Origin of the sequence: Paenibacillus ehimensis NBRC 15659, from assembly GCF_004000785.1 — a bacterium.
Classification (GTDB): domain Bacteria; phylum Bacillota; class Bacilli; order Paenibacillales; family NBRC-103111; genus Paenibacillus_G; species Paenibacillus_G ehimensis.
The window spans coordinates 57,469-141,967 of record NZ_BILX01000009.1 but is presented as its reverse complement, the minus strand read 5'-3'; the positions used below and the strand labels follow the sequence as shown (position 1 = coordinate 141,967).

Sequence of the window (84,499 nt, the reverse complement as noted above, 5' to 3'; positions counted from 1 at the left end):
AAGCCGCTCATCCCGTTCAGGATGAGCGGCTTCCGTCGGGCGTCGCCCCGATCCCGCCTCGCTGATTTACCACGCCTCGCGAATCGCGGTCGTCGGCTGCCACGCTTTGCGCATGGAAGACGCCGTCTGCTGAAGATGCATAATCGCATTCCAAGCCTGCTCCGTCGGGTGCTGGCGGCGGAACTGCCGCGCCCTTCCCTTCATCGCCGCCAGCGCAAGCCGGTTGTCCGCAAGCTCGAGCAGTTGATCCTGCAGCGCCCGGGAGGCTGTCGCCCGGATGGCGACGCCGGCCTTCTCCAGCACCGCGGCGTTGTCTTCCTCCTGGCCGGGAATCGGCTTGTATAGGAGCATCGGCAAGCCCATAGCGACGGCCTCCGCCGTCGTCAGCCCGCCGGGCTTGGTTACCAGCAAATCGGCGACCGCCATCCATTCGTGAATTTCCTCGACGAAGCCTTTGACGATGACGCGGTTCGTCGGGTGCTCCCGCAGCTCCGCCTCCAGCTCTTCCCGCACGGCCGCGTTGCTTCCGCAGATGACGACCAGCTGCACCCGCTCCAACAGAGCCGTCGAGCGGATCAGCGAACGGACGCTTTCATCCAGCATACCGCTGCCGCCGCCCATCACAAGCACGACCGGGTGCTGCGGATCAAGGCCGAACGACTGGCAGAGCCGGACCCGGTCGAACGGTTCGGAGAAGCGGCGGCGCACCGGAATGCCGGTCACCCGCACGCGGGAAGGCGAGACGCCGTACAGACGCAGCGCGGCCGCTACCTGCTCGGACCCGACCAGGTACAAATCCGTATGCGGCTGCAGCCACAGACTGTGATCGGTATGGTCCGTAATGACCGTAACAAGCGGCGTGGAAACCGCGCCCTTTTCTTTCAGCAGCGAGACGGCCGCCGCAGCCAGCGGGAACGTGCAGACGATAATGTCCGGCCTTTTCTCCTCCAAGAGCGTCAGGAACCGGGACAGCCCCAAGCTCAAAAACGTTTTGAACGGAACCGGCATCGCCTCTTTCCGTCTCGTTTTGCGATATAAATAGCCGTAGACCGACGGCGCTTTCTCGACGCCCTTCATAAAGCAGTACTTCACCATCGGATGAAGATACGGATACACTTCCTGCATAAAATCGACCACCTCGGCCCGGACACGCTCCGCCAAGCCTTCACCGCATGTCTCCACCAGCGCCCGCGCCGCTTGCCGGTGACCGTCACCCAAGTCTCCGGAGAGCACCAAAACGCGCGCAGCCGCGGGGATCTCGCCGTTCGTCAACATAAGTAGCCCCCCGTTAACTGTTCTTTATTTACTCTTCTACTCTATATATTAAACGAAAAACCTGAAGAAATCCCATCCTCAGAGCTTAAAACTTTCTTAAGTATGCGAATGACCCGGACGCGACTCCGGGGCGGCACCCCTAGCGCCCAACGCGAATACACTATCGGCAAAAGCCCATGTTTACGGGTGATCGGAGGTTCCTTATGAAGCCTTACCCTGAATACCCCTACTATGCGATGGAAACGGAATGCCGCGAAAAGCCGATTGCATTCCCGCCCCAGCATCAAGAGCAGCAGCCCGGACTTGAATATTTGATGAACCCGCGGCCGATCTTCGACAACCCCGCCTATATCGGCAGCGGCAAGCTTCTCGGCAAAGTAGCCCTGATCACGGGCGGAGACAGCGGGATCGGACGCGCGACGGCCGTCGCCTTCGCCAAGGAAGGAGCCGACGTGGCCATCGCCTACTTATACGAGCATCCGGACGCGGCCGAAACGAAGCAGCATATCGAGCAGCTTGGCCGCCGCTGTCTGGCCATCCCGGCAGACTTGCGGGACAAAGCTTCTTGCACGGGCGTCGTCGCTCAAACGCTTAGCGCGTTCGGCAAGCTGGACGTTTTGGTCAACAATCTGGGCGTCCAGTATCCGCAGTGGAGCATCTTGGATATTACGGAGGAGCAGCTGATCGAGACGTTCCGGACGAACATATTCTCGTTCTTTTTCGTCACTCAGGCCGCTCTGCCCTATATGAAGGCGGGCGACTCCATCATCAATACGGCTTCGGTTACCGCCTACCGCGGCAACCGGCAATTGATCGACTATTCATCCACCAAAGGGGCGGTCGTCACCTTTACGCGGTCGCTGGCTCTCTCGCTGGTCGAGCAAGGCATCCGGGTGAACAGCGTATCCCCCGGTCCCGTCTGGACCCCGCTGACGGTCTCCAGCTTCCCCGCCGGGCAGGTGAAGACGTTCGGCACGGATACCCCGATGGGCCGGGCCGCTCAGCCGTTCGAGCTGGCGCCGGCCTACGTATACCTCGCAAGCGACGATTCGAGGTACGTCACCGGCGAGACGCTGCATGTGAACGGAGGCTCGTTCATCACCTCCTGATGCGGCAACGTCAAAAAGGGGCTGCAGAGATCATCTCCCGCAGTCCCTTTTTGGCGTTAGTCCGATACTTTCCGAACTGCTGCACAGCCGCAGATCACGGCTTGTCCGTCTCGGCGTAAAAGCCCTGCTCCGCCGCATAATTGCCCCAGTGCGGCCTGCTCCCGTCTTCGTCCGCAAAGCCGTATTCATCGGAGAGCCCCCAGCTTGTGAGCGCTTGACCGGATTTGTCCATGATGCGCGGGTCGGCGGCCAGAGCAGCAACCGCCCGGCCGACATAATGCGGTGTCTCCGACATCATAAAATGCGGGTCCTTCTCCGCCGCGTCCCGCCAATTGTCCTTCGTCACGCCGAAATGGTCGAGCATCGCTTCCGAACGAAGAAATCCCGGCGTGACCGCTACAGCCGCCACACGGTGCGGACGAAGCTCCTCGGCCATCGCCTTGGCCAGGTGAATAGCCGAAATTTTGGCTAGGCTGTAGTACAGGTTGCCGCGGTACCGGTAATCCCAGCCGTCCGTAATTTCCACGATGAGCCCCCGCCTGTTCGCCACAAGCAGAGGCGCGCCGTAATAGCTGGTGATCATGTGCGAATGCACCGCCCGCCGCTGCATCAGCAGCCCGTCGGCAAGCGGCCTCTCCCAGAACGTCTTGCCCCATTCCATCAGCGAGTCGCCGCCCCACACGTCGTTGACGAGCAGGTCAAGCCTGCCATCCTGCTCCCTTCGCACCTGCTCGAACAACGCCCGGACCTCTTCCTCCACCGTATGGTCCACGCGCACCGGAATGCCGCGTCCGCCCCGGGCCGTTACCAACTCCGCCGTCTCCTCGATCGTCTCCGTTCTGCCCATATCCGAGAGTTGCCCCCGCGAACTGCGGCCGGTAACATACACCGTCGCTCCCGCTTCCCCCAGCATTTCGGCGATGCCGCGGCCCGCTCCTCTTGTCGCTCCGGCGACGACCGCGATGTGTCCTTCCAATGGTTTCATCGTTCATTCCTCCGCTTCCTTAGCCGTCCGGCGGGCAGTCCCTGCCATTCCTGCGCCCGCCGGTACCCGAGTTTTTATCCATCTGCCGGATCTCTAATCGTGTCTCCGTCTTACACTTTCATCCTACCACCCCTAATATGTCAACCCTTGTCATATTGCTGTGATAAAATGAAACTATCTGTTGACGAAACGAAGCTTAATATTCCAGGTGAACAAGGAGCGAAGATCATGCGTGCGGACCGGCTGTTATCGATTTTATTGCTGCTTCAGAACCGCGGCCGAATGACCTCGCGAGAGCTGGCCGAGCAGCTTGAGGTATCGGAGCGGACCATCTTCCGCGACATGGAGGCGCTCAGCGCTTCCGGCATTCCGCTCTATGCTGAAAGGGGCTCGGGCGGCGGCTGGGTGCTGCCGGAAGGCTACCGCTCCCAGCTCACGGGGCTCAAAATCGACGAAATCCGCTCCCTCCTGCTCGCCCACGCTTCCGGCATGATGCGCGATTTGGGCTGGCGCGAGGCTTTTGAAGCGGCCTTATTGAAGCTGCTTGCCGCTCTGCCTCCCTCCCTGCGGCGGGATGCGGAAGCGGTCCGCCAACGCATCCACGTGGATGGAGCCGGGTGGTACGGACCCGCGGAGGAAGTGTCGTGCTTGCCCGTCGTGCAGGAGGCGGTGTGGGAGGAACGGCGGCTTGCCGTTCGCTACGGGCGGGGCGACGAGGTCGTCGAGCGCGAGGTCGGCCCGCTCGGGCTGGTCGTCAAAGGAAGCGCGTGGTACTTGATCGGGCTCGTCGACGGCCAGATGCGCACGTACCGGGTCTCCCGGATACGAAGCGCCGTTATACGGCCGGAGCGATTCGAGCGGCCGACAGACTTCGATCTGGCCCGCTACTGGGAGCAATCGACGGCCGACTTCAAGTCCCGGCTGCCCAGCTATCTCGTGACGCTGCAAGCGGATGCTTCCGCCCTGGCTCTCCTGCGGGAGGAGCACTTCGTCAAAATCCGCGAAGCCCGCCCGGCGGCCGGCGGCCTGACGGAGCTTACCGCCGATTTCCAAACGGCGGAGTACGCGCTTCGCCTCATTCCGGGTTACGGCGGCGGACTGCAGGTGCTGGAGCCGGAAGAGCTTCGCGCAGCCCTCCTCCGGCTGGCGGAGACGATCCGTCAAATGTACGGCCCTTGACGATACGGTCCGGTCTACGCTCATGAAGCCGCAACCGCAACATACGGCCCTCATCCGGCTCCGGCGCCAACCGCCGGAGTTATTTTGCGTGCGGCGGCGACATTTTTTTGAAGGAAAAACGAACGAATCCGGCGCTCAGGACCAATATAGAGTGAAAAAACAACGATAGGGGGACCGGCCGCCTATGACAGACTCCGAATGGCAGCATTGGATCAAGCAAGCGAACCACGGAGACGAAAAAGCGTTTCAAATGATTTACGAACAAAGTAAAGACCATGTGTACCGCACGGTCACGCTTCTCATCGGCAGCAAGCAGGACGTGTGCGACGTGGTCAGCGAGGTGTATGCCGAATTATTCAGGTCGCTGGCGAAATACGACGGGCGCAAGCCGTTCCGCTCCTGGCTTACCGGCCTCGTGATCCGCCAAACCCGCAACTGGAACCGAAGGCTGTGGCGGAAATTCAGGCTGCACGAGCGCAGCAGACTGCTGGAAACGGAAGATCGCACCCCGGACACGGAGGAGCTGTTCCTGAAGCATGAGCATCAGCACGAGCTGGTCGCTCTCGTCCATAAGCTCCCCTACAAGCTCCGGAGCGTCATCGTGCTGCGCTATTATCAGGAGCATACCTTTGACGAAATTGCAGATCTGCTGGGCATCCCGTCCGGTACGGTCAAATCCAGACATCATGCCGCACTTGCCAAGCTGCGCAAGCAAGCGGGCCATTTCATCGAAACGAACGAAGGAGGGCTTGCCCCATGTCCATCGAAAATCACTTAAAAACCGAGCTTCAGCACTTTGCCGGAACCCTTCACGCCCCTGCGCAGCTCGACGAGCGAATCGGAGCGTTCATTCGGAAGCATACCCGCACGTCGGCTCCGTCCTCCAGACCCGTCAAACGCCAATATGCAACCCGGGCGGCTCTCATCGCCGCTTGCATCTTTCTGTTTTCCGGCATCGCCTACGCTTCCAGCCTGCTCTATACGATGCAGACGGATAAGGTTCGCGTAGAGCTGACCCAGCAAGCCGCGGCCAGCCTGCCCGCAAGCCTGTCCGCCGAGCTGACGCAATCGGTACGCGACATCCGCAGCGAGCTTGCTTCGGGCGAGTCCGCTTACGTATACAGCGCGGAGCTTGAGAAGCGGAAGCTGCCGGCCCTGCTGAAAATTACCGCTCCCGCCGCCTATACGGACATCGAAGCCTGGAAAACGGAGACGAAGAGGCGCTTTGCCCCGTTCAAGGCGCCGACGGCGCTGCCGGCCGGATTTGCCTTCGTCCGGGGGGAGCTGGAGGCTCCTGTCGGCGGCATCGACGCTGCGGCCTACGAGCAGTATCACAGCTTGCTTCGGAAAAAAGCCTTGGCGGGAAACCGGACCATCGTCTGGCAAAAGGCGCCGGCGGCAAGTGCGGCGGTCTCTCCGATGGATATGCCCGGGCTGGTCTATGCTAACGGTGAAGGGGAGCAAATCGAGGTGCGTTACCAAGTGTTCCCCGGAGACGATGCGGTGACCGACATCCGCACCATTACCGGCGAATCGACAACCGCGGAGAAGGTTTCCGTTTCGGGCAAGGACGGCTACTATACGTTGAACCGCAACCATATCCTCAGCGAAACGGGCGCGATGCAAAGCCTGGTTTGGCTGGAAGCGCAGGACGGCAGCACGATCCTGTACCAAGTGACGACCCCTTCGCTGAACGTATCCCAAGACGATCTGCTTCGAATCGCAAACAGCTTGCAGTAACGTCTTACGCCCGGTCAGGGCTGTCTTGCGAGACAGCAAGGCCGGGCGCTGCCGCTAATCGTGTGCCGAAAAAAGGGATCTCTCGTGCGCGATTCCTCTTCTCCGTCTGGAGGGAGCGGTCTCGCGGATCGAAAGATCCCCTATCACGTGTCTCACGCGTAAATGTTGGTCCTTCCGCCGATTTTGACGACAATCCGGCCGAAGGCTTCCGGTGGCAGCCAAGCCAGCGCCGCCTGAGAAATCGGAAAGCGCGAAGAAGCCGCCTCGTACAAATAAACGAAATTCGGATACGTTACCTGATCCATTAAATAAGCGGACCTTGTGCTGCCGGGCTTGCGGTGCTTGTTGAGCTTGGCAATGATGCCCGCTGCATTCATGATGCCGATCCCATGGCCGAAATAGTTGTCGTGCCCGAGCTTCACCACGTTCTCCCCCTGCCACTCCATCCATTCCGGATCGACGTCGGGGTTTTTGAAATACAGGATGTCGCCCGAATACGTCGGCATTTTCTCGGCAATCGTAATCAGACGCAGGTCGCTGTCCACCTCCCACGAATACAAATACAGGTCGGTGAACAGCCGGTTGAACTTCTGATCTCCGATCGTCTCCAGCACCGCTTTGTACAGCACGATAATAATGGCGGTGGCGCATTCGAACGCATAGGCCCGGCCGTTCGAGAAAATATCGCGGATAGCGGCGGCGGGCAATACGTCCCGCCTCATCTTAAATCCGCCATCCGCCGTACGGGTCCAATAGGCTGCGTTGCAGCGCGATTTCTTGAAGGAAGCGAAAGACGCCGCGCTGTTCTGCATATCTCTGGCCGCTTGGACAATCGCCGTCCGCAGCCTGAGCTCGAAGCGCAGCGCTCCTTCTGAGTCATATTGATACGTCGTGGGGTTCCTGTGCTTTTCCTCGTAGATGTCCCTCTCGGGCGGTTCCCAGCCGGATATATCGACCGACGTTTGGCCGTCCGCAATAACGATCATGGGGACCGGTCACCTCCTCGTCAGAGATGCGATACTTACGCTCGCTCCCAGTATATGCCGGGGAGGGCAAGGATCAGACCCCAAAACCTTAATCCATCTCGTAGATCGAGCCGGATTTGCTTGCGAACAGCTCGGCGTACACCTTCTCCGCATAGGCGTCCGTCATGCCGGAGAGATAGTCGGCCACGAAACGCGGCCACGTCCAGCGGTTTTTATGCCGTTCGTAATTTTCGATCCAATCCGGCGGAATAATCAGACGTCCTTCCTCAGGCACCTTGAAGCTGTCCCATAACCGCCGGATCATAATTTCGCTGCGTTTTTGGAGCCGCTGCACCCGGAAGTCTTTGATCAGCGTCACCCAAGCCAGCTTCTTCAAAATCTCCATCGTCCGCAGCAGCTCCAAATCCTGCTGTCCGTCGCGAACGAACGTGACCCGCTTCCAGCCTTTCTTGGGGTCGTCGATAATGCCGACACGTCCGGCAAAAGCGCTCACCCAACGGGCTTTCATCTCCCTGCGGGTCCGCGAGGCCTCGTTATCGCACTCGGCGTAGATCTCTTCCCACTGCTCCAGATACGAAGCCAGCACGCGCTTGACCATCGCCTTGATATCGACCTGATCCCAGCCGACCTCCAGATTCCCCTGATCGCCCTCGATCTCTTCTACCAGATGCATCGCCAACCGGTCGTCTTCGAAAAATGTCCGGTTCATCTGGATTTTGCCGGCGCGGATGCCATCCTCGATATCGTGCGTCGAATAAGCGATGTCGTCGCTCAAATCCATCAGTTGGGCCTCCAGCGTCGAGCAGCCGGCCGGCATGTTCCATTTGTCGCGAAGGTAGCTGATGCCTTCCCATTCCATCGGATAGACACCTTTAATCCGTCCGGGCGTATCCAGATTATACGGGTACTTGTTTATCCCAAGCAGCACCGCCGCCGTCAAGTCCAAGCCGCTGCCGCTGCCGGCGCGCTTCTCCAGAAACATCAGCAGGCGGAAATTTTGCGCGTTGCCTTCGTAGGCCAAGCCGTGCTCTTCGGCCAGCAGCCGGTCCAGCACTTCTTCCCCTTTATGCCCGAACGGCGGGTGCCCGAGATCATGGGCGAGCGAGGCGCACTCCACAACCGCCGGGTCCATCATCAAGCCGGGGTGCTCCTTGCGCCGCAAAAACGCATAATGCTCGCCAAGCCGCCGCGCGGTCTCGCGGGCAATTTGCGACACCTCGATCGAATGCGTCAGTCTTGTCCGGTAGTAGTCGCCGGACCCGGCGCCGAATACCTGCGATTTGCCCTGCAGCCGCCGAAAAGCCGGGGATTGAATGAGCCGGGCATAATCCCGCTCGTATTCGTCCCGTTCTTCGCTGTACGTCCCGGCCACCGGTTCGTCCAAACGCAGTTTACGCAAATCCATAATGATCCCCCCGCTACTCTGCTCTCCTATGTCATAAAAAATAACATCATAGGTTGTTGAGCAAATTGTAGCACATTCCTTTTGCAAAGGAAAAGGGGCACCTCGCGGGCTTGTCCTACGTCCGGCTGCCGAAACGGATGCGGGGGCCGCCGTTCTGCGGAACGCTTCCCGGCGAAGCGGGAGCAGTCTTGCTCATCTTGTCCGGCTGGCCGTTTCCCCCGGGTTTATTATCCGCTGCAAATTTGCCATCAGCAGCGGGCCTGCCCCCCGTTGCGGGATTACCGCCTGCCTTAGGGTTATCCTCTGCCTTGGGCTTCCCCTCGGCCACGGGCTTGCCGGTTGCCGCGGGATTGCCCTCTGCCTTCGCTCTCCCGCCTGCGGCGGGCCGGGTTGCGCCGTTCCCGCTCCCGTCAGCTTCCTTGCCATACGTATACGCCGCTCCGATGTTCAGCTTGCCGCTCAGCTCCCGGATCCCGAGCTGTCCGAGGTTATTGTTCAGATCGACATGCTCGACAACCACCTTCTCGATGGATAACGATTGGATCACGATGGCGGGCTGAGTCTGCCGGTCCTCCAGTTTCTCCATCAGCCGGTTCAACCGTTCTTCCAGTTGACGGAGACGCTGCGCTTCTTCCTGGTTGCCGCCTTGCAGCGGGGGCGCGTTGGAATTGGACGTCGTCCCGAAAAACGTTTTCCTGTTCATCGTATCCCCACTTTTTTTCATAAAAATTATTCGATCTCGATCTGCTCGTCTTTACGCCGTATTCTTTCGTAGTTGAGAATCAGCAGCCCCCGTTCGAAGCGGGCATGGACCGGGGACTGCTCTCCCAGCTGCGGCAGCGGGATCGTACGCTCGAACGGGCCGTAAAAACGTTCCTTATGAAGCGGTGCGGCGTTGTCCAGCGGCGGCCTCGCAATCCCCCGCACCGTCAGTTCGTTGCCCGACAGCGTCAGCTCCACGTCCTCCTTGCGCAGCCCGGGGAGCTCCAGCACGACCCAGTTCTCTTCCTCCCGCTCATACAGATCGTACGCCGGGTAACGGCTTGGCTTACTGCCCTGCGCGGCTTCGGAAGCCGCTTCATCCTGGGTTTCGAATATGGACTTCCAAAAATCTCCTTTTTCAAGCTTCTCCGCCAGCTCCATCCACTGCTTCAGTTTATCCATGTCCATAACCCCGAAGCCCCCTAACAAGCGCTAACGCTCTGGTCCCCTCCGCCCCATACCGTTGGATGTCAGACGGTATGCGTCACCGGCGCGGTCGGGCTGCCGAACGCAGCCTGGGTTTGATCTGCAAGATCCGGATCCGCCGTGGCATTGATCATCAACGAGGAAGCGGGAGAAAGGTCACCGTTGGCAAAGTTGGCGCCGACGACTTTCAAGTTGACCGTGTGGCCGTTTTGCACCGTCGTGCCGAAATCGATGTTCGCGTTCTTGGACAATCCGTTCGTCTTAATGTTAAAGACATTAATAATGTTGGGCATCTTGGGCGCCTCCTTCTGCTTGCAAGCCCGCCGGTAAAGCGTGAAGCATACGCGTCATTTGGAAGAGAGCGTAAGCTCCCCCTGATCGTTCAGATCGGGATCGATATAAATATTGCGCATCTCCGCCCGGGGCGGGGCACCGTCTCCGAAGGACGCATTGGTCCCCTGCGTTTTAGAATGAACCGAATGGCCGTGGTGGAACGTATCCCCGATGCTGAAGGAGCCGTTATTCGAGATGCTGTTGATTTTGATATAAAAAATATTAATCGCCGGCGTCGCCACTAGAAACCACCCGCTTTCGGCATTGATTCCATATTGTATGCGTGGAAAGGCGGTCATTTGCCACCAAACCAAAAAAAGCGCAAAAAGACGGCTGGATCATCGTCCAACCGTCAGTATGTCGTTTCCGGAAATTTCCTGCTCCGTAGCTTGCGGCGTTAATGCCCTCCGGCGCCCGGCCCGGCTCCCCCGCCTTCCGGAGCTGCCGCGGCGGCCGAAGGGGCTCCCGTATATTTCGAGAGATACTGTTTCCCGAACATTTCATCATATTGAAGCTCGCGGTACTTCTCCACATCGGCAGCGGCCGAAGCCGGAACCGACGTAAACATCTGCCCGTCCGAGTCAATCACGAGATTGCGCAGCAAGCCCGGCGTCTTCTTGGACAGCTCGGCATTGTACGCCAACGCGGCCGGCTTCTCCATCTGCAGCCGGTCCAGCACGTAAGCGCTCAGGAAGGAGTTGCTGAGCACCGGCACCTGCTCCTTCGGCAGGTCGAAGTTGGACCACATGACAAATGGCACGCTGTGCATCCGTTTCAGCTCCTCCAGCGACCATTGATCCGATTTGGCCGTAGGAATGAACCCGGACTGCACATACACGTCGTAATCGTACCCGAGCATCGGCAGATGATCGCCGTAGAATACGATAACGGTCGGTTCGCCGGACTGTTCGAAATGATCGATCAACAGCTGCAGACTGCGGTCCGCATCGCGGGCGCCGTGCACGTACGTTTCCAGCGTATCGCGGGCCGTATCGTCAAGTGCGCCTTGAACTTTGATGGGGTTGTCGCTGCCGTAACGGTGGTCGTCGTAAGGGCCGTGATTTTGCATCGTAACCGCATAGATGAACGTCGGATTGTCGTTGGCCTCCACTTCCTTGATGATGCTCTTCGACACCTCGTCGTCCGCGATGAAATCGCCGCGGTACTCGGGATTCCGGAAGCCATCCTTGCTCAGGAAGCTGTCAAAGCCCATATGCTTGTAGACAGCCTCGCGGTTCCAGAACCAGCCTTCATATGAATGGATGGCTGCGCTCTTGTAGCCGAGGCCCTTGAAATAGCTGGCCATGCTCGGAATCGGCTTGCTGATGTACTGCTGATACGGCACCGACCCGGCCGGCAGAAAGCTCATGGACTGCCCGGTCAGCACCTCAAACTCCACATTGCTTGTGCCGCCGCCGAACTGCGGCGACAGCAGATAGCCTGACGTGCTCTCCTGCTGAAGCCGGTGTACCGTAGGCACCGGGTCTTCGCTGAAGGTGACGTTCGGCAGCAGGGTCGGGTCCCAGAACGCTTCGTTCATAATAAAAATAACGTTTGGCTTCACCCCGCTTGCGGCGTTCGCCGTCGACGTGCCGACCATTTCGTTGAGGCTTTCGGCCAGACTGGCCATCGTAGGCTCGCTGTAGCCGGGCGGCTTCGGTACGATCGTATTTTTTACGTTCATGGTGAACGCCAAGGACAGCCCGTTCGTTCCGTAGTTTTCCTGCTGGTTCCAGACGATCTCGTTCACTCCCGCCCGGTCCAGCAGCGTTCCGGTCCATGGCGCCCGCACACCGAAGCTGTACAAAGCAAAGACGCACAGCGCGCCGAGGACCACCCGGGTTGCAGGCCGCAGCGACAGCCGCGGCACCCATAAGCGGAACAGGAAGATTACGGCCACGACGGCGAAGACGAGCCCGATCCGCACAAGGGCGGTACGCGTTGTGACCAGCGGCAGAATGTTCATGCTCTCCTTGTTCAGGAAAATATCCCATGGAAAGAAGGGCTCGCCGATCAGCTTTACCTTGAAGTAACTGATCAGTGAGACAAGAGAAAGCAGCAGGGCGCTCATGCCGGCAGACAGCACCAGCGACCCGATCATACAATAAATCAGCGCAAACACCAGAAACACAATCAAAGCATTTAATCCGAACAGCTTCCAATTGGCAGTTAGCCATGTCCAGGTCTCATGTACGGTTCCCCGTCCTATCAGCTCCATGCCAAATACCAGAAGCAGGGGAATTCCAATCATTGCGGCAACGATTAAGCTGTTCCAACCCATGCGGGCAAGCTTTGACCGTGATGACTTTGGCTGTCCTTGGACGACCAAGGGACGCATCGCTTCTCACACTCCTATCAGCCCGCATATCGTTCTTATTGCGGAATCCATTTTTAACATATTGTAAAGGTTAAATATTAAAGAAAAATGAAATTAAGATGAAAGGGAGAAATTGGCCCTTACGGCTCAGGACTTTATCCCCGTTATCGGCAAAAAAGAGCAGGGCTCGCTCCGGAGAGGTTGCCTGCTCTTTCTTATTACCCAGATTTACAAAATGTTAACACTACGAGGCCGGGGGCTGCCATTTTTTTATTTGATACAGCTCGGCCCATTCGGTGCCCTTTTTCACTTGCCGGCGAGCACGGCTTCGATCCGCTCCAGCTCGTCGCTGCTGAATTCGAGCTTGCTTACCGCGCCTACGGCATCCTCGATCTGGCTTACCTTGCTCGCCCCGATGAGAGCGGAGGTCACCCGGCCGCCGCGGAGCACCCACGAAATTGCCATCTGCGACAGCTTCTGGCCGCGCTCCCGGGCGATGTCGTTCAGCTTGCGCACCTTGTCCATCACCTCGTCCGTCAGCTCCTCCGGCTTCAGGAAGACGCTCGCACCGGCTGCGCGGGAATCTGCCGGGATTCCGTTCAAGTACCGGTCCGTCAAGATGCCTTTGTAAAGCGGCGAGTAAGCGATGCTGCCAACGCCTTCCCGCTCCAGCAGATCCAGCAGGCCGTCTTCGACCCAGCGGTCCAGCATGGAGTAGCGCGGCTGATGAATGACGCAAGGCGTACCGAGCGACTTCAGAATGGCGATCGCCTGCTCCGCCCGGTCGGCGCGGTAATTCGAGATGCCGACATACAGCGCTTTCCCCTGGCGCACGAGGTGGTCGAGCGCGCCCATCGTTTCCTCCAGCGGGGTGTTCGGGTCCGGACGGTGATGGTAATAAATATCGACATAGTCCAGCTTCATCCGCTTAAGGCTTTGATCGAGGCTCGAGATCATATTTTTGCGGGAGCCCCATTCGCCATAAGGCCCCGGCCACATGTAAAAGCCCGCTTTCGTCGAAATGACCAGCTCGTCGCGGTAGTTTCGGAGATCGGAATGGAGTATTTTGCCGAACGTTTCCTCTGCCGATCCCGGAGGCGGTCCGTAGTTGTTGGCCAAATCGAAATGCGTGATGCCCAGATCAAAGGCGCGCCGGACCATAGCCCGGCCGTTCTCATAGATGTCGCCGCCGCCAAAATTGTGCCACAACCCCAAGGAGACGGCAGGCAGCTTCAGCCCGCTGGCTCCGAGCCGGTTATATTTCATCGTGTCATACCGGTCGCCGCTCGCTACATAGGACATAGTCGTACTCCTCCTAATCAAGATGGTTTAACCTGCATTACCTGTACCATTGTAGCGCGCCCCGTTCGAAAATCGTATGTCAGCATGTTGGATAAAATATAGTATAATGTCACTTGATCCCCTTCATGGCGAAGCGGACTTACGGAACGGAGGTGGCGATCGTGTGTGCTTTCAAGTACGTTCACAGGCCCGGACCGCACGAGGCGGGTATGGACCTGAAGCTGTATTACTGCGGGATGGAAGACTGCGCGCCCGGACATTCCTGGGGCCCCGGTCTGAAGGATCATTATAAAATTCATTACGTCCATCGCGGACGCGGCATCTACCGGACTCCCTGGCATACGTACGAGCTGTCGGCAGGATACGGCTTTCTCGTATCCCCGGACACGATATCGTCCTACCAGGCTGACCTTGATGAGCCTTGGACGTATTCTTGGGCGGCTTTTAACGGAGTGCAGGCGAAGCATTATTTGCAGCGGGCCCGCCTCACTCCGGAGCAGCCTGTTTTCGAGTGCCGCAGGCCGGAGGCTATCGAAGGCTGCCTTCAGCGCATGTTCGAAGCCGGCCGGAGGTCCCCGAGCCGGGATATGAAGCTGCTTGGCGCGCTGTATGACTTTTTGTCCGTGCTGACCGACGAAGCGAATGAGGAAGAGGATATGCCGCCGGAAGGTTTTGTTCCGATGCGGGACAGGTATGTAAAACAAGCGTTGGAATTTATCGAAACGAACTATTCGAGGAATTTTACGATCGAAGAGCTGGCCCAATCGATCGGTCTCGGCCGGAAATATTTGTCCCGGCTGTTCAAAGAAGCGCTTGGCGTATCGCCGCAGCACTTTCTCCTCCGGTATCGTATGGACAAGGCTTGCGAGCTGATGAACAACGGCGCGCTGTCGATCGGCCAGATAGCCTATTCGGTCGGCTACAACGATCAGCTGTTGTTTTCGCGCATGTTCAAGAAGATGAAGGGCGTGGCCCCCAGCCATTACAGGAACCGGTAGGCTCGGCGGCGCTGCCGGTTCCGCATAAGTATCCTTAGCTTAGGCGTACTGAAGGATGCCGCCATGGAATACCAGGCTGTACATTTCTTTCCCTTTGTACCGGATCGTCTCGCGGCCGGTAAATTGACGAACTTCTCCGCTCCACCGGCAATCGTACGCGAATTCACCCTGGAGGAACGTCTCCGGTCCCCGGTACGGCGCCTCGGCCGGCACGCGCTTCAAAGCTTCCAGCAGGAAGTGCGGAAAGCCTTCCACCGGGTCCGCCGTAAATCCGAAATAATTCATGCCCCATACCGCCTTCCCCTGATGCCACACGATCTCTTGCCCGGCGAAATGAACCTCCCCGAAGTAGCTGTCCAGGTAAGCGTACTCCCCGTCTTGATAAGACAGCTCCTTGACTCCGGGCCTTGACGGCAAGCTGCTGCTTCCGCTCCCGGAGGCATAGGTATTCTTCTTCGCTTCGAGCAAAAAGCGGACAAGCCCCTCATTTGGATAGGTCATTTTCGAATCGTCCCCTTTATCAAAATAGAACATATGTTCCGCATCGTATTTTACCATAAATGCTGACCAAGCAAAACAAGCATGAACCGCCCTCCTTGAAAGAAGTCCATGCTTGTCCTGCCTTCTATAATGAAACCAAACCGGGCTTCCCCGGCAGCGGGACCGCTTGCGCCCGCTTTTCGCACTGCCGCCTCAGCCGGTCTTGAAACCTCCCTGTCGTTTGCCCGTACTACCTATTACTCACGAAACGGGAGGGATTCGCGATGCTTAAACATTTGCTGAAAAAAATCGTTCACTCCGTCACGCACTCCAAGCAAGGACATTACCGGCGCGGAAGCAGCTCGCACCGGTTCGTTCAGCCCCGGCACTATTCGTCGTCAGACCACCGGCACCATTCCGGATACGGTCACGGCTATTATAAGAACAAATACCGGCGTTACTCCAGCTCCTGATTTGCGTCTGCCGCGCTTTGCAGCCGCCGCAGCGTGTTATCCAATTCCAATCGAAACGTTTCCGTATCCGCATAAGGCGGCTCCACTTGCAGGAGCCGCCTTATCATATGCTTGACGTCGCCCGCGACATCAAGCTCCTCCTGCCAGTCGGCCGGCGGCTGCCCGGGGCGCTCTTGATATGAAGAATACAACAGAAACAACAGCAGGTGCCCCACCGCGTACAGATCGCTCTGCACCACGGGCGTTCTCCGCTTTCTGAGCTCCTCGTCCGCATACGGCTCCTCTGCTTCTTCGCCGATCCGCTTGGCCAATCCAAAATCGATCAGGTAGAGGCGCTCCTCCCGGAGAAGCACGTTAGGAATACGGATATCGAGATGAACGATGCCCCGGGCGTGGATGAAGCTGACAATCCCCATCAGCTTGGCGATCCACCGCAGACTTTCGAGCTCCGAGAACGGCCGCTCCTGTTCAAACAGCAGATCCTCGATCGTATGCCCTTCGATCAGATCGATCGCGATGCACAGCCGGTTCTTATGCCGGAACGAGCCCCGGAAGCCGGGAATGCCCGGATGCTTCAGCCCGCTCAGCAGCTCCGTCTCCCGCTCCAGCAGCCGCTCGGCCAGCGGCCCCTTGCTCGGCTTGGACTGCTTGACCACCACGTGCTCGCCGGTACGGATATCGCGGCACCGGTAGGCAAGCCCGTAGCTGCCGCTGCCGAGCGAACGGACGATTTCGTAGGTTCCCGCGAGCAGCCGCCCATCCGGCTCGGGGTAATCGATCCAAGCTTGCCGGATTCCTTTAAGATAGTTTAACATCGATGCTCCTCCACCCCGTCCGTGTCTTTGCGCGCCTTCTTCCTACATACGAAACGTCGCCGGTTCCGGTTCCCGGAAAAACCGGGTAACCTTCCGCACAGAAGGAAAAAAGCGCCGACCCTGAACGGGTCCGCGCTAACCGCATATGACCATGTGCCGGGAAAAGGAGCCTTTGCGCACCACGCACCGGTCCAGAACGGCGAACCCGGCCTGCCCGGCGAGCGTCTCCACCGGTTCGGTGGACACGATAACGGCCCGCTCCGCCAGCCGACGGACGTTCCCGAGCAGGCGAAGCTGCTCCTCCGGCGAAATGACCGAGCACAGGTTGTACGGCAGATCGAGGACGGCGGCATCGTACCGCCCGCTCACGTCCCCGATATCCGCCACGCGGACGACGTCCGGCATCCCGAAATGGGCGAGATTCGCCCGGGCGCCGCGGACCGCAAGCGGATTGATGTCGGAGCCGACGATGTCGATCCCCATCGAGAGCGCCTCGATCAGCACCGTGCCGATGCCGCAGCACGGATCGACCGCCCGGATGCCCGCAGGGTGCGGCACGGCAAGGTTGGCTACCGCCCGCGCGACCCGCGTGCTGAGGGCGGTGGAATAAGGATGCGGCTTATGGCTGTGCTTCAGCCAGACCGCTTCGTTCTGCCGGCAGGGGCCGAGCACCCAGCGCCCTTCGCCGGTGCAGGCGAACCCCAGCAGCCATGCCGGCCGGCGCATGTCGGCCCGGCCGCGGATGCGCGCGCCGAGCTCCCGCTCCATGGCGCGCTGATCTTCGTACGCGGCATGAGAGCCAGCCTTGACGAAGACGACCTTGAACGAGCCGCCCTCCAGCTCCAGCGTTCCGGCCAGCTCTCCAAGCTCCGGCAGGCTGGCAGCCTCGCACAGCACATCGACGCGCTGCTTGACGAACGGGCTGCGGCTCGGATCAATTTCTGCCGAACTCTCCAGCCAGCCGTCCCGCGCTTCCGCGCCAAGCAGCGTGCGCAGCTCCAGCGCGCACAGCTCCGCTTCGTCCTCGTGACAGGCATAGGTATACAAGTATGACGCCGGTCGCACACCGGACAATTTCATTGGCTGGTCTCCCCTTATCTTTGCGCAAAACCTTCAAGCTTGGTTGTAATCTTATCAAAGGGAGGGTCCGTTTTCAAACAAAAAAGGCGCCGGTCTCTTCAGCCGATGCTTTCGAGACAGACGCCGCCCGCCGGCCAGCTTACCTTCTTTCGATGATCAGATACGGTTTATTCGCTCCTTGTCTGCTGCTGCCCTCGGTATATAATGATTTGGGATTGATGACCACGAAGCTCGCCGTCTTATCGCTGGCAAGCTGGGATAGAACGTAAGCGGTTACATCAATCTCTCTGTAAGCATTGACCGCGTTCAGATTCATTGACCCGAGCAGAGCGCCTGCCGGCGGTTTGTTATTGAAGTTAATCCCGTATTCGGTCCAAGCATCGTTGTCCACCGCGTATACGTTAGTGGTTACGGTCGATGCCGGAGCGCCCTCGATCACTCCCATATACAAGCCCAATTTGACCGAGTAGACGGCATCGGTGACGCTGTTCTGATAGACGCTGCCGGTCACGTTAGGCAAATATACGTTCCCGGTAACGCTCGGTTGATACACATCGCCCGTCACATGGGGTCGATACACTTGCCCCGTAACCGTAGGCGAATAGACGCTCCCGGTAACCCCGGCCGGAGTAGCCGGAAGTAAAAGAGAGCTTAAATCAAACTTCAAATACGATCGGCGGTCCCCGTCGCCGGTGGAGGTTTTGATCACCAGACGCGGGTCCCCGCCGAAGTTGGCGCCGGCATAGGCGCCGCTTCGGACATAAGCATCGGCGATCGGATACAGCTTCGAAGTGATATCAATGTCACTAACGAACAAGAATTCATACACATGAACGGATTCTCCGTTTAACTGATCGAAGATGGAATAGCTCCCGTTCGTCACTTCGATTTCGGTTGAGGAAGCGGCGACCCCGGTATCATCGGTATACTTGTTCAGGGTGTACTTTCCGTTCGGAAGCGTAACCGGCATATAGGTCGCTTGCGTGACGGCATCCTGATTGGATGCGACGAAATAGACATGCTTCGTTCCGTCGTCCGCGTCGATTTGAGCTGTGCAGACATTCCCGGATGCCGTACCGAAGCTGACGTTGTTGGATGCGGAATCGTGCCATGCCTTGCCCGACGTATGGTTCTCCAGCGGGAAGAAAACGGCGTTGTAGCTCATTCGTTTGTCCGGGTCCGTCGCATACGGTCCCCAGGCAACATTGCCTCCTGTGCCTTTTTTCTTCTGAATGGCAATCCCTTGACCGTGTCTGGCAAAGATCGTTCCCGGCTCGAAACTATGCTGGATATTCGTGTTGAACTCCCAGTTGGCCGAACCCCGCTTCTGAATCCAGAAGCCCATCTGGTTGAAGCTGCCGTATAGATCGTTCTGGTTGCTGTCCAGCATTGTGGATAACGTGCCGTTCATCGGTCCGAACATAAATCGGCTGCGGACAAAATGCGACCTGCCGCTGTTCACCGTCGTAGCCGTATCGCGCAGGTTCATGGAGTTCATGGCGATCAGCCGGTTTTTGAACGTAATCCATGTTTGCCGCGAGATCCAATCGTTCGCTGCCGTATTGTCCGACGTATACTTCCATGTGTAACCGCTTACCGGAATGAATTTCGTATATTGCACGCCTAACTTATCTCCAGCCAGCACCCGCTTGCCTACGGCGTCGCTTTGATAAGCCGGTCCGCGCGAATTTTCATCGAGCGGGGGCATAAAATAGTACCAAGTGAATTGTCGCGGATTACGTATTTCGCCTTCATTGGATTCCATATAGACGTTGGCTAAATAACTGTCGCGGACGAGGTATTTGTCGTCAAACTTGTTGAGAGAGGCGGTGGCTAGCGTAGGGGAGTTTTTGTTGTTGGAAAGAGCCGCGTCAAACGTACCCCACCGGGCGCGAATCCCCTTGATATCTTCATCCTTTACTACGTTGTAATCGGGGACCGTCACAGGCGCGATATGGTTGATATTGGCATCCCGGGTCTGTGCCGTAAAGGTGGTGACGGACAGGGAGGTGGCACCGTCCCAATACGGCCGGATATAAAACTCTTTAATGACGTTGCCGGACATTTTGTTGCGGCCATCGCCGGTAATGGCCGTGACCGCGTCCACGCCCGAGGGCAGCTCGCTTGTAAGCCACGCCTGCTTGAGCTCGCCGGATGTCGCATATTCGGATTGGCCGTTGCGGGAAAACGCAAGAGGGTAATATTCCTTCGTACTCGCGATTAAGTCCACGACATACTGCGGGTCCCGCGTGTATTTGTAGTACAAATACCATTCCGAGACGTGCTTTTGATAGAGCGGCACGGGGTTTCCGCCATAAATGTAAAGCGCTCCGCCGTTGACGCCGACGTCGTTAAACTGCTTCTGCAGGACGTTTTTGGCCTCGGCGATCATGGAAGGATTGCCAAGGAGGACGCCCGCCATACCGAGTACCGCTACGTAGTTCTGGTCCTGGTTCGGATAATCTCCGTAGGAAGCCGTAAGCGGATACGTGTTCATTTGATACTGCGCCGCCCGGGCAATGAGGTTTCTCCATGCGTCGCGCTTGGCTTGCGGGATGAGCGGCTCGTTCTTCAGCAGATCGTAAGCTTGGATCAGATCGACGGCGAGGAACCGGTCGATGTTCTCGTCCAAATCCCTTTCCTTCGTCCACGAGCCGGTAAAACTGACTTCCCTGCTCAGAACGAAATCCATCGCTTTGACTGCAAGCTCCAGTGCGGAGGCGCTTTGGTACAAACTGCTCCCCGGCTCGTAGTAAGCATGGGCCAGGAGGAACGCCGCAGAAGCCGAACTGTGGGTGCCGTCCGTATAATTGTCCGTGGGAATCGTGACGTCCCTGCCGGTCGCCGGATCGATCTGACCCATCGCATGAATGGCAGTGAGTTCCATCTGTTCCTTGTAGAAGTTCGACCAGTCTTTATTGTTCTCCAAGCCGATGTAGCCGGACAAATCGTTGTTGTTCACTTGGATCGGCGCCAGCGAGACGTAATTGGTTCCGTTTACGTTCAGCGTCAGTCTGGCGGTATAGGTTCCGTTCGCCACATAGCTGCCTCCGTCGTCCTTTCCGTCCCACTTCAGCGTCTTGCGGACATCGGCCGCCATCGATTCGCCGCTCGTCAGCGTACGGACGACCGTCTGGCCGGACAAAATGTCCACGGTGGCAACGCTTGCGGTATCAGGCGTGAAGGCCAGCAGGGAGTAATCGTTCGCCCCTGGCGTCACGTTTGGGGTTATGAGGTCAGGGTACGCTTCAAGCCGCTGCGTTTTGATTTTGAGCGGGGGACCGTAGCTTGTCGCCTGTCCCGAGGGGGGAATGGCCTTGATTCGAACGTAGGAGATGCCTTCGGGCAAGTCGACCGGAATCCGGTAAGTGATACCCAAAATCTCTTCAAAAGTCGTGACGCCGCTGGCGAAGGTCGGATCGGCGCTGACCTGCAAGCTGTACTTGGCTACGTTAGGCTGGTTCATCCAACTGATGACCGGCCTGCCGTTCCAGTTCGAGAATTTCGGCTTCATCACCGAATCCGGCTCCAGCCGTTCCGCCATCACTTGAGCCAAATCCCACCATACCGTCCCGGCGGCTCCTCTGATGATTAGTTCGATCTTCAGCTTCGCGGCGCCGGATGGCGGCTTAAACTTCAGATCGAGCCGCCCCCACATATTGGAGCCGTTGTTCCCTTTTACGTAAACGGGAAACCCGGTCTCCGTATCGGCGGCGTCGAGGAACGACACTTTCGCCAGTACACCGTCCGTATAGGCCGTTGTCGGCTCCACATTATCCGTCCGGTAATAGACCGAGAAACGGGCTCCGTCCGCATAAGCCGGATCGAGCGGAAAGCTCTGGCTGAGCACGGACTGGCTCTGAGAGCTGGCGTTCACCACTTTTAAGGAGCGGTTCCAGTTGTAGGTATGCACGGTTTCCGCACTTACGCTGCCGCCTCCGCTATAGCTCCACTGGTCCGGAACGCCATCCGCATTGGAGTCGTTCTCGAAATCGCCATTGCTCAGCTGCGCGACAGGCAGCAGCCGGACGTTATCCCACCAGACCGTGCCGCTCGCATTCGTGAGCGTCAAGCTGATATCTACCTTCGTTGCTCCCGTTGGGACAGTGACCATTCTTTCCAGCACCGTCCAGTCCGAGTCGTTTTTGTTCCCACGCACGATGGTGTCCGTCCCGCGGGTCTGGCCCGAGTTGTTGTAAAAATGAATTACGATCGCAGCTCCCTTATCGAGCGAGACGAGCCCGGCGGTTTTGTGAGCTGCGCTTACCTTGTAGCCCAAATTGCTCTGCCCCGGCAGCACGTACGTATACTTAATGCTCCCGGAATCGGAAGCTTGCGTCCCGGTCATTTTGACCGACTGCGCCCCGTCGCTGGCCGACGACGAGTCCAAACTGATGGACGGAGCGCCCGCCGTAACGACCTTGGACCATCCGTCCGGAATTCCGTCGTTATCACTGTCCGTTTCAAAACTGGGGTTAACGAGAAGATTATTTGCAAACGCTTTCTTTTCTGGGGCGGCAAAAAACAGCGCGATTACCATAGACAGAGCGACGATTACTGAAATTGGACCTTTGCGCATAGGTTGTTTTCACCTCACCTTGGTCGTGTCATACCAAAGAAGTTTACGAAGCGTATCGACCAACCAACCCATAAACCGACAAAAATCGACAAATTCAATCCATGCCCAACCCAATCGACGAACACCCCTCCTAAACGACCAACCGAGCAAACTTATCCGACGGGCGACTCAAGCTTCACCTCCCTTCTTCTCTTCTTGCATCCACTCCTGAAGCCGGATGACCTCTACCCCTGCGAGCAAAACAATTCCAATTCCATGCGTATCGTTAAGCAGCGGCAGAAGCTCGCGCTTGTAATAGTCGGGGTTAAACGAATACCAAGAGCCACGGCAAACGCCGTGAACATTGCCTTGCCTGTCGATCGCCAGGCGTTCCAGCCCCTCCCAAGCCCGGATGGCCGCTTCGACAGGAGCATCTTCAAAGTCCAGCCAGCCAAAACGAATCCCTCTGGACAGCGCATAGACGAACATCGCCGTGCAGGAGGTTTCCTCATATGATTCCGGGTCGGTCAGCACTTGATGCCACAGCCCTCTATTGCCTTGACACTGCAGGATTCCCTTGCAAAGCGTCTGGAAAAAACGGATTAACTCCGGACGGTCCGGATGCTCCGCCGGCAGGACGGCCAGCAGCTCGGATAACGAAAATAGCACCCAACCGTTGCCGCGGCCCCACGGAATGTTCGTCGCCGTCCCGTAGGAGAAGTCGTATACGTGGGACATCAGCTTCCATTCGGGCAGAAACAAATAACGTTTGAACCGCAAAAATTGCTTCGCGGCATCGTCCATATAGCTCATCTTCCCCGTAAGCAGAGCATACCGGCAGAGAAACGGAACGCTCATATACAAATCGTCCGCCCAAAGGTTCTCCGAATCCGAAAACACGCGGTACAACGTACCGTCCGGCAGACGGCTCTGTCCCTCGGCGATATAATCGGCAATCCGTTCCGCACACTCCGCGGCCCCTTGTAAAGCGCCTTCCTTACCGGCTTCCAGCAAGACAGAACCGAAGGACCCGCAATCGTCGAGCATATCGATTTTCGACAGCTGATGGTTGATGCCCGGCAGGCCGTACCGCTCCTTGTCCCACATCGTATAGACGGCCATGGACGAGCAAGCCTCGATATGACTTCTGGCGTAAGCGATCAAATCAACGCGCCCAAGCGTTCTTCCGGTTTGCAGCAGCCCGTACAACGTAACTCCGAGCGGGTAGTTCCATTTGGCAAACAAGGCGTTCTCCAGACTGGGCCGAACCCACGTTTCCGGCTGATCGACCCGCCAATACACCGGGCCGCCGGCAGATTCGAATAAGCCGTTCAGCGTCGGCTCCCGAAGCGCAGCCGGGGTCTCGGCCGAAGAGAACGGGCCAAGGAACATCCACGCGTCGGGCATCCCTTGCGCCGCCCCGCCCGGCAGCCAGTCCATCCGGTCCTCCCCGTGCCAAACTTCCGCACGGAAGCCCCAGTCCCGGGCTCCGCAGAAGCTTTGGACAACGACGCTGTGCACGCCGTATTTTTCTTGCAACGGGACCTTAAATACGCCGGCCGTGTCGGAAGCGTAAACCAGCTTGCCCCCAACCAGGACGCGGATTTTCCCCTCGCTGCTTCCCTTGAGCGTATAGTCGGCTACTCCCTTCTGCTTCAGCCGGACCTTCGCCCAGCCTATGGCGTAATGATCGGCTTGGAGGCCATACAACCGGTGCAGTTGTCCGACTGCCAGCTGTTCTTCGCTCCACCGGCGAACCGGCAGCCATTCGGCTCCGCTGCCAAGCTCGGACCAGCCCTCCTTAGGCAGCTCCGGCAGCGTTCCGCGAAGCGGCTTCGTATAGATCCAGCCCATCTGCCCGCTCCGCTCGATACCTGGCGCCAAAAAAGGCAAGTACTGCCACTTGGCCGATACCGTCCCGAACTCGCCGCCGAAGCCCGAAGCCCGCTTGGTGAATTGGACGGCAAAATGCGACCAGCCCCGCTTGAGACGCACCTCGAAATCGTCCGCCCGCTGCTTACGGATCTCCACCTCGCTCGTCGAACGGTATACCGGCTGCCCGTTGATGTAAACAACCGCCGGACAGCAGCAGTTCAGTCTCAGGCGAACGGTCGTCGAACGGTCCGACCAAACCTTGGCGCAAGCGTACACGCTCTCGCCGTCCTTCGCTTCGGGAAACCGTTCGGTAAAGTCAAAGTCGAAATAATAGCTGTCCGTCCCGCGGATGCCATCCCTTTGAAACGTGCGGAACACAAACGGATGCGGCGGATGTTCCCCGACGTAACGGTTCGCAATACGAAGCAGCGTGCTTTCCAGACTCGGACGGGACAAATCGGCCGCCCCGCCCTCCTTCTCTTGCATCGGTTCTTCCCTCACATGCAGCATCGGCTCTTTCATCGGAACAATCCCCCTTAGATTTTAATGGCGCCGGAGGTCAGGCCTTGAACAAACTGCTTCATGCCGAAGATGAACAGCAGCAGCAGAGGAATGCTCGCAATCGTATACCCGGCCATCAATTGCCCGTAATCCCCGGGATAGCTGGAGGTAAGGAACGCCAGCCCGACGGTCAAGGGCCGTTTGGCCGGGGTCGTCAACGTCACGAGCGGCCAGATGTAATTATTCCATTCGGCAATGAACACGTTGATCATGAGCAGAGCAATCATCGGCCTGAGCAAGGGGACGGCGATCAGCGCGAAGGTTTGCCCCTCGCCGGCTCCGTCGATTTTGGCGCAGTCGAATAATTCCTGCGGCTGCTGCTGGACGAAGGTGCGTACGACAAACACCCAGAACGGCAATGCGCCGGAGGCGCCGAACAGGATCACCGCCCAATACGTGTCCAGCAGCCCGAGCTTCCAAGCGAGCACGAAGGAAGGAACCAAATTCAGAACGCCCGGGAGGAACAGCTTGGCGAAGATAACCCAGAACATCGGCTCTTTCCCGGGAAACGTCAGCCTTCCGAATGCATACCCGGCCATGGCCGCCGTGACAACTGCCAGCAATGCCGTGCCCCCGGAGATGATCAGACTGTTCCAGACCATCGGGCTGACGCGCTTCCAAGCAACGGCGTAATTTTCAAAATGAAACGGCGGCTTGATCTCGAAAAAGCCGTAGATGATTTGCCCGACATCCTTGACCGACATTTGCAGCATGATAAAAAACGGATAGAAGACGAACAGACACGTGACAATCAGAAACAGATGCTTGCCGACTTCTGCAGCGCTGAATTTCGATTTGAATGTCATAGCGTGGCCTCACTCACTTTTAATGAACTTCATCGTCGCTATCGAAATGAGCAGCGCGATGATAAACAGCAGCAGCCCGACCGCCGACGCATAACCGAACTCCGTGTTGCCTCCGAACGCCCTTTGGTACATGTACAGTCCCGGAACGAGCGTAGAATAGCCTGGGCCTCCTCCGGTCATGATGAGCTGCGTGCCGTAGCCGGTGATTGTACCGGAAATAGCGCCAATCAGGTTCAATTTGAACTGGCCCTTGAGCAGCGGCAGCTCGATCTTCAGCGCTTGGGCGACAGGACCGACGCCATCCATCTTGGCCGCATCCCAGATCGAACCGTCCACGCTCTGCAGGCCTCCGAGATAGATGAGGGCGGCTATGGTGCCGATCCAAGGAAAGCCCATAAAGATTAAACACCATAACGCGAGGTTCGGGTCCCCGAGCCACAGCTGTTTATACTGGTCCAGTCCGAGAATGGCGAGCAATTGGTTGAAGAAGCCGAACTGCGGATTATACATAAACTGCCACAGCAGCAGCGTCACCAGCCCGGGGACGACCATCGGCAAGCAAAACAGAATCCGGTAGACGTATTGCGAAGCGACGCTGCGGAGGCGGAACAGCACGATGCAGGCCACCAGCGTCGGGATCATCAGCACGATATGGAACACTAACAGGATCGCCATATTGCGAACCGAAATCCAAAAGACGGAATCCTCGACGATTTCCACAAAGTTATCGAAGCCGACGAACTTCTCCAGCGTTGCCCCATCCCAGCGGTAGAACGCATGGTACATCCCGTCCAGGATCGGATAATAGTCGAACAACAGAGTCATGAGGAAAGCGGGCAGTACGAAGAGATACGCGATGCGCCGCGATTGGCCGAGAGCCGAGCTGCGCACTTTGCTCTGCCGAAGGCTAGCCCCGGTGACGCGAAAAGGATCGTTCATGTCTCTCCCTCATTTCCAAAGCCTTATTTTAGTGCCGGCTCCGCATACTTCTTATAGAGCTCCAGCTGAAGCTTCATCGTCTCCAACGATTTTTTCTTCGTATCGATCAAAATTTGCGCCGCCTTGGCCGCTTCCAGCTCGGCAATTTGCTTCTCGACGGCAGTCATCGCATTCGGCAATCCGATCTTTTCGTCCAATTGATCCTTCGCCTTTTTCGTCGTCGACTTCTTCGTACTTTCCTCCAGGAGTGTCAAGTACTGTTCCTTGTCGATCTTGCCGGTGTAGAATTGCTGCGAGGCCGCCACCCGGACCGTAGGCTCCGCTTCCAAGTAGAACGTATTGCCGTTCGGGTTTTTCAGCTTATTTCTTTCCGTCTCCATGAACGGCTTCATCACCTCGGGAACATGCACCCCGTCTACGGGCGAATTCGTAATTGCCGTATCGACGAATTTATTCTGCACTTCCTTACTTGTCGCAAAATGGAAGAAATCGATCACAACCTTCAGCTTGTCGGGATCTTTCTCCAAATCCTTGTTCAGACCCCAGCCGTAGGTAGCCAGCGTGCTGGCTCCTTTCGGGAACGCTTCTTCGGCAAGGGGGGACGTCTCCTTCGTAATGACCGGGAACGGCATCACATCCCAGGCAAAATCCTTGATGTTCTCCTTGTAATAGCCGTAGTTCCAGTTGCCGTCCAACAGGAAGGCCGCCTTCTGATACATGAACAGCTGCTGAGCCGCCTGCTCGCCCGTTCCCGCCCAGCCGTCCTGCCAGTACTGGGAAAATTCCTTCACGAGATCGATCTGGGCGTTCAAAATCGGATCTTTGCGGTCAATCTTGCCTGTGAGCGCCGCAATGGACCGTTTGGTCGCATACAGCTCCTTGATATTGTCATACTTGGGGTCGAAAAACTGGCTGGCATAATTTTCGCCGAACTGGTTGCCGGTCCACTGATTGATCCAGTTCACCCAGCGCTCCTTATCGGCGGCCACCGGTGTGATTCCCGCTTCCTTCAGCTTTTGGCATGCCTCGATAAACTGCTTCCACGTCTTCGGCACCTCGGCGACTCCGGCTTTTTTCAGCAGATCCTTATTGTAAAAAAACGGACGGTTGTCCGCGAGCCCCGGTCCGCCGTCCACCGGCACAAACGAAATAACGCCGAAGCGGTTGCTGATTTTCGCCTGCAGGAACGAGGCCTCGCCTCCGACGAACGTATCGATCCATTTTTTTCCCCCGGAATACGGGGTCGGCTGGTTCAAATACCCTTCCATGTTGATAATGTATCCTTGGTTCGTATACTTGTTAATCATATCGCCCGACAGCTGCATGGCGTCGGGGGCGTTATGGGATACGAACTGCGTATCGAGCAGCTTGTCGTACCCGTTATTGGCCAAAGGCTGGTAAATATGCTCGATCTTCACGTTCGGGTGAAGCTTCATGTACTCCTGAATCACATGATCGTAAGCGGCCTGATAAGGCGGATTTTGTCCCTGCCAATCCATCAGCTTGAGCTCGAACTTTTTGTTGCCCGGTACGGCGCCCATATCCCCCGCATTCGGCTTATCGCCCGAAGTCGGTCCGGGCTGCGCGTCGCTGCAGCCGGCCGCGGCAACCGCCAAAATCACGATAACCGCCGCTTGCCGCGAAAATTTTGCCTGATAACAATTTTTCATTTGGTTGCATCCCCCTAAAACATGCTGGCAAGAAAATGTAATCGCTTTCTTCGTCCAGAACAGTTTACTTTGCTTAGATTTAGCATAACTTAATACCATCCCCCTCCAAAAGAGGAAGATTATTCGGTTTAGTGGATAATACTACGATCGCGCGGGGAATATTTCTTCCTAAAATGGATAAATCTAAGATTTTTGGGTTTCGCCTCTTTCCACAAGAGGAATCAAATAGTATACTCTCCTTGGAAAAGGATCTTGTTTGACGGAGGTAATTGCCATGCTGAAAGTATTGATTGCGGACGATAAGCCTGTCGTATGCAGCGGCCTGAGACGAATGATTCCGTGGACACAGCTCGGCGCCGAGCTTATAGGGGAATGCGGCAACGGACAAGAAGCGCTCGAATTGGCTCTTGAGCATCGGCCCGGCCTGGTCATTACGGACATCCGTATGCCCGTAATGAACGGACTAGAACTTTGCAAGCGTTTACAAGAACAGCTGCCCGATACGGCCATCATGATTTTAAGCGCGTTTCACGACTTTTCTTATGCGCAGCAGGCCATCCGTTACGGGGTCACCGATTACGTGCTTAAGCCGATCGATAAGCCCAAAATCGAGCAGTTGATCCATAAAATCGCCCAAGTCGCGCAAAACCGCCAAATCCGCGAGCTTTATTACCGTCTGCTGTACGACGCAAATTTGAAGGAGCGGTGGGCCTCCGGCATCAAAAGCGGGGATATGTCCATGATCCAAGAGCAATTCGAGAGCATGTTTACCGAGTATCCGATGGTCGCTTACGACGTCATTAAGGATATTTGCTCGAAGCTGCTTGCCATCTGGCTGGAAGCCTCACGCGAAGCTGGGTTGCCTTGGGGGCATGCGGGCCTGTCGCAGGAGCAGGCATGGCAGCAGCTTGTCGCCGCCAAATCAAAGGAAGATATGCGCGAATGCGTAAGACAGTGGTTTCATGGAGTGACGGAGTGGGTGCACGAGCGCAAAAACAAGCGCAGCGAGGTCGTCGTCGAATGCCTCAAAAACATCATCCGGCAGAAATATCAGGACCCGGCCTTAACTATCTACTCCATTGCAAGCGAGCTGAATCTTTCTCCAAACTATATCAGCGTCGTCTTCCGGCAGTGGACGGGAGAAACGATCAGCACGTACCTGACCCGGCTGCGGATGGAGCGTTCACGCCATCTGCTTAAGGATCCTGCCGCTTCGATCCAAGAGGTGGCCAAACACGTCGGGTATGTGGACCCCCACTATTTCACCAAAGTATTCAAGAAAAACGAGGGGCTGACGCCGTCCCAGTACCGGAATCTCGCGCTTCATCCGGGAAGTGCTTCCGTATGATTGCCATTCGTCCCAGCTTCCATCGAAAGATGGCGCTTATTTTTCTCCTCTGCATCATGATGCTGATCGGGCTGTCGAGCACGATCACCTATTGGAAGTTTAACGAGATCATGCGGCGGCAGGTGCTCAGCGACTTGAACCAGATCATGGCGCAAAATAAAGTCAACCTCGACAACCTGATCAACGGGCTCGACAAAGCGACGCTGCTTCTCTATACCGACCATACAATCATGAATATTCTCAATAATCAGCCGGACGATTACATGCAAATTTACGACGATATCGGCCAGCTTAACAATGAGCTGAGCAAATATATGTTCATTCCGTTACACAGCTCGCTTAGCGCCTACACCATCACGTTTTTCGTTTCGCCGGATATGCCGTTTGCCAAGTCGCTGTATTCGGGGGAAGATTTTTTTTACGGCTTTTACAACGGCAATGACAAATTGCGGACGCCCTGGTACCGGCAAGCGGTCGAAGCCGACGGAAGGCTGATCTGGTTCACGGACCCGGCCAAGCCGGAACAAGTGTTCATCGCCCGGCTGATCAAGAATCCGGAGGCGCTGTCGCTCCGAAATATCCGAATGGGCAAGGAAGTGATCGAAAACGTAGGCGTCGTCGTCATCGGATTCCGAACGTCGGAGCTTGGCAAGCCGCTCGAAGCCTCCAAGCTGTCGCCTTCGACCGAGCTGATGATCGTCGATTCGCAAGGGACCCCGATTTATTCGCTGAATCCGCATCATCCGGCTTTCCCGGTTATCGCGGAGCAAACTCAACCCTCCGCCACGATCACCCACGAAGGTACCGATTACTTGATCAACCGCTCCCCGCTCGCCTTCGGCTGGCAGCTGCTTGCTTTCATTCCGCTCGACGACATTGCGGGCGGCTCCACGATCGTCCGCTATATCGTCGGGCTGTCCGCCCTTTCCGCACTCTGCGCCGGAATCTTCCTTTCCTACTTGATTTCCAGTCAAATTACGGCGCCGATCCGCAAGCTCGCCCGCACGATGAAGACGATTATGCTGACGGACCGGTTGAACGTTTATTTGGAACCGCCGAAAGGAAACGACGAAGTGGACATTCTTTATGAAAGCTTCAACAACATGATGACGCGAATCCGCCAATTGCTGGAGGATGTATACGAAAGCGGCGTCCGGCTTAAGGAAGCCGAGCTGCGCGCGCTGCAGGCGCAGATCAATCCGCATTTCCTGTACAATACGCTGGACTCGGTCAACTGGCTGGCTTTGGAGTCCGGAGTCGACGAGATTGCGGAGATTAACTCCTCGTTATCCAGCATGTACCGCTATATCATGAAAGATGCCAATGACATGGTGACGCTGGACGACGAATTGCAGCAGATTCGGCACTACGTGAATATCCAGTCGATTTGTTACCCGGACCGGTTCGAGATTCACTACGATCTTTCACCCGAACTGCTGAGCGCTATGTGTCCGAAGCTGATTTTCCAGCCGCTCATCGAAAATGCGATTGTTCACGGCATCGAGAAATCACCCGGCAAAGGCCGCATCGACATCCGCGGGTATATCGAAAATCAAACCGCGGTCCTGACGATTACCGATAACGGAGCAGGCTGCAGCATCGAGGACTTAAACGCTTTTCTGGAAGGAAAGCGCAACGCGCTGCAAGTATCCCAAGGCTACGGCATCCGGAACGTGAACCGGCGCATTCAGCTCAAATTCGGAGACGCCTACGGCCTGCACTACGAGGCCGGCGGGACTCGCGGCGTCACCGCGATCATCCGAATTCCGGCATGAACCGTCTCCCCCGGCAATGAGGTTATCCCGGTATCCAGAACGACGTCTGAGGCGTAACCGGCCGAGGCTCGCCCTCTACCTCCAGCACAACGGTCGCCGCGATCGAACCGACGGGCGGCAGGCGGTGCAGAAACAGACGCTCGCCCCGCCGCTCGTAGGGGACCGGCGTCTTCGTTTCCAAATGATACGCGGCTACCACCTTGTTCCCGATCTCGGCCAGACAGAACGGCTCCCCGGGGTTGTGGAACAAATGTACATACACCTTGTTCCCTTTAGTGGTCAGCCTGGCGGAATTGTTCCAGGAGAACGGAGAGCGCGACGAAGCGGATAGAAATTCGCCGTTCTTCTCCAGCCACTCCCCGGCCTCGGTCAAAATCCGAACGGCCGGCTCCGGGATCGTGCCATCTGCCCTCGGTCCGACGTTCAGCAGCAAATTCCCCGCCTTGGCCGCCGTTTCCGTCAGCATGGAGATAACCTCGGCTGCGGTTTTGTACCGCCGGTCGCCGGCGTGGTATCCCCAATTGTCGTTTAATGTCATGCAAGCTTCCCAAGCGCTCCCGGCCGGGGCAGGCTTAATCGCTTGTTCACTGCAGTGGAAGTCGCCTTGGCCGCCGTTCCGGTGGTTGATCAAAATGTGCGGCTGAAGCTGCTTCACCCGTTCGTTGACAGACACTCCCTCCAGCGGACCCGGCGTACAACCGTCATACCAGAGCAGGTCGATTTTGCCGTAGCCTGTCATCAGCTCTTCCAGCTGTGCCCGGTAAAACCGGACAAACCGCTGGCGGGCCTCTTCGTCCGCCCATTCGGACGGCCAGTCCCGGAAGTAGGCGCCCGGGTAATCGGGATGGCTCCAATCCGCGACGGAATAGTAGAATCCGACCTTTAGCCCTTCCTTGCGCGCCGCTTCGGCGAACGGCCGGACCAGGTCCCGCTTCGGCCCCATGGCCGCCGCGTTAAACCCGGTCGTCTGCGTATCCCAGAGCGCGAATCCGTCGTGATGGCGGGTCGTCAGGACCATATATTTCATTCCGGCCTTGCTCGCCAGCCTGGCCCATGCCTCAGGATCGTAGCGCTCCGCATGGAATTGCTCTACATAATCGCGAATGTATTCGTCGTACGGGATTCGCTCCCGGTTCAGCACCCATTCGCCGCGGGCCGCCACCGAATACGCTCCCCAATGGATGAACATCCCGTACCGCGCTTCGTTAAACCACCGCAGCCGTTCGCTCATGACGCTCCCCCTTAGGCTCTGATCTGTCCGTTGACAAGAAAATAAACGATATGAAGCGCCCGACCGATGCTGTCTTCATGCTTTCGGACGGACAGCTCCAGCTCCGCCACATGATCTCCGGGGTGCAGATCGTCCGCAAACAGGACCGTCTTGGGACGGTAAAATTTCGGACAGTGCACGTCGAACAGCGCCACGTGCTTTGACGTCTTGCCGTCAATCTTGACTTCGACCTCCCCGGTGTCCATTCCGGCAAGCAGCGCCATCCCGATAGCGGTACCAGTAAAGCGAATTCGGAGCACCGCTCCCGGCTCATTGGCCCACAAAATGTCGGCCGGCGGCTTCCAGTTGCACGTTCTGGCCGGAGACCAACGGGCGACATAATGGAAGCCTTTGACCTTCTCCGCCGCGAGCGGAGATACGAGACTGCCTTGATCGTAGCTGAAAGGGTCCATGCGGGCCGGAAGGATGACGGCGGCATTCTCCGAACGTGCATCGGTAGGCAGCGCCGTCTCCAGAAACGATTCGAGAAGCTCCGCATAGAGCGCGTGCCCGTAATCGTTAGGGTGGACGTCATCCCTGCTGAGCGTTGCCCAAGAAAGCGAGCCGGAGGCAATCCTGCGGTAAATCTCGCTTGCGATATCGACAGAAGGGAGCCGGTAATGCTCGGCCACTTCCTCATGGTTAGCTATGTTTATTTGCGGCTTGCCCGTTTTGGAGAAATGCTCGCAGCCGGACCGGTTTGCCGTATAAATAAAACAAATATCCATGTGCGGATTCAAGGTCCGGGCTTGCCGTACGATTCCTTCCATCGCCCGCAGCGAGGACTGCCGCCTTCCGCCGTCGTTCACCGCGAACTCGACAAACAAGAGATCCGGCGCGTAAATGCGGAATACGTGGTCCTGCAACCGAAAAGCGCCGTAGACCGAATCCGTTCCTCCGATCGCGGCATGAATAAAGCGAAAAGCCGCTTGTTTGTAAACATCCCTCAAGTATTGGCTGAGTCGCGCCCGGTAGCTCGTTTGTTCGGGATCGGACGCCCCGCTTCCCGCCGTCACCGATCCTCCCAGGAAAGCAACGGTTACGCTGCCGCCGCTTTTCAGCTTATGGGCCGTTTTCCCGATTCCATCGCGAAGCAAATAATGAATGTTTCGTTCCACGCTTGACGACAACCTAAGCCCCCCTACTGTTGTGTCATACTGTAATTGTATTGCTTATCAATTTTTACCTTGCCATTCCACTGTACCGAAAGGAGCGCCTCCGCAGCAAGGTAACAAAACTTCGATTTGGTGGAGGATTCTATGGTTACGGGATGAAGCCCAGTTCGCTATAACCAAATTTTCCATTCCTTGCCGCAACCGCTTCATTGCATAATAACTTGCGTAGACGATAGGTCAAACATAAAAAAGAGGTGACAGAATGTCCATTGAACTGCGACCCTTGCGGCTGCCGAATGATTACGAAGCGTTAGCGGCACTGTTGAATGCCTGCTGGTCGGAGCCTTGCACGGCCCAAAGGCTGGAGGAAGACGATGCCAAGCTGTATACGGTCGGCCATACGTATCTCGATGAGAATGGTCTGCTGGCCGGCTATGACCGTACCCGGCGCGTTGCCGTGACGGAGCAGGATGTCATTGTCGGATACGTCTGGTCTTGGCGGGCGCCATGGACGGAGCCGGGATATCTCAATAACACGCTTATTGTAGCCGGAGAATACCGCCGGCAAGGAGCCGGGCTGCTGCTGCTCGAACATGTCATCGATTGGGGAACCTCTTTAGGGGCGACTACCCTCGTCGCGGAGGTCTGGGACGATCACCCGGATGCGCTGCAGTTTGCCGAGCGCCGGGGGTTTGCGGTCGAACGGCACGCTTTTCAATCGGTGCTGAACCTGGATCGGGTTGAACCGGATCGCCTGCGTGAGGCCGAAACGCTCAAGCTGCTGGAGAGCGGAGGGCTGCGGTTCCTGACGCTGGCGGACGAGCCCGGCGAAGAGAGCGAGCGGAAGCTGTACGAGCTGTACAAGGAGACGCTGGTTGACATTCCGGGGCATATGGGAGAGGTGCCTGACATGCAGGAATGGCGGAAATGGTACCTTATGGCCGAAGGCTACGCGCCGGAGCAAGTGATCATTGCAGCGGACGGCGACAACTATGTCGGAGTAACGAATGTGCTTCACAATCGTCAGACCAACGGGATGTATCACGAGTATACGGGAGTGAAGCGGGCCTACCGCGGACGCAAAATTGCGCTGGGCTTGAAAATCAAAGCCATACTCTTAGCCAAGGAACGAAATGCCGCCTATATCCGCACGGACGCCCATTCTCCGGATCAATCGCAGCTTGGGCTATGAGCCGCTGCGGGGGACTTACCGGATAGCCGCCAAGCTGCAGGATGTAGCGCAGATCATGGCCCGGAATTAGCGCAATCGCTTGAGCTTCGATTGCAAACGGAGCGATAAACCGTTAAGCTAGTCGAAGTGCGCCACAGCAGTACAGCTGGCGACTGAGCGGGCTTGAGGCGCGCATACTTCCAGGGGCTAGCGAAGCCATGGCTTAAAGGAGGAGCTTGGTTGAAGAGAGTTAATGTTGCATCCGCCGTGATCACCGATGATGACGGGAATTTATTAATCGTGCACAATAAAAAAGGCGAATCCACGTATTGGAGCCTTCCTGGCGGCGCGGTAGAAGAAGGAGAAACGCTGGAGCAAGCCGTCCTGCGCGAGGTGAAGGAAGAAACCGGCTACGATGTCGCCGTTACCGGATTAAGCTCGCTGAGAGAAGTATTATTTACGGAGCGGGGACACCATGCCTTGGTCATTACCTTTTTTGCCAAGGTGATCGGCGGGGAGATGGGCATCCTCGATCCGGATCAAGATATTTTGGAGGTGCGATGGGCCGACCTTCAGACCGCGAGAGAGCTCATGCCCGCCTTAATGGAGCAATTAAAAATAACTTCCGCTGCCAGCCCATCCCCGGCGTTTTATGCTTTTGAAGGACAAGTTTGAGAACGATTGGACAAAAAATCGGCCCTGCCGCATCGCAAGGCCGATGTTCCACATCTAAACTTCGCAGCCGTCCCGGGAAGAAACTCCCCCTCCCCTGCTTACGGGAACTTCATAATCCCCATCACGTGATCGAGAGGAATATAGCCGAGGTTTCGACTGTCGCTGCTATGGTTCCGGTTATCTCCCATCACAAAAACGTGCTTCTCGGGAACCGTCCATGTCCGGTCCGAACTAAAAATCATGGCCTCCTTCATGTAAGGCTCCTGCAGCGCCTCTCCGTTCCGGTACACTTGATGATCCTTGAACTCCAGGACATCGCCCGGCTTGCCGATGACTCTTTTGACATAAAAAATAGGCTCGTCCGCGCCCCCTCTGGCGTATTGGACCAAAGGATGCTCCAGAATGCTGTCCGCCAACGTCCGTCCCCGCTTCACCCGACTGTCTATCACGACGATATCGCCATAATCCGGCAAATAGGAAAACGTATGGGATAATTTCGAAACGTAGATCCGCTGCTCGTTCTGCAAAGTAGGCTCCATGGACTGCCCTTCGACCTTGTAAGGCTGGAAAACAAAGATGCCGATCACCAAAGAGAGTACAAGAGCCATAGCGAGTGCGCCCATCCAGTTTCCTAGCTCTTTTACTACTTTCATCAGGCGGCCGCTACCTCCCTACATCTATTTTCTTCTGCCATTATGCTGGAAATGATTAGAAAGTGCAAGTTTTGACGCAGCGAATAAGCGCTTTCTCTTTGACGCGAAGAAAGACAAGACCGCCTGCGGTCCTGTCTTCTCCATCCATGCAGCCCCGGTTTGCGTGCCGAGTCACTGAATCCTCGCATACGGCGAATCCAGGTGCCCGATTTCGTCGCTGATCGCTTTCATTTTCGCATCCAGCTCGACCGTTAAGTGCGCGGCGGACAGCAGCTCCTGCTTTAAGCGGTCCGGAATGTCCTTGTTGTATTTGTAAAAAATTTTATGCTCCAAGCTTGCCCAAAAATCCATCCCCAGCGTGCGCAGCTGGATTTCGGCCTTGACCAGCTGCGTGCCCTTGGAGAGCAGCACCGGAACTTCGACAATCAGGTGCAGGCTCTGGTACCCGTTCGGCTTCGGATTCCGGATGTAGTCCTTGCATTCGATGATTTTCATATCGTGCCGGTTGTTCAGAATTTCGTACAAATCGTAAATGTCGCTCAGAAACGAGCAAATAATCCGTACGCCGATAATATCGTTCAAGTGGTCTCGCGCAGAGACCAGGCTGATCGGCAGCCCTTTGCGCTGCAGCTTGTTAATGATGCTCTCGGGCGATTTGATCCGGGTCTTGATATGCTCGATCGGGTTGTAGTTGTAGACGTGCATGGCCTCTTCGTTAATATGCCGGATAGTCGTGCTCAACTGCTCCATCGCAAATTTGTAAGGCAGGAACATCTCTTTCCATTCGCCGGCCGCTTTCATTTTATCGATCATAATCTGTCCCTCGTCAATTAAGTATTGGATTAGACCACCCAATGGAGTCCTCTTTTATCATAAAAAATTATGGCGCCCGAAGCAATTTTGTGAAAATAATGTGGACAAAAATTCCTCCGTCTTCGGTCTGTGGCGAAGCTCGAATAGTCCGCCCGTTCCGGCATACAGACTGGTCTCTGGAGCATGTATTCGACAATTGGTGGAAGGAGACGTATTCCGCGCCGCCGACGATCGCCATGGAGGTCGACCACATGGAAACGTGCAAGGAGATGGTATCCAGCGGATTCGGATATGCGATCATCCCGGATATCGTCTCAACGAAAGCGAAGATATACCGCCTTCAATTGCGGACGAAGCACGGAGAACCGATTTTGCGAAAATCGTGGATGATTTACCGGAAGGAGTCTTTGCATCTTTCGTTGATTAAAGCATTTGTCATTCGATAAAAAATGTTTATATCTTTTCATTTAAACCAAAAAAAACGGACCCGGACCAACCATGGTCCAAGCCCGTCTATGGTTTTACCCGTTCGCCGGCTGCTTTCCGCGAAGGCGGGGCGACGGTTCGTCGTCCGCTTCCACAGCTTCCTGCGGCTTCTGCCCCGGGCCGCGGCTTCCGGTACGCAGCGGAATCTCCTTCAAGAAGAATGTCAGCACAAGCGCGACCACAAGCAGCGCAGCCCCCGCCAAAAACACATTCGCCAGCGAGTAACTGAGCGCCTCGCGGAGCGAGTCGATCATCCGGCCGAACACCGTCTGCAGCTCCGGCGGCAGGGCTGCCTGAATCTGCGCCAGCTTCGGCTGATCGAGCAGCATTTGCGGATTGTGGAACGCGGCGAGCTTCTCGGCCACCTTCGGATCGAGCTTGCTCAAATCGACGCCTTGGCCGCTTGCCAGGAGCTCCTGCAGCTTGTTCGTCATGCCCGTCGACATGATCGTGCCCATCACGGCAATGCCGATCGTGCCGCCCAAGTTACGGAACAGCTGCGAGGAGGCCGTGGCGACGCCAAGATCCTTCGGCGATACGGCGTTCTGAACGGTTAAGGAGAAGACCGGCATCCCCAGCCCAAGTCCGAAGCCGAACACGATCATGCTGAGCACCGTCACCGAGATCGTATTCATGTAATGCATGATCATCATCCCGATGACCATAATGACAATCCCGATAATCGCGATCCGCTTGTATTTGCCCGTCTTCGTAATCAGCTGCCCGCTGATCGCGCTGGTTGCGACCATCCCGATGGACATCGGCATCGTCACATAACCGGAATAGGTCGGCGAGATTCCCATCACGCCCTGGACGAAGAACGGCGTATACATGAGCGCTCCCATCATCCCGGCGTTCATAATGAACCCGATAACGTTGGAGATCGTCACAATCCCGTTTTTGAACAACGAGAGCGGCAGCACCGGACTTTTCACCCGGCTCTCCACCCATAGGAAAATAGCCAGTGCCACCAATGTACAGGCGAATAAACCTAGAATTTGCGACGAGCCCCAAGCGTACTTCGTGCCGGCCCACGAGAACGCGAGCAGCATCGGCACGATCGTCAGCGTAAGGAACAGCGAGCCGAAATAATCGATCGATTCCGACGGCTTGCGCTCGACCTTCGGGAACATCGTCAGAATCATGACAAAAGCGACAATGCCAAGGGGAAGGAAAATCCAAAATACCCAATGCCACTCCAAATGGTCGACGATATAGCCCCCAAGCGCCGGACCGACGACGCTCGCGAATCCGAACACCGACATCATGATCCCGGACCATTTGCCGCGCTCTCGGGGAGCGAACAAGTCGCCGACAGCCGTAAAGGCCGTGGCCATGATGATCCCGGCGCCCACCCCCTGGATGCCCCGGTACGTAATCAGCTGAAAAATATCCGCAGACGTCCCCGCCATGAACGCGCCGATCATAAATAACACGATTCCCGTTAGAATAAACGGCTTCCGCCCATAAATGTCGGACAGCTTGCCGACCAGCACCGTCGCGATCGTCGAGGTAAGCAAATAAATCGTGATGACCCATGTATAGTAGTCCATCCCGCCGAGCTTGGCGATAATCCGCGGCAGGGCCGTTCCGACGATCGTCTGGTTAATGGCCGAAAAGAACATCGCCGCAATAATGGCGATCATAATCGTTAATTTGCGTTTATACGATAAATGTTCCACGTTCCAATCTTACTCCTCTCCCAATTGTTCCATATTGTTCAGCATCCGGTTAAAGAAGCGGAGATGCTGCCGGATCTCCTCCTCCGACAAACCGGCGAACAACGATTCGACCAGCTCCGTCTGCTGCTCTCCGAGCGCCTTCAGCTCGCTCAAGCCCCGTTCCGTCATTTCCAAATACACGACCCGCCGATCGTCTTCTCCCCGATACCGCTTAGCATACCCCTTCTCTACCAATTTATCGGCCTTGGCGGTAATGGCACCGGACGTCAGCTCGAGCGCCTCGGCCAAGTCGGATACCTTCTGCGGCCCTCCGCGCAGCTGCCGGAGCACCATAAACTGGGCCATCGAAAGCGATTTGTCGATATGCCGGCTCCACAGGGCCGACATCTCTTTGACGACCTTCCGGAACGTGCGGGCCAGCTCGTTCTTTAATTGATGGTCTTCCTTCATGACAACAGCCCCTTTCGTATCATGGCAGTTCCCCTCCAAGACAAGATCGTTTTTAAGGCAAAACCATTAAATCACGAAATAATTTAATAATAAACAATTAAAATATTTACTTATTATACACCAAAGATAATCGTTTGTGAAATTTTTTTGATCGGGAACGCCAAAAAGGCGAGCCGCCCGCGACGAAAATCATCGCGGCGAATCGCCTTTTGTTCGGAATCGGAGGCCGGATTAATAGCCGACCGTGAACCGTTTGCGGGAGAAGCGCGGACGCTCCGCCTCGTCCAGCATCGCAACGGCGTAGTCCTCGGCCGAGATGCGGCTGTTCCCTTCGGCATCCGTTACGAGCCGGTTTTCTTCCGTGCGGTATTGGCCGGTTTTCTCTCCCGGTTGGATCAACGCGGCTGGGCTCAGGTTCGTCCAATCGAGTCCGGAGCTGCGGTATACCTCGAGCGCATCCCGGTGCGCCAATGCGATTCCCTTCCATTCGGCCGGGAATTCCGGCGTATCGACCAGCTGCACACCTGGGGCTGCTTCCAGACTTCCTGCGCCGCCAACTGTCAGCAGACGGCTGACGCCGGACTTTTTCGCCGCTTCGACTAACGCTTGAGCGGCCTGAACCAGCTTCTCCTCTTGGCCGTGCGCCGGACCGTAGGCGCTGATCACGATGTCGTGACCGGCTGCCGCTGCGGCAAGGCTATCCACGTTCGTAACGTCTCCTGTGACAACCTTCAGGTTCGCGTTCTGTTTCGTCACCCGAGACGGATCGCGCACGATTGCCGTCACTTGATGTCCCCGGCTCAAGGCTTCCTCCAGTATCCGTTGTCCGATCGTTCCCGTTGCTCCAACCAATGCAATGTTCATCGTTAATCCATCCTTTCGTCTGATGAAATATTATGGTGATCAATAGTTATCGCGGTTAATCGCATTCCCCATCCACGGCGCAGGACAGCCCTTCGGCGGCTTTGCCGGCTTGACCGGCCAGCTCCTCGGCGATTGCCTGCTCCAACGTCTCCCGGTTCGCTACGCCTCTCAGCACCTTATTGCCGATAAAAAACGTAGGTACGGCCGTGATCCCGGCTTCTTGGTAAGCATGGTTCAGCGCTTGCTGATGAGCTTCCTTGTACTTCCGCGTTTCCAGCGCTTCTCGGTACTCGGCGGCATCCAGTCCGATTTCGCCGGCCAGCTTCGCTAGCACGTCCGGGTCCCCGATATTTTGCTCCTCCTGGAAGAAAGCCCGGAACAACCGGTGGTTGTACTCGTTTCCTTTGCCGTGCTCCTTGGCGTATTGGTACCCTTCGAACGCAAGATGCGTGTAAGGATGCGGAGAAACCCGCGGCAGCTTCATATCGATGCCCATGCGCTGCGCGTAAGGAGCGATGGATTGCTCCCACATCCTCAACTTCGGCGGGTCGTTCCATGGGTCCAGCGGTTCAGCCGGACTTGGGCGCAGCTCGAAGGGCATCCATTCCACCTCGACATCCTTGCCCTGCACGGCCTGCTCTAACGGTCCTTCCGCCAGAAAGCAGAACGGACATACGTAATCCGAATACACTTGAATTTTGACAGTCATCTTCAACTTCACCTCTCTAATAAAATCAACCGAGCCTCTTTCCCCCATTCACGTGTAACCAAAATAGTTACAGGTCAAGGCAAAAAAAAGGGTTACCGGTCACCCCGTACCAAATCGAATATAATCTGGTCCAGCGTAACTTTCGCCAACTCGTTCTCCATGGCCGATTCCGCCTGTTTGAAGACGGTCTCCAGCGTGCCTTGAATGTTTTGCCCGACCGGGCATTTGGGATTCGGGTTATCGTGCGCCGCGAACAATTCCCCCGGCGGGTCGTTCTGTACGGCGCGGTACACGTCCAAAAGATTAATCTCCCGGGGCGGACGGGCCAGCGATGCGCCGCCGACACCGGGACTCGTATGCACCAGCCCGGCCTTGCCCAGCAACCCGATCACACGGCGGATGACCACCGGGTTCGTGTTGACGCTGCCCGCAATAAATTCCGACGTATTGCGGCCTTCTTTATTAATATCAAGGAGAGCCAAGATGTGAATCGCTACGGCAAAACGACTGCTGATCGACAATTCATAGCCTCTCCTCTCCGTTAATTCCACCACCTGTAACCATTGTAGTTACAATAACTCGTTTTGTCAACCCGTAAAAGAAAATGGAACGCCGACCAACAATGATTTTACCAGTTCGACGGCGAGCGTCGTCGCCGCCCAATCGTCCACATCCGGCGTTACCGGAGGAACCCCTGTATATTCTTACCAGCTTGCGCCCGGACCATTCGTGCAAGATTTTACCGGCAGCATCGTCGTCCCTCCCGGGAGGTCGCTGTCGGCTAGGTCACGGCTTCCAGCTCCGTCGTGGGCCCTAGCCTTACGTCCGCGATCCATTTGTCCTGGTGGGAGGCTTGAGCGAAAACAAACAAAGCACCGACCGTTTGCCCGCGGTCCGTGCTTATTTTGTTAGGACCCGTCGTCCGCTTGCGGCTTCTTCCCGTCTTGTCCGATCCGGTATTCGTAATTGTCCTTGCACAACTGCAGCAGATCGTATTTCAAGCCGCGCTTGGGCATCGTAATCTTGACCGCTTTGCCTCCGGTTCTCCGCAAAACGGCACGCACCGAACGGGGATCGCTCACTTTGTTGACGATAAGCTCGTCGGGCCCCTCGGCTTCCCCATAGCGGCTGACCAGAAAACGGTCGCAAGCGACCTCGCCGTAAGCTCGCTCCAATTCATGCATCTGAAAATCCCGCAGCATCCCCTCCTGCACCTTGGCGATCAGCACCCGCTCCTCACCGAAATACAGCACATCCTGATGGGTCGAGCCTTCCCGGTCGACGATCTGCTTCTCCGGCATTTCCTCCAAAATACGCAGGTGGCGCAGCATGCTGCCCGCTTTCTCGAATTCCAGACGTTCGGCGTACTCGCTCATCTTGGCACGCATCGCGGCAATCAGGTTCTCCCCTTGGTTCAACAGCAGACCGGCCGCCTGCCGCGCCGTCTCCCGGTACGCCTCCTCCGTGATTTTCCCTTCGCATACGCCGCTGCACTTGCCGAGATGATACAGCAGACAGACGCGCTTCGGCATCTTGTCGCATGTTCTCAGCTTATAATGCTCCGTGACAAAATCGAGCACGGCATCGCGGAAACGGCCGCTCCGGTAAGGGCCGAAGCGCTGTTCCTTTCCTGAAGCGGCAGCTTGCACCGACCTTCCTCCGCCGCGCACGGTCCGGAGCCTGCGGTCCCGGTAATATTCGGTCAGCCGCGGAAACCGCTCGTCCGTCATCTGCAAATAAGCATAGCCGCTGTTATCCCGTTTGAGCGCCCGATTGTATGGAGGCTTGTGAATTTTGATCAGATTGTTCTCCAGCATCAGACTTTCCGACTCGTTGTTGACCAGTACCACTTCAATGGATGCGATGTCCTGCACCATTTGACGAATGCGCCTGCGCTGATCCCGGTTTTGGAAATACGAGCGCAGACGGCTGCGCAAATTTTTGGATTTGCCGACGTAAAGGATGCGTCCTTCGGCATTTTTCATGATGTAGCAGCCCGGGCGTTCCGGATAATCGCCCGCTTCGAACTGAAATGGCATCGCGAACCTCCCCTTTGTCGCGCGGTCCGCACACGGTTCCCCGTGCACGATCCCTTAGAGGCTTTTGTCCATTTTAACCTGCTCCGTAGCGACCGTAAACCCTCCTGCCGCCAAAACCTCCGCGCAGACAGACGTCCGCGGCAAGTTAAACGCCCGCTTCCGCAGCGCATCGGCTCCGGTGAATACCTCCGAGCACAAGAGCCGGACGATTCCGCCCGTATCCGGGGCGTCCGGGTTCGTGACGCATTGATACAAGATCGTCGAAGTATGCTCGCCCGACGCATCGTACACCCGCTTCGCGAGCGCATAACCGACAGGACGGCCCTGCGGGTCGGAAGCGATGACGGTATGTCCGTCCTTCAAGCTCTGCCATCCCGTCTGCCACGCCGAGTTTGCGTTGTAGAAAGGCAGCCGCGCCGCTTCATGCGGCCCGGACCAGCGGACCGTATAATCCCCGCGGGGAAGCTCTCCCGGCTGCCAAGCCTCAGACGATTCAAGCAGCACCAATTGATCGGTTACCTCGTAGCCCATTTGCCGGTATAAGGCAATGGCCTTTTCGTTCTGCTTGAACGCTTCGAGCGTCGCCCGCGACACGCCTTCCTCGCGGTACAGCTGAATGGACGCTTCCAGCAGCTGCTTGGCGACGCCAAGCCTGCGGTGCGACACAGCAACCGCCGTCCCTCCGTTCCAGGCCGTTTTCACGCCGCCAATCGTACGGATACCGTTCAGTATGATCCCCACCGGCTCGTCCCCGTCAAACGCGACGAAGGAATAGTCCGCCGACAAGCTTTCGGCTGCCATTCGCGCCAAGAACATATCGACCGTCATGACGATCTGGACATAGTAATCCTCAAACCCTTTGTTCCAAGCTTCGACCGCTTGATTCAACGTACATTCGGACAACCGCTTCACCGTAAGCTCCATTGCCGATTCCCCCATGACTATGACTTAGGCGGAACATGACGTTCCCCCTCTCTTCCCTAGATTCTCACACCGCTCCCTGAATTGCAAGATGCTGGAATTCTCTTTTCCCGCAAGGGAACAGCGGAGCGCTTTCCCGCGTCTATACCATGTGCGCACAACATATCAATGCATAGGAGACCACGCATGAAAAGATTTATCCTAAGTATCGCTATCCTTCTGGGTGTTGTTTTCTTTCTGCTCTTGCTGATCGTAATCAAGCTATCCGACATCACAGTGACCGGGCAGCCGGAAGCCAAAATCCATTATGAAAACAAAGTGATTGTCCTGCTTTACCATGACGTCCAAGAACCGGATGCGGCCGGCATGCCCCGCCTCTTGACGGTCACGCCAAACCAGTTCGACGCTCATCTCAAGGCCCTGAAAGATCACGGTTATCAAATCATCGGCATGGAAGACTACGTCCGCTTCGCCCGGCAAGAGAAACCGGTTCCCCCCAATGCCGTCGTCCTCACCTTCGATGACGGATACGAATCGTTCTATACCCGCGCGTACCCGATTCTGCAAAAGCACAGCGTCCCCGCATCCAATTTCGTGATCGGAGCGCCGTCGGATACGAACGGTCCCAAAAAGGGACAGTATTTGACGTGGAGCCAGATGCGCGAGCTGCTCCGGGCCGGGCATGGCATTTACAGCCACACCTACGATTTGCACCGCATGGTCGATACTGCGCCGAAAGGCCCGCAGCAGCCTGCCCTCACGCATCCCGTCTATCTGGCTCAAATGAAACGGGCAGAATCGGCCGAAGAATTCCGCAAGCGAATTCTCGGCGATTTGACCTTCATGAACGAACGGCTCCGCACCGAGCTTGGCGACCGTTCGAAGTTGCTCGCTTTTCCGTACGGGGCGTACAATGAAGAGACGCTGCAAGCGGCGGATGAAGCAGGCATCGAGCTGCTGTTTACCACCCGCGAAGGCATTAATACCGCCGCAGACCGGCTGGTGCACCGGATCGACGCAGGCGAGCCGTATATAAGCGCCGACGCCTTGATCGCGACGATAAGCAAGTACCACAAAATGAATGATAACAATCTTTAAAAATGGAGGATGTCCGGAAGCCGGCAGTAAAAAGTCTTAACCTTGCCGGCGGCTGGCACATTCGCTTTTATTGAAGCTTCCCCGTGTTTTGAACGGCGGTCATGACGGAATCGATAAGGTACTCTCAATCGATATCGGCATGACGCGTCCAGACACGGGAATTTTTCAGGAGAAGCTTTACGGCTACATAATAATAGCTCCCCATAAGTGTTGACCGCCATGACACGTTCCCCTCTCTGCCCCCCTTGATTCTCATTTGAATCATTTGAACCGCCCGCCGCTTTCGTTCGCCTATATCACGTGCGCACACCACATCAAGCTTAGGAGGCACGCATGAGAAGGCTTATCCCGGGCGTCGCCTTTCTGCTGCTCTTGCTGACCGGGGTCACGCTGACCGGACACACGCTGCAGTCGGAGGTCGAAGTCCATTATCAAAATAAAGTTATCGTTCTGCTGTACCATGACGTCCAGGAGCCGGAAGCCGCCGGCTTTCCGCAGCCGTCGACGGTTTCGAGCGTCCAATTGTACGATCATCTGAAGGCGCTGAAGGACCACGGCTACCAGATCATCGGCATGGAAGACTACGTCCGCTTCGCCCTGCAAGGAAAACTCATTCCCGCCAACGCCGTCGTCCTCACCTTTGATGACGGATACGAGTCGTTCTATACCCGCGCGTATCCGATTCTGCAAAAGCACGGCGTTCCCGCATCCAACTTTATGATCGGAGCGCTGTCGGATACGTATCATCCCGACGCGGAGCCGCATCTGACGTGGGACCAAATGCGGGAGTTGGTCCAGGCGGGATACGGCATTTACAGCCATACCTACGATTCGCACCGCATGCTCCATACCGCCCCCGGCGGACAGCCGCAGCCGGCCTTGACCCATCCCGCCTATCTGACCCAGCGGAAGCGGGCCGAGTCGGCCGAAGAGTACCGCAGGCGGATTCGCAGCGACTTGACGTTTATGAACGAGCGGCTCCGCGCCGAGCTTGGCAATCATTCGAAGTTGCTTGCTTTTCCGTACGGGGCGTACAATGAAGAGACGCTTCAAGCGGCGGAGGAAGCAGGCATCAGGCTGCTGTTTACGATTCGCGAAGGCATCAATACCGCCGCGGACCGGCTGGTATACCGGATCAATGCGGGCGAGCCGTACATGACGGCGGACGCCTTGATCGCGACGATACGCAAATATCATTAAAGAAAACTTAAATTTTTTGCGGAATCAATGAACCGAAGCCCCGTTTCGTTCGCCTATAAGGTAGAGGAAGTCAGGAAGGTGACGTAAATGGATCAGGAAAAGCTATATATGCAGCAGTGCAGGAACGGAGATAAAGAAGCTTTTTTCAAGCTGGTCGAGCCGTTGTTAAGCCGCGTCTACAGTACGTCGGCCGCGATACTGCGTTCCTCGCATCTGGCCGAGGATACGGTACAGAATGCGTTGCTCGAAGCGTATCAAGCCATTATGAACGGCAAGAATATCCGCAATTTCAAGAGCTGGTTCAACCATTTGACCGCCTGCCGCGCGCTCGATCTGGCCAGGCAGCGTTCGAAATTGGCCAGCCGGACCGGCGATCTGGAGGAGATTGAAGTCCCGGACGAGCAAGCCTCCCCGATCGACGCGCTCATCCGCAAGGAAGCGGGACACGAGCTGCTGGAATCGGTGATGTCGCTGGACATCAACCACCGGACGGTCGTCATTTTGTACTATTATCAGGAGCTGTCGCTCGACGAAATCGCCGATGTGCTCGGCGTGAAGAAGGGCACGATCAAATCGCGGCTGCACGCCGCCCGCTTGAAATTGAACGAAAAAATGATGCAACCAAATCCAAAGCAGGTGATGGAATGTTGAAATCGACGCGCGATAAACAAGTCAAAGAAGAGCTGGCCCAATCGCTTCAAGAGCTTCCTGTCCCGGCATCGCTGCTTCAATTCGCCAAGGACGTTCCGGACATGGCGGAATCGATGCCTGCTATCCCGGCCCGCAGGCCGATCCGGCAGCGCAGCAGGAAGGTGCGTTTCACCATTGCCGCGGCCTGTGCCCTGGCTGTAGTCGCTTCGGTCGGCGCCGCCCAGGTTTCCCCGACGTTCGCCGATATGGTGAAGGGCCTTCCCGGCTTCTCCGGCGTGTTAAGCTGGCTGGATGAGGTGCGGGGCTACGACGGCGTCCGCAATGCGCGCTCCTATGGCTATGAACCGACCGAAGCTGTCGTGAAGCAGTTCGGCGACGTGACCTTCGGCATCAGCGACGTTTATTTGACCGGCGATAAGCTTTCCTATAAAACATTTGTCAAGTCCGACGAGATCAAAAAAAATGCGTTCAAACGAGATAACGGCTATTGGGACGCAGACTGGAGAAAAACAACGGATTATTCTTTCCATAGCGTTGACTTTAAAGAAGCCAGAGGTGGAGGCAGCGGGGGCTTCATCATATCGGATGACGCAACCAAGGAGCCGATCCTTGTCCAAAATTCCTATGTAGACCTGACGCCGCAGCAGGTCCAAGATTTTATGAATAAAAACCCGAAGGAGCTGCGGTTCCACGTATCCAAGATTCAACCTGGACAACAAAACTCGGAGTTCTTGTTCGAGCTCAGTGTGCCGTTCAATAAGTCCCAATGGCGCGAAGACCTTATTGTTCCGCTTCATCAACAGGTTGAGGTGGCCGGAGACCCCGATCTTCCATCGTTTACCTTGGACCAGGTCAAGATCACGCCCACAAATACGCACCTGGATGTAAAAATCGAGCAGGGCGCAAGCCATTATTTGGACTTTAGACAGGTCGGTGATTATGAGGGAAGATTGGAACCTTATCTTACCGATGACAAGGGGAACAAATATCCGCTATTAGTAGATAGAGTGCAGAAAATGTATGATAGCGCCGCCAGCCCCCATGAGCAGGACGGCAACAAAATGGAGTTCATGTCTTCGCCCTATTTCGACCCGTCCGTGAAGCGGCTAACCTTGCATTTGAACGGCTTCCAGCTTACCGAAAAAAAACCGAGCGCCTCATTTACGCTCTCGCCCGGCGAAAAGCTGCCAAAAACGGTCCGGTTTAAGGATAAACAATTTACGATCGTCGAGACCTCTTATAAAAAGGGCTACCTGTGGCTCAAAATCAAGAAGGAGCATGCGGAAGACAGCCGCCTGGGCATCCAGTTCGGCATTCCAAGGGACCTCGCGATAGCTTATCGCGAGAAAATAGAGAAGACACCGGAACTGGAGGAGTTGTACCGTCCGCGTCCCGGCGTGGCGATAATCGACGGAGTGGCGCGGTCCGAACACCCGGAGAACGGTTATTTCGAAGCCGGCATCATGACGCCTGAGCAGGACTCTTACGAAATTACCATGATGCGCAACTCCAACCCAATCCCGCTGAAAAAAGAGATCACGTTTGAAATCAGAAAGTAGAAGTCTTCACCTTGCCGATACTCGGCACCATCGTCGCTTTGTTTGAAGCTCCCCGTGTTTTGACCGCGCTCATGACGGAATCACACCGGCATGATGCGATCAAGACACGGGTGTTTTTTTGGGGGAAATAACAACATTACGGTTCCATAATAATGGCTACCCATGGATGTTGCTCCAGTACCAGCTCTACCTTTTGAATAGGGTAAGAGATGCCTTTATACGATACGTTATTGATTTCATATACCATAAAGTTTCAGTCAAGTGTTTAAGGAGAATCTTATGCCTACCATTGCCGAACGACTAAAAGAACTACGCGAGCAAAATCAAGTCAAACGAGAGGAACTCGCCCAAGTCCTCGGAGTTTCCGTACGTTCAATCAGCCATTATGAGTCGGGCAACAGACGGCCGGATTATGAAGGTCTTCTTGCTCTTGCAGATTATTTCAACGTTAGTCTGGATTATCTCGTTGGCCGCTCCAATAATCCGGAAAGGCACTAACGGATGTGAAAAAACCTTGATTCGGGTACGACCAGCTGCGACCCAAACCAAGGTTTTATTTATTTTATCCCGTTATTTATTCGTAATAACAACCGTTTGGGACGAAGGCTCCCACTTCACTTCTGCCCCCAGCGCCTCGCCGATGAAACGGACCGGGACCATCGTATGGCCGTTCACGATCTGCGCCGGCACTTCCAGCGTTTTGGCCGAACCGCCGACCGTGGCATTTGTATCGCCGATTTTCAAATACACCGTCGTCGTTCCTTTCTTGGCGGTCACGGACTGTTCCTTTTCGTTCCAGTCGATCGTGGCGCCCAGCTTCTCAAAAATCGCCCTTAGCGGCACAAGCGTGCTTCCTTCGACGATAACCGGCGGCTGCTCGAAGCTTTGCGCGGCACCGTCAATGGTTACCTTAATGGCGGCGGTGCCGCCCGTGGACGCTTCGAAACGGAAGGTATCGCAACCGAATACCGGCGTGAAATCAACCGACGTTACGATACTCTCGCTGCTGCCGCCACGCGGATCGGTTGTGGTTTCTTTCAGCAATATGCCGGTTTCCTTGTCGAACCATTGCTCTCTGGCCGGGGCGATCCCCTTTTCCACTCTCTCGATCCCTTCGGCATCCGTGAATTTTCGATTCAATGGCTTGCTTGCCCCCGACAGGTGATAGGCGGTCCGGCCAAGGAGCGTTTCTTCTCCTTTAAAAACCGGAGCTTCGTTATATTCTAACAGCGCCTTCAGTTCTCGCTTGGACATCTTGGAGAAGCCGTCCCATTCCATCCCGTTCAGCTTTACTTTGCTTGTTTTCCCTTCCGTGATGAAAACTCCGTCGTCTCCGTTGATGATCGAAGTGCTCATCGTTTTGTCGCTTCCGTCATAGTTGACCTCCGATCGGTACCGGGCATTCGGCACATCCTCCCATTGCTTGTATGACACAACCTTGCTCGTTCCATTTTCGAACGTGGACGTCTCCTTCCATTCCAAGTAAAACGGGCTCGGCTTCTTCCCTTCGATTTCCTTGGCGACCTGCTCAAGGGTTAATGCGCCCGCTCCGGTTGCCGGAGCAGCGGATGCTCCATAAAGAGGCAGCGCCATGACAAGCAATGCGAGACCTAGTCCTGCGGACACCCATTTTCGATTGTTCAACATCATCCTATCCTCCATCTTTCCATATATGGGATTGCGGTGGTGCTGAGTTTTCGCCCCGAATCATCGCCGCTTGGGCCGGACGAAAACACCTCCTTATCTTAAGGCGAAGCAAAATCGAATTCGGTTCACCTATGAACCGAGTCGCCGTTTCGTTCGCCTACAAGCTGTACGACCAAAAAAGAGGAGGAGCAAACCACAATGAAAACAACAACCATTGCCGTATTAAGCGCAGCCGTATTATTAGTAGGGCTCGCACCGCTGGCCGTTCGGGCCGATGCAACCGCCGTTTCCGCAAACCAAACCGCCACAGTGCCGATTGCCACTCAAGATACAAAAACCTTCAATTTGAACCCGGCCATCCAAAAGCAGTACGGCGGGGCCACGTTCACGTTGAAGTCGCTGTCGGCCTCTCCGGAGACGACCGAATTTGTCTTGGCCCGCCACGTCCCGGACGGGATTGCAAAAGAAGTCGATGAACAGCTCATGAAAATGAGTTATTTGGTCGCGGACGACAACGGATGGATTTACGAATACCAAAAGGCTAAAGAGCAATTTCAAGAGCAGCCGGACGGCTCTTTCGTCCCCCACTATACCGAAAATGTGAAGCCTTTGCAGGGCAAGCCCAAGGAACTGACCATTAGGCCGTATGTAGGAGGCTGGTATGACGATACAAGCACGATGTTCTCGGATAAAGCAAATGTGACCGCGACATTGACCGGTCAGTATCCGCTGACGCTCGATCAAGACAAAATCGGCAGCATGTCGATAACCGGCGTGGACTTCGGCAAGGATAAAACCATTCTGAAACTGGCGATCGCCGGTGAAACGGCGTCCGTTCAGAAGACGGGCACTTGGCTGGTACAAAACGGGAAGCGGCTTGACTATACCCGCACCGAATTAGTTGGAGTAAAGGACGGCGTCTACCAGTACGTGCTGGAATTTCCGGCCGTGGACCCGGCAGCACAGCTTGAGGTGCTGACCAAGCGCATGACCCCTGTGACATTCCTGAAGGAACTGGAGATGAAGGTTCAGCTTCCGCAATAACGACAACAACCCACGAGGAGTTTCGCTCCACGTGGGTTGTTTTTATGCTACTTCGTGAAAATGTTGGCGAGACCCTAATGAAAGCCACATAACATTTACCTGATCGTCAACTATCCCTCATCGTCTCGACTGACGCCAAAGCAGATACAGAAAATAAGGGCCGCCGACGGCCGAAACGACCAGTCCGGCGGGAACTTCCACCGGCGGCACGAGTCCCCGGCCCAGCGCGTCCGCGACAAGAACGAGCAGCCCGCCAAGGAGCGCCGCCGTGGGGATCAAGATGCGATGACGCGCTCCGACAAGCTGTCTGGCGGCATGCGGCACGATCAGTCCAACGAACCCAATGGTGCCCACCACGGCTACGGCCGAACCGGTCAGCGCGACAGCCATCGCCAGCAGAGACGCCCGCAAAAGCTCGACTTTGACGCCGAGTCCGAGGGCTACCGGGTCTCCGAGACGGATCACGTCCAAATGAACAGCCAGCAGCCAGGCGAGCGGAAGGAGGAGCAGCATCCAGGGCAGCACTTGCAGCACTTGATCCCATGACCTGCCCCACAAGCTTCCGCTGAGCCAAATAAGCGCCGTGTTCACGTTGGGCGTAGCCCGCGACACCAGCAGGTGAATGCCCGAGGAGCAAAACGCGCTGACGGCCACCCCCACCAGCGCCAGCCGGACGGGAGCGATGCCTCTGCGATAAGCGAGCAAATACACGGCAGATGCGGCAGCGATACCGCCGCCGAATGCCGCTGCCATGAGCGCAAAGGGCGCCGACAGCGGAAACAGCAGCGTCACGACGACCGCAGCCAGCCCCGCGCCGCCCGTAATGCCGAGCGTATCGGGAGCGGCGAGCGGATTGCGCATAACGCCCTGGGCGATGACGCCCGCGACGGCCAGACCGGCACCGGCCAGCAGCGCCAGCGCAATGCGGGGCAGCCGGTAGTCGAAAATAATCGAGGCCGTATTCGGGTCGCCTTGGCCGACGAGCGACGCCAAGATCGGCCCTATCCCGAGCTTCGCATCCCCGATGCCGATATTGGCTATCGCGCAGAGCAGAGTCGCGAATGAGAGCAGGCCAAGGACGCCGGCGTTTCGCCATCTGCCTGCCGCAACCGGAACATGCTGTCGGTTCATTCGGCGTTCCCCTCCTTGCGCCTGCGGCGGGCCAAATAAATAAAGTACGGCGTGCCGATCAGCGCCGTAACGACGCCCACCGGCGTCTCATACGGAAACAGCACGAAGCGGGAGGCGAGGTCCGCGAGCAGCAGCAGCACCGCCCCAAGCAGGGCGGATAGCGGGATCACCGCCCGATAGTCCGCGCCGGTCAAATAACGCACGATATGCGGCACCATCAGCCCGACAAAGCCGATCGGACCGGCGACGGCTACGGACACCCCCGCCAGCAGGATCACAACGAGCGAGATCAGGCCCCGGGTCTTCCCTACGCGTTGCCCCAGCCCGCGGGCCATGTCTTCGCCTAAGCTGAGGATGGAGGCCGAGCGCCCGAGCGCGCAGGCGGCGGCAAGCGCAGGAACACCCCACCAGAGGAGCGTTTGGACATGCTCCCATTTTCTCCCCGAAACCGATCCTGCGAGCCAGAACAGTACGCTATCGGTTTTAGTTTCATTGAAAATAAGCAGCGCCTGCGTCGCCGCCGACAGGATCGCTTGGATAGCCACTCCCGTCAGAGCCAAGTTGACCTCCATCTGGGCTCCTTTAAAGGCGGCCGCCATCGCGAAGACGATGATCGCCGCTGCGGCTCCCCCTGCGAAAGCGGCGGCCACCGTGTAGCCGCCCGTCACAAACGGGTACGCGACGGCCAGAAAGACGACCGCCACCGATGCCCCGGCGTTGATCCCGAAGACGCCCGGAGAAGCAAGCGGATTGCGCGTCACCGCTTGCATCAATGCGCCTGCGACGGCCAGATTGGCCCCGACGAGCGCCGTGACGACCGTACGCGGAATCCGGATGTTCCGGATAATGCTGTGCGTCCGCGACCCGTCATCGTGAAGCAGCGAGGCGAGAACGGACGACAAAGGCATCGACGTCGAGCCGACGCAGACGGACAGCAAGAGCGCCGCCGTCAGCAGCGCGAAACCGGTCGTCGCCACCAGAGCGATCCGGGCCGCCCGCCTGCGGACCGCTCTTGTTTCCGTGAGCGGCTGTACGGAATAATCCACTAGTACCCGACCCCTTCGCTATCGAATCTGCCGAACTCGTGCCACAGAGTACCGGACCGGGGTCATTTGGCTGCGAATAGCAGGTTCTCCGCCTGTTCGATCATCACATTAGCCCCCTGCACACTGCGGCGGAGCGACCAGGCATACCGGTCCACCTCATATACCTGCTTGTTTTTCACTGCTTTGAGGTCCTTCCACAGCGGGTCTTTCTGGACGGGCCGGCTGCCCTCCTTGTCCCGCTTGTCGCTGTCGGCGGACATCAGCACGATCGTGTCGGGATCGATTTCGAGGAGCTGCTCCAACGTCAGATTGGCGTTCGTCGAGGTAGCCGCGTATTTCGAAGCATCCTTCAAAGCATACGTATATCCGAACTGCATCAACAGCTGCGAGGTGAAGAATTCCGGACTACGCACGGCGATTTCGCTGTCCGTATTGCCGATGAGCAGCACGCTCGGCTTCCCTTGCGGCGCTTTGGCCTGCAGCGCCTTGAGCTTGGTCTTGTGGGCTTCGATCACCTTCTCCATCTCGCTGCGTTTCCCGACAGCCTCGGCGACCGTAAGCGCCGCCTTCAGCGTATCCTCGTAATTGGCGTTCAAGTTTTTCAAGGCGATCGTCGGCGCGATTTTGGACAATTCCGCATACGCATTTTTATGCCGGTCCGTATCCGCGATAATCAGATCGGGCTGCAGCATCTTGATCTTCTCCAAGCTGGGCTGCGCGCGGGTGCCCACCGGGGTGTAGCCCTCGATTTTTTTCAGCACCTCGGCAGCGATCAGATTCGGTTTATTGTCGTCGGCGACGCCGGTCGGCTTCACGCCGACATCCAGCAGCGCGTCGATGAAGCCCAGCTCCAGCACGACAATCTTCTGCGGGGAGCTGGGAACCGGCGTTTCGCCTAGGTCATGCTTGATGGTTAGAGCGGCAGCGGAGCCTGCGTTTTTCGTCTCACCCGATGCGGATTTCGTCTCGGTCGAAGCCGGTTTGGCTTCGGCCGACTTGTCCGGTGTGCCTTCTTTAGAGCAGCCGAACAGCAAGGCGCTGATCAAGACGATAACAGCCAGCGGGAAAAGAGGCTTAAGAAGTTTCACGTTATGTATCCCCTTTGCATAGGTATGATCTTCCGGTCGGCACTCATTATAGCAAATCAACTTCTTGGTGACAATGATTATCATTATCACAATTTCCCGCTATTGTTGCTCCTTACCCTTCTCGCCGCCACAGTCTGGAAATTTTTTCGAAAAAGGGTTTCCCGCGCAAACGCCGAATAGTTAAAAAGAGGAAGTCCGCACCCCTAAAAATCATTTAGCAAGGAGGAATTTCCGTTGAATTCAACCGCCCGCCCGGGCAAATCTCTGATGCTCTTATCCTTGGCGCTGATGCTCTGGTGTATCGGTCTGACACTTCCCGTCCCCCAAGCCCAAGCGTCCTCCTATTCTTACGAGGCGGCTCCCAAAGGAACCGTCGGCGTCACCAAGCCGAATCTTACGTTTTATTTCGATACCGATTTGGCTTTTGCGCCCTCGTCTTACACCATGACGCTGAACGGGCAGAGCGTGCCTGCCAGTTACGACCATAGCAAAGGGACGTTCACGTATACGCCCGATAAAGATCTCGCGCCCGGAAATTATACCGTGCAAATGTCGATCACCTATCCCGGCTATAAGCCTATCGAGCAATCGTGGTCGTTTACCGTAGCGAAAGACGCGGTCAGCCGCTTCGAGGCTCCTACCCCGGAGGAACTCGCCGGGCTCGCGGCTATTAACGACTACCGGGTGCTGTACGGACTGCCCAAGCTTCAAATGAACGAGCGGCTGCTCGCCATGGCGAAGGCGCATGCGAAATATTTGGATGCGAACAAAATCGCGCAAAGCGACAAAAGCCAAGAGAGCCTGCACGACCAGAACCCGAACAAGACCGGATTTTTCGGCCAGTCGCCGCTGGAGCGCGCCGCGTACTACGGGTATTCGGCCAAGCTCGGGGAAGACGCTGCATATCACGTAGGATCGATCAGCGAGACGGTCGACGTGCTGTTCGACGCGCCATACCACCGTTCTCCCTTCTTGAACCCGGATGCCAAAGAAGTCGGGATTGCCAAAGTAGGCGATTATACGATCATCGAATTCGGCTTCGGATCAAGCGAGTCCTCGCCGATCGTCGTCTCGCCGGCGGACGGGGACCGATATGTGCCTACGTCCTTTGACGGGAATGAAGCCCCCGACCCGCTGCGTATGCATACCAGCGGCAATTACCCTGTCGGCTATCCGATCATGGCCCAATATTTCGGCGAGAACGTGGACAAAATCAAGCTGGTGAGCGCCGAGCTGACCGACAATGCGAAGCAGAAGGTCGACTTGTTCGTGAATTCGCCCGACAACGACGACAAATTGACCAATGCCGTCATTTTGCTGCCGCGCAAGCCGCTGCAAGCCGATCAGACTTACCTTGTCAAGCTGAGCCTGCAAGTGGCCAAAAAAGACGGCACCACAACCACCGAAACGAAAGAATGGAATTTCACGACGGAACCGCAGCCGCAGCTCGGCAAAACGAAGCTTCACCGGAATGCCTCCGATTACATTAAGCAGGCGGTCACCGTGCTGCCGATTCAGCGCAAAGCCAGCTTCGGGCTGGATGACAGCAGCTATTCGGTCGACGGCGTCTCCTTCCCGATGCAGAGAACGCCGGTCATCGTCGACGGCTCCTCGTACTTGTATATCCGCGATCTGGCCGCAGCGCTCGGAGCGAACGTGGAATGGGACGAGCAGCAGCGCGCGGCCGTGTATACGAAAGGAACGCTTAAGGTCACACTGCACACGACGAAAAACGCCTACGAAGTGAACGGCGACCTGCGTCAAACCGATACGCCCGCCCGGCTGGTCGGCGACAACACGATGGTCCCGGTCCGCCTGCTGGCTGAAGTGCTGGGGGCCAAAGTGGAGTATGCCGAGGCTACGCGGACGGTCATGATTACCTACTGATGGTGGACAGCCCTGTGTGGAACCGTATCAAATGTAAAAGGCACCGCATCCTGCAAAACAGGAGCGATGCCTTTTTTCATGCGCCGTCTATTCGTCTTCGTCTCCGCTATCCCCTCCGCCGTCATCGTCATCGGATGTGCGGGAAGTGCGGGAGGAACCGGAAGAACCGAAGAAGCCCGAGCTTGAAGCGCTTGCTCTGCGCGCCGCCGCCGCTCTTCTTTCTTCCTCGATTTCCCTATGATACAGCCGCTTCATCTCGCCTACGATTTTATCGATATCATGGCATTCGTTGACAGCTTCGATATAATGCCCTCTGGCAATGAGACCTTCGACGCGCTGAATAACGGAAGCATAAGGACCTTCGAACCTTCGAATCTCGATCCTGGATCTTACCTTGGCGCGTGCGGAGCGGTAGCTCGATTGCGCTTGACCGAGCGCTCTCTCCGCCTGCCGCTTCTGATCCAGTCTTTGTTTGACGGTTGCGGCAAATTCATTGACAAGATCCGTTAATCGGCCAACATGCTGTTCAATCACTGCGAGACGATAAGGCGGCACAAACAACCGCTGATTCAGCTCGTTATGTAACGAGTCCGCTCTTGCGAGCACCATGTCGACCTGATCCGCCACGGGGAAGCGCAGACTGTTTTGCTTCACCAGCCTCACGGCCTCCTCAAGGGCCGACCACGCCTGCTCCTGTCTGCTTTTCAAGCTGCCGTAGACCCGGTCCAACTGCTCGATGACGCCGCGGCATTGCCGCTGTACCTCCTCGGCCTCGCCCAGCCGTGCAAGCATGTCGTCCAAAGTGCGTCTGGCGGTATCGTAATCCTGATGCTCGTCGTCGGACTGCCGTTTCACCTCGGGCAGCCGCTGTTCCGTCTGCTGCACGTGCCGCTCCGCGGCCCGGTATCGGGCCCACATATCCTCCCAATGCTCTTGAGCATAGTATTGACGCGTTCCCGCAAACGCCGGCGCGAGCGCCGCGTCCGTTGTCCGGTATTCCCCCAGCTTTTTTTGCACATGCTGAATGTCCTTCGGGTTCTGCCGCCGGAACGCCGCATGGCGCTGCGTCATCTCAACCGCATCCTTTAGGAGGCCGTTGACCTGCGCGGCGGTGGCTCTGACCTGCTCAAGGCCGCCGACCTTGAGCTCTTCCAGCAGGTCTTCCGACAACCGCCGGGCCTCGGCAAGGCTCCCGTAAGGATCGATATGAAGCAGAATCAAACGATGCTGTTCCACAAGCTTCGTCACTTTGGCCTCAGATTCGTCCAGCCGGCCCGGGAAAGCCCGGTATTCGTTCAGATAGACGCCAATATCCTTCACGTCCCGGCTGATGCTTTGGAGCCGTGCTTCGGCCTGCGACGCGATCCGCTGCGCTCCGACCGGGTCGAGCCGCGCCGTATCGGACGCTTGCCCAAGCTCCTGCCGGAGCCGCTCCAGCTCTTCGTACGTTTGGGTCAGCGGAAACGCAAGCTCCGCCGTCCGGCTCTTCGCCTCGGCTTCTGCGGCGGCGCGCTGACCGGCAAGCCGCTGAAGCCGAGGCGTCAGAGCTTGGGCGGCTTCCAGAACACGGCGGACCTCGGCATGAACCTCCTTAAAGGATGCCCTCAAGCGCTTGAGTTCGCCCTTGGAATCGCGAATAAACCGCGAGAGCTTGATGAAGCGGAGAAAAAAAATTTTCGTCTCCGTTAACACAGTCAACCGCCTGCTGACAGCCACCGTCAGATTCGCCAGCTGCTCGTCCGCCTGCTTCACGATCGATTGGGTGCTTCCCTCTGCGTTCCCGACATAAGGTCTTAATTCCTCGGACATGCTCATCACGTTCACCAACAGCCGCCGAGCCTTGCGGCGAAGCCATCCGACCCTCAGCTTGCAGACAAGTCCGCAGCCGAGCACGACAAACAAAACCGGCACTATACCCAGCACCAGGAAAAACGTGCCGGCGGAGATGGTAATCTCCCCCGACTGCGCGGCATCCGCCGGAGCAGGAACCGCAGACGGCGGCTCCTGCGGCTTCTCTGCGGGCGGCTGCACCGCCTGAGCAGGCTCGGCCGGAGGTTTCTCCGACAGCACGCCGCTTGCAGGAGCCGGGTCGGCCAGCGCGTTCTGGTGGATCAGCAAACCTAGCGCCAGCATGACGCCGAGCAGTAATTTTTTCATTGTTCCACCTCATCCGCATCATGCTTTTAGGAAGATTATACTAGAAACGAAGGCCGGCCAACATCCTTTTTTGTCGAATTATGGTACGGGGTTCGCTTGAGTTCAACAAAAAAAGGCACCCGAAGGCGCCCTGTCTTAAGTTCTGCTATGGCTCTTAGGCAATCAGCTTGCCGCTCCCCCCTTGCCGGAGCGTTCGTCCACGTTCACGTCGAGAATGTCCAGCAGGAAGACGAAGACCGGAATCCCGATAATGAGCCCCCATACCCCGAAATAGTGCTCGGAGAAGATGAGAATGATAAACGTATAGAACATCGGCAGGTTCGTTTTGGACGACATCAGCTTCGGGTTCAGGAAATACCCTTCCAGGAAGTGCAGGATGGTAATCATCACGATGACATAGACAACCATCAGCAAGCCGCCCAGCGTGTAACCGATAATGCAAAGCGGAATAAGCGAAATAATAACGCCCGCCACCGGAATCAAGCTGAGCAGGAACACCATAATCGACAGCGCGAACAAATACGGATAGCCCAGTATCCATAACCCGATCATCGTAAAAATCGTATTGAATACGGCGATCAGCAGCTGCGCTTCAATCACCTTCCCGAAGGAAAGCACGAACTTCCGGCCGAAATACTCCAGCTCGTTATAGAGCCAAGCGATTTTGCTGGTTTGAAACTTAGAGGTAAACCGGACGATCCGGTTCTTTTCCAGGATGAAAAAGAGGCTGAGCAGCAGCGCGAAAATAAACGTCGTTCCCCAGTTGCTGATCTTGAGCACATATTCGAAGCCTTGCTTCACATACGATTGCAGATTCAATTCCTTCAAGATGCCCGCGATCCATCTGGACAGCTCATCATCCGGATGGGGGGAGTTCATCAAGGTAAACACGACATCGTACAGCTGCTTGATCTGAACGATAACCTTGGGCAGATTGTACGCAATGGCCCAGCCCAACAGGCCGCAAATCATCAAATACAGCAGGATCACGACCGTCTTGCTGTTGATCCGGATAAAGCGGTTCAACTGTGCCGTGACATACCCTTGCAGACGGTACATGATGAAGGTGAACAGGAAGGTCAGCAGCACCAAATTCAGCATATCCCGAATCTGGAACAGCAGAAAGCAAACTATGAGCAATATGGCGAATCGTCTTACCGTCAGATTGGAAAACATCGTTTTGAGCCATTCCATACATCTAATCTCCTGTCGCCGCCGGAATAAGGAATAAAACTTCCCATGCAGTATACGAAGCAAAGGGAACGAAAGTTTCAGGAAAATGTGCCCGATTCGACACAAATTTCAGACCGTCACTTACTTTTTCAAAGGTTCCATTAGCATTTATCGTCCTATTTACGGTTTTTATTCAGCTTTATCGTCGCTTCTGCCGCCCGTCTGCTGCTTCATTGCATGGAATGCGGCATCTATCCGGCCACGAAGCCCGCTCCAAAACTCGCCGATATTCCGCTTCGGCTCGCCGATAATGCTCTCCCCTTTTTTGCCGGGATGGTAGATGACGTCCTTGTTCCTGTTAATCTCCTCCAAGTAATCCTGCACAATATGCGCCGTCTTCGTATCCGGATGCCGCCTCACTAACTGCTCGTAGCTCTGCTTGACCTCCGGGAGCAGCTTCATCGTGCTTTCATCGATGGCATCGTACCGGTACCCGTGAATGTACTGCTCCATATAATCGACATACAGCGCTTTGATTTCGCTCCTTCGATGGCCGGAGGGATAGCGGGTCAAGTAGTTCTCCGCCTGCAAGATGCGATCCGCAAGCTCGCCGCGTCCGATCAGCAGACGCCCGTCATCGAAAAACGTCTTGTTCGACTCCGCCGCCCGGATGGCAAGGTACGCCTTCAGATCGTCAGATGCGAAAGAAGCGTACGCTTTCTTCACAGCCTCATAATCGATTTTCCAATAGAAATCGCCATCGCTCATGTCCAGCGCAAGCTTTCCTTCGGATTGCCGCAGGAGCCATTGCTTCAGCGTATCGTCGTTCTGAATTTTGTGAAAATCGAGGGGGAACCCGAGCTCGCGCAGCTGCTCGGCCGTTCCCGGCTGCTCCAGCATGCGCTTGAAATTGGCATTCACCCCGGGCAGCAGCTGATCGTAATACTGCTCAAGCCGGAGCAGCATTTTGTCCGCCGTCTTCACGTCGGCATGCTTCAAGTTGGCGTCCAGAAACGCCGTAATTTCCCGGGCTTCCTTCGCTCTCGAAGCGGTCCTGTCCAGCTGCTTCAGCAAGTCCTTGCCGCGGACCGGCTCCGAACCCGGCGTCCCCGGCTGGGGAGAAGCCGCCTGCCCCCGCGGCTCCTTCCCGGTCAACGGCTCGTCGCCGATTCCGCACCCCGGCATGACCGTCGCAACAAGCAGCGCCAGAACAGCCATCCTTCCAGCACGTTTCATCATCCGCACTCCATCCCGTGTTGTTTTCTCTCCAATTTCAAATCATACCTCGTGGTAGGCGTCTTCGCCGGACTTTCCGGCCTTAGGCACAGCGGCTCCTCCCCAGGTCCGGTTCTACAAAAAAGAGAAGCCCGAAACGCAACAATCGGGCTCCTCTTCCATAGTGATGATGGTACTTAAATGATAGCATTCCGGACTTCGACTTTCAACTTGTTTCGGGGCAACCCGGCATAGCGCGCCAGCCGGTCAAATATGCTTTCCGTGCTTGCGCAAATACCGCTCGATATCGTTGTACATCCCGCCCTGATTGGCGTACTTGACGTAGTTTTTGGCCGTCCGCAGCCAATCCAGCGTCGAGGGCTGCACCTCCACCAGCGCTTCCTCCATATCCCGCATCCGGACCGGACGCTCGACCCCGGTTTCGAGAATTTCCACCAGCACCCGCTCCACTGCCCGCTCGCACACGTTCGCGATGTCCGCGCCGGAGAAAAACTCCGTCGCTTTCGCCAGCTTGGCCGTGTCCAGCTTCTCCGCATACCGATCCTGCATCTGCAGCGCGAAAATGTGCTGCCTCGCCTCCACATCGGGAGGCTCGACGAAGACCAGACGGTCGAACCGGCCGGGACGCTTCAGCGCGTTGTCGACGTCCCACGGCATATTGGTCGCACCGATGATGAGCAGGTGGTCCGTGTCGCTGTCGATGCCGTCCATCTCGTGCAGAAACGTATCGACCAAGCCTCTCGTGAGCGAGGACGATTTGGAGCGGTTGAAGCCGATGGCGTCGATTTCGTCGAAAAACATGACGCTAGGCCGCTGCGCCCTTGCTTTATCGAACATTTCCTTCAGATTGCGTTCGCTTATCCCGATGTACGGGTCCAAAATATCCGTAATGTGCACCGTAATAAACTTCGCCCGGCATTCTCCCGCGGTCGCCCGGGCCATATACGTCTTCCCGCAGCCGGGCGGTCCGTACAGCAGCACGCCGCCGCCCGTCTTCTTCCGAAACTTGGCGAACAAGCCCTGGTTGAAAAACGGACTGATGATCTTCATCTGGATCGTCTTCTTCAAGTCCTTGAGGCCCGCCACGTGCTCGAACGTAATGACCGGAACGTTGGATCTCCGCTCGGGAGCCGGTTCTTTGCCGCCTGCCACCACCTGCAGCCCCGGGTGTACCTTCGGACGGAACGCCGTCGTCTGCCTGCCCGGAACGCCGCGGAAATCCGCCTCGTCTTCGTCCGGCCCGTCTTCCTCCGGCTTCGGCTCCCCGAACAGCTCGTCATGCCACTCCGCACGCTTCTCGGACCGGTCCTCTCGCTCCGGCGCAGAGCTTTCCGCTTCCGGCCCCCGGTCGGGAAAGAGCTGCGTCGGGGTGCCGCCGGATGTGTCCGGCCGGTCTTCGGACCGCGACTCCCCATCACCGGCCATCGACGGTGACGGAGCGCTTGCCGCCGCGCCCTGCTGCTGCAACCGCGCCGTCACCTGGGACAACGCGGCGACGATTTCGCTGCGCAGAGCGTCGTCCCGGGCTTGTGTCAAGCCCTTGGAGAACGCCTGAATCGCATCAAGCCAGCGTTCCGCGGCTTCGTATTCCTTGCCGAGCCAGAACCAGGTCTGCGCATCCTCCGGCTGCTTCTGTGTCATTTGCTCCAGCCAATTCATCTTATCCATACGCTACCCTCGAATTCTCGTTAATAGTTTCGCCAGCGGCTTGGCCGTCCACGAATAGATCAAATAGGTAAAATACAGAATGAGCAGCGCGATCGTCGCCTGTTCCCACCCGAGCGCCCGGGTCCCCAGCATCGCGCCGAGGCCGACCACGTAAACGACCATGGGACCGCCGATTTTGTCGACCAGCCGCAGCGGGACGAGCACCGGATGCCGCCCCCAATCCAGTTCCTCCAGCAGCTCCGCGAGCTCCTTATTCGTCGGGTCGAGCAGGAACGCTTGACGGAAATGGTCGCGGGCGTCGGTCAGGCGGTCGCGGTACAAGGCATCCAGCCCGAGATGCACCTCGATGGCGATCTGATCGCCCGACACCTGCATCAACCGCTCAAGCGATTGGATTTGCTGCAAACGGCTGTCCTTCGTCAGCGCGAACATGTAGTGGGAACGCACCACATAATCGTCCTCCGGGTCGAGCTCGAGCGCCTTCCGCATCAATTGGTCGGCCTTGTCGTTATGCCCCGTCTCCCTCATCAGCATCGCATAAGACGCATGAACCCGAGCGCTCTCGGGGTTATCGCTGAGCGCATCCAGATACGCCCGTTCCGCCTCCACCCAGCGCTTCGTCTTGGTGTATACGTCCCCGAGCCATTCAAAGACCGCTTCCTTATCATAACCGAGCACCAAAGCTTCCTGCAGATTCTCCTCCGCTTCGCGATAGCGCTCCAGGGAGTAGAAACAGACGCCGAGATAAAAATAATACTTCGGCTCGCCGGGATTATCGGCCAACCCTTCCTTCACCAGCTCGATGACTTTGGCGTAACGGCGCATGCCCAAATAATGATCGATTCTCGAATCCAACGCCTTGCTTGCTCTCTCATCCACGAACCGCTGCCCCCCAGCCTTAAAGTGCGATCAACAGCACGATCGACACGAGTTCGATCCCGGCGGAAATCAGGCACCATACGATCCCGCTTTTTCGGAGCGGCTCGCTCTCTCCGACGGTCAGCATATGCTGCCGGTACGGCTGGCGAAGCGCCAGATAGTACCCGCCGAACAGCAGCAGTTCCGCGGCCCGGGCGATATATTTTACATAAACGCGCTCCAGCTCGATCATGTGATGAAAATAAGCGTAGTAGAACCCCATCTTGCCAAGATACAGCAGGGCTGCCACCAGAATGAAGCCCCTTAAGACGTTCGGATTCACATGCAGCCAGCGGCCGGTCCGGTTCGCCAGCACGGTAAGCGCAATGACGCCTCCGAAAAACGCGACATAAAACAAATTGCCGATATCGTACGATTTGGTGCGGCGTATCGTTTCCTGCGACAAACTGGCTTCGTACAAACTCACTTCTTATGCCCCCATCGTTTGTTCTTGTTTACCTTGTGTTTCTCTTACCAATATCGGCTGGCGGCTTACAAAAATTTACCGGAATTTTGCAGGGGCCCGCCGCCTGCGCTTACTCCGCCAATGCCCGATCGGCCAACCGCTGCAGCGCGGCATCGTCCATCGGCGGATTGTGCAGACCGGCGCGGACGTCGCGGTACATCCGCTCCAGCGGCAGCTTGCGGGACAAGCTCGCGCCGCCTACGATGCGCATCGCGATGTCGACGATCCGGATCGCGTGGTTCGTCGCGACATACTTGACCAGCCCGAGCTCCGGCTTCAGCGCAGGCCGTCCGGCCTCATACCGGTCCCACCGGTCCGCCATCGCATACAAGAGCGTGCGGGCCGTGATCAGGTCCGCCTCCATCTGGCCGATTTGCTGGCGGATGTAGGGGAGCTCCGCAATCGGTCCGGGCAAGCTGTTCGGCCGGTAATCCCGGGCGAAGCCGACGGCAAAGTCCCTTGCCGCATGAGCGATGCCGATGTAGCAGGCGGGAATGTGGAGCAGCCAACCGTCGCCGTCGTCGGTACGCGGCCTGCCCGAGTCCGAGCGGTCGAGCAGTTCGTCCTCCGGCACGAAAGCATTCTCCAGCACGAGGTCGTGGCTGCCCGTCGCCCGCATGCCAATCGTATCCCACGTCTCTTCCACCCGGATACCCGGCCCCCGCCGGACGAAAATACGCCGGTCGCGTCCTCCCCTTCGATTGCGGCCGACACCGTAAAATGGTTCAACACCGGGCTCAAGGTGCTGTAGGTTTTGCATCCGCTCAGCAGCCAGCCGCCTTCGGTCCGGACCGCCGTCGTCTGCGGCTTGCCGCCCCGGCTCGGACTGCCCGTCGCCGGTTCCGTCCCGAAGTGGTTGATCATCGCCCCCTCGCGCACCACCTCGCCGCAAAAACGGGCGAACAAGGCTTCCGGCCATGGCCGGGTGCAGCGGAAATGAAGCATCTGCCCGACATGCCAGCCGACAGCCAGCGCCGTCGAGCCGTCTCCACGGGCCAAACGTTCTTGGGCCAGCACGAGCTCGTAGAGCGAAATCCCGTCGCCCCCGTACTCCTGCGGCACGGGTAGCCGAAGGTAGCCGCTTTGCCGAAGATCCGCGAAATTGTCAAACGGGAAGCTCCCTTCCCGGTCATGCTCCGGCGCCCGCTGCGCGAACCGTACCGCCAATCGGTCCGCCAGTGCGGCGAGTTCAGCCTCCCGCTCGCTGCGGATGAACATATCGGAAGGTTGATTTGGGATCACCTGACGCCCCCCCTTTTACTATTAATCACATGAGAATAATATGCTTTCGAACCGGGTAAGCTTACGTATTGTCTGCACCATTGCGTCCCGGCTCTATTCCCAATTATATATGGATTTATTTGGATGGCATAGCCGCACGTTAAGTTCCTCCTTCCGGTTCACGCGCGGATACTATACCATGCCTGCCCGCTGCAGCCCGCCCGGCGAACTTTCCCATTTTCGTCCGGGAACAGCCAAAAGGCCGTCCCCATGGCAAGATCCACTTGCCGGGACAGCCCCTCTTTTAGCCCCCGTTTATTTCTCTGACAAAGGTAATGAAGTCCACATTCACAGGCTCCGCACCACCCGCTCTGAGCAAGGCATTGATTTGTCCGCGGTGGTATTGTCCGTGAAGAGCCACGTGGGTTAGAATATCCCGGACCGAATTGTCGAACACTTGACCGGACTGATTGGCGTAACGGAGAACGCGGTCCCCCTCGCCATCGGCCAGACTGCCCAAATATGCGGTGTAATCTTCATGATTCTGCTTAGTCATACGGCCGCAGAAGTCCAGACCGGCTTCGGGCCAGACCGGCAGCGCCGAGCTGTCCTGCCCCTGCAGCCGGGTCAGCCAAACCCGCTCTGCCTGCAAAATGTGGGCAAAAAGCCCAATCGCCTTCGCATGGCTGCCGGCATCCCCGCTTCTTAATCGTTCCAAGATCCGAAGATTGGCCCAGTTCAAATGCTCGAACAGCTTTGACATGTCTTGCACGAGTTCCACCCCTTATACAAAATGGAGTCCGCTCTACAATCCTCGTCCAGTCCCCCTGCTTGCCCGGAACGCCCGCCCGCTGCGCCGCTCAATGCGCGGTAACCGGCTGCGGCGCTTCCTTGCGCGCCGGGTACGGATAAGGCTGCGGCGGCTTGCCGTAGACGGTTTGCGAAGGGAATTTGTCCAGCGTCACCACATACGGATGATTATAGACGATCCGCAAGTGATGCTCGGCGTTGACCTTCCCGTCCATCAGAAATTTGCCGTTCCATGTGTTGAAATACATCCAGCCAACCTTATTTTTTTTGAGCTGCCGGGGGTCCGGAATCGGGCCGTTCTCCAGGTAGGCGACCAGCTTTTTCCCGCCCGTCATGTTCACGAGCGTATCGTACACGCTGAGCAGCGGGCTGTAATCGCCGTCCTTGATATACCGGTCCACCCCGATAATATCGACCTTGTCGTCGCCGGGGTACCAATCCTTCGAATGAATCGTGTCCGACGTCGTCCATACCCAAATCAGGTTATCCAGCCCGTGATCGCCGGTAAACCGGTCGAACATCAGATTGTACAGTCGCTTCGCGGTTTCCGGCCCCTTGGCCCCCCACCAGAACCAGCCTCCTTCCGCTTCGTGCAGCGGACGCCAGACGACCGGGATGCCCGCCTCCTTGAAGCGGAGAAGCTTCTCCGCCATCTCGTCGAGATCCCGAAGCAGCAATCGGTGCTCTTCCGTGCCGGGCGTCACGGCTCTCGCTGCGTCGAAGGTCGTCTTGGAAGCAAAAAACTCACGTCCCCCCATCGGCGCCGGCCAATGCCATTCCACGGAGACGATTCCGCCGTACTTCGCCCACTTCAGCGCATTGTCGCCAAAATCGGTCGCGCTGAACCCGGCCATGACCGGCAGCTTCCCCGTCACGCGGTAAATATAGTCCAGCTCTTCGGAGGAGGTGCGCTGCTGGCCGGACAATATGTTTTTCCCGTAGCGGGCTGTCATGTAATTCATCAAAGCCTGCGCTTCGCGCGAAGGCTTCGGCGTGGCGAGCGTAGGCGCAACCTCCGCGATAGCGGGCCGCGGCTGCATGTCCCCGAGCCGGATGTAATCGACATCGAAGTAGCCCCAGTAGGTGGAAATGCGGATCTCGTTCTCGCCTTCCTCAAGCTGCACCTGGCCAAAATCGGTTTCGGCAAACGCTTCCGTCTGCGGAAACAGCTTCTCGCCCGCCGTGCTGCCGTTCACTTCCACATAGTTCGTTTTATCGCCAAACGGCGAAGCATAGCCGATTGTGAGCGGGTAGAACCCCTCCGCCTCTACGTTCACCGTAAACCGCACGGCCTCCCCCGCTCGCTCGAAGCCCGTGACATAGCCCGCCCCCGAGAACCCCGGCCGTACGGCCGCAATGGCCGTCCCCTCCGTCCGGGCGTCTTCCGCCTCATATCGCGATTCGGGGGGCGCCGCGGCCTGTGCCCCGCTTTCTTTGCCGGCTGCGCCATGCCACAAGCTTAGCGCCAGCGCGGCGGCGACACCGATTTTGCCCGCACACGGAATTGCCGTCAATCGCATCTGGGACCCCTCCTGAACGTTCCATATCCATACTATGAGCTTAGCTTGCAAAAAGCCGGAGCGCAACGAAAAAGTTAAGCGTTGCCAATTCTAAAATTTGATTAATAATTTACTTTCGCACACAAAGGCTATCATTTTGTTTCCTTGCAGCACCGATATTATATCCATATTCTTCGGCCGCTGCCGCAAGACGAAATCAAGTAGACTCAAACTTACAACCGGGAGGAACTTGCATGTTAAAAAAGTGGGTCAATGCTTCAATTCGCATCAAACTAACCGTACTATTACTGATGCTTTCTTTATTCCCCTTGCTGTGCAGCACCATCTTTCTGGCCAATTATTTGACGGCGGAAATCCGTGAGGAAACGCATGACAAACAGAAGAGCTTGGCCGCGTCCAATGTCGGATACATGGATTATTGGGTGCGCAAGCGTATTGAACTCGTACAAGGTATCATTGAGAAAAACCCGCTGCTGAAGACAGGCAAACTCGATGCGATCAAACCGCTGCTGCGGTCGTTCGGCGAAATCGACAGCGAGGTCGAATATTATTCCTACGTGGACGCCAACGGCTTCAGCTACAGCCCGGACGGCGGTGTCAGTCAAATCACCGACCGCGATTACTTCAAGCAGGCTCGTGAAACCAAGAAGCCTGCGATCAGCGACATGATCGTGAGCCGCAAATCCGGGAAAAACGTTATCATTTTGAACGTGCCCATATTGAACGATAAGGGCGAATTTATCGGGGCGATTTCCGCCGTGCTCAATTCCGAGATTTTGTCCGGGCTGACGTCGAACATCAAATTCGGGGAAACCGGCTTCGGCTTCCTGGTGACCTCCCACGGCACTGTCGTTACATTCCCCGATGCGGCATCCATCGGCAAAAAAGTCGAAGAGGCGTTCACCGCAGAACAGGCGGCGGCGTTCCGGTCGGACATTCTGGTCAACGAGAACGGCATACTGACCGTTGCGGCCTCGGGCGGCGAAAATATCGCCGCGTACGATACCGTGCCTTCTACGGGATGGAAAGTCGTTACAAGCGCTCCGACAGCCGAAGTATATGAAGGAATTACCAATTCAAGACTGATTTCCTGGATTTTAATTGTCGTATTCGTGGTTATCAACACGCTCTTGGCGCTGTTCATCTCCAGAGCCAATACCAAGCCGATCGTGCTTCTGTCCCAGCTCCTTGAGCGGATTGGAACGGGCGATTTGACGACGAGACTGCCGGTCAAGTCCAAGGACGAAATCGGACAGCTGTCTCACAACATGAATACGATGCTGACTTCGATCGGAGGCATGATCCAGCAAGCCCATGCGACTGCTGAGCACGTCGCGGCTTCCTCCGAGGAGCTGAACGCGATTGCGGATCAATCGGTCGAAACCTCGAATCACGTCGCCGGGGCGATCCAGCAGGTCGTCAACGGCTCGGAGGCGCAGGCGACCGCTGCGGAACAGACGTCCAAGGCGATGGAGGAAATGGCCGTCGGCGTGCAAAGAATCGCCGAATCCTCCTCCAACGTCTCGGAGCTTTCCTTCGCCTCGGCGCAGGAAGCGCGGGAAGGAAACCAGCTTGTCACTTCGGCGATTCGCCAAATGAAGTCGATTCAGGATTCGGTCGGGCAGACGGCATCCGATTTGGCGGCGCTCAACGAACTGTCCCAAAAAATCGGCAACATCGTCGAAGTCATCGCCGATATCTCGAATCAAACGCAGCTCTTGTCGCTCAACGCCTCCATCGAGGCGGCGCGTGCCGGGGAACACGGCCGGGGCTTCGCCGTCGTCGCCAATGAAGTCAAGAAGCTGGCGGAGCAGGCGAAGCAATCCGCCGACGATATTGCCAGCCTGGTGAAAGAAGTGCAGGGCTCGACCCGTGCGGCCGTAACCTCGATGAATCAAGGGGTAGCCGACGTGGGACAAGGCTCCAAGCTGATCACCGAAGCCGGTGCGCTGTTCCAAAACATTTACGCGTCCGTGCGGAGCATTTCGGAGCAAATTCAGGAAATCTCCGCCGCTTCCGAGCAAATGTCGGCCGGAACGGAGGAGGTCAGCGCTTCGATGACCGAGCTGGTCACCATCTCGCAAGCTTCCCTGCAGAACGCGCAGGAAATTTTGGCTGCTTCGCAGCAGCAGCTTGCTTCGATGGAGGAAATCTCGTCTTCCTCCAAATCGCTGAGCTCGATGTCGCAAGAGCTCAACGAAGAGCTGCTGAAGTTCAAGGTATAACGGCAAAATCGGCAGATCCAAGGGTCATCCTGGATCTGCCGATTTTTTATTTTAGATTCGATGTTTCGGTTTCTTCCCAAGCTGCAGTTGCTCGCCCCGGTCGCCCCCGTTCCGTCACGTCAATGCTACTTATTTCATGTCGTAAACATTTCTTTTAGTACGCGATAGGCCCGTTTTTGATCGACTTCTTGCTGCTCCTGCAACAGTAACACGGTGCGCCATATCCATTCTTGATTTTTCAGGTGATCGAACTGATCATGGTTAAAAAGGGCGAATACGCTAATATGTAAGGCTTCCGCGATTTTTTCAAGTGTTGCGAGCTGTACGTTTTGCTCCCCGCGTTCCAGACGACCGATATAAGTTCCGTGGGAGTCCAGCGCTTCTGCCAGTTGTTCTTGAGTTAATCCTTTAAGATTACGGAAATGCCGAATTTGTTCTCCTATCATTTTAGCAAGGTTCATGTCCAGTTTCGTCACCTCTCTTTACATAGAAGTGTAGACCAATGTATCTGCATGATTGGAGGCAATTTAAAATTCAGTATTTATATATTAAATTGAACTTTAAAATTCTATTCGGTATATTTTTCTATATCCCCTATAGTTCTGACCACATAATTGACTCTGCCTAGAATCCACATTAAGCAGGAAGAGAAGTTATGCTTTGACGTTTTGTGCAATTCAAGTTGAAGGGGGGATATTGGGGCAGCTCCTCGGTAAAATGTGTCTTAGGCCTACTTGCTTAGAATGAAAACTGAGACTGGATGCTCTTTGCTCCGCATAGAAATTTATTACTTATTTTTTTAAAAAATTGCTTTATAATTATTTGTTGGTACATTATGGAAGTTGGGAAAATCCTTATTTTAGATAAATAGTATTATATAGGTTTAGAGGGGTGGGATATGAATAGAAGACTAAGGCGGAAAATTAAAAGGTTACGGCAGCAGCCGATACGATTGGTTGAACAAAAAGATTCATTTACAGACGAGGAGGTGGTAAAGCTTAGTCAATGTTTGGATCAGTACATTCTTGTTGCTCAAAAGTTTCTTCTAAGCTAAAGGTGTGCGGCTAATGCATCATGATTATTTACTAGCCGGGGAAAGTGAAGAACGGATTCGCTACCTTGCCAAGATCGGTGCGATCTTTGAGCGATTATACGGCATCAAAGATTTACACGATGCTGAATTCAGAGCGACCACGAATGCCGGTGGCACGGCCAAAATGTTATCTGAGCTTGGTTACAATAATGAACGGATCGAATATCTTTTTGTGCGAGCGCCCATTGGTTGCCTGGCCCTTATTATGAGATTACAAAAAATAGCTAGCTTGCTTTAAAAACTAGAAGTGGGGAGGAGGCACATCATGCCAATTACAACAAATCAAGCCCTTATTCTAGTCTTATCCCTCATAGGGTTTTATGTACTATTGGCTTGGGGAATATTGTATATTATCTCTAAACGGTCAAAGCGGCCCAACAAAAGAAGAGCACAGTTTCTTTTTGCTCTCACAGTGGTTCTTTTGATTATTACTTATTTTAACGGATCGCTTGGACTTTGGTCTGCAGCAATTGCAATACCTATGTTTGCATTCTGTGCTAGGTATATGAAAAAACAGGGTTAGCTGGAGCGCCCTGTTGCAAAAAATCCGGATTTTCAGCCTTGCGCGGCCATTTTGATTTCGTGAAACAATGAAAAAATGAACTGTGACCCGAATTATGAAGAGTTTGAAAAAGGGGCCCGCATATTAAGCTGCTATGAGATGATTTCTGAATTCATCAGGAGTCATCTTTTTTTATGTCCATTGACACCGTTCGGAGTTGTAAAACGATATGTAATTATTAATTCGCTCGTTCAATTCCCGTAGTGTCTCGCAGTCTTCATATTCCAATTCGTCTTTCGTATGACCAAAGAACGTTTCCATGGAGGCATTATCCAACGGTTTCCCTTCCGTGACATTGACTGACGAAACAATAGCCGCTCTAAAAAGGAGGGTCGTTTAATGAAACTGATGGTGAAGATTTTGTTGATAGCGCTTTTTGTTCTTATTGTGGTGGGGTTAGTTCATTTCTTTTGGTCCCCGAGCCTGGAGCTGAAGGCTTAGCCGAAGCCGTCACCGCCAAAATGCCGACAGAGCTTGGCTACAGCTACGAGCAAATCGAACAACTCTTGGGCAAACGGTTGTTTACTACGGCTTCGCAACAAGGCCGGCTGATCCCTAAAAAAACTGCCCAAGATTATGACTCTTGAGCAGTTTTTTGCAAGTGCGACAGCCAAGGGCGGCGCTTATTGGTTAATGTACTTCTCGAACACGAAGCCGAAGTCTTTCACTTTATACTGCTTGCGGGCATAGGTCAGCCAATCGAATGCCGCTTGGTTGATTTCCTTGAACTGCCCGGCCGTATCGATGTCGTGCTTGACCACGCGGTTCAAGGTAGACGAAGCCAATTCGAGACTTTCCTTCGCGTAGGCCATGGCCACTTCGTTCTCATGCGTGATCTCGGAAATCTTGATCAGCGCTTTGTACAAGTCTTTGATCTCGGCAATATGCTTCTTATGCACATCGATGGAGAACGCCGCAGATCCGGAGCCCATCGTAAATTTGATTTCGACGTCCAAATCCACGGTTCCGGCCGTTTCCAGCAGGACGTCCGAGATGCTGTAGGCGCTGTAGCTGTAGCGGTGCAGCGTACGCTTCTTGCTGATGGCGCTCGTGCCGTCCAGATGGATCAGCGCCAGGTTGGTGAAGCAGTATTCGTCCGTCTTGGATTTGATAAGGAAGTAAATTTTCTCGTTGTCTTCGTGCATCACATAATCGTCGGAGTCGACCTTGTCGTAATCCTGCGGTTTAATGACCGACCCGATGTCGCTGATTCCCAAAATGTCGGCGGCTACTTTCCCAAACATGTCATCATCCCTCTCCCTGATCTGCTGGCTATGATCAATCCAACTCAATTATATCATTTCATCATGAGCTTCGGCATCTCGTCGAGCAGCCAATCTAAGGTGACCGGATCGTAAAACGACCATTTATTGCCGACCACGTAAGCTTTCCCGTTTTTCACCGCGGGGAGGTTGCGCCATACGAGGCTATTCATGAGCTCCTCTGCCCCTTTTTTGGCGTTCTCGTTATTATCCAGCACAACTAAAAAAATCCGGTCCCCGGCATAGTCGGGCAGCGCTTCATTCGAGATTGACTGCCACAGAAGGGTCGGCTTATCTTTAAAAAGAGCCGCCACTTTCTCCGGACGCGAAAAGCCGAGCGCATCATAGAGGGTCGAGCTAAGCCGCTGATTCCCGTACACATAGAGCAGCTTATCCTGGAAAAAGACGAAGGCCGAAGCCGTTTCGCCCTCCTTGATGTAAGGCTTGAGCTGCTCCCGCTTCTGCTGCGCTTTTGCTTTGTACCGGGTTATCCAGGCTTCCGCCTCCTTGCTTTTTCCCAGCACGTCGCCCATCGTCTTCATTCGCGTAAAAATATCGTCCGTGTAGCTCACCGCTACGGTAGGAGCTACCTTGGATAAGGCATCCAGACTGGTCTGCTCCAGAAAATCAGGGACGATAATAAGATCCGGGCTGAGCGAAAGGACTTTCTCCACATTGGGATTCACTCCCTCCCCTCCGATATCTTCGATTCCCTGCAGCTGATCCTTGGAAAGAATCAGACTGGCATTGATCCAATTCGTGGCGACCGGCTTTACGCCCAAAGAGATCGCCTCGGCGGCATAATAATGGACGACGGCCCTTTGAGGGGCGGCCGGAATGGTAACCTCGCGTCCTTTGGCATCTTTAAACAATCGGGTTGCCGCTTCCTTGTTCCCTTGACCCGCTTCTTTATTGGCAGATTCTTGGCCCTGCCCGGCGGCGTTCGGAGTGCCCGTAGTACTGGCACAAGCCAGCAGTAGAGAGGCCATTAGCATCAAGGAGCCGATTAGGCAAATCACTTTTTTGACAGGCAGCATGGTTCCCTCCTAGTTGAGATTGATAATCGTTATCACATCCATCATCTTACATTAACTCGCATCGGCCCGGCAACGAATATTTTTAACGATCGGACATTTGCAATTTTCCATCTTTTCGGTAAAATAAACATATCAGTTAGTCATTCAACTAACTAAGAAAAGAGGGATTCATTTGGCCAAGCCTAACGGCATTAGCAAGCAAGAGCTGATCGAGTCTGCGAAACGGTGCATCCGGGACAAGGGCATCGATAAATTGACGCTCAAGGCGGTGGCTGAAGGGGCCGGGGTTACGCAGGGAACCGTCTACTATCATTTCAAGACGAAGGAGCAGCTGCTGTTCGATATCGTTCAATCGCTCTGCGATGCCTCGTGGAAGGTCGCACAGCCTGCCAAGGCTGCCGGCGAAGATCTGCAAGCTTCTATTGCTCAAGCGCTGGCCGGGGCCCGCGAGCGCGCCGCTTATCAATCGTTCTATCATACGCTGTTCTTCTCGCTCGTCTTACACAGTCTCCAGAACGACGAGATGCTGAAGCAGCTGAGCCGTCTGCTGGAGAAGGAAAATGCGCAGGCCGCCGAATTGCTGGCCGGGTGGCTGCCCGCCTCCGCCCGCTCCGTCATGTCCTTGGAAAGCTGGGGGATTCTTGTCAACGCGCTGATCGACGGTCTCGCCTTGCAGGCCTTAATCAATCCGGACTTCGAGTCGGAGAAAATTTATGCGGAGCTGTCGGCGCTCATTGCCCGAATCACAGCCGAATGAGCACCTCTACATTCCATTTGATTAAGGAGGAATCTTCCGTGCCTTTGTTTGCCGTTATCGGTTTTGTCGTGTGGCTGGCGGCGACCGTCGTTTTCCGCTTATGGGGAGCCGAACTGCTGGTGCCCCATACGCCGCTGCTGTGGGTCACGTTTATCGGGGTCGTCCCTGTCGTCGCATTTTTGCTGAAACTGGCATTCGCATGGGGCAAAGCCGCCCCGGCGGATCGCCCCTTGGCTGCATTGCTCATGGCTCTTCCTGGGATGCTGCTGGATATCGTAAGCACAAGCTTCCACAGGCTGGTATTTCCCGCCATCCCCGCATCCGGGCTCTATTTGTTCTCCGCCTGGCTGCTGTGGGCTTATTCCTTAATTCTGCTCGGGGGAATCCTTCCGGCTATCCGGGCGAAATATCGAGTATCGTCTAAACAAAACGCGGGGTAATGCCGACAATTAGGAATGGAGCCTTGGACGCACGGCCAATTATTCATCTGAGAAAAGGAACGAATACTGCATGAACCCCATGAATCCGCGGTTAATTCACAGCAAAGAAACGTCGTACTTCATTATTAGCCTGCTCTTTAGCATCATGGTCTATTTCGGCCTGATCGTTTCGCTGATCGGCATCTTTTATTTGCTAATCGGGCTTGGCGTCACCTTTTTCCTTCACGGCATTATGATCGGCTATATCAAAAGCAACGGGGTCAAGCTGACGGAGCGTCAGTTCCCCGCCGTGCACCGGAAGGTGCATGAACTGTGCGCGCGAATGGATATCCGGCAGGTTCCCGATGTGTTCGTTCTTCAATCGGACGGAATGCTGAATGCCTTCGCCTCGCGTTTTTTCGGCCGAAATTTCGTCGTGCTGTACTCCAATTTGTTCGAAATGGCGGACACCGAGCAAGACGAGCTGACTTACGTCATCGCACACGAATTGGCGCATATCAAACGGAATCACATGACCAAAAGCCTGCTGCTGCTGCCTGCCCAATGGATGCCTTTCCTCGGCAAAGCTTATTCGAGAGCCTGCGAGTACACCTGCGACCGGATCGCGGCGGCCTACACGGGGAACGCCCCGGCGGCGATCTCCGCCCTGACCATTCTGGCCATCGGCCGAACGATGTACGCCAAGGTGGACGTGACCGAATACGTCGCCGAGAGCCGCAAGGAAACGGGCTTCTTCGTCTGGCTCAGCTATGCCCTGTCGACCCATCCGCCGCTGCCCAAGCGCATCGAGCAGATGGAGCTGATGCAGGCGCAGCCGCAGCTGTTCGGCTATGCCTCGCCCGCCTTCGAGCGGGACTCCTTCGCCTCCTGACGGAACCGGCGGGCAGTGTATGTCCCGCACCAAGCCCGAGAAGCCTGCCATTTTACGATGGCGGGCTTTTTATTTGCAACATTTTCCTGGGAGCCCCGTATTAACGGATAAGATATGACAAATTTCCTAAATATCTTCTTTTTTTCTCGATTATATAAGTCGAATTTCCTATAATTTTGTCGACATTTCGGGAAATAACTCTTATACTATCTGTAATATTTTGTTAGCCATTATCAACCAAAGGAGCAACTTGCTATGAAAATGAAATTTCGGCTGTCCCAAACCGTTCCAGCCGTGCTGGCTTCCGCCATGCTCGCTACGGCTGTCCCCGCTTTTGCCGCAGAAAGCGCCAAACCTGGCGTCAATATGGATATCGGCATTCAAGTCGACGGAAGAGTGCTTGTCCCGCTGCGCGATATCTCCGACGAATTAGGAGCCAAGCTGAACTGGGACGAAAGCACGAAATCGATCACCCTGACGAAAGACGGTACCACCGTTCAATTAAAAATCGGCGACCCGACCGTCGAGATCAACGGAAAGTCTCAGACGCTCGATGTCCCGCCGCAGATTAAGGATGATCAAACGTTCGTTCCCGTCCGTTTCGTGGCGGAAGCCTTCGGCGCCAAGGTGGAATGGGACTCCGAGGCCCAATCGACGCATATCGACACCAAGGAGAAAGATCTGTATATTAGCGCCCGGCCGTATTTCGAGCTGGACGGCGTGCCGCTCGTGTACGATGGCGAGATGAAGAACGGGCTGCCCGACGGGCAAGGCTTTGCCGCCAAAGGAACCTCCATCTACGGCGAAAAATGGTACGAGGGTCAATGGAAGGACGGAAAACCGGTACGGGAAGAAGCGCCCCCGGGGACCGAGGGCTATAAAATCTACATTAACGGCAGCTACTTGAAGTCGGATTATGCTCCGATCGTTCGCAATAACGCCGTCTATGTGCCTCTATGGGCCGTACTTGGCAAGGTGAACGCGTCGGCCCAAGCCGTAGACGGGGTCATCCGGATAAATCATCCGAGCCGCATTTTGCTGCTGAGCGCCAATAGCAACCTGCTGACGTATTACGGAGGCAAGATGGATTCGCACACGGTACGCATGGACTTTCCGCCGATCTCGGAGAACGATGTCATTTATGTGCCGCTTGTCTTTTTGACGGATTATATGGACATGAAAATCGTGTGGGGAGAACAGCAGCGGGTGGATCTCACCGTCGGGGACTTGTCGAAAAACAATACTTGGGGCAACCAAAATATCATCTCCGATGGAATCAAAAAGCTGAGACTCGATTCGGACGCCGAAGCGATATGGAAAAATCATCCTAACCTCTGGGTAGATTCCCTGCCCCGCAGCAGCGACGGCGCCAAGCACGGCGGATTCGAAAGATTCGAGCAGCTGGCCGTCATCAGCTACAGCGGTCCGACCGTCGTCTTGAGCAACGGAAGCAAGAACGTCCAGTTTAATTTCGATTCGATCGAAGCCATTCACAGATCGTTCTTCACCGCCGATCCGCTTGCCCAATTCGACTGGCCGGAAAGCGTGAAGTCGCTTATTCGTCAAGAAAAGGTCAGGGTCGGTATGACTCAAGAACAAGTCCTGATGTCTTGGGGCAAGCCTGACGATATCAATAAAACGACCGGCAGCTTCGGCACGTTCGAGCAATGGGTATACCGCGGTTCCAGCATTGGCAGCGGCAATTATTTGTACTTCACCGACGGCGTGCTCAGCTCGAGTCAAACTATAAACTAAGGCTAACCCAAGAGGCCGTCTCTGTCAGGAGGCCCTGCCCGCATCGCCTGATCATGGCTCTATCCGGCTCCCAAAAACGGATAGAGCCTTTTTGCGTCTAACGATAGCTCGTCTGAAGCCGCTCGCTCAGGAACTTGTTCATCAACAAAGGCAAAGAAATGAGGATCGGCGGATCGTCCAGCCGGGGAACATGGAGCATCACTTGCTGATAAGGAACGGAGGAATAAGGCTGAACGACGATCGGCTCCCTCGAACGGGTGCGCAAGGTGTTATGCGGAAGCAAAAAGTCCACCGCCTGCATCCCCCAGGAGACCGATGTAGCCATAAGATAATAGGTGCCCGGCTTCACGCCCGTAAAGCAAAATTCCCCCAGCGACGAAAGCAGCGTGCCGTGCAGAGGAAGTCCTTCGGGAATCGGCTTCGGAAATAAGCCGATCAGAATCACGCCTTCGAAAGGGATCTCCGCTTGTACGGTCCCCTCGATTCTGGCATATGAATTGGAAAGCGGATGCCCCGACGTCCAATCGCTGAGCCTCTGCAAAGTCCGGAAATGGCTGTCGGCTTGAGACGTCGAGTTGCGAAAGTCGGACGGCGTCACGCCGACCCGTTCGGTAAACCTCGTCGTGAAGGTTCCCAGACTCTGCTGCCCGATCTCCAGTCCGATATCGCGAATGCTCAGATTCGTGCGCAGCAGCAAGTCTTTTGCCTTTTGCAGACGGAGGGAAGAAACATAATATAACGGCGGGAGGCCGATCCTTTCCTTAAAAATGCGCGTGAAATGAAACGGACTGTAGCCTGCATAAGCAGCCAAGCGGGCAAGCGGCAGCGGATCATAAATATTCCGATGAATATAGGCGATCACCGCGTCGATCTCCGGATACTTGTCGGTCGCCATTCCTTCACTTCCTTCCAATCACGTTCATCAAGTCAAACACTTCCATATAACGGAACAAACGTTCGCTTCCATATTATCATAATTTTTATAGGCAGGGAACAGAAAAATCTTAATTTTCTTCCTCTTTTATGCGTCGAAACGTCACACAATATGTCAGATTTCGAGAGCGGATTGCCCGCATAAAAAGCAATCCGTAAGAAACCGGAAGTCCAGAGGAATGCTATACTTAAGAGGAAAATCGACCAAAACCAACGATGAAAGGATGTTATGGAATGGCGAAGCTTACCCCCTATCTGGTCTCGGAGGATGCAAGAGCTCAAGCGGATTTCTACATCAACGCGCTCGGCGGGGAGATCGTGTCCATTATGACGCACGGCCAGCTGCCGGATGCAAGCGAAGCGGTGAAAGACAAAGTGCTGCACATGTGTTTGGTGGCCGGCGGAATTCATTTTTTTATGAGCGATTCCGTCTATGCGCCGCTTAACCGGGGGAACGGCATTCAACTGAGTCTGGAGTTCCCGACGGAAGCCGAAGCCCGCGACGCATTCGCCAAGCTTGGGGAGGGCGGCACCGTAAGACACCCGCTGGAGCCGGCGTTCTGGGGCGCCCTGTTCGGCCAGATTGAAGATAAGTACGGCGTGATCTGGATGATCACCACCGAAGCTCAAGCGTGCCAAGCCTGATCCTCTTTAGTTCCTGTTTGAATATGTCCCATATAACGATTGATTGTATAGACCGCAGGCACAGCCATGCGGTCTTTTTGCGCATTAATAGATAACAAACAGCGTTATATATACCTCCCATTGATAGAACATGCCATCGATAAAAATCAATAATAAGCGAAACAAAAAAAGGGGGGTGACAAAAAAAGGGAGTGTATGTAAAATGTGTAGTAATGTCATTGCTTTTAATTGTCGCAATTTTTCGCCAACGGTTTAATACATACCTGCGACGACTTCCACGGCATACACCATCGGATTTGGTGACCTCACGAATCTCATACCTACCACGATCGTCCATACAACGCCATGATCCAGGGACGATCCCCTTTCCAGTATTCAAAACGCCTGAGTCTAGTACATAAGCATTCGATCGGTCTAAAAAAAATTCAATCAAGCAGCCGCAATATTGGAAGCGTTTTCCAATGATTGCAATCGGCAAACTTCTCGAGGTGATCCTATGAACCATCCGTCGAGCGCCTTGCTTGACATCCGTCATTTGAGTGCAGGTTTTTCCATCGAAGGGAATTATTATCGCGCGGTCGACGATGTATCTCTCCGCTTGCTGCCGGGGCAGGTGCTCGGCATCGTCGGGGAATCCGGCTGCGGCAAATCCGTCATGTCCTTATCCATCATGAAATTGCTCCCCAAAAAAGTAAGCCGGATAGATAGCGGAGAAATATGGTTTGACGGCACCAACCTGATGAATTTATCCGAGAATGAGCTGCTCAAGCTGCGGGGCAGCGATATCGGAATGGTGTTTCAAGAGCCGATGACCGCGCTTAATCCGGTATTTACCATCGGGTATCAAATCGAGGAGGTCCTGGGGAATCATCTTGTCATGAGCAAGAAAGAAAAACGCAGACGCAGCATTGAATTGCTCCAATCCGTCGGCATCCCTCATGCCGAGCGCATTGTCGGCGATTATCCGCATCAGCTATCGGGCGGCATGCGTCAGCGCGTCATGATTGCGATGGCGATCGCCTGCAACCCGAAGCTGCTGATCGCCGACGAGCCGACGACCGCTCTTGACGTCACGATTCAAGCGCAAATTATCGAACTGCTTAAAGATATTCAGCAGCAGCGAGGCATGTCCATGATTTTGATCACGCACGACCTTGGTGTTGTGGCCGAGATGGCCGATACCGTAGCCGTCATGTATGCCGGCCAAATCGTGGAACAAGGGCACGTCACTCAAATTTTCTACAAGCCCAAGCATCCGTATTTGCAGCTGCTGCTGCAGTCGCTCCCCCGTCTTGACGAGGAGCAGGAACGATTAAAATCGATCAGCGGCATCGTCCCGTCGCTTGTGCATATGCCCCGAACCGGCTGCCGGTTCGCCGGACGCTGTCCGAGCGCGAGCGACGATTGCCGGCGGCTGACGCCGCAGCTCGCCGAGATAGGCGGCGGCCATTACGTTCGCTGTCTGAACTTTGCAGCGTGTCTGCCCGCAGCGCAGGAGGAGGAACCCGCATGAATGACTTGACCGCTCATGACCGCCCATTGCTGCAAGTTCTCAATCTTAAGAAACATTATCCGATTCACGGCGGGCTCTTTCGGAGGCAAGTCGGCTCCATTCAAGCGGTGAACGACTTCTCGCTGACGATGCGGCGGGGCGAAACCGTCGGGCTTGTCGGGGAATCCGGCTGCGGCAAATCGACGACCGGACGCGCCATCATGCGTCTCATCGAGCCGACGGCGGGCACGATCTTGTTTGAAGGCCGGGACATTACCCGGGTCAAGGGCGAAGGGCTGCGGCAAATCCGCAAGCATATGCAGATGGTGTTCCAAGACCCGTTCAGCTCGCTGAATCCGAAAATGATGGTCGGCCATCTCGTCTCCGAGCCGATTCGCAACTTTGAATCGCATCCCGGAAAAGAGCTGGAGGAGCGCGTCGCCGAATTGCTCGTGAAGGTCGGGCTTTCCGAGGACTCTTATTACAAATATCCGCATGAGTTTTCCGGCGGGCAGCGGCAGCGCATCAGCATCGCAAGAACGCTGGCGTTAAAGCCTAAGCTCGTCGTGGCCGACGAACCCGTGTCTGCGCTGGATGTATCGATTCAATCGCAAGTGCTGAACCTGCTGCAGGACATTCAAGCCGATTTCGGGCTGTCCTATCTGTTCATCGCCCACGATTTGAGCGTCGTGAAGCATATCAGCGACCGGATCGGCGTCATGTACTTGGGGCGGCTCGTCGAGATTACGGATAAGAAGAGCTTGTATAAACGTCCGCTCCATCCTTACACCCAAGCTTTATTGTCCGCCGTGCCGATCCCCGATCCGAACGCCAAGCGGGAGCGAATCGTGCTGCAAGGCGATGTGCCGAGTCCGGCCAATCCGCCGGCCGGCTGCGCCTTTCATCCGCGCTGCCGCCATGCGGTTACCGCTTGCCGGGAAGAGCAGCCCACGTTGAAACAGGTGGCGCCTCAACACGAGGTCGCCTGTCATTTGTATTGAATAATCTCACAAAAGGAGGATTCGTTCCATGGAAAAAAAAGCTTCAATGATTTTATCCGCCTTGCTGTTTCTTGCTGTATCCCTTACCGGTTGTACGGATAAAGCTCCGGGGGCAACGGAAGCGCCGAAAAAGACGGAAGAGAATCAAGCGGCTCCAAGCGAGCCGAAACCGGGGGGCATTGTAAAATACGGCTATACGCAGCCGTTCAAGGGCGTGCTCGACCGTGCTTTTTACGGCGGGGAAGACGACGATTTAATTTTGCGGTTCATTACGGACAGTCTGCTCAAAACCGGCGACGATCTCAAAACATACCCCCATATTGCCGAATGGACGGAATCGGACGATCATAAGACGTTTACGTTCAAGCTCAAGAAGGGCATCAAATGGCATAATGGCGATGAACTGACGATGGAAGACTGGAAGTTCGCGCTGGAGACGATTGCCCATAAAGACTATACGGCGGCCGGAGGCAGCCGCTACAACAACGTGGAGATGATTGTCGGCGTCGAGGATTACCGCGAAGGCAAAGCCAAGGACATTGCCGGCATTAAGCTGATCGATAACTACACGATGTCGATTACCGTCAAAGCTGCGGCGCCGAATACGATCTCGAAGCTGTGGTCGTACCCGATGCCGAAAAAGTATTTCGCCGGCGTGGCCGTCAAAGATATGCTCAGCTCCGATCAAGTCCGCAAAAAGCCGATCGGCATCGGCCCGTTCAAAGTAAAAAAGATTCAGCCGGGCGAGTATGTCGAAATGGAGCGCTTCGACGACTATTGGGAAGGCAAGCCCCTGCTCGACGGCGTGATTTATAAGATTGTAGCCGGCAATATGGCGACCAGCCTGCTGGAAAACGGCGAAATCGACATCATGGAAGCGCCAAACAGCCAATTTAAGGACGTTGAAAAGCTGACAAACGTCAATATTATTAAACAAGATGCGCTTTCCTACGCCTATATCGGCTTCAAGCTGGGGACGTGGGATAAAAAATCCGAGAAAATTATCGTGGATCCGAAATCGAAGTTCGCCGACAAGCGCCTGCGGCAGGCGATGTATTACGCGCTGGACCGGCAAGCGCTGATCGATGCGTTCTCCAACGGTCTGGGCAAGACGATATCGGCCCCCATGCCGGGGGTCAGCTGGGCGAAAATTCCGGATGATCAACTGAATTCCTACGAATACAATCCCGATAAGGCGAAGAAATTGCTCGACGAAGCGGGTTATAAAGATACGAACGGCGACGGATTACGCGAAGACCCGCAAGGGAAAAAGCTCACGTTTAATTTCGATGCCATGTCCGGCACGGAGATTGCCGCGCCGCGCGCCCAAACGATCATGCAGATGTGGAAAGAAGTCGGGCTTGACGTAAAGCTAAACGGCGGCGCATTGAAAGAGTTCAACGCCTTCTACGATGTGGTCGAGAATGACGATCCGTCTGTCGAGCTGTTCTCCGGCGCATGGTCGCTTGCCAGCGATCCCGATCCATCCGCATTATGGAAAAGCAACGTGCTCTGGAACTTCCCGCGCTGGTACACGGCCGAATCGGACCGTTTGATCGACGAGGGGATCAGCGAGAAAGCCTTCGATCTGAACTACCGCAAGGACGTGTATTATAAGTGGCAGAAGCTCGTGAATGAAGAAGTGCCGATGCTGTTCCTGTATTCGCCGGTCGATGTGACGGTGAGCAACAAACGTCTGCAGAACGTCAAGGCGAACTCGTTCACGAATCAAATCGACGTTCATAAGTGGTGGGTCACGCAATGACCTTCGGGAGGCAGGCCTTATGCTGACTTATGCGTTGCGCAGACTACTGGGTATGGTTCCGCTGCTCCTGCTCATCTCCGTTGTGGTGTTCACCCTGGCAAAATTAATGCCGGGGGACGCCCTGACGGGGATGATCGATCCGGCCAACGTCAAGCCGGAATATATTGCCGAAATGCGCCAGCAGCTCGGTTATAACGACCCGATTCCGCAGCAGTTCATCCGTTGGTTCGGCAACATGCTGCGGGGCGATTTCGGTCAATCCTTCATTCATAAGATGCCCGTGAGCGAGCTCTTTTTCCAGCGGCTTCAGAATACGGCCATCCTGGCCACTATGGCCATCTGCATTACCTATGCGATTGCTTTTCTGACCGGGATGATCGCGGGCAGACGTCCGAATACGCCGATCGATTATTCGATCCAGACGGTCAGCTACATTGTCTATGCCCTTCCCAGCTTTATTATCGGCATCATCTGCATCTACATCTTCGCGATCAAGCTCGGCTGGGTGCCTGCCAGCGGATCACGCAGCGTTGGAGTTGCCGACGGCACGCTTACGTATTACTTGAACGTATTGAAAAATTCGCTGCTGCCCGCGTTCGTACTCGGCTCTTTGGGCACAGCCGCTTATACGCAATTTCTGCGCAATGACATTATCGAGAGCAGCCGCAAGGATTACGTCAGAACCGCACGGGCGAAAGGGACAAGCGAGCGGCATATTTACAACCGGCACATCCTGCGCAATTCGCTGATCCCCATGGTGACGTTTCTCGGCATCGATATCGGGGGATTGTTCGGCGGAGCGGTCATTATCGAAACGCTATTCGTTTACCCGGGAATGGGCGAGCTGTTCGTCTCATCGATCAACAGCCGCGACTATTCCGTCGTGATGACGATCACGATGTTCGCGTCCGTCATGACGCTGATCGGCAACCTAATTTCCGATTTGCTGTACGGCTACGTCGATCCGCGTATCCGGCTTCGCTAGCATGAGAGGAGGATGGCCATGAATACAGCGCCGAAGCCGATAAATCAAACGATGCCCATTACTAAAAAACGCAGCGCCTCTCCATGGGTGACAGGCTGGAACCGATTTTTT

Annotated in this window: 77 protein-coding genes and 1 pseudogene (1 of these 78 cut by a window edge); 31 read left to right on the top strand and 47 right to left on the bottom strand. The window is 55.9% G+C overall.

Going from position 1 to position 84,499, the window contains the following annotated elements; genetic code table 11:
- Positions 1–66: 66 nt before the first annotated feature.
- Positions 67–1,275 carry an MGDG synthase family glycosyltransferase gene (locus PEH01S_RS08090; RefSeq protein ID WP_127484765.1) on the bottom strand — a complete coding sequence of 403 codons (1,209 nt, stop codon included), beginning with the start codon at positions 1,273–1,275 and terminating at the stop codon, positions 67–69.
- Between the two features lie 203 nt (positions 1,276–1,478).
- Between PEH01S_RS08090 and PEH01S_RS08085 the strand changes: the two genes are divergently transcribed.
- On the top strand, positions 1,479–2,384 hold the full coding sequence (locus tag PEH01S_RS08085) for an SDR family oxidoreductase (RefSeq protein ID WP_127484763.1): 906 nt from the start codon (positions 1,479–1,481) through the stop codon (positions 2,382–2,384).
- A 94-nt stretch (positions 2,385–2,478) separates the two neighbouring features.
- On the opposite strand, the gene PEH01S_RS08080 is transcribed toward PEH01S_RS08085, so the two are convergent.
- Entirely contained in the window at positions 2,479–3,369 is an 891-nt protein-coding gene (locus PEH01S_RS08080) for an SDR family oxidoreductase (protein WP_127484761.1), read from the bottom strand.
- Positions 3,370–3,597: 228 nt separating this feature from the next.
- Here PEH01S_RS08080 and PEH01S_RS08075 point away from each other — a divergent pair, with 228 nt between their 5' ends.
- The 3 genes from PEH01S_RS08075 (at position 3,598) to PEH01S_RS08065 (ending at position 6,288) form a co-directional block, all read left to right on the top strand.
- Positions 3,598–4,548 (top strand): helix-turn-helix transcriptional regulator, encoded by a 951-nt coding sequence (locus PEH01S_RS08075; protein WP_127484759.1) that lies wholly within the window; start codon positions 3,598–3,600, stop codon positions 4,546–4,548.
- A gap of 184 nt (positions 4,549–4,732) precedes the next feature.
- The gene (locus PEH01S_RS08070) at positions 4,733–5,326 is read left to right on the top strand and encodes a sigma-70 family RNA polymerase sigma factor (RefSeq protein WP_127484757.1); all 594 of its coding nucleotides are present in this window, start codon (positions 4,733–4,735) and stop codon (positions 5,324–5,326) included.
- Entirely contained in the window at positions 5,305–6,288 is a 984-nt protein-coding gene (locus tag PEH01S_RS08065) for a DUF4367 domain-containing protein (RefSeq protein ID WP_127484755.1), read from the top strand. Before PEH01S_RS08070 ends, PEH01S_RS08065 begins: the two co-directional genes overlap by 22 nt.
- Before the next feature lie 152 nt (positions 6,289–6,440).
- Here the strand turns inward: PEH01S_RS08065 and PEH01S_RS08060 are convergent, their stop codons facing one another.
- The 8 genes from PEH01S_RS08060 to PEH01S_RS08025 form a co-directional block, all read right to left on the bottom strand.
- On the bottom strand, positions 6,441–7,274 hold the full coding sequence (locus PEH01S_RS08060) for a protein-glutamine gamma-glutamyltransferase (RefSeq protein ID WP_025844934.1): 834 nt from the start codon (positions 7,272–7,274) through the stop codon (positions 6,441–6,443).
- Between the two features lie 88 nt (positions 7,275–7,362).
- On the bottom strand, positions 7,363–8,679 hold the full coding sequence (locus tag PEH01S_RS08055) for a deoxyguanosinetriphosphate triphosphohydrolase family protein (protein WP_025844936.1): 1,317 nt from the start codon (positions 8,677–8,679) through the stop codon (positions 7,363–7,365).
- Positions 8,680–8,794: 115 nt separating this feature from the next.
- The gene (locus tag PEH01S_RS08050; protein ID WP_127484753.1) at positions 8,795–9,382 is read right to left on the bottom strand and encodes a hypothetical protein; all 588 of its coding nucleotides are present in this window, start codon (positions 9,380–9,382) and stop codon (positions 8,795–8,797) included.
- A 26-nt stretch (positions 9,383–9,408) separates the two neighbouring features.
- A complete protein-coding gene (locus PEH01S_RS08045; RefSeq protein ID WP_025844939.1) occupies positions 9,409–9,849 on the bottom strand; it encodes an Hsp20/alpha crystallin family protein in 441 nt (146 codons plus the stop codon).
- A 62-nt stretch (positions 9,850–9,911) separates the two neighbouring features.
- Positions 9,912–10,160, bottom strand: a complete 249-nt coding sequence (locus tag PEH01S_RS08040) for a spore germination protein (RefSeq protein WP_127484750.1) — start codon at positions 10,158–10,160, stop codon at positions 9,912–9,914.
- Between the two features lie 54 nt (positions 10,161–10,214).
- On the bottom strand, positions 10,215–10,442 hold the full coding sequence (locus PEH01S_RS08035; RefSeq protein ID WP_025844942.1) for a spore germination protein: 228 nt from the start codon (positions 10,440–10,442) through the stop codon (positions 10,215–10,217).
- Between the two features lie 155 nt (positions 10,443–10,597).
- The gene (locus PEH01S_RS08030; RefSeq protein WP_025844944.1) at positions 10,598–12,538 is read right to left on the bottom strand and encodes an LTA synthase family protein; all 1,941 of its coding nucleotides are present in this window, start codon (positions 12,536–12,538) and stop codon (positions 10,598–10,600) included.
- A 285-nt stretch (positions 12,539–12,823) separates the two neighbouring features.
- Positions 12,824–13,819 carry an aldo/keto reductase gene (locus PEH01S_RS08025; RefSeq protein WP_127484748.1) on the bottom strand — a complete coding sequence of 332 codons (996 nt, stop codon included), beginning with the start codon at positions 13,817–13,819 and terminating at the stop codon, positions 12,824–12,826.
- A gap of 161 nt (positions 13,820–13,980) precedes the next feature.
- Between PEH01S_RS08025 and PEH01S_RS08020 the strand changes: the two genes are divergently transcribed.
- Entirely contained in the window at positions 13,981–14,817 is an 837-nt protein-coding gene (locus PEH01S_RS08020; protein ID WP_246062839.1) for an AraC family transcriptional regulator, read from the top strand.
- A gap of 39 nt (positions 14,818–14,856) precedes the next feature.
- On the opposite strand, the gene PEH01S_RS08015 is transcribed toward PEH01S_RS08020, so the two are convergent.
- Positions 14,857–15,318, bottom strand: coding sequence for a DUF5680 domain-containing protein (locus PEH01S_RS08015; protein ID WP_127484746.1), 462 nt, complete (start codon positions 15,316–15,318; stop codon positions 14,857–14,859).
- Positions 15,319–15,581: 263 nt separating this feature from the next.
- On the opposite strand from PEH01S_RS08015, the gene PEH01S_RS08010 reads away from it, so the two are divergent.
- Positions 15,582–15,770, top strand: a complete 189-nt coding sequence (locus PEH01S_RS08010) for a hypothetical protein (RefSeq protein WP_127484744.1) — start codon at positions 15,582–15,584, stop codon at positions 15,768–15,770.
- On the opposite strand, the gene PEH01S_RS08005 is transcribed toward PEH01S_RS08010, so the two are convergent.
- The 7 genes from PEH01S_RS08005 to PEH01S_RS07975 all read right to left on the bottom strand — a co-directional run bounded on the left by PEH01S_RS08005 (position 15,755) and on the right by PEH01S_RS07975 (position 28,074).
- Positions 15,755–16,585, bottom strand: a complete 831-nt coding sequence (locus PEH01S_RS08005; RefSeq protein WP_127484742.1) for a serine/threonine protein kinase — start codon at positions 16,583–16,585, stop codon at positions 15,755–15,757. The two genes, PEH01S_RS08010 and PEH01S_RS08005, sit on opposite strands and share 16 nt — an antisense overlap.
- Positions 16,586–16,720: 135 nt before the next feature.
- Positions 16,721–17,665 carry a TRM11 family SAM-dependent methyltransferase gene (locus tag PEH01S_RS08000; RefSeq protein WP_127484740.1) on the bottom strand — a complete coding sequence of 315 codons (945 nt, stop codon included), beginning with the start codon at positions 17,663–17,665 and terminating at the stop codon, positions 16,721–16,723.
- 139 nt (positions 17,666–17,804) lie between these two features.
- Positions 17,805–22,244, bottom strand: a complete 4,440-nt coding sequence (locus PEH01S_RS07995; protein ID WP_127484738.1) for a CBM96 family carbohydrate-binding protein — start codon at positions 22,242–22,244, stop codon at positions 17,805–17,807.
- Positions 22,245–22,412: 168 nt separating this feature from the next.
- Entirely contained in the window at positions 22,413–24,620 is a 2,208-nt protein-coding gene (locus PEH01S_RS07990; protein WP_127484736.1) for a glycoside hydrolase family 88/105 protein, read from the bottom strand.
- Between the two features lie 14 nt (positions 24,621–24,634).
- Positions 24,635–25,465, bottom strand: coding sequence for a carbohydrate ABC transporter permease (locus PEH01S_RS07985; protein WP_025844957.1), 831 nt, complete (start codon positions 25,463–25,465; stop codon positions 24,635–24,637).
- Positions 25,466–25,474: 9 nt separating this feature from the next.
- Positions 25,475–26,404, bottom strand: coding sequence for a carbohydrate ABC transporter permease (locus PEH01S_RS07980; protein WP_127484734.1), 930 nt, complete (start codon positions 26,402–26,404; stop codon positions 25,475–25,477).
- Positions 26,405–26,427: 23 nt separating this feature from the next.
- Positions 26,428–28,074 carry an ABC transporter substrate-binding protein gene (locus PEH01S_RS07975; protein WP_164827730.1) on the bottom strand — a complete coding sequence of 549 codons (1,647 nt, stop codon included), beginning with the start codon at positions 28,072–28,074 and terminating at the stop codon, positions 26,428–26,430.
- Between the two features lie 274 nt (positions 28,075–28,348).
- On the opposite strand from PEH01S_RS07975, the gene PEH01S_RS07970 reads away from it, so the two are divergent.
- Positions 28,349–29,422 carry a response regulator transcription factor gene (locus PEH01S_RS07970; RefSeq protein WP_127484730.1) on the top strand — a complete coding sequence of 358 codons (1,074 nt, stop codon included), beginning with the start codon at positions 28,349–28,351 and terminating at the stop codon, positions 29,420–29,422.
- The gene (locus tag PEH01S_RS07965; RefSeq protein WP_025844962.1) at positions 29,419–31,197 is read left to right on the top strand and encodes a cache domain-containing sensor histidine kinase; all 1,779 of its coding nucleotides are present in this window, start codon (positions 29,419–29,421) and stop codon (positions 31,195–31,197) included. The genes PEH01S_RS07970 and PEH01S_RS07965 overlap by 4 nt, the downstream gene beginning before the upstream one ends.
- A 22-nt stretch (positions 31,198–31,219) precedes the next feature.
- On the opposite strand, the gene PEH01S_RS07960 is transcribed toward PEH01S_RS07965, so the two are convergent.
- Together PEH01S_RS07960 and PEH01S_RS07955 are read right to left on the bottom strand one after the other, a co-directional pair.
- Complete coding sequence (locus PEH01S_RS07960; RefSeq protein ID WP_025844964.1) at positions 31,220–32,428, bottom strand: alpha-L-fucosidase; 1,209 nt, start codon at positions 32,426–32,428, stop codon at positions 31,220–31,222.
- An 11-nt stretch (positions 32,429–32,439) separates the two neighbouring features.
- Positions 32,440–33,597 (bottom strand): SGNH/GDSL hydrolase family protein, encoded by a 1,158-nt coding sequence (locus PEH01S_RS07955; RefSeq protein ID WP_025844966.1) that lies wholly within the window; start codon positions 33,595–33,597, stop codon positions 32,440–32,442.
- 247 nt (positions 33,598–33,844) lie between these two features.
- On the opposite strand from PEH01S_RS07955, the gene PEH01S_RS07950 reads away from it, so the two are divergent.
- Positions 33,845–34,774, top strand: a complete 930-nt coding sequence (locus PEH01S_RS07950; RefSeq protein ID WP_127484728.1) for a GNAT family N-acetyltransferase — start codon at positions 33,845–33,847, stop codon at positions 34,772–34,774.
- 219 nt (positions 34,775–34,993) lie between these two features.
- Positions 34,994–35,428: an NUDIX hydrolase gene (locus tag PEH01S_RS07945; RefSeq protein WP_025844969.1), complete on the top strand. Its 435-nt coding sequence runs from the start codon at positions 34,994–34,996 to the stop codon at positions 35,426–35,428.
- A 98-nt stretch (positions 35,429–35,526) separates the two neighbouring features.
- Here the strand turns inward: PEH01S_RS07945 and lepB are convergent, their stop codons facing one another.
- Complete coding sequence (lepB, locus tag PEH01S_RS07940; protein WP_025844970.1) at positions 35,527–36,081, bottom strand: signal peptidase I; 555 nt, start codon at positions 36,079–36,081, stop codon at positions 35,527–35,529.
- A gap of 171 nt (positions 36,082–36,252) precedes the next feature.
- Positions 36,253–36,894 (bottom strand): GTP pyrophosphokinase, encoded by a 642-nt coding sequence (locus tag PEH01S_RS07935; protein WP_025844972.1) that lies wholly within the window; start codon positions 36,892–36,894, stop codon positions 36,253–36,255.
- Positions 36,895–36,935: 41 nt separating this feature from the next.
- Between PEH01S_RS07935 and PEH01S_RS07930 the strand changes: the two genes are divergently transcribed.
- Entirely contained in the window at positions 36,936–37,340 is a 405-nt protein-coding gene (locus PEH01S_RS07930) for a LysR substrate-binding domain-containing protein (RefSeq protein WP_307720079.1), read from the top strand.
- 75 nt (positions 37,341–37,415) lie between these two features.
- On the opposite strand, the gene PEH01S_RS07925 is transcribed toward PEH01S_RS07930, so the two are convergent.
- From PEH01S_RS07925 to PEH01S_RS07895, 7 genes are all read right to left on the bottom strand, one after another.
- A complete protein-coding gene (locus PEH01S_RS07925; protein ID WP_127484726.1) occupies positions 37,416–39,062 on the bottom strand; it encodes an MDR family MFS transporter in 1,647 nt (548 codons plus the stop codon).
- 9 nt (positions 39,063–39,071) lie between these two features.
- Entirely contained in the window at positions 39,072–39,512 is a 441-nt protein-coding gene (locus PEH01S_RS07920; protein ID WP_127484723.1) for a MarR family winged helix-turn-helix transcriptional regulator, read from the bottom strand.
- A gap of 231 nt (positions 39,513–39,743) precedes the next feature.
- Positions 39,744–40,376 (bottom strand): NAD(P)-dependent oxidoreductase, encoded by a 633-nt coding sequence (locus PEH01S_RS07915; protein ID WP_025844979.1) that lies wholly within the window; start codon positions 40,374–40,376, stop codon positions 39,744–39,746.
- Positions 40,377–40,431: 55 nt separating this feature from the next.
- A complete protein-coding gene (locus tag PEH01S_RS07910; RefSeq protein WP_127484721.1) occupies positions 40,432–41,085 on the bottom strand; it encodes a DsbA family oxidoreductase in 654 nt (217 codons plus the stop codon).
- A 92-nt stretch (positions 41,086–41,177) separates the two neighbouring features.
- Positions 41,178–41,606, bottom strand: a complete 429-nt coding sequence (locus PEH01S_RS07905) for an Rrf2 family transcriptional regulator (protein WP_127484719.1) — start codon at positions 41,604–41,606, stop codon at positions 41,178–41,180.
- A 387-nt stretch (positions 41,607–41,993) separates the two neighbouring features.
- Positions 41,994–43,124, bottom strand: a complete 1,131-nt coding sequence (locus PEH01S_RS07900; protein WP_127484717.1) for a GIY-YIG nuclease family protein — start codon at positions 43,122–43,124, stop codon at positions 41,994–41,996.
- A 54-nt stretch (positions 43,125–43,178) separates the two neighbouring features.
- The gene (locus tag PEH01S_RS07895; RefSeq protein WP_164827728.1) at positions 43,179–44,048 is read right to left on the bottom strand and encodes a GNAT family N-acetyltransferase; all 870 of its coding nucleotides are present in this window, start codon (positions 44,046–44,048) and stop codon (positions 43,179–43,181) included.
- Between the two features lie 183 nt (positions 44,049–44,231).
- Here PEH01S_RS07895 and PEH01S_RS07890 point away from each other — a divergent pair, with 183 nt between their 5' ends.
- From PEH01S_RS07890 to PEH01S_RS07870, 5 genes are all read left to right on the top strand, one after another.
- The gene (locus tag PEH01S_RS07890; RefSeq protein WP_164827726.1) at positions 44,232–45,143 is read left to right on the top strand and encodes a polysaccharide deacetylase family protein; all 912 of its coding nucleotides are present in this window, start codon (positions 44,232–44,234) and stop codon (positions 45,141–45,143) included.
- A gap of 333 nt (positions 45,144–45,476) precedes the next feature.
- On the top strand, positions 45,477–46,343 hold the full coding sequence (locus PEH01S_RS07885; protein ID WP_127484710.1) for a polysaccharide deacetylase family protein: 867 nt from the start codon (positions 45,477–45,479) through the stop codon (positions 46,341–46,343).
- A gap of 87 nt (positions 46,344–46,430) precedes the next feature.
- On the top strand, positions 46,431–46,994 hold the full coding sequence (locus PEH01S_RS07880; RefSeq protein WP_127484707.1) for an RNA polymerase sigma factor: 564 nt from the start codon (positions 46,431–46,433) through the stop codon (positions 46,992–46,994).
- On the top strand, positions 46,988–48,553 hold the full coding sequence (locus tag PEH01S_RS07875) for a hypothetical protein (RefSeq protein ID WP_127484705.1): 1,566 nt from the start codon (positions 46,988–46,990) through the stop codon (positions 48,551–48,553). The genes PEH01S_RS07880 and PEH01S_RS07875 overlap by 7 nt, the downstream gene beginning before the upstream one ends.
- Before the next feature lie 279 nt (positions 48,554–48,832).
- Entirely contained in the window at positions 48,833–49,051 is a 219-nt protein-coding gene (locus PEH01S_RS07870) for a helix-turn-helix domain-containing protein (RefSeq protein ID WP_127484703.1), read from the top strand.
- Positions 49,052–49,123: 72 nt separating this feature from the next.
- Here the strand turns inward: PEH01S_RS07870 and PEH01S_RS07865 are convergent, their stop codons facing one another.
- Positions 49,124–50,200 carry a copper amine oxidase N-terminal domain-containing protein gene (locus PEH01S_RS07865; RefSeq protein ID WP_127484701.1) on the bottom strand — a complete coding sequence of 359 codons (1,077 nt, stop codon included), beginning with the start codon at positions 50,198–50,200 and terminating at the stop codon, positions 49,124–49,126.
- Positions 50,201–50,398: 198 nt separating this feature from the next.
- Between PEH01S_RS07865 and PEH01S_RS07860 the strand changes: the two genes are divergently transcribed.
- Complete coding sequence (locus PEH01S_RS07860) at positions 50,399–51,244, top strand: DUF5643 domain-containing protein (protein ID WP_127484699.1); 846 nt, start codon at positions 50,399–50,401, stop codon at positions 51,242–51,244.
- 117 nt (positions 51,245–51,361) lie between these two features.
- Here PEH01S_RS07860 and PEH01S_RS07855 read toward each other — a convergent pair whose 3' ends face one another.
- The 3 genes from PEH01S_RS07855 to PEH01S_RS07845 all read right to left on the bottom strand — a co-directional run bounded on the left by PEH01S_RS07855 (position 51,362) and on the right by PEH01S_RS07845 (position 54,509).
- A complete protein-coding gene (locus PEH01S_RS07855) occupies positions 51,362–52,375 on the bottom strand; it encodes a FecCD family ABC transporter permease (protein ID WP_127484697.1) in 1,014 nt (337 codons plus the stop codon).
- Positions 52,372–53,421 (bottom strand): FecCD family ABC transporter permease, encoded by a 1,050-nt coding sequence (locus tag PEH01S_RS07850; RefSeq protein WP_025845001.1) that lies wholly within the window; start codon positions 53,419–53,421, stop codon positions 52,372–52,374. Before PEH01S_RS07850 ends, PEH01S_RS07855 begins: the two co-directional genes overlap by 4 nt.
- A gap of 62 nt (positions 53,422–53,483) precedes the next feature.
- Complete coding sequence (locus PEH01S_RS07845) at positions 53,484–54,509, bottom strand: ABC transporter substrate-binding protein (RefSeq protein ID WP_127484694.1); 1,026 nt, start codon at positions 54,507–54,509, stop codon at positions 53,484–53,486.
- Positions 54,510–54,743: 234 nt separating this feature from the next.
- Between PEH01S_RS07845 and PEH01S_RS07840 the strand changes: the two genes are divergently transcribed.
- Positions 54,744–56,396 carry a stalk domain-containing protein gene (locus PEH01S_RS07840; protein ID WP_246062837.1) on the top strand — a complete coding sequence of 551 codons (1,653 nt, stop codon included), beginning with the start codon at positions 54,744–54,746 and terminating at the stop codon, positions 56,394–56,396.
- Between the two features lie 87 nt (positions 56,397–56,483).
- Here the strand turns inward: PEH01S_RS07840 and PEH01S_RS07835 are convergent, their stop codons facing one another.
- From PEH01S_RS07835 to PEH01S_RS07795, 9 genes and pseudogenes are all read right to left on the bottom strand, one after another.
- Positions 56,484–58,553 carry a septation ring formation regulator EzrA gene (locus PEH01S_RS07835; protein ID WP_127484692.1) on the bottom strand — a complete coding sequence of 690 codons (2,070 nt, stop codon included), beginning with the start codon at positions 58,551–58,553 and terminating at the stop codon, positions 56,484–56,486.
- Positions 58,554–58,715: 162 nt separating this feature from the next.
- Entirely contained in the window at positions 58,716–59,747 is a 1,032-nt protein-coding gene (locus PEH01S_RS07830; protein ID WP_025845007.1) for an AI-2E family transporter, read from the bottom strand.
- 168 nt (positions 59,748–59,915) lie between these two features.
- On the bottom strand, positions 59,916–60,965 hold the full coding sequence (locus PEH01S_RS07825) for a hypothetical protein (protein WP_127484690.1): 1,050 nt from the start codon (positions 60,963–60,965) through the stop codon (positions 59,916–59,918).
- Positions 60,966–61,208: 243 nt separating this feature from the next.
- The gene (locus tag PEH01S_RS07820; RefSeq protein WP_127484688.1) at positions 61,209–62,630 is read right to left on the bottom strand and encodes an ATP-binding protein; all 1,422 of its coding nucleotides are present in this window, start codon (positions 62,628–62,630) and stop codon (positions 61,209–61,211) included.
- A 3-nt stretch (positions 62,631–62,633) separates the two neighbouring features.
- Positions 62,634–63,509, bottom strand: coding sequence for a tetratricopeptide repeat protein (locus tag PEH01S_RS07815; protein WP_127484685.1), 876 nt, complete (start codon positions 63,507–63,509; stop codon positions 62,634–62,636).
- A gap of 19 nt (positions 63,510–63,528) precedes the next feature.
- Positions 63,529–63,975 (bottom strand): hypothetical protein, encoded by a 447-nt coding sequence (locus tag PEH01S_RS07810; protein ID WP_025845016.1) that lies wholly within the window; start codon positions 63,973–63,975, stop codon positions 63,529–63,531.
- A gap of 109 nt (positions 63,976–64,084) precedes the next feature.
- Positions 64,085–65,232 (bottom strand): annotated as a pseudogene (locus PEH01S_RS07805) (acyl-CoA dehydrogenase family protein).
- Between the two features lie 307 nt (positions 65,233–65,539).
- Complete coding sequence (locus PEH01S_RS07800; protein WP_307720082.1) at positions 65,540–65,998, bottom strand: DinB family protein; 459 nt, start codon at positions 65,996–65,998, stop codon at positions 65,540–65,542.
- A 97-nt stretch (positions 65,999–66,095) separates the two neighbouring features.
- Complete coding sequence (locus PEH01S_RS07795) at positions 66,096–67,565, bottom strand: glycosyl hydrolase (protein ID WP_127484683.1); 1,470 nt, start codon at positions 67,563–67,565, stop codon at positions 66,096–66,098.
- A gap of 233 nt (positions 67,566–67,798) precedes the next feature.
- On the opposite strand from PEH01S_RS07795, the gene PEH01S_RS07790 reads away from it, so the two are divergent.
- Positions 67,799–69,790: a methyl-accepting chemotaxis protein gene (locus PEH01S_RS07790; protein WP_127484681.1), complete on the top strand. Its 1,992-nt coding sequence runs from the start codon at positions 67,799–67,801 to the stop codon at positions 69,788–69,790.
- Positions 69,791–69,924: 134 nt separating this feature from the next.
- On the opposite strand, the gene PEH01S_RS07785 is transcribed toward PEH01S_RS07790, so the two are convergent.
- Complete coding sequence (locus PEH01S_RS07785) at positions 69,925–70,251, bottom strand: helix-turn-helix domain-containing protein (RefSeq protein WP_025845022.1); 327 nt, start codon at positions 70,249–70,251, stop codon at positions 69,925–69,927.
- Positions 70,252–70,688: 437 nt separating this feature from the next.
- Between PEH01S_RS07785 and PEH01S_RS36130 the strand changes: the two genes are divergently transcribed.
- Together PEH01S_RS36130 and PEH01S_RS07775 are read left to right on the top strand one after the other, a co-directional pair.
- Complete coding sequence (locus PEH01S_RS36130; RefSeq protein ID WP_127484679.1) at positions 70,689–70,844, top strand: aspartyl-phosphate phosphatase Spo0E family protein; 156 nt, start codon at positions 70,689–70,691, stop codon at positions 70,842–70,844.
- 13 nt (positions 70,845–70,857) lie between these two features.
- Positions 70,858–71,121 carry a hypothetical protein gene (locus tag PEH01S_RS07775; protein WP_246062835.1) on the top strand — a complete coding sequence of 88 codons (264 nt, stop codon included), beginning with the start codon at positions 70,858–70,860 and terminating at the stop codon, positions 71,119–71,121.
- 456 nt (positions 71,122–71,577) lie between these two features.
- Here PEH01S_RS07775 and PEH01S_RS07770 read toward each other — a convergent pair whose 3' ends face one another.
- From PEH01S_RS07770 to PEH01S_RS07760, 3 genes are all read right to left on the bottom strand, one after another.
- Positions 71,578–71,706, bottom strand: coding sequence for an IS3 family transposase (locus tag PEH01S_RS07770; RefSeq protein WP_246062834.1), 129 nt, complete (start codon positions 71,704–71,706; stop codon positions 71,578–71,580).
- 362 nt (positions 71,707–72,068) lie between these two features.
- Positions 72,069–72,689, bottom strand: coding sequence for a PH domain-containing protein (locus PEH01S_RS07765; RefSeq protein ID WP_127484677.1), 621 nt, complete (start codon positions 72,687–72,689; stop codon positions 72,069–72,071).
- Between the two features lie 53 nt (positions 72,690–72,742).
- Positions 72,743–73,744 (bottom strand): ABC transporter substrate-binding protein, encoded by a 1,002-nt coding sequence (locus tag PEH01S_RS07760; protein WP_127484675.1) that lies wholly within the window; start codon positions 73,742–73,744, stop codon positions 72,743–72,745.
- Positions 73,745–73,916: 172 nt separating this feature from the next.
- Between PEH01S_RS07760 and PEH01S_RS07755 the strand changes: the two genes are divergently transcribed.
- The 4 genes from PEH01S_RS07755 to PEH01S_RS07740 all read left to right on the top strand — a co-directional run bounded on the left by PEH01S_RS07755 (position 73,917) and on the right by PEH01S_RS07740 (position 77,567).
- The gene (locus PEH01S_RS07755) at positions 73,917–74,501 is read left to right on the top strand and encodes a TetR/AcrR family transcriptional regulator (protein ID WP_127484673.1); all 585 of its coding nucleotides are present in this window, start codon (positions 73,917–73,919) and stop codon (positions 74,499–74,501) included.
- Between the two features lie 38 nt (positions 74,502–74,539).
- Positions 74,540–74,941, top strand: a complete 402-nt coding sequence (locus tag PEH01S_RS07750; RefSeq protein ID WP_025845036.1) for a DUF5367 family protein — start codon at positions 74,540–74,542, stop codon at positions 74,939–74,941.
- Positions 74,942–75,011: 70 nt separating this feature from the next.
- Positions 75,012–75,812, top strand: a complete 801-nt coding sequence (locus PEH01S_RS07745) for a M48 family metallopeptidase (protein ID WP_246062833.1) — start codon at positions 75,012–75,014, stop codon at positions 75,810–75,812.
- Between the two features lie 255 nt (positions 75,813–76,067).
- Positions 76,068–77,567 carry a stalk domain-containing protein gene (locus PEH01S_RS07740; RefSeq protein ID WP_025845039.1) on the top strand — a complete coding sequence of 500 codons (1,500 nt, stop codon included), beginning with the start codon at positions 76,068–76,070 and terminating at the stop codon, positions 77,565–77,567.
- 97 nt (positions 77,568–77,664) lie between these two features.
- On the opposite strand, the gene PEH01S_RS07735 is transcribed toward PEH01S_RS07740, so the two are convergent.
- A complete protein-coding gene (locus PEH01S_RS07735; RefSeq protein ID WP_025845040.1) occupies positions 77,665–78,462 on the bottom strand; it encodes a helix-turn-helix domain-containing protein in 798 nt (265 codons plus the stop codon).
- Between the two features lie 272 nt (positions 78,463–78,734).
- On the opposite strand from PEH01S_RS07735, the gene PEH01S_RS07730 reads away from it, so the two are divergent.
- From PEH01S_RS07730 to opp4C, 6 genes are all read left to right on the top strand, one after another.
- Positions 78,735–79,145, top strand: coding sequence for a VOC family protein (locus PEH01S_RS07730; protein WP_127484671.1), 411 nt, complete (start codon positions 78,735–78,737; stop codon positions 79,143–79,145).
- A 496-nt stretch (positions 79,146–79,641) separates the two neighbouring features.
- A complete protein-coding gene (locus tag PEH01S_RS07725; protein WP_127484669.1) occupies positions 79,642–80,658 on the top strand; it encodes an ABC transporter ATP-binding protein in 1,017 nt (338 codons plus the stop codon).
- Positions 80,655–81,638: an ABC transporter ATP-binding protein gene (locus tag PEH01S_RS07720; protein WP_127484666.1), complete on the top strand. Its 984-nt coding sequence runs from the start codon at positions 80,655–80,657 to the stop codon at positions 81,636–81,638. Before PEH01S_RS07725 ends, PEH01S_RS07720 begins: the two co-directional genes overlap by 4 nt.
- 28 nt (positions 81,639–81,666) lie before the next feature.
- Positions 81,667–83,403, top strand: coding sequence for an oligopeptide ABC transporter substrate-binding protein (gene opp4A, locus PEH01S_RS07715; protein WP_025845045.1), 1,737 nt, complete (start codon positions 81,667–81,669; stop codon positions 83,401–83,403).
- 19 nt (positions 83,404–83,422) lie between these two features.
- Positions 83,423–84,388, top strand: coding sequence for an oligopeptide ABC transporter permease (opp4B, locus tag PEH01S_RS07710; protein WP_025845046.1), 966 nt, complete (start codon positions 83,423–83,425; stop codon positions 84,386–84,388).
- 18 nt (positions 84,389–84,406) lie between these two features.
- Positions 84,407–84,499: the start of an oligopeptide ABC transporter permease gene (gene opp4C, locus PEH01S_RS07705; RefSeq protein WP_127484664.1), read on the top strand. 807 nt of this gene lie beyond the right edge of the window; the window shows 93 of its 900 coding nt (coding positions 1–93); it begins with the start codon at positions 84,407–84,409; its stop codon lies off the right edge, out of view.

Excerpts from the sequence above, each read along its gene's own strand:
- PEH01S_RS07985 (WP_025844957.1), bottom strand. The coding sequence starts at position 25,465 with ATGACATTCAAATCGAAATTCAGCGCTGCAGAAGTCGGCAAGCATCTG.
- PEH01S_RS08030 (WP_025844944.1), bottom strand. The coding sequence starts at position 12,538 with ATGCGTCCCTTGGTCGTCCAAGGACAGCCAAAGTCATCACGGTCAAAG.
- PEH01S_RS07775 (WP_246062835.1), top strand. The coding sequence starts at position 70,858 with ATGCATCATGATTATTTACTAGCCGGGGAAAGTGAAGAACGGATTCGC.
- PEH01S_RS07960 (WP_025844964.1), bottom strand. The coding sequence starts at position 32,428 with ATGAGCGAACGGCTGCGGTGGTTTAACGAAGCGCGGTACGGGATGTTC.
- PEH01S_RS07875 (WP_127484705.1), top strand. The coding sequence starts at position 46,988 with ATGTTGAAATCGACGCGCGATAAACAAGTCAAAGAAGAGCTGGCCCAA.
- PEH01S_RS07995 (WP_127484738.1), bottom strand. The coding sequence starts at position 22,244 with ATGCGCAAAGGTCCAATTTCAGTAATCGTCGCTCTGTCTATGGTAATC.
- PEH01S_RS07900 (WP_127484717.1), bottom strand. The coding sequence starts at position 43,124 with ATGCCATTTCAGTTCGAAGCGGGCGATTATCCGGAACGCCCGGGCTGC.
- PEH01S_RS36130 (WP_127484679.1), top strand. The coding sequence starts at position 70,689 with ATGAATAGAAGACTAAGGCGGAAAATTAAAAGGTTACGGCAGCAGCCG.
- PEH01S_RS08080 (WP_127484761.1), bottom strand. The coding sequence starts at position 3,369 with ATGAAACCATTGGAAGGACACATCGCGGTCGTCGCCGGAGCGACAAGA.
- PEH01S_RS07760 (WP_127484675.1), bottom strand. The coding sequence starts at position 73,744 with ATGCTGCCTGTCAAAAAAGTGATTTGCCTAATCGGCTCCTTGATGCTA.
- PEH01S_RS07920 (WP_127484723.1), bottom strand. The coding sequence starts at position 39,512 with ATGAAGGAAGACCATCAATTAAAGAACGAGCTGGCCCGCACGTTCCGG.
- PEH01S_RS07855 (WP_127484697.1), bottom strand. The coding sequence starts at position 52,375 with ATGAACCGACAGCATGTTCCGGTTGCGGCAGGCAGATGGCGAAACGCC.
- PEH01S_RS07835 (WP_127484692.1), bottom strand. The coding sequence starts at position 58,553 with ATGAAAAAATTACTGCTCGGCGTCATGCTGGCGCTAGGTTTGCTGATC.
- PEH01S_RS07980 (WP_127484734.1), bottom strand. The coding sequence starts at position 26,404 with ATGAACGATCCTTTTCGCGTCACCGGGGCTAGCCTTCGGCAGAGCAAA.
- PEH01S_RS08005 (WP_127484742.1), bottom strand. The coding sequence starts at position 16,585 with ATGTTAAACTATCTTAAAGGAATCCGGCAAGCTTGGATCGATTACCCC.
- PEH01S_RS07785 (WP_025845022.1), bottom strand. The coding sequence starts at position 70,251 with ATGAACCTTGCTAAAATGATAGGAGAACAAATTCGGCATTTCCGTAAT.
- PEH01S_RS07735 (WP_025845040.1), bottom strand. The coding sequence starts at position 78,462 with ATGGCGACCGACAAGTATCCGGAGATCGACGCGGTGATCGCCTATATT.
- PEH01S_RS08015 (WP_127484746.1), bottom strand. The coding sequence starts at position 15,318 with ATGACCTATCCAAATGAGGGGCTTGTCCGCTTTTTGCTCGAAGCGAAG.
- PEH01S_RS07820 (WP_127484688.1), bottom strand. The coding sequence starts at position 62,630 with ATGGATAAGATGAATTGGCTGGAGCAAATGACACAGAAGCAGCCGGAG.
- PEH01S_RS08050 (WP_127484753.1), bottom strand. The coding sequence starts at position 9,382 with ATGAACAGGAAAACGTTTTTCGGGACGACGTCCAATTCCAACGCGCCC.
- PEH01S_RS07745 (WP_246062833.1), top strand. The coding sequence starts at position 75,012 with ATGAACCCCATGAATCCGCGGTTAATTCACAGCAAAGAAACGTCGTAC.
- PEH01S_RS07740 (WP_025845039.1), top strand. The coding sequence starts at position 76,068 with ATGAAAATGAAATTTCGGCTGTCCCAAACCGTTCCAGCCGTGCTGGCT.
- PEH01S_RS08010 (WP_127484744.1), top strand. The coding sequence starts at position 15,582 with ATGCTTAAACATTTGCTGAAAAAAATCGTTCACTCCGTCACGCACTCC.
- PEH01S_RS08025 (WP_127484748.1), bottom strand. The coding sequence starts at position 13,819 with ATGTCCTATGTAGCGAGCGGCGACCGGTATGACACGATGAAATATAAC.
- opp4B (WP_025845046.1), top strand. The coding sequence starts at position 83,423 with ATGCTGACTTATGCGTTGCGCAGACTACTGGGTATGGTTCCGCTGCTC.
- PEH01S_RS07930 (WP_307720079.1), top strand. The coding sequence starts at position 36,936 with ATGGAGTCCTCTTTTATCATAAAAAATTATGGCGCCCGAAGCAATTTT.
- PEH01S_RS07915 (WP_025844979.1), bottom strand. The coding sequence starts at position 40,376 with ATGAACATTGCATTGGTTGGAGCAACGGGAACGATCGGACAACGGATA.
- PEH01S_RS07720 (WP_127484666.1), top strand. The coding sequence starts at position 80,655 with ATGAATGACTTGACCGCTCATGACCGCCCATTGCTGCAAGTTCTCAAT.
- PEH01S_RS08040 (WP_127484750.1), bottom strand. The coding sequence starts at position 10,160 with ATGCCCAACATTATTAATGTCTTTAACATTAAGACGAACGGATTGTCC.
- PEH01S_RS08090 (WP_127484765.1), bottom strand. The coding sequence starts at position 1,275 with ATGTTGACGAACGGCGAGATCCCCGCGGCTGCGCGCGTTTTGGTGCTC.
- opp4A (WP_025845045.1), top strand. The coding sequence starts at position 81,667 with ATGGAAAAAAAAGCTTCAATGATTTTATCCGCCTTGCTGTTTCTTGCT.
- PEH01S_RS07830 (WP_025845007.1), bottom strand. The coding sequence starts at position 59,747 with ATGGAATGGCTCAAAACGATGTTTTCCAATCTGACGGTAAGACGATTC.
- PEH01S_RS07725 (WP_127484669.1), top strand. The coding sequence starts at position 79,642 with ATGAACCATCCGTCGAGCGCCTTGCTTGACATCCGTCATTTGAGTGCA.
- PEH01S_RS07765 (WP_127484677.1), bottom strand. The coding sequence starts at position 72,689 with ATGTTTGGGAAAGTAGCCGCCGACATTTTGGGAATCAGCGACATCGGG.
- PEH01S_RS07990 (WP_127484736.1), bottom strand. The coding sequence starts at position 24,620 with ATGAAAGAGCCGATGCTGCATGTGAGGGAAGAACCGATGCAAGAGAAG.
- PEH01S_RS07860 (WP_127484699.1), top strand. The coding sequence starts at position 50,399 with ATGAAAACAACAACCATTGCCGTATTAAGCGCAGCCGTATTATTAGTA.
- PEH01S_RS08060 (WP_025844934.1), bottom strand. The coding sequence starts at position 7,274 with ATGATCGTTATTGCGGACGGCCAAACGTCGGTCGATATATCCGGCTGG.
- PEH01S_RS08065 (WP_127484755.1), top strand. The coding sequence starts at position 5,305 with ATGTCCATCGAAAATCACTTAAAAACCGAGCTTCAGCACTTTGCCGGA.
- PEH01S_RS07965 (WP_025844962.1), top strand. The coding sequence starts at position 29,419 with ATGATTGCCATTCGTCCCAGCTTCCATCGAAAGATGGCGCTTATTTTT.
- PEH01S_RS07825 (WP_127484690.1), bottom strand. The coding sequence starts at position 60,965 with ATGATGAAACGTGCTGGAAGGATGGCTGTTCTGGCGCTGCTTGTTGCG.
- lepB (WP_025844970.1), bottom strand. The coding sequence starts at position 36,081 with ATGAAAGTAGTAAAAGAGCTAGGAAACTGGATGGGCGCACTCGCTATG.
- PEH01S_RS07890 (WP_164827726.1), top strand. The coding sequence starts at position 44,232 with ATGAAAAGATTTATCCTAAGTATCGCTATCCTTCTGGGTGTTGTTTTC.
- PEH01S_RS07795 (WP_127484683.1), bottom strand. The coding sequence starts at position 67,565 with ATGCGATTGACGGCAATTCCGTGTGCGGGCAAAATCGGTGTCGCCGCC.
- PEH01S_RS07895 (WP_164827728.1), bottom strand. The coding sequence starts at position 44,048 with ATGGAGCTTACGGTGAAGCGGTTGTCCGAATGTACGTTGAATCAAGCG.
- PEH01S_RS07910 (WP_127484721.1), bottom strand. The coding sequence starts at position 41,085 with ATGACTGTCAAAATTCAAGTGTATTCGGATTACGTATGTCCGTTCTGC.
- PEH01S_RS07730 (WP_127484671.1), top strand. The coding sequence starts at position 78,735 with ATGGCGAAGCTTACCCCCTATCTGGTCTCGGAGGATGCAAGAGCTCAA.
- PEH01S_RS07865 (WP_127484701.1), bottom strand. The coding sequence starts at position 50,200 with ATGTTGAACAATCGAAAATGGGTGTCCGCAGGACTAGGTCTCGCATTG.
- PEH01S_RS07870 (WP_127484703.1), top strand. The coding sequence starts at position 48,833 with ATGCCTACCATTGCCGAACGACTAAAAGAACTACGCGAGCAAAATCAA.
- PEH01S_RS07790 (WP_127484681.1), top strand. The coding sequence starts at position 67,799 with ATGTTAAAAAAGTGGGTCAATGCTTCAATTCGCATCAAACTAACCGTA.
- PEH01S_RS08070 (WP_127484757.1), top strand. The coding sequence starts at position 4,733 with ATGACAGACTCCGAATGGCAGCATTGGATCAAGCAAGCGAACCACGGA.
- PEH01S_RS08075 (WP_127484759.1), top strand. The coding sequence starts at position 3,598 with ATGCGTGCGGACCGGCTGTTATCGATTTTATTGCTGCTTCAGAACCGC.
- PEH01S_RS08000 (WP_127484740.1), bottom strand. The coding sequence starts at position 17,665 with ATGAAATTGTCCGGTGTGCGACCGGCGTCATACTTGTATACCTATGCC.
- PEH01S_RS07970 (WP_127484730.1), top strand. The coding sequence starts at position 28,349 with ATGCTGAAAGTATTGATTGCGGACGATAAGCCTGTCGTATGCAGCGGC.
- PEH01S_RS07935 (WP_025844972.1), bottom strand. The coding sequence starts at position 36,894 with ATGATCGATAAAATGAAAGCGGCCGGCGAATGGAAAGAGATGTTCCTG.
- PEH01S_RS08045 (WP_025844939.1), bottom strand. The coding sequence starts at position 9,849 with ATGGACATGGATAAACTGAAGCAGTGGATGGAGCTGGCGGAGAAGCTT.
- PEH01S_RS07975 (WP_164827730.1), bottom strand. The coding sequence starts at position 28,074 with ATGAAAAATTGTTATCAGGCAAAATTTTCGCGGCAAGCGGCGGTTATC.
- PEH01S_RS07880 (WP_127484707.1), top strand. The coding sequence starts at position 46,431 with ATGGATCAGGAAAAGCTATATATGCAGCAGTGCAGGAACGGAGATAAA.
- PEH01S_RS07950 (WP_127484728.1), top strand. The coding sequence starts at position 33,845 with ATGTCCATTGAACTGCGACCCTTGCGGCTGCCGAATGATTACGAAGCG.
- PEH01S_RS08085 (WP_127484763.1), top strand. The coding sequence starts at position 1,479 with ATGAAGCCTTACCCTGAATACCCCTACTATGCGATGGAAACGGAATGC.
- PEH01S_RS07770 (WP_246062834.1), bottom strand. The coding sequence starts at position 71,706 with ATGGAAACGTTCTTTGGTCATACGAAAGACGAATTGGAATATGAAGAC.
- PEH01S_RS07885 (WP_127484710.1), top strand. The coding sequence starts at position 45,477 with ATGAGAAGGCTTATCCCGGGCGTCGCCTTTCTGCTGCTCTTGCTGACC.
- PEH01S_RS08055 (WP_025844936.1), bottom strand. The coding sequence starts at position 8,679 with ATGGATTTGCGTAAACTGCGTTTGGACGAACCGGTGGCCGGGACGTAC.
- PEH01S_RS07800 (WP_307720082.1), bottom strand. The coding sequence starts at position 65,998 with ATGTCAAAGCTGTTCGAGCATTTGAACTGGGCCAATCTTCGGATCTTG.